Source organism: Variovorax sp. F042, assembly GCF_057814215.1.
In genome coordinates this window covers 54438-166216 of the sequence record NZ_JBVASX010000012.1, presented here as the reverse complement: position 1 = coordinate 166216, position 111779 = coordinate 54438, and the positions used below count along the sequence as shown (strand labels likewise).

Below are 111779 nucleotides of genomic sequence, written 5' to 3'. Positions count from 1 at the left end.
GCGCAGTCACGCTATTGTTTCGGGAGCGCGCGACGCTCGTGGGGCATGCGTTTTTCTGGTTTTTCATGGGTATCCCTCCTTACAGCCGGTTGCCGATTGCACGCGCGCTTCACCAAGCAGTGGGCAGGCGGTGACAGCGGCAGCGGATTCTCGCGCGTTACAAACACAGCGCTTTCGCATCGTCCCGAGGATCAGAGAACAACGCCATGAGCCAACCCGCCATTTCCATGCTTTCCGCCCCGCGCCGATGGCTGCTCGGCCTGGCGCTGCTGTGCGTCGGCCTCGCGGCCAGCGCGCAGCAAGACCCGCCGGGCCGCGTCGCCCGCCTCAACTTCCAGCAGGGCACGGTGAGCTTCGCGCCTGCCGGCGAAGACAGCTGGTACGACGCGCAGCCCAACCGCCCCATCACCACCGGTGACCGCCTCTGGACCGACCGCAACGCGCGGGCCGAGCTGTACATCGGCTCGGCGGCACTGCGGCTCGACGGGCAGACGCATGTGGAGTTCTCCGAACTCGACGACGACACGGCGCGCATCACCTCGAACCAGGGCAACCTCCAGCTGCGCGTGCGCGACGAGCTGGCAGGCCAGCGCGTCGAGGTCGACACTGGCAACCTCGCGGTGGTGATCGACGAGCCGGGCGAATACCGCATCGCATCCGATCCAGCCGCCGGCACCACCTGGGTGGCCGTGGCCTCGGGCCGCGTCACGCTCTACGGCGACAACGGCCAATCTCAATCGCTGGGCGCGCGGCAGCAGCTCACCGTGTCGGGCCGCGACCTTTCGGCCGTGGGCGGGGTGCCGCAGCAGACCGGCGGTTTTGAAGCCTGGGTGGCCGAGCGCAACCGCCTCGAAGACCAGTCGGTCTCCGCACGTTATGTGTCGCGCGAGGTGGTCGGCTACCAGCAGCTCGACAACTACGGCGACTGGCAAAGCGACGCCACCTATGGCGACGTCTGGTTCCCGCGCAACGTCGATGCCGACTGGGCGCCGTACCGCGACGGCCAGTGGGTCAATGTCGCGCCCTGGGGGCTGACCTGGGTCGACGCCGCGCCGTGGGGCTTCGCGCCCTTCCACTACGGCCGTTGGGCTCGCGTGGGTCCGCGCTGGGGCTGGGTGCCGGGGCGTCCGAACGGGCGGCCGGTGTATTCGCCCGCGCTGGTGGGCTTCGTGGGTGGCGGTGCCAATGCTGGCGTGCAGATCGGCAACGGCCGCAACGGCGTGGGCTGGTTCCCGCTGGCCCCGGGCGAGCAATGGCGCCCTGGCTACCACGCGAGCCAGCGCTATGTGGACCAGGTGAACCGCATGGCCATCTACAACCGGCAGGCCCGCAACGACTTCTATGCCAACCAGCAGATGCCGGGCGCCGTGACCGTGCTGCCCGCCGACCGCTTCGGCCGCGGCAGCTTCGGGCGGCGTGACCTGGTGCGGCTGCCGGACGACCGCTTCTCGCGCGGGCCGGTGGCGCCCACGCCGGGCATCGCCATCAACGGCTTCGGCGGCGGCTTCGGCCGGCCCGCTGCCGTGATGCCGCCGGCGGCGGCGCTGATGGCGCGGCAGCAACAGCAGGTCCAGTTCCAGCAGGCGCAACAGCGGCAGTTGATGCAGCAGCGCGCGGCGCAGGCCGCACAGATTCAACAACAGCAGCAACTGCAGCAACAACAGCAGATGGAATGGCAGCGCCAGCAGGGCGGGCGTCAGCAACAGGAATGGCGCCAACAGCAGGATTGGCGGGCGCAACAAGACTGGCGCCAGCGCGGCGAGCAGGAGCGCTGGCAACAGCAACAGCAGCAACAACAACTGCAGGTCCAGCAGCAACAGGCGCTGCGTCAACAGCAGGAAATGCAGCAGCGCGCCGCCCAGGCGCAAGCCCAGCAGCAGCAACAGTTGCTTCAACAACAGCAAATGCAGCAGATGCAGCTCCAGCAACAGCGCGCGGCCCAGCAGCAGGCCTTGGCCCAGCAACAGATGCTCCGCCAGCAACAGGAAATGCAGTTGCGCGCCGCGCAGGCGCAGCAGCAGGTGCAGGCCCAACAGCAGGCCCAGCAGAACGCAATGCGCCAGGCGCAGGAGGCCCAGCTGCGCGCGCTCCAGCAGCAGCGCGGCATCGCGCCCCAACCGCAGCCGCAAGGCCAGCGCAGCGACGATCCGCGCAAGCTCTGGACCTCGCCGGACTCGCGCTGAGAACGCCCCACCGCAAGCCCCGCTGAAAGCGCTGCCTTCGCCCCGCCGCTACAGTCGGCGGCCAAGGAGCAAGCCTTTCATGCCCACATTCGACTTCGATCTCTTCGTCATCGGCGGCGGCAGCGGGGGCGTTCGCGCCGCTCGCATGGCGGCGCACACCGGTGCCCGCGTCGCCATCGCAGAGGCCGCCGAGCTCGGCGGCACCTGCGTCAACGTGGGCTGCATTCCCAAGAAGCTCTACAGCTACGCGGCCGGTTATGCCGAGTCCTTCGAGGAAGCCGCGGGCTACGGCTGGAAGCTGCACGGGGCGCCGCAGTTCGACTGGGCGCACCTGAAGGCGCAGCGCGCAAAAGAGATCACGCGGCTCAACGGCATCTATGCCTCGCTGCTGAAGAACTCGGGCGTCACGCTCGTCACCGGATGGGCGCAGTTGGTCGATGCCCACACGGTGGAAATCGACGGCCGGCGCCACACCGCGCGCCACCTGCTGGTGGCCACCGGCGGCACGCCCTTCGTGCCCGACATTCCGGGCCGCGAGCACATCGTGACCTCCGACGCGATGTTCGACCTCGACCCGTTTCCCAAGCGCCTGCTGGTGGTGGGCGGCGGCTACATTGCCTGCGAATTCGCATCGATCTTCAACGGGCTGGGTTCCAAGGTGACGCAGCTGCACCGCCGCGCGCACCTGCTCACCGGCTTCGACGACGACGTGCGGCAGTTCCTGGCGAACGAGATGGGCAAGGCCGGCGTCGACATCCGGCTGAACTGCGAAGCCGCCTCGGTCACGCGCGGACCGCACGGACTCACGGTCACGCTGGCGCGCGGCCAGCAGATCGAGGCCGACACGGTGCTCTTTGCCACCGGCCGCGTGCCCAACACGCAGGGGCTCGGCCTCGAAGCAGCGGGCGTGAAGCTCGACGAGCGCGGCGCGATCGCGGTCGATGCGCACTACCGCAGCTCGGTGCCGTCGATCTACGCGGTGGGCGACGTGTCCACGCGCGTGCAGCTCACGCCGGTGGCACTGGCCGAGGCGATGGTGGTGGTCGACGAGCTCTTCGGCAAAGGCAAGCGCCGGCTCGACTACGAATTCATTCCCACTGCCGTGTTCACGCACCCGAACATCGGCACCTGCGGCTACAGCGAACTCGACGCGCGTGCGAAGTTCGGCGAGGTGACGGTGTTCTCGAGCGAATTCAAGTCGCTGCGCCACACGCTGTCGGGCCGCAGCGAGCGCACGTTCATGAAGCTGATCGTGGACAAGGCGAGCGACCGCGTGGTGGGCCTGCACATGGTGGGCGCGGACGCGGGCGAAGTGGTGCAGGGCTTCGCGGTGGCGATGCGTGCGGGTGCGACGAAGGCGATCTTCGACAGCACCGTGGGCATTCACCCGACGGCCGCTGAAGAATTCGTGACGATGCGCGAGCCGATGCCCGGCTAGGCGCGCACCGCCTGCTGCTTGCCCTCGAGCAGCTTCACCATCACGAACAGCACGCGGTTGGCCGGCGTGGGCACGCCCAGCGCCTCGCCGCGCCGTACGACCAGCCCGTTGAGGTGGTCGATCTCGCTGAGCTTGCCGCGCGCGAGGTCTTGCGCGGTCGACGAATACTGCGAGGGCATGCTCTGCGCGATGCCGCGCACGGCGGCGTCGGTATCGCCTGGCACCACGACGCCCTCGGCCTTGGCCACGGCGAGGCACTCGGCCACCACGTCGCGGATCATGTCGGTCACGCCTGTGCCCTTCACGAGCACACCGTAGGGCAGCTGCGTGACGGCCGAGAGCGCGTTGTAGGCGCAGTTGAGGATCAGCTTGGCCCACAGCGAGCCGCGCACGTTGCCCGAGATCTGCGTGGGCACGCCGGCGGCGACGAGGTGCTGCGCGACCTGCTCGCTCATGCGCGAGGGCGCGATCACCAGCTCACCGCGCCCGTGGTGCTTCACATGGCCCGGCCCCGCCATCTCGGTCGCCACGTAGACGACCGCCGCGGCAACCTCGTTCGCCGGCAGCACCGAGCGCACGCGCTCGTCGTTGTCCACGCCGTTCTGCAAGGTGAGCACCAGTGCGCCGGGCGCGAGATGCGGCTTGATCTGCGCGGCGGCCGCTTCGCTGTCGGTCGACTTCACGCAGAACAGCACGAGGTCCGCGCCCTGCACCGCATCGGCTTCGGTGCTCGCAGCCACCTTCACGAATTCGTCGAAGGCCTTGGTCTCCAGCCGGAGCCCCTTGGCGTTGACGGCCTCCACGTGCGAAGGCCGACCGACCAGCACCACCTCATGCCCGGCACGCGCCAGCATGGCTCCGTAGTAGCAGCCGACTGCGCCGGCGCCCATGACTGCGACTTTCATCGGTTCGATTCCTTGGTTGTCGCGGCGATCATGCCTCGGTCTCTACGCCGCGCGATTTCAGCCCCTCGTCCAGCAGCCATTCGCGAAACGCCGCAAAGGCCGGCAGGTCGAGCCGGTCGGGCCGATAGCAGAGGTAGTGACCCTGGTTCACGCTCACCGGCGTGCCGCAGGGGCTCAGCAGCGAGCCTTCGGCGAGTTCTTCCTGCACCAGCAGCTTCGGCACGAGGCCGATGCCCAACCCGTTGAGCGCCGCCTGGATCAGCGCCGAATACTGCGCGAAGCGCGGGCCGGCCACGATCTGCACTTCGGGCACGCCGTGCTGCGCGGCCCATTGGCGCCAGGCGCTGGGCGCGCCCTCGTGATGCAGCAGCGTGTGGCCGACGATGTCGGCGGGCTGCGCGATGCGGTGCCGCCCCTCGACCAGCGACCGCGCCACGATCAGCACGAACTCGCGCCCCGCGATGTATTCGGACACCACGCCGGGCCAGCCGTCGGGGCCGTATCGGATCGCGGCGTCCACGCCCGCCGGAATGCCGTCGCTCGGCTCCAGGTGGCGGCTGAAGCTCAGCATCACGTGGCGGCTCTTCTGGCTGAAGGCGGGCAGGCGCGGAATCAGCCACTTGGTAAGGAAGGTGGGCACGCTCGCCAGCGTGAGCAGCCCGGCGCCCGCATCGCCCGAGCGCGCCTCGAAAGTCGCGGTTTCTATGGCGCGCAGGCCGCCCGAGATCTTCTGCCAGTACACGCGCCCCTGCGGCGTGAGCTGCACGCCGCGCCCATTCTTCTGCAGCAGCTCGCGGCCGAGGAAGGCCTCCAGCCCCGCGATCTGCTTGCTGACAGCGCTCACGGTGATGCACAGGGCGCCGGCCGCCAGCGTGATGCTCTGGTGGCGCGCCACGGCGTCGAAGGCCAGCAGCTCCTGGATGGTGGGGCAGTCGCGCTTCATGCATGGCTCCGCTTCGTGAAAGCTGCATGAAAAACGCTTTCCGATTGCTCAAGTGTCGTCATCCAACTTTCACCCATAAGTACGCATGCGGTTCCTAGAATTCGAGGCAACGCGGCGGCATGCTCGGCGCGGACAGTAGCGCATCCGGAAAGTATGCCGGGTGTCCATGACATTGGAGACAACCTTGATCCGCGGCATCTCGCTCATCTACGGCCTGTACCTGCTGCTGCCCATCGCCCTGCTGCTGGTAGGCAGCGTGGGCGGCAACTGGACCAACACGCTGCTGCCCACGGGCATCACGGGGCAGTGGTATGTCGACCTCTGGCTCGACACCTCCTTTCGCAAGGCCTTCGTGAGCAGCCTCGTGGTGGCAATGGCTGCCTGCGCCATCAACACCGTGCTGGCGCTGCCGCTGGCCTATGCGCTGTATCACGGCGCGCGGCGCGGCGGCAGCCTGGCGGCGCGCATCGTGAGCGCCACGCCGGTGGCGGTGCCGGCCATTACGCTGGCCTTCGGCTACATGATCGTGTTCAACACCGACCTCGCGCCCTGGCTGGGCTCGATGCCGCTGCTGATCGCGGCGCACGCGATCCTCACCCTGCCCTACCTCACCAACACGCTGCTCACCGACCTGCGCCACCTCGACCTCGGCCGGCTCGAACAGGCGGCCGCCACGCTCGGCGCCTCGGGCTGGCAGCAGTTCACCGGCATCGTGCTGCCGAGCCTGCGGCAGAGCCTGATCAGCGGGCTGGTGATGGTCGCTGCCATTTCGGTGGGCGAGTTCGGCGTGTCGAACCTGCTCACGAGCTTCCAGAACCGCACCTACCCGGTGGTGCTGCTGCAGGCCTTCTACGGCGCCACGGGCTTTGCCTGCGCGGCCACGGTGATCCTTCTTGTGCTGGCCAGTGCGTCGGCGCTTCTTTCTTCTTCCCTTGTAAAGCAGCGCACATGAGTCTTCTGTTCGACAACGTCAGCTACAACTACCCCGGCAGCACGCACGGCCTGCACGATGTGTCGATCGACGTGCGCACCGGCGAACTGGTGGCGGTGATCGGGCCCAGCGGGTCGGGCAAGTCGACGCTGCTGAAGCTGGTGGCGGGCCTGGAGACGGGCCACACCGGCCGCATCATGCTCGGCGGCGAAGACATGTCGCGCACGCCGGTGCACCAGCGCCACATCGGCATGGTGTTCCAGAGCTATGCGCTCTTTCCGCACCTGAGCGTGCTCGACAACGTGGCCTACGGGCTCAAGCTGCGCAAGCTGGCAACAGCCGAGCGGCGCAAGCGCGCGCAGGAGCTGCTCGACATCGTGGGGCTGGGCGACTTCTCGCAGCGCGCCGTGGCACAGCTCTCGGGCGGGCAGCAGCAGCGTGTGGCCCTTGCCCGCGCGCTGGCCATCGACCCGCGCGCCCTGCTGCTCGACGAGCCCCTGTCGGCCCTCGACGCCAGCGTGCGCGGCCATCTGCGCGACCAGATCCGCTCGATACAGCAACGCTTCAACGCCACCACGCTGCTGGTCACGCACGACCAGGAAGAAGCGCTGGTGATGGCCGACCGCGTGGCCATGCTGAAAGACGGCCGGCTGCTGCAGATCGCCACGCCGCGCGAGATCTACGAAAACCCCGCGAGCCGCGCGGTGGCCGAGTTCGTCGGACTCTCGACGATCCTGCCCGCGAAGGTGGCCTCGCCCGGCCGGCTGGACCTGGGCTTTGCCGAAGTCTTCGCCGACACCGGCCACCGCCCCTTCGGCACCGCGCTGCATGTGCTGGTGCGCCCCGAACACATCCGAGCCGACCCGGCGCCCGACGCCGTGAACCGCCTCGCGGGCCGCACCGGCGCGCAGCGCTACCTGGGTGCGCTCACGCGCTACGACTTCGAGGTGCCGGGTGCGGGCAAGCCATTCCTTGCCGAGTCGGCAGCGCCGGCTGCAGAAGCCATCGCCATCGCGCCCGAACACCTTCGTTTACTTGACCACTGACCCTTTCCTTCAAGGAGCCACCATGCAACGCAGACATCTGATCCAGGCCGCCGGCGCACTGCCCGCACTGTCATTGGCAACCCTCGCGGCACGCACCGCCTTCGCCTTCGACGGCCCCGAGCTCTACGCAGGCGAGAAGGCGCTGTACGCCGAGGCTCAGAAGGAAGGCCTGTGCGTCTCCTTCGACACCGGCCCCGAATGGGCCAACTGGAAGTCGCTGTTCCGCGACTTCAAGAGGCGCTACCCCGAGATCGAGCTGACCTACAACGACATCGGCTCCGCCGCCACCGTGGTCGCACTCGAAAAGACCAAGCGCCGCCCGCAGGCCGACACCGCCTACTACTTCGCCGCCTCGGCCGTCGACGCCGCGAAGAAGGACGTGGTCGCGCCCTTCAAGCCCGTCAACTTCGACAAGCTGCCGCCCGTGTTCCGCGAGGCCGAGGGCCGCTGGTTCACCATCCACACGCTCAACATCGCTTTCCTGGTCAACAAGAAGCTGGTGAAGACCGTGCCCACCGGCTGGGCCGACCTGCTCAAGCCCGAGTTCAAGAGCACGGTGGTTTACCTCGACCCGCGCTCCACCGGTATCGGCCAGGTACTGACCTTTGCAGCGGCCTACGCCAACGGCGGAAGCGTCGACAACGTGCAACCCGGCACCGACTACCTCGGCAAGCTGCATTCGGCCGGCAATGTGCTGCGCGTGGAAGGCACAACGCCGTACGCCAAGTTCCTGAAGGGCGAGATCCCGGTGTGGATCAGCTACGAGAACGACGGCCTCAAGGCCAAGCACGTCGACGGCATGGGCGACGCGGTGGAAGTCGTGATTCCCAAGGAAGCCAGCGTGGCCGCACCCTACGCCATCAGCCTCGTGAAGAACGGCCCGAACCCGAACGCCGGCAAGCTGTGGCTCAACTTCATCATGAGCGAGGCCGGCCAGTCGCTGTTTGCGCAGGGCTTCGTGCGGCCCGCCGTGCCGGGCACGCCGCTGAGCGCCGACGTGGCGGCCAAGATGCCGGCCGCGCCGCAAATCAAGCCGCTCGACGTGGTGAAGGCCTCCGAGCGCAAGGCCGAAGTCGACAAGCTCTGGGCGCAGGCCGCGCTGGGCAAGTAAGCAGGCCGTGATGCGACGCTTTGGCGCCTGGCCCGCATGGGCCTTCATGGCGCTTTTCTTCGCGGTGCCGCTCGCGGCGCTGCTGCCCGAAGCCTTCGCCGAGGGCGGCAGCGCCTTCGGGCGGCTGTTCGGCAACCCGCTGTTCCTGGGCGCGCTGCGCAATACGTTGGGCCTCGGCCTCGCGGCGGGCGCGATCTCGGCGCTGGTGGGCACCTGCATCGCCATCGAACTGGCACGCCAGCCCGAAGGCCGACGCCAATGGATGATGACCCTGCTGGGCTTGCCGCTGGCCTTCTCGGGGCTGGTGATTGCCTACGGCTTCATCCTGGCCTTCGGCCGCGCGGGCTTCGTGACGCAGCTGCTCGCGGGCCTCGGCGGTGACCCGGCCGCCATCGGCAGCTGGATCTACAGCGTGTCGGGCCTGGGCTTTGCCTATGCCTACTACCTGATCCCGCGCGTGGCGCTGTCGCTGTACCCGGTGTTCGCCAACCTCGACCTGCGCCCGGCGCAGGCGGCGCGCACCTTGGGCGCTTCGAAAGCGCGTGCCTTCTGGGACACGGTGGTGCCCGAGGTGATGCCCTCGGTGCTGTCGAACGCCTGCATGGTGGCCGCGATCGCGATGGGCACCTACGGCACGGCGCTGGCGCTGGTGGGCACTCAGCTGAACATCCTGCCGCTGATGCTGCTCGCGCAGGTGGGCGACGGCGGTTCCGATTTCGCGGTGGCGGCGGCCTTGTCGCTGGTACTGATGGTGGTGTGTGTGATCGTGATGGGAGTGGGCGATGTCTTTACGCGAAGGCGCGAGCGTGGTGCTGTCGGCGCCAGTCACTGAGGCGCTGACGCGCCTCGCGCAAAAGCAGCGGGGGCCCGAGCGCTACCGCCAGCCCGTGGCCATCATCGGCCCGGGCGACGGCGGCCCGGCCGAATGCGAGGCCGCCCACGCGGTGGCGCATGCGCTGGCCGGCGCGGGCATGTCCGTGGTCTGCGGCGGGCGCGGCGGCGTGATGGCCGCGGCTTCGCGCGGGGCCGTGGAGGCCGGCGGCATCGTCGTGGGCATCCTGCCCGAGGACGACGACCGCAACGCCAACGAATGGCTCAGCGTGGCCATCCCCACGGGAATGGGCGAGATGCGCAACGGCATCGTCGCGCGCAGCGGCGTGTGCCTGGTCGCCATCGGCGGCAACATGGGCACGCTGTCGGAAATGGCGCTGGGGCTCAAGTGGGGCAAGCCGGTGTTCGTGATGCATGGCGATGTGGCATTGCCCGGCGCGGTGCAGGCCACCGATGTGGAAGACATGCTCACGAAAGTTCTCGCCTGCCTGCTGGCATGACTGCCTCCGGCTGAAGCGGCGGGCGCATTGCACAATGACGGCATGCCCTACATGCCCACCTTTGTCGCTCCCGCCCGCTTCACCGATGCCGCCGCTGCACTCGAACAGGTCAAGGCCATCTACCAGGGCGGCCTCGCCCATCTGCGCGAATCGATGCTGCGCTTCGTTGCCGGCGAGGCGCTGCCGGGCCGGGTGCGGGCCTGCTACCCCTTCGTGCGGGTGCACACGCACACCGTCTCGCGCCACACGCCGCCGGCCAACGCCGGCCTGAGCTACGGCTTCGTTGCCGGCCCGGGCCGCTACGAGACCACGCTGACGCGGCCCGATTTGTTCTCGCGCTATTACCTCGACCAGTTCCGCCTGCTGCTCGAAAACCACCAGGTCGAGCTCGAGGTGGGCACCAGCACACAGCCCATTCCGATCCACTTCTCCTTTGCCGAGAACGACCACATCGAAGGCACCATGAGCGCCGAGCGCCGCGCCCTCATGCGCGACGTGTTCGACCTGCCCGACCTGGGCGTGATGGACGACGGCATCGCCAACGGCACCTACGAGGCGCGCGACGGCGAGGCACAGCCGCTGTCGCTCTTCACGGCCGCGCGGGTGGACTACTCGCTGCACCGCCTGCGCCACTACTCGGGCACCGCGCCCGAGTGGTTCCAGAACTTCGTGCTGTTCACCAACTACCAGTTCTACATCGACGAGTTCGTTCGCCTGGGCCACGAGGCCATGGCCGATGAGAACAGCGAGTACGTCGCCTTCATCGAGCCCGGCAACGTGGTCACGCGCCGGCGCGGGCTTGCCGCAGGTTCGAGCGCCACCTACGGCCACCTGCTCGACGGCAGCCAGGGCACCGCTCCACCGCGCCTGCCGCAGATGCCGGCCTACCACCTGGTGCGCGAGGATTGCAGCGGCACCACCATGGTCAACATCGGCGTCGGCCCGGCCAATGCCAAGACCATCACCGACCACGTCGCGGTGCTGCGCCCGCATGCGTGGATGATGCTGGGCCACTGCGCCGGCCTGCGCAACACGCAGCAGCTTGGCGACTACGTGCTGGCCCACGCCTACGTGCGCGAAGACCACGTACTCGACGAAGAGCTGCCGCTGTGGGTGCCGATTCCGGCGCTGTCGGAAATCCAGCTCGCGCTGGAGAAGGCCGTGGCCGACGTCACGCGCTACGAGGGGCCCGACCTGAAGAAGATCATGCGCACAGGCACCGTGGCCAGCACCGACAACCGCAACTGGGAACTGCTGCCCGGCAACCAGCCGCAGCGCCGCTTCAGCCAGAGCCGCGCGGTGGCGCTCGACATGGAAAGCGCGACCATCGCGGCCAACGGCTTCCGGTTTCGCGTGCCCTACGGCACCCTGCTGTGCGTGAGCGACAAGCCGCTGCACGGCGAGATCAAGCTGCCCGGCATGGCCAACCACTTCTATCGCGAGCGCGTGGAGCAGCACCTGCGCATCGGCATGCGGGCCATCGAGATCCTGCGCGAAGAGGGCTCGACGCGGCTGCACAGCCGCAAGCTGCGCAGCTTTGCCGAGGTGGCGTTCCAGTAAGAAGAAGGGCTTCCGGAGGGCCCCGACAGAGGTCGGGCCCTCAGGGTTTGTCCTGCCCGCCATCGCGCGGGATTGCGCCGTTTCGCGGACATCATCCGGTTTACCCCACAGCAACCGGAAAGAAGATGACCCAGTCGCGTTCCGTTCCCCTCTCCCGCCGCAGCTTCTCTGCATGGATCGCGGCCTCGGCTGCAGCTGCCGGCGCAGGACATGCCGCACTGTGGCCGCGCACCGCCTCCGCCGCCGATGCACCCGTGAGCAGCAAGCTGCGCATCGTGATTCCCGCCAATGAAGGCGGCGGCTGGGACCAGACCGGGCGCGCGCTCGGCGCCGCGATGCTGGCGTCAGGCGCGGTCGGCAGCGTGGTGTACGAGAACATCGGCGGCAAGGGCGGCACCATCGGACTGGCGAAGTACGTCGAGAAATACGATGCCGACCCCGACACCCTGCTGATGAGCGGCATGGTCATGGTCGGCGCGGTCGCGCTGCAGAAGCCCGCCGTGACGATGGCCAACATGGCGCCGATCGCCCGCCTCACCAGCGACTACGAAGTGGTGGCGGTGAAGGCCGATTCGCCCATCAAGACGCCGAAGGATTTGATCGCACAGCTGCGCGCCGATGCAGCCAACACCGTCATCGCGGGCGGCTCGGCCGGCGGCGTGGACCACATGTATGCAGGCATGCTGGCGCGCGTGGCCGACGCCTCGCAGTCGCTGGTCTACCAGGCGCACCCCGGCGGCGCGGAAGTGGTCGAGGCGCTGGCAACCGGCAAGGCCGCAGCCGGCATCTCCGGCTACAGCGAGTTCAGCGAGGGCCTGGCCAGCGGCAAGCTGCGCGCCATCGGCGTGTCGTCGAAGCGGCCGTTCCAGGGCATCGCCTCGGTGCGCGAGCAGGGCGTGGAAGCCGACCTTGCCAACTGGCGCGGCGTGCTCACCGGCCGCAAGGTGCCGCCGTACCGCAAGGCGGCGCTGCTGACGGTGGTGCGGCGCGCCACCGCCACCGATGTGTGGCAAAAAGCCATCAAACAGAACAACTGGGACCCCTTCTGGATGGAGGGCAAGGATTTCGAGAATTTCCTCGAAACCGACACCGCAATGGCCGGCCCGCTGATCTATCTGCTCAAGCTGAAAGCCTGAGAGCGCCCGCTCCTGCGGGTTTTCCCTAGGCCACGAAGGCAAGGGATTGACACGTTTTTCGGACATCATCCGGTTACTTTTACAGGGAACTGGAAACAAAATGTCGCATTTCGTGCCGACCGGCCTCTCTCGCCGCAGCCTTGCGGCATGGATCGCATCGACAGCTGCCGCGGGCGCAATGCCCGCAGCGCTCTGGCCCACGATGGCCAGCGCGGCCGAACCGCAGCTCGCCACCAAGCTGCGCATCGTCATTCCCGCCAACGAAGGCGGCGGCTGGGACCAGACCGGGCGCGCGCTCGGCGCCGCGATGATCGCGTCGGGCGCGGTGGGCGACATCAGCTACGAGAACATCGGCGGCAAGGGCGGCACCATCGGCCTGGCGAAATACGTCGAGAAATACGACGCCGACCCCGACACCCTGCTGATGAGCGGCATGGTCATGGTCGGCGCGGTGGCGCTGCAGAAGCCCGCCGTCACGATGGCGCAGGTCGCGCCGGTGGCACGGCTCACCAGCGACTACGAAGTGGTGGCGGTGAAGGCCGACTCGCCCATCAAGACCCCGAAGGACCTGATCGCCCAACTGCGCGCCGATGCCGCAAAGACGGTCATCGCCGGCGGCTCGGCCGGCGGCGTGGACCACATGTACGCCGGCATGCTGGCGCGTGTGGCCGGCAACGCGGGGGCTCTGGTCTACCTGCCGCACCCCGGCGGCGCACAGGTGGTCGAGGCGCTCGAAACGGGCAAGGCGGCCGCCGGCATCTCGGGCTACAGCGAATTCAGCGATCACCTGGCCAGCGGCAAGCTGCGCGCCATCGGCGTGTCGTCGAAGCGGCCGTTCCAGGGCATTCCGTCGGTGCGCGAACAGGGCGTGGACGCCGACCTCGCCAACTGGCGCGGCGTGCTCACCGGCAAGAAGGTGCCGGCCGAGCGCAAGGCCGTGCTGCTCGAAGCCGTGCGCCGCGCCACCACGGCCGATGTCTGGCAGAAGACCATCAAGCGCAACAACTGGGACGCGTACTGGATGGCGGGCAAGGACTTCGAGAGCTTCCTCGATCTCGATACGGCGATGGCCGGGCCGTTGATCTATCTGCTCAAGCTGAAGGCCTGATCGCTCGAAGCATCACGCGAAAAGCTCGGGCATTTCGCGCTGCGCCTTCGGCGTGAGCGTGAGCGCCCGCCCGTCGAGCTCCTGCCTCACCCATCCGCGGCGCAGCGACAGCTGCAGCCATGCAGCGCCCAGCGCACCGCCCAGGTGCGGACGGCGCTCGCTCCAGTCGAGGCAGGCGCAGGCGAAGCGGCGGCGCGAGCGCCGCACCGCATCGACCTCCACGCCCAGGCTCTCCAGCGCGATCGCGCCTTCGGACGTGAGTTCGTACGAGCCGCTCTGCAGGCCGCTGAGCCAGCCCTGCGCATGCAGCCTGTCGTGCAGCGCGACACCCGCCGTGCCCGCCATGTGGTCGTAGCAGGTGCGCGCGCTGCGCAGGCGGCTCGGCGTGTTCGGCTTGAACTCTGGCGTGCGCGGCGCGCCGGCCACCACCATCAGGCTTTCGAGCGCGGCGGCGACGTCGTCGTTGGCGAGGCGGAAGTAGCGGTGCTTGCCCTGCACCAGCAGATCGACCAGCCGTTCGTCCTTCAGGCGCGCGAGGTGCGCGCTCGCCGTGGACGCGGCCACTTCGGCCACGGTGGCGAGCTCAGTGGCAGTGCGCGCGTGGCCGTCCATCAGGCAGCTCAGCATGCGGGCGCGCGCCGGTTCGGCAATGGCGCCGGCCAGGCGGGCCAGTTGGAAATCGGCGGATGAAGCAGTGGTGTCCATGCGCCCATCGTAAGACGGCGCCGCATCCGACACTTCGTTCGCGGACGAAGTGTGGCGGCGGCTTCGATCGCACACTGATGCCATGAACGAAAGCAACAGCCCCACCCTCGCCGAGATGCCCGCCGACCCGGTCGCTGCCGTCAGGCATGCCGATCCCTATCCGTACTACGCCGCCCTTCGCGACGGGCCGCCGCTCGCTTGGAACGAGAAGCTGCGCCTCTGGGTCGCGAGCCGCGCGGACGTGATCGAAGAGGTGCTGCTCGCGCACGGTGCGTTGCGTGTACGGCCGACCGCCGAGCCGGTGCCCCGCGCCATCGTGGGCAGTGCGGCCGGCGAGGTTTTCGGCCATCTGGTGCGCATGAACGACGGCGTGGCGCACCAGGCGCACCGGCCCGCGCTGCAACGCGCACTGGCCGGGCTCGACATGAACGCGGTGCACGCGGCAGCCCTGCAGATAGCGCTGCGGGTGCCGCAGCAGCAGCCGCTGTCCGACGCGCTGTTCTCGATGCCTGTGCAGGCCGTCGCGCACCTGCTGGGTTTTGCCGACGACGCGCTGCCGCAGGTGGACCGGTGGATGCGCGACTTCGTGGCCTGCCTGTCGCCGTTGTCCACGCCCGAGCAGTTGCAGCGTGCGAGCGCCGCGGCGGGCGAATTGATGACGCGCTTTGAAGTTCTGGTGGCAGGCAAGTCGCCACGGCACGGCACGCTGCTCGCCGCCGTGCTCGCCGAAAGTGCGGGCGACGCAACGCTGTCACGCTCGCTGCTGGCGAACGTGGCTGGCCTGCTATCCCAGACCTGCGATGCAACGGCAGGCCTGGTCGGCAACAGCCTGATCGCGTTGATGCGCGAGCCTTCGCTGCGCCCCTCGACCCGTACACACGATGGCCTGCAGGCCATCGTCGAGGAGACCGCGCGGCATGATCCGTCAGTACACAACACACGGCGCTTTGCCGCCGAAGCCGTCACCATCGCCGGCACACCGCTGGCCTCAGGCGATGCGGTGCTGGTGCTGCTGGCGTCGGCCAATCGCGACCCGGCGTTCAACCCCAATCCCGACAACTTCATGCTCGTGCGTGCAAAGCGCCGCATGCTCGGCTTCGGCCACGGCATGCATGCGTGTCCCGGCCAGGCATTGGCGTGCACGCTGGCCGCGGCCGGCCTTGACGCCCTGCTGCGCCGCGCGCCCGACCTCGATGCTCAGCGCCTGCGCGGCTGGAGCTACCGGCCGTCGGTCAACGGGCGCATTCCCGTGTTCCACTGACCCGTGCCCGCCAGGTGGGGCGACAGTTGCGCGTCGCCCCAGCGCAGCGGCAACGCCGCCGGGCGACGCAGGGCATGCGTGACGTGGAGGCGCATCAGCCGCTCCGCGCCTTCAAATTCAGCCACCTCGGGCCCGTCCCAAACGATCTCTGCCGTGACTGCTACGTGCAGCAGATCGCCGCTGTCGAAGTCGACGAACAGCAGCCCCGCGCGCGGATGCGCCGCCAGGTTGCCGAGCGTGTTGAAGAAGCGGTTGCCGTTGAAGTCCGGCACGGTGAGCACGTCATCGCCGTCGATGCGCACGAAGCCCGGGCGGCCGCCGCGGTGCGACACATCGACGCCGTGCGAACTCGCATCGGCCTCGTCACCCGCCGCAACCTCGTTCGGATAGGCGGTGGCGATGAACAGCGTGTCGGCACTGCCGATAAGGCGGTGCGCCGCCAGGTCGAGCTTGTCGAGCCATTGCGCCTGCGGCGCCGCATCGGCACGCGGCGAAACGAACACCGGCTCGCGCGCCTGGATGTAGCGCGGGCAGTTGCCGAAGCTCTGCTGCACAGCGACCATGAAACCCGCGTCATCGAGCGCCTCGACCGTACCGTTCATGCGATTGCGCCGCCGCGTATGCGGCTGGATGCCGAGCAGGCCCAGCGTGGCGCCCTGCTTCAACTGGCCAACGAGCGGATCGCCCGACGCGGGCAGCGCATCGACGCGCAGGTGCGTGGCATCTGGTGAATGCGCGAAGCCGGCAGGTGCCGCGAGCACGCTGGCCCAGGGCTGCATATCCGCGTCAAGGCTGCCGACCACGAGGAACGGCAACAGCCCGAAGAACTCGCGGTGCTGGTCGGGCATGTAGTCGCGAATGACGCGCGGCCCGGCCACCTCCATCTGCTCGCGCGAGCCCGCCAGGGCCTGCAACGCCCGCTCGCCGGCGTGGAACGGCGCGGCGATCATGCGACCGCCGCAAGCCCGATGGGCGTGCGCACCATTGGTACGAAGCCCGGCAAGGCTTCCACGCGCTCGAGCCAGCCGCGCACGTTCGGGTAGGTATCGAGCGCCACGCTGCCTTCGGGCGCATGCGCCACATAGGCGTAGTTCGCGATGTCGGCCAGCGTGGCGGCGGGACCGGCAAGGAAGGGCTGCTGCTGCAGGTGCATCTCCATCACCGAGAGCAACGCATGCGAGCGCTTGACGGTCTCCGTCGGGTCGGTGGTGTGGCCGAACAGCGCCATGATCCGCGCGGCCGCCGGGCCATACGCCAGCGGCCCCGCCGCCACCGAGAACCAGCGCTGCACGCGCGCCGCACCGACGGCATCGCGCGGCATCCAGCGCGCGGGGTCGGACGCATAACGCTCGTTGAGGTAGACCAGGATGGCGTTGGAGTCGGCCAGCGTAAGGTCGCCGTCCTCGATCACCGGCACCTGGCCGAAGGGGTTGCGCGCCAGGAACTCCGGCGCACGGTTGTCGCGCTTGCGCATGTCGATCTCGACGTTCTCGAAGGGCAGGCCGAGCATCGTGAGGAACAGCCGCACGCGATGCACGTGGCCGGAGAGCGTGGTGCCGTAGAGCTTGATGGGCTGGGCGGGGCGATTGGCGACTGCGGCGTTCATGGAGGCGTTCCTTTTTCGAGATGGCTGGGACAGTGCCCCGATTCTTCTCTCTTGCGGCAAATGAATGAATAGCCATTCCTGTATTTGACTGCTGCGTTTTCCGGTTTAATCGCCCCCATGGATCGTTTCAAGGCCATGCAGACCTTCGTGCAGATTGCCGACCAGGGCAGCCTGACCCGCGCCGCCGAGGCGCTCGGCACCTCGCTGCCCGCGGTGGTGCGCTCGCTCGCCGCGCTGGAGGCGCACCTGGGCGTGCGCCTGTTCCACCGCACCACGCGCCGCCTATCGCTCACCGAGGAAGGCCGCCACTACCTGTCGAGCGCACGCGAGGTGCTGCTCGCGGCCGACGCCGCCGACCTCGCGCTGAAGGCCGAGGCGCGCGAGCCGGCGGGCCAGCTCACCATCACCGCACCGGTGCTCTTCGGCCACATGTACGTGGCGCCGGCCATCGTGCGCTTCATGCAGCGCTACGAAAAAGTGCGCTGCAGCGTGCGGCTGTACGACCGCACCGTGAACCTGCTCGAAGAGGGCATCGACGTGGGCATTCGCATCAGCCCGCTGGAAGATTCGTCGCTGGTGGCGCAGACGCTGGGCACCATCCGCCGCGTGGTGGCCGTGAGCCCCGACTACCTGGCGCGGCACGGCACGCCAACGCATCCGCGCGACCTGAACGGCGCGCCCTGCGTGCGAGGCCGCGTCGATGCGCCGGCGCAGTGGCTGTTCCACGAAGGCGGCAAGACGATCAGCGTGACGCCGAACAACCGCCTGGAGTTCAATCACCTCGCGCCGGCCATCGAGTCGTGCGCGGCGGGCATGGGCTTCGGCACCTTCTTCTCGTACCAGGTGATGCCGCACGTGGCGCAGGGACGGCTGAAGCTGGTGCTGGAAGACTTCGAGCCGCCGCCGCGGCCGGTGAGCGTGATCTATCCCAATGCGCGGCTGCTGCCCGCGCGCACGCGGGCGTTCATCGAGTGGATGAAGATGGAGTTCAGCGGGCTCAGGCTCTAGGTGCAGATGTCATTGCAGCTGCAGTTGCGGGGCAATTCGCGGCTGTCGAGCAGGCAGATTTCCGAGTCCTGCTTCAGCACCGGCCAGCCGTCGCGCTCGAGCTGTCCGGTCACGGCCGATACGCGCGACGTGAATTCCTCCAGGGATTCGCAGCTGCGCAGCGTCACGAAGCAGGTGCAGGCTTCCTCACGCAGGCTGTCTCGCGACAACTGCGCGCCGTGCGCCTCGCACAGCTGCTGCAGCGCAGACATGTCGCACTGCTGCTGGCGCAGCTTGCCGCGCCACTCGAAATACTGGCCGTCGCAGTCGAGCTGATCTGCGTCCTGCACAGGCGCATCGACCTTCACGCCCAGCACGGCCATGCCCGCCCGCGCCAGCCATTGCGCCAGCGCCATCGCTTCGGCCTTGGCTTCTTCGAGATCGGCGCGCAACCAGGCGGTAGCCGAGAGCTGCCGATTTCGCTCGCCGCCGTTGTCGCGGTGATGGTCGATCAGCAGCGGCCGCAGCCCGATCTGCTCGCACACCGCGACAAAGAACGGGATCTGCGATTCGTGCGGCACATCGCAGGTCAGGTGAAGTTCCAGCCTGCTCTTCATGGCACGACCACCGGCGCAGGCAAAGGCAGGCCATCGCAGAGCGCGGCGGCATCGCTCGCCATGCCGCGCACCGCCTCTTCGAGGCCGAGATTCAGCACCGACATGAACTCGCCATTGGCGCTGGCCCAGTTGGTGCGCGTCCCCATGCCGTGGTACTGGCGCAAGACAGTCTCGCCGCCGGGCAGGCGGTAGTTCACCTTGAGCACGACGTGCGAAACCAGGTTCAGATCGACCGACCACGCGTGGGCCAGGCGCAGGGCCACGTCCGCAGTCACCTGCCTGGCACCGGCGCTCGCGGGCGGTGCGCCCAGCACTGTCTGGAACCCGTAGCGGCTCGTCGACTGCAGCCCGCCGCGCGTCCACCCGGTGGCGTCGCCGCTGCGCAGCGACTGCACGGACCGGGGCGTGGCATGCACCGTCGGCAGCATCACGGTGAGGTTGCCGGCATTGGCCTTGTTGCTGCGCGCATCTTCGATCGACGGCAGGTACAGCGTGCAGCCGCGCGCGAGTCGCAGCGACACGGCCGGCACGCTGTTGGGGCGTTCGGCCGGCTCGGGCGCGGGCTCGAAAACCATGGGGAGCGGCTCGCTCTCGGTGACGGCATGCGAGAGAGTGGGCATGGCGCAGAGTATGGCCAGAGTGGTGGCGATGGCAAGTCCTTGGCGTGGCCTCATGGGGCGGTGTTCCTGACCGAATACATGGCGCCGTCCTGGTCGCGGAACAGCACGCGGCCGGGCTGCTCGTCGAAGCTCTGGCCGGCCAGTGTCACCCACGAACCGTTGACGTTGAATCGCGCAGTCTTAACGCCACCTGAACGGGCGCCGGCAATGTCCAGCGCGACCGCATGCAGGGTCTGTGCCATCGACTCGCGCATCACGCCGCGCAGCACCTGCCCGTCGTTCGCGGTGAGCCTTCGCAGCACGGCAGCGCGCGCGGTGCCGCCGATGGGCGTCTGGAAGATGGCCGAGGCGCGGTAGCTCGGCTCGCTGCGGCCGTCCTGCCAGAGCAGGGCCGAGGTGCGCGTGGTGAAGGCACCGAGGCCTGGCTCCAGCGCGTATTGCAGCAACAGCACCATGTAGGCGGGGCCAGTTTTCGTGGCAGCGATGCGGGCCTCCTGCTCGGCCTTCAGCGGCATCGCCGCGAGCACCTGCGAGGAGCGGATCTTCAGCGGGAACGAGCTCGGCTCGGCAAGCAGCGTGGTCAGCGCCTTGCCCGCCTCCACGCGGTAGTCGTAGTCGAGCAGCGGGCCGACGATGGCCTGCACTTCGGCGCTCATCTCCTTCTGGCGCGTTTGCTGCACCGACGAGTCGATCAGCGCGCCGATCAGCCCGCCGCCCGTGGCCGCGCTCACGCCCGGGGGCTGTGCGGAGAACATGAAGCTCTCCTGAGCGACGACGACGCGTACGTCGACTTCCTGGACCTTGCTGCGGTCCGCAGCCGCCAGGGGCCGATGAAAAGGTGCGCAGGCGCTGAGCAGCAGCGCAGCCGACAGCACCAACCAGAAACGCAGCATCCTTGGGCCTCCCACCGCGCAATGCAACTGGGCGTCGATTGTGAGGCCGCCGGGGCGTGGTTCGACTCGGGTTATCGAGGGCTTGGAGCGCCCGTGATTTTCAGGTGACTGCGTCAGAATGGTTGTGTGCCGCCCACATCTTCTTCCCCTTCCCCCGCACCTCTCTTTCACGCCAGCCACTTGCGCAAGCGCTATGGCGACACCACGGTCGTCGACGACTTGTCGTTCGAGATCGCGCCCGGCGAATGCCTGGGCGTGATCGGCCCGAACGGCGCGGGCAAGACCACCACCATCCGCATGTGCCTGGGCCTCACCGCGCCCGACGGCGGCGACATCTCCGCGCTGGGGCTGCAGATGCCGCGCGATGCACTGGCCATCAAGGCGCAGCTGGGCGTGGTCACGCAGTTCGAAACGCTCGACCCGGATTTCAGCTGCGCCGAGAACCTCGTGGTGTACGGCCGCTACTTCGGCTTCAGCAAGGCGCATGTGCGTGCACGCGTGCCGCAGCTGCTGGAGTTCGCGGCGCTGTCGCACAAGGCCGATGCGAAGCCGGGCGAGCTCTCGGGCGGCATGCGGCGGCGGCTGTCGCTGGCGCGTGCGCTGGTCAACGACCCGAAGCTGCTGCTGCTCGACGAACCGACCACCGGCCTCGACCCGCAGGCGCGGCACCTGATGTGGGAACGGCTGCAGGTGCTGCTGCAGCAGGGCAAGTCGATCTTGCTGACCACGCACTTCATGGACGAGGCCGAACGCCTGTGCTCGCGCCTGCTGGTGCTCGACCATGGCCGCAAGATCGCCGAAGGCCGCCCGCGCGATCTGATCGCCGAGCACCTGGAGCCCGACGTGGTCGAGGTGTATGGCAACGGCGCACTGTCGCTGGCGGAATCGCCCGAGCTGAAGGCGATGGCGGCACGCGTGGAAGTCAGCGGTGAGACAGTGTTCTTCTACACGCAGGACGCGCGGCGGCTGCTCGATGCGCTGACGCAGCACAGCGGCCTGCGCACCTTTCATCGGCCGGCGAATCTGGAGGACCTCTTCCTCAAGCTCACCGGCCGCCAGATTCGCGAGGACGGCTAGATCATGAACACGACGACAACGACGACCGCACCGATTGCAGCGACCGCGCCTCCTTCGCCTTCAGTGTGGCGCCCGCCCGAAATCTCGCTGCGCTGGTGGCCCGTGTTTTTGCGCAACCTGCTGGTGTGGCGCAAGCTCGCCATCCCCAGCCTGATCGGAAACATCGCCGAACCGCTGATCTGGCTCGTGGCCTTCGGCTACGGCATGGGCGCGCTTGTGGGGCAGGTGTCGGTCGACGGCGTGAAGGTGCCCTACATCCTGTTCCTGGCGAGCGGGTCGATCTGCATGAGCGCGATGAACGCGGCGAGCTTCGAGGCGCTGTATTCGGCGTTCTCGCGCATGCACGTGCAGAAGACATGGGACGGCATCATGAACGCGCCCGTCGGGCTCGACGACATCGTGATGGCCGAGATGCTGTGGGCGGCGTTCAAGTCGATCTTCACCGTGACGGCCATCTTGTTCGTGATGCTCGGGCTGGGCATCAGCCACAGCCCGAAGCTCATCGTCGCGTGGATGGTGCTGATCGGCGCGGGCATCACCTTCTCGTCGATCGCGCTGATCTTCAATGCGCTGGCGAAGGGCTATGACTTCTTCACGTACTACTTCACGCTGTTCATGACGCCGATGATGTTCCTGAGCGGCGTGTTCTTTCCGCTCGAGCAACTGCCCTCCGCCGTCAAGGCCGTGGCGGCGTGGCTGCCGCTGACGAATGCGGTGGCACTGGTGCGGCCGCTGTTCATGGACCAGTGGCCGACCGACTGGTGGCTGCACGCGGCGGTGCTGGCTGTGTATGCGGTGGTGGCGTTCTGGATTGCGTTGGCGTTGACGCGCAAGCGGTTCAAGGGGTGAGGCTGGATCTCTTCATCACCTGCAGCTGCATGACTCCCGCGGTCCGGGCCCTCACTTCAGGCGAAGCCAGGCAAGTGGCAACCGCCTCGTAGCCGGGCGCGCCGGGATAGGGCGTCACCTGGGTCGGCGGGCTGTGGTTGGCGGGGCAGAGGATGATGGTTTCGTCCGGGCCGACGGCAGTCAGGTCGAGGATGGCGCAGGAGCGGGTGAGCATGAAGAGGGGCCGCACGCCGGGCCCGCAGCGGCGCAGCCAGGCAATCAATGCCTCCTGGGTTGCGTGGTCGAGGCCTTGTTCGATCATGTCGATGACCAGAGCGTCCGGCCCGTCGGCCTGCAGCCCCGCGAGCAATGCGATCAAGGCATCCGACGGCGTGGCGCCGTCTTCCACGAGCCAGGTCAGGGCTTCGTCGACGCGGGACTTCAGCAGGGAATCGCCATCCAGCCGCGACTTTGCTGCTGCCACCTCGTCATCTTCAAGCCTCTCCAGGCCCAGCATGGCGGCGTTGGGCAATGCATTGGCGAGGCACTGCGCCAGCCGGGTCTTGCCGCTGCCTAGCGGACCAATGATGTAGTTCAGGGCGCGGATGTCGCGAAGCTCAAAGAGCTCCCCGCCCCATGGCCACGGCAGTTCGAATGCGATGCGGACCTCTGCAGCAGGTGCCAGCAGGCCTGTGAGTTCGCCGATGCTCGGCGTCCGGCCTTGCGCCAGTTCGCTTCGCAAGCCACGGACCTTGTCGACCGTGCGAGCAAGCTGGCGAAGCTGCGCTTCCAGCGCTGTCTGGTGCGCCGCCAGCGTTGGCTCCAGTCCCTGGGAATTGCCTTCCAGCGCCCGCTCCACCTGCGCAAGGCTGAAGCCGAGCGCGCGAAGCGCGACGATCTCGGCGGCCCGGGCCATCTCCTTCTGGCCATACTCCCGCCACCCTGCCGCAGTACGACCAGGCTCCACCAACCCGCGCTGCTCATAGAGCCGCAAGGCCTTGGCCGAAACACCGAGCCGCCTCGCGGCTTCGGATGGACTGAAAGAGCGAGCGGTGGATTGCATGAAGAGAACCTTTTTCGACGTTCTTCTCTTTTTAAGGGCTGCCCCAGGGGCCGGGTCAACAGGCGGACATGAAAGTTGGATTCACTGGCCTTGCAGGTTCAGAATGCCCGTTCCCGGCAGACTGTAGCCTCCGTTGAAACCAACGCTTGCAAATTAGATTGCACACAATCTAATTGCTCGCTACAATTCAGCTCATGCGCTCCACCCCAGTCCCCGCCGACGAAATGCTCAAGCTGGACAACCAGCTGTGTTTCGCCGTGTACTCCGCCTCCCTGGCCATGACGCGGCTCTACAAGCCGGTGCTGGAAAAGCTGCAGCTCACCTACCCCCAATACCTCGTGATGCTCGCCCTCTGGGAGCAAGACGGCCTCATGGTCTCCGAGCTCGGCGAGAAGCTCTCGCTCGACTCGGGCACGCTCACGCCGCTGCTCAAGCGCCTCGAAGCCAACGGCTACGTGGCCCGTGTGCGCGACGTGACCGACGAGCGCCGCGTGCACATCACGCTGACAGCCGCCGGCCGCAGGCTCAAGAGCCGCGCATCCAACGTGCCGGCCTGCCTGATGGCCGCCACCGAATGCTCGGTGCCCGAACTGATTTCGCTCACCCAGCAGATCCAGACCCTGCGCGACCGCATCAAGAAGGCAGCCTGACGCAGCGCAACATTTTTCTCCCGCTTCGGTCGATCCCATCAAGAAAGAACGAAGCCTTTCACCACCCTCCCTCCACTTCATCATCACCAAAGGAATCACCATGACCACCAAGCTCGACAAAGTTCTCTACACCGCAGAAGCTCACACCGTCGGCGGCCGTGACGGCGCAGGCAAGTCCAGCGATGGCGCCATCGACGTCAAGCTGAGCTCGCCCGGTTCCGGCAAGCCCGGCACCAACCCCGAGCAGCTGTTCGCGGTCGGCTATGCCGCCTGCTTCATCGGCGCGATGAAGGCCGTCGGCCCGAAGATCGGCGTGAAGGTGCCTGAAGACGTCGCCATCGACTCCAGCGTTTCCCTTGGCCCGACGAACGGCGGCGCGGCTTACGGCATCGCCGTGAAGCTGGCGATCACGCTGCCCGGCCTGGATGCAGATGCCAAGCAGAAGCTGGTCGACACCGCTCACCAGGTTTGCCCCTACTCGAACGCCACCCGCGGCAACATCGACGTCGAACTCACCATCGCCTAAGCTCCCCGAGCACACGCGAACAAGCGGTCCGGCCACAAGCCGGGCCGCTTTTTTCATGCCCGCCGATGTCTCACGGGTGACGCCAAAACCCGCCGCGAGATAGCGCCTTTCATCAAGCTTGGCTAACGTAGCTGGACACCAACTGCCAGGAGCCTCGCTCATGAGCACCACCAGCTTCCTCATCCGCAAAGACCAGCTCGCCACCACGCGCCTGCACACCGCCACCGACGAAGCGCTCGCCGACGGCCAGGTGCGCGTGCGCATCGACAGCTTTGCGCTCACTTCCAACAACATCACGTATGCCGCCTTCGGCGACGCGATGAGCTACTGGCAGTTCTTCCCGAGCGGCGAAGAGGGCTGGGGCAGCATTCCCGTGTGGGGTTTTGCGAGCGTGGTGCAGTCGCTGCACCCGGGCGTGGCGGTGGGCGAACGGCTCTACGGCTACTGGCCAATGGCTTCAGCCGCGGTGCTGAGCCCCGGGCGGCTCTCGCCCGAGCGCTTCACCGACGTGGCGCCGCACCGCGCAGAGCTGCCCGCCGTCTACAACCAGTACTTCCGCTGCGCGAGCGATGCGCTCTATACGGCCGACACCGAAGACACCCAGGCCCTGCTGCGCCCGCTGTTCATCACCTCGTGGCTGATCGACGACTTCATGGCCGACAACGATTTCTTCGGCGCGAAGACCATGCTGCTGTCGAGCGCATCGAGCAAGACGGCCTACGGCACCGCCTTCCAGCTGCACCAGCGCGAGGGCATCGAGGTGATCGGCCTGACCTCGCCCTCCAACGTGGCCTTCTGCGAAAGCCTCGGCTGCTACGACCGCGTGGTGACCTACGACGCACTCGACACCATCGCGGCCGACACGCCCTGCGTGTACGTCGACTTCGCCGGCAACGGCGCGCTGCGCAACGCCATCCACGAGCGCTTCACGAATCTCGCATACAGCAGCTCCATCGGCGGCACGCACGTCGAGCAGCTTGCGACCAAGGGCGCGGGCAAGGACTTGTCGGGCCCGCGCGCCACGCTGTTCTTCGCACCGGCGCAGATCAAGAAGCGCACCACCGAATGGGGCCCCGACGAATTCGGGCGCCGCATGGTCGCGGCCTGGCACAACTTCCTGGCCACCGTCACCAATGCGAAGGCCCCCTGGCTGCACGCCGAACACCACGATGGCGGCGAGGCAGTGCAGGCCGCCTACGCGCAGGTGCTCGCGGGCAAGGGCGACCCGCGCACGGGCCATATCCTTTCTCTTTACAAACAACCTGCAAGCGCGTGAGCCCGCGGGGCGCCGTGTGGCGACAATCGCCGCATGACCCTTTCTTCCGCGGCGCCCGCGAACACACATCCTTACGAGAGCCTCACGCCAGACGTGGTGCTCGACGCGCTCGCGACGCTCGGCCTGTACGGCGACGGCCGGCTCACAGGCCTGAACTCCTATGAAAACCGGGTCTACCAAGTCTACCTGGAGGATCGCAGTGCCGTGGTGGTCAAGTTCTACCGCCCCGGCCGCTGGAGCGAAGCCGAGATCCTCGAAGAGCACGGCTTCTCGCTCGAACTGGCCGCCGGCGAAGTGCCGGCCGTGCCGCCGCTGGCCTTCGAAGGCAAGACGCTGCATCACCACGCCGGCTTCGCCTTCAGCGTGAGCCCCTACCGCGGCGGCCGCGCACCAGAGCTCGACAACTTCGAGGTGCTCGAGTGGGTGGGCCGCTTTCTGGCGCGCATCCATACCGTGGGCAGCACCAAGCCTTTCGAGGCCCGCCCCGCGCTCGACCTGCAGACCTTCGGCCTCGACTCGCGCGACTGGCTGCTGGAAAACGACAAGATTCCGCTCGACATGCAGCGCGACTGGGAAAAGATCTGCAACGAGGCGCTGGACATGGTTCGCGCGACCGCCCTCGCGCTGCAGCCACCGGCCTCCGACTTCAAGCCCCGCAAGCTGCGCCTGCATGGCGACGTGCATCCCGGCAACATCCTGTGGACGCCCACCGACCGCCCCGGCGGCGGCCCGCACTTCGTCGACCTCGACGACGCGCGCACCGGCTTCGCGGTGCAAGACCTGTGGATGCTGCTGTCGGGCGACCGCGCACAGCGCACGTCGCAACTGTCGGGCCTGCTCGACGGCTACGAGCAGTTCCGCGAATTCGACCGCCGCGAGCTGGCGCTGATCGAGCCGCTGCGCACGCTGCGGCTCATCCACTACAGCGCCTGGCTGGCGCGGCGCTGGGAAGACCCGATCTTCCCGATCAACTTTCCGTGGTTCGGCTCCAGCGACTACTGGAAGGGGCAGATCCTCGTGCTGGAAGACCAGTGCGAGCAGATGGCCGAAGAGCCCCTTTACGCCTAGAAATGTCGGCCCTCCGGCTTTTCACTCCGCTTCGCTGCGTGTAATTCTCCACCCCCCAAGGAGGAGGCCCGGCCGCCTTGGGGCGGCACGGCGGCGGCCGGCTGCGCGTCGACCACGCCCTGCAGCAGCCGCTCGACCAACACATTGGCCGGTCCGTTGCGCCAGATGCCATAGGCCTCCGACTGCGCCACCACCCGATCGAGCGGCCTGAACACCGCGCCGCGCAGGGCCGAATGCCGCATCGCCTGCGGCACCAGCGCCACGCCCATGCCCTGCGACACCAGCGAGACCACGGCCAGCCAATGGCGCACCTCGTGGCGCACCTCGGGCAGAAAGCCCGCGTCGGCGCAGATCGACAGGATGCGCTCGTGATAGTCGGGTGAAGCCTCGCGCGAGAACAGCACGAAGGGCTGCTCGCGCAGGTCGGCCGGGGCCAGCACCCGCTTGCGCGCCAGCGCATGCCCAGCCGGCAGGCAGGCCACGAAGGGTTCGGACAGCAACAGCCGGTGCTGCAGTTCGAGCGGCACGCGGCGCGTGTGGGCAAAGCCGATGTCCAGCCGGTCGTTCAGCAGCTCGGTGATCTGCACGCCGGAGTTGAGTTCGCTCAGCGTGATGCGCACCGCCGGGTGCTTCGCCTGGAAGGCACGCAGCGCCTGCGGCAGGCCCCGGTACAGCATCGCGCCCACGAAGCCGATGCGCAGTCGCCCGGCCGAGCCCAGCGCCACGTCGCGCGCCTCGATGGCGGCTTCTTCCGCCTGCAGCAGCACGCGCCGCGCCGAGATGCGCAGCGCCTCGCCGGCGGGCGTGAGCCGCACCTCCTTGCTGTTGCGCTCGAACAGCCGCGCGCCCACGTTGTCTTCCAGCTGCCGGATCGCCACCGACAGCGGCGGCTGCGAGATCGACAGGCGCCGCGCTGCCCGCCCGAAGTGCAGTTCCTCGGCGAGCACGGAGAAGTAGCGCAGGTGCCGTAGTTCCATGGATAGTCAGATCGAATCGAACAAGACCAAATCGATATTAGACACGGATCGTCGCGGCTTCAACAATGCGCCAAACCAAGGAAACCATGGAGACAAAGCGCATGTCCGCAGAGCACGCCCATCCGATCCCCGATCGCCACGGCCAGAACCTGTTCACCACCGACGCCGAGCTGCACGCGCTGCTCGCGCTCTACCTGCCCGACGACCTGCGCCGCCACATGCAGCCGCACTTCGAGCGCCTGGGCGACCTCGCGGGCGGCCTGCTCGACGAGCTGGCCGGCACCGCCGACCGCAACCCGCCCGTGCTGAAGCAACGCACGCGCACCGGCCTCGACGAGCAGAAGGTCGTGAAGCACCCCGCGTACGTCGAAATGGAACGCCTCGCGCTCAGCGAATTCGGCCTGGCCGCCATCTCGCATCGCGACGACACGCTGGGCTGGAAGGGCAAGATGCCGCCGCTGGTCAAGTACGTGCTGACCTACCTGTTCGTGCAGGCCGAGTTCGGTTTGTGCTGCCCGGTGTCGATGACCGACTCCCTCACGCGCACGCTGAAGAAGTTCGGCAGCCCGGAGCTGCTCGCAAAGTACCTGCCGCGCCTGACCTCTCTCGACTTCGACGAGCTGGCGCAAGGCGCAATGTTCATGACCGAGCAGGCCGCCGGCTCCGACATTGCCGCCACCGCCACGATGGCGCACCAGGAAGCCGACGGCAGCTGGCGCCTTGCCGGCGACAAGTGGTTCTGCTCCAACCCCGATGCCGACTTCGCGATGGTGCTGGCACGCGCCGACGACGGCTTGCCCGGCATGAAGGGCGTGTCGCTGTTCCTGCTGCCGCGCCGGCTCGAAGATGGCGGCCTCAACCACTACCGAATCATCCGGCTGAAGGACAAGCTGGGCACGCGCTCGATGGCCAGCGGCGAGATCCGCCTCGAAGGCGCGGTCGCGTACCTCGTGGGTGAAGCGGGCCGCGGCTTCGTGCAGATGGCGGACATGGTCAACAACTCGCGCCTGTCGAACGGCGTGCGCGCTGCCGGCCTGATGCGCCGTGCGGTGGCCGAGGCCGAGTTCATCGCATCCGAGCGCCGCGCCTTCGGCCGCACGCTCGACCAGATGCCGCTGATGCAGCGCCAGCTCGACAAGCTGCGCCTGCCGGCCGAGCAGGCGCGCACGATGGTGTGCCAGACGGCCCTGGCGCTCGCGCGTTCCGACGCGGCCGAGCCCGACGCGTATGCGCTGCTGCGCATCCTCACGCCGCTCATCAAGTTCCGCGCCTGCCGCGATGCGCGCAAGGTCACGGGCGACGCGATGGAAGTGCGCGGCGGCTGCGGCTACATCGAGGAATGGAGCGACGCGCGCCTCGTGCGCGATGCGCACCTGGGCTCGATCTGGGAAGGCACGAGCAACATCGTGGCGCTCGACGTGATTCGCGCGGTGAAGCGCGAAGGCTCGCTGCCGGTGCTGCGCGCGCACTGCGCGAAGCAGCTGGGAGATGCGGCGCTCGCTCCTGGCTTTGCGAAGGCCTTGCGCGATGCACTCGACCGCGCCGCAGCGCTGACCGAAACCGCCGCGCGTGAAGGCGGCGACGTGCTCGCGCGGCAGGCCGCATCGGCGCTTTATCACTGCACCAGCGCCATCGCGATGGCCTGGGAGGCCGCACACAGCGGCTCCGCACCGCGCATGCGCTGGGCGCAATTGGTGCTGCTGCACCGCGTGCTGCCGCGTGATCCGCTCTCGCCCGATGCCATGCCCGCGGACTGGAATGCCGCCACCGTTCAATCCGCGCCCGTGCCGGCCTGAGCCTCTTTTCCCCTCATACAAAAACGGAGACATCCCTTGAAACGCTTCCCCTTCCTGCTGGCCGCCTGCGCCACGCTGCTGACAGCAATGCCCGCAGCGCAAGCCGCCGACGCCTTCCCCACCAAGCCCCTGATGCTGGTCGTTCCCTTCCCGCCCGGCGGCCCCACCGACGCGATGGCCCGCACGCTGGCCGCCGAGATGAAGGACCGCCTCGGCCAGCCCATGATCGTGGAGAACCGCGCAGGCGCCGGCGGCAACATCGGCGCCGAATACGTGGCGCGCGCCGAGGCCGACGGCCACACACTGCTGTTCGGCACCTCGGGCCCGTTGGCCATCAACGCGAGCCTGTACCGCAAGATCAACTACGACCCGGTGAAGAGCTTCGCGCCGGTGATCCAGGTCGGCTACCTGCCCAACATCCTGGTGGTGAACCCCGCCCTGCCCGTGAAGACCGTGCCGGAGCTCGTGGCCTACGCCAAGGCCAACCCCGGCAAGCTCAGCTATGCATCGTCTGGCAACGGCGCGTCGTCGCACCTCGCGGGCGTGCTCTTCAACTCGGTGGCGGGCACCGATCTGCAGCACATTCCCTACAAGGGCACCGGCCCCGCGCTCAACGACCTGCTGGGCAACCAGGTCAGCATGACCTTCACCGACATCCTCACCGCGCTGCCTTACGTCAAGGCCGGCAAGCTGCGCGCACTGGGCGTGGCCACCGTCGCGCGCTCGCAGGCGCTGCCCGACGTGCCAACGATTTCAGAGCAGGGCTACAAGGGCTACGACGTGAGCGTGTTCTTCGGCATCGTCGCGCCGGCCGGCACGCCAGCCGACCGCGTGAGCAAGCTCAACCATGCCTTCGCCGAAGTGCTGAACTCGCCCAAGGTGAAGCAGATGTTCGCGGCGCAAGGCCTCGAAGCTTCGGCCGACACTTCGCCGCAGAAGCTGGGGCAGTTCATTGGTAGCGAGTCTGTGAAGTGGAAGGACGTGGTGAAGAAGTCGGGGGCGCAGCTGGATTGATGCAGCTGCGTTGTCCGGGGCGCGCTCACACCGACGGGAGACATTCGCGGAGGGGAGTACCCGGTGTCATTCGCACGCACCCCGAAAGAACGAACAACCGAAAGCACCGAAATGACACAAGCCCCAAAAGGCGCCCTGGCAGGCATCCGAGTACTAGACATCTCCCGTATCCTCGGCGGCCCCTACTGCGGCCAGATCCTCGGCGATCACGGTGCCGACGTGCTCAAGGTCGAGCCGCCACAGGGCGACGACACGCGCACATGGGGCCCGCCCTTCAGGGAAGGCGTGGCCTCGTACTACCACGGGCTCAACCGCAACAAGCGCGTGCAGCACCTCGACTTCTCGACGGAAGAAGGCCGCACTGCACTGCTCGCGCTGGTGGCCGAAGCCGACGTGCTGATCGAGAACTTCAAGACCGGCACGATGGAACGCTGGGGCATCGGCTACGAAACGCTGTCGCAGCGCTTTCCGCGCCTCGTGTGGTGCCGCGTGTCGGGCTTCGGCGCCGACGGCCCGCTAGGTGCGCTGCCGGGCTATGACGCCGCCGTGCAGGCCATGACCGGCATCATGAGCATCAACGGCGAAGCCGACGGCGGTCCGCTGCGCGTGGGCCTGCCGGTGGTCGACATGGTGACCGGGCTGAACGCAGTCATCGGCGTGCTGCTCGCTCTGCAGGAGCGCCAGCGCAGCGGGCGTGGGCAGTTCGTGGAGGCAGCGCTGTACGACAGCGGCCTGTCGCTGCTGCATCCGCATGCGGCCAACTGGTTCATGGACGGCACCGAGCCGCGCCGCACCGGCAATGCGCATCCGAACATCTATCCGTACGACGCGCTGGCCACCGGCACCGACCCGGTGTTCGTGGCCGTGGGCAACGACCGGCAGTTCGCCAGCCTGTGCCGCTGCATCGGGCTGCCCGATCTGGCGGACGATCCGCTCTACCGCACGGCCGGCGCTCGCTCGGTGCATCGCGACGGACTCAAGCAGCAACTCGAGGTGGCGATGGCGGCCTTCGATGGCCGCGCGCTGGTCGAGCAACTGATGGCGGCCGGCGTGCCCGCCGCGCCAGTGCTGCCAGTCGATGCCGCGTTGCAGCATCCGCACACGCTGCACCGCGAGATGGTGGTGGAGATGCCCGGCGGATATCGCGGCATCGGCGCGCCGGTGAAGCTGAGCCGCACGCCGGCAAGCTACCGGCATGCGCCACTCACGCCGGGCGATGCCTTCCTGCCGCTGGACGACTCAATGGAGCAGTGATGATCGGCCGCGGCCGATGCCGTAGTACGCGATGCCCGCAGACTCGACCTCCGCGGCGTCGTAGACATTGCGGCCATCGAAGATCGCCGGCGTGCGCAGTGCCTTCGCGATGCCCGCGAAATCGGGCCGCCGGAACTCCGCCCACTCGGTAACGAGTGCCAGCACATCGGCGCCCTGCAGGGCCTCTTGCGCCGTGTCGCACCAGCGCACGTCATCGCGCTCGCCGATGAGGCCGCGTGCGTTCGGCATTGCCGCCGGGTCGTATACCTGCACGCGCGCACCGGCGGCCCACAGCCGCTCCAGCAGCACGAGGCTCGGCGCATCGCGCATGTCGTCGGTATCTGGCTTGAAGGCCAGGCCCCACACGGCGATGGTCTTGCCCGCGATGCGGCCTTCGAAGTGGTGCGTCATCAGGTCGAACAGCCGGCCCTTCTGCTCGTGGTTCGTGGCCTCGACCGCCGAGAGGATGCGAAGCGCATGGCCGTCGCGGTCGGCCGCGTACCTCAGCGCCCGCACGTCCTTCGCGAGGCACGAGCCGCCATAGCCCGCGCCCGCTTGCAGAAAGTCGGGCCCGATGCGCCGGTCGGCACCGATGCCGCGTCGCACCATCTCGATGTCGGCGCCCGCATGCTCGGCCAGGCGGGCCATCTCGTTCATGAAGCTGATGCGGGTGGCGAGCATGGCGTTGGCCGCGTACTTGGTGAGCTCGGCCGAGCGGCGGTCCATCACCAGCAACTGCCTTGTCGGGTCCTCGATGAAGGGTTCGTAGAGCCGGGTCAGCAGGTCGACGGCCCACGGGTTTTCGCTGCCGATCACCACGCGGTCGGGCCGCCGGCAGTCGCGCACGGCCGAGCCTTCGCGCAGGAACTCGGGGTTCGCCGCCACCGCGATGCGAAGCCGCGCGCCGCGTTGCGAGAGCTCGCCGCTCAATACCGCCTCGACCTGGTCGGCAGTGCCCACCGGCGCGGTCGACTTGCACACGACCACCGCCTCGCGGTCACGGTGCCGCCCGATGCCTGCTGCCACGGCCATCACATGGCGCAGGTCGACGCAGCCTTCGGCATCGGCCGGCGTGTTCACCACGATGAAGAGCACGTCGCCATGCAGGCAGGCCGTGCGCTCGTCGGCGGTGAACTGCAGCGTTCCGGCGGCCAGGCCAGCGACCACCAGCGCCTCCAGGTCCGGTTCATGCAAGGGCATCAGGCCGCGCTGCAGCCCTTCGATGCGCGCCAAATCCGCGTCCGCGCACAGCACTTCGTGGCCCGCTTCGGCCAGGCAGGCGGCAAAGCTCAGGCCCACGTAGCCGGCGCCGAAGATGCTGACTTTCATGGGCGAGCCCATGGCGCACGGCACTGGTGGCGGGCGCGGTTGTGCGATAAAAGCAGGATGCAAGCCTTCAAAACAATGTCCGGACAGGAAAATTCGATGATGCCCGATCAAGTTGCCGCGCGTTGCGCGCTGGTCCTGGAGACCAACAACCTGCGCGGCGGAGCCGATGCCGAGGCCAAAGCGGGCACCAGCCTGCAGCGCCTCGTCGCCCTGCTGGCGAAGCAGAAACTGCCGCTCACCGCGCTCGCACAGGTGGTCGTCACGCACGACGGGCTGAGCCCGGCCACCTGCGAGGCCGTGAGCAAGCTCGCAGGCTGCCCGGTCGACTTCGTGCGCATCGACGCCGCTACCGGCTACTACGACGCCAAGAACGTCGGCTTCGAGGCCACCGATGCGCAACGCTGCACGCACGTGGTGTTCGCCGACGCCGACTGCCTGCCCGACGACGACTGGCTGCTGCAGATGCTGCTGCCGTTCACCCGAAGCGACGCGCCCGCCGTGGTGGCTGGCCGCACCAGCTACGCGGCCAACGTGGTCGGCACCGCGCTCACGACCATCGACTTCATGTATTTCCCCAACGCGGACCATGCCGGCGCCACGAGCAACTTCTACGCGAACAACGTGGCCTTCCGCCGCGACGTGTTCGAGCAGCACAGCTACCAGGCGCTCGACGGCGTGTACCGCGCGCACTGCCAGGTGCTGGGCATGCGGCTGAAGGCGGCGGGCGTGCCGATCCACTACGCGGCACAGGCCCACACCGAACACCGCCTGCCCGATACGCGCGCCGAGGCGCTCAAGCTGCGCTGGATGCGCGGGCAGGACACGTACTCGCTCACGCCGCACCTGCTGCGCAGCTACGTATCGCCGCGCTGGCAGTGGCTTGCGAAGAGCGGGCCGATCGGGCCGCTGGCCGTGCTGTTCACCCGGCTGGGGTTCAGCGTGAAGGCGCTCAATCACCAAGACCTGCCGCCGCTGCGCGGGCTGCGCTGGCTCGCGGGCGTGGCGTTGATCCTCGGCTTCTCGGCGGTCGACATGCTGGGTGCGTTCGCGCGCGGCATCGGGTGGCACACCACGGGCAGCACCAACGCCGACGCGCAGGCGCTTTCGTATCACCGGCCCTGAACGCCTTTCGCGCCTTCCTTCTCTTCCAGAAGAACAACAAGACAAGAACATGCCAATTCGCTCTTCATTCATCGCTCGCCAGCTGACGCTCGGCCTCGCGCTCGCCGGCGCCTTCACGCTGGCGAGTGCAGCCGACTTTGTCGGCCGCGGCGTCTTCAACTTCAAGTCCGACGCCGGCTGCCCCTTCGCCGCGCTCGCGGGCCCCGGCAACGACTGCAACCGCCTCGCCCTCGACGACCCCGACACGCGCGCCGCACTCGACAGCGCCGCGCACACCATCCGCTTCGTCAACACGCGCAGCTACAACGAGAAAACCATCGTCGGCGACGTGCTGTTGCAAGGTTCCGGCCGGGCGCGCAGCGGCCAGCGCGTGCCGCTGACCTTTCATGCGCTGGTGAGCCGTTCGGGCAGCGAATGGTCGGTGAGCAGCCACGCCCACTCGCCCATGGGCGGCGAGTTCAGCGACATCCGCATCGACCCATACCAGATCGTGGTGGTGAACGAGGCGACCACCGACCATGTGCTGCTCACAGCCGACCAGGTCGTCGAGGCGCTGGCCAAGCCTTCGCTGACCGCGCGCCTGGCCAACGTGCTGGTGCAGGTGGAAGACAACCGCACGAATGGCGCAAGGGACGCCGACATCACCATCGGCCTCGGCCTGAGCAAGGCCTCGAAGTCGGTAGCGCGCGCGCGCTTTCATGCGCCGGCCGCCAGGGGGATGCAACTGGCCGAGGCCATGCAGCAGGGCAACTGGACGCTGGAGCTGCAGGCGCTGAGCGGCCAGATCCCGCACCAGGTGGTGCAGCGCGACATGTTCCTGTACGGGCTCGAATCGCAGTCGCTGCTGCAGCCGTTGCTGCAGCGCGGCTTCCGCAAGAACGAGAAGCTCGTGCTCGGCGCCGCCAACGGCAAGGGCTATGTGCGCTACGACGGCCAGCAACGCGAATTCGCGGGTGCCGATGCCGCCGCGCGCGCCTTCCTGCAGGACAGCTTCATCGGGCTGGTGCTGGGCTGGCAGCAGCAGACACCACAGACCACGAAGGCCAAGGCCGATGGCCGCTGAGCCAGCCGACGACATCGCAGCCGGCTTCGACTGCCTCTCTGCGCCCACCTTGCGCGGCTGGCCGGCCCTGCAGGCCCGCCTCGTGCACCACGTCAAGCGCGCCGCACTGCGCCAGCTGCATGCGAGCAATGCTGGTGAGATGCTGTTGCTGCGCTTCTATCTGGTGGGCGAGGAATCATCCGAGCAGGCCCTGCAGCGCGAGCTGCGCATTGCCCCGCCCGAGTGGCTGGCGCGCCAGCTCGACCAGCACCTGGCCGATGAGCAACACCATGCGCGGCTGTTCGCGCAGGCCATCGTCGAGCGCGGCGGCAACGCGCAGGCGGCAGCTTCACCCGAAGAGGCGCCGCAGCCCGACTGGTTCAGCCGCCGCAAGCTCGCGCGCTGGCAGGCGCTCATTCGCCGCCATGCCCCGCACTTTGCGCACGGCGGGCTGGTGCCGGCCTATGCCATTGGCCTTGCGGCCGAGCAGATGGCCTCGCGCATCCTGCAGCGCCATTGCGCGCTGATCGGCCCGCAACATGCGCTGCACCCGCTGCTGTCGCGCGTGCTGATTGATGAAGACCGCCACATCCGTCTGTGCAGCCACACCTTGCAGCGCTGCGTGGCGCCGCATGAACAGGCGCGGCTCGCGCAACTGATGCGCGAGGTGCGCGACACCGAGCGCGGCTTCGGCGTCACGGGCGCACTAGGCATGTGGATCGCCGGCGTGGCGCTGCGGCTGCGCCCCGGCGCAGCGCGGCCGGTGCAGCAGCATCACGCCTGAGCGATGCCGCCGCGCATCCTCTACCTCGCGACCGCGGACGCGCGCGGCCACCTGATGCGTGCGCAGCTGCTGGCCCATGCGCTGCGCGCAGCCGGCGCGCAGGTGCAGGTGCTCACCACCTCGGACGAAGGCGCGCGCTTTCTCGCCGGCTTCGACATCGATGCGCCAGTGCTCTCGCGCCATTACGCCGTGCAGTTCGACACGCAGCAGAACATGCTGCGCCGCGAAACCGACCGCAACGTGGCGCACTACATGTTCCGCCCCGAACGCATGCTGCGCGACGTGTGGCGGCTGCGCGCACGCTTTCGTGAAGCCGACCTGGTGGTGAACGACTCGTTCCACCCCGCGCTGCTGCTGATGGGCTGGCTGCCGTTCTGGCGGCGCAAGGTCGTGCACGTGTACGGCGCCAGCCTGCGCCGCGCGCTCGAAACCAATTTCAAGGGACGGATGCCCGGCGCAATTGCGAAGCTGTTCGGCGGCATCGTGGCGTGGCAGATCGACCGCAGCCTCGCGCGCATCGAGCACGACTTCGCTTATGGCGAGCCGCAGCACGACGGCCACGGCCGCCACCGGCTGGCCACGCCGGTCGCGGTGGTCGATGCGGTGGACCACAGCGAAGCGGCGCAGCGCGCGGCTGCCGTGTACCTCAATCCGCATTTCCAGGAGCCGGCACTGGCCGACGGCCTCGAACAGGGTCTTGCCGACGCGGGCGTGCCAGCACATCTCGTCGGCGAAGGCTATGCCCATCGGCCGCATTGGCATGCGCGCGACGAGCACTGGATAGAGGCGGCAGCGCACAGCGCGTTCATCGTTTCGGCACCGGGCATGGCGGCGCTGTCTATCGCGGCGGTCTACCGCAAACCGATCCTGCTGCTGCTGACCGACCAGCCGGAGCAGGCGATCAACGCGGGGCGCGCGGCACAGCTTGGTCTGGCGCACCGTGTGGTGGTGTGGCGCGGCGATGCGCCGAAGTTTGCACGGGCAGTTGCCGCCGCGGCCGGCGAATTGCTTGCACTGCCGGCTAGCGTGGCGGATGCCACTGCGGGGCGACAGGGGGCCATCGAACGGCTCCGGCACTGGACTACGCTGCTGTACGGCCTTTCCTCGACAGCTACCCGATAACCCCACGCGCCGTATCGATCAACGCGCGAAATACCCGCGTCATCGCACGCACCGGATGCATCTCGGACCACGGCTTCGCTGTTGTCTTCGGCGGCGCGGAGATCACTCCCCGGCCCATGCGCAGCGACACCTGCAGCTTCCTGATGGTGAAAGCCGGTTGGGCCATGCGGCGCCCCGTGCCGGCGGCCACGACGAACTGCAGCACCAGGCACTTGCGTCCCGCCGTCGGTTCGATCTCGAACACCAGACTGCGCCGCCGTGCGCCGGTGCCGCGCTGACCCGGCAGCACCGTGCCGTCGAATATGGCGAGCACGCTGGTGGCCTTGGCGTTGCTGCGGTAGTCGATGCTCACCTCGAGCCGGTACGGCCGCTGGTGCGACAGCACAGGTGACTGCGCCAGCGAAGGCAAGGGAATGACGAGGCAGGCCAGTTCGCCCTCGCTGCGCGCGCCATCGCCGTCGAAGCCCGCCCAGCCGTGACTGAGCCAGCTCATCGCGGGGCTGCCGGGATGGAACAGGTAGGAACGGCCCATCTGCAGCTCGGCCACTTCGGGCAGGCCTTGTGTCTGGTCGTCGAGGCCCCAGCGCGTGAGGAAGGCGCGGTCGATCGCCGCTGCGGGCCAGGCCGTGAGGCTCGGCTTGGCATTGTTGTTGTCGTCGGCGCCGCAGGCCGCGGCCATGAAATCCATCGCGCCCAACGCGGCGCCCACGGGGATCCAGTCAGAGCAGGTCTCGGGCAGCAACCCGGCCCCATTGCGGTCGGCGCGGATCAGCGCGTGCGCGGGCTTGCGAAAGTAGCGCGCCTCGGTCAGCACACTCGACGACAGGCTGGATGCGAAATGCACATTGGCAGCCGACAGCAGCGCGTACGTGTTCTCCTTTGTCCACGCCACATTGGGAATGGCGCGCGCAATGGGCGCCAGGTCGTGCAACGCATTCTCATAAGGGTGCGGCTTGATGACCAGCAAGTCGACGCTGTTCGCCAGCTCGCGCAGCGGTGCGATCACGCTGGCAGGGTGCATGGTGCGTCCACCACTGACCAGCGACAGGTCGACCAGGCTCTGGCCGAAGAACAGGCCTACGCGCAGCCGCGGATCGAACAGCGAGGCCGCGCCGTGGCGCGCGAAGCGGCCCTTGAGCGCGCTCGCGTGGTTCCAGAACAGCTCTTCGTCCACGCGACGCGACAGCAGCGCGGCTTCGATCACGGGGTCATTGGTGCGCGCGCAGAAGTGCAGATGCTCGGTGAAGCGGCGCGGATCGATCTCGATGTCCAGGTAGCTCGCGCCGCTGCGGTCTATGCACTGCTGCAGCGCGGGCGTGAGGCCCCAGCCGATCACGAGGCAGCCGGGGTCGAACATCGGCAGGCCCTCGCGCCCGGCCAGCGGCAACAGGTTGGCGATGCAGGCGCGCGCCCAGCCGGCTGGGGTGCAGGGCAGCTCCAACCGGTCCATCAGGCGCTCGACGTCGATGCGGCCGCCTTCCGACAGCGGCGTGATCTCGCGCACCGGCAGGCCCAGGCGGCCCAGCGCGGTGTCGAAGAAGCCCCGGAGGAAGCGCCGGTTGGCGGCGTGATACTGCAGCCCGTTGGCTGGAGAGCGGAAGAAGTCGTCCGCAAAAATGACGTGGTGGAACCGGCTCGTGGTCATGGGTCTCGGGAGGACCGGCCTGCCCCTTGCAACCCGCCTCGCCGACCTTTTCTGTGCGATGCGCCAATCTAGGCAGCGACTCTTAGTTCAAAGTGAGGAAGGCTCGGCACATGCGCAAAGTTGCCGTAAAGGACCTGCTCAGTCGAGCGAGAGATTGAGATCGCGGATCAGCGGATGCCAGCGCGCCGACTCGCCCTGCAGCAGCGCCGCGAACTGCGAAGGCGCATCGCCCACCGGCTCGACACCGAACTCGGCAAGCTTGCGCAGCACGGCGGGGTTGTGGATGGCGCTGGCCACCGACTGCTGCAGCCGCATCACGATCTCGCCCGGGGTGTTGGCGGGCACCACCAGGCCCATGAACGCGGCAGCTTCGACGCGCGGCATGCCTAGCTCGGCAAAGGTGGGGACGTTGGGCAGTTCCTTCAGCCGCTGCGGGTGCGCCACCGCCAGCGCGCGCAGCTTGCCCCCCTGGATGAAGCGGCGCGACGCGGCCAGGTCGCACATCAGCACCGGCAACTGGCCGCCCGCCACGTCGGCCAGCGCGGGCGCGGCGCCGCGGTAGGGCACGTGCACCATCTCCAGCCCTGCCTCGCGTTCGAGCAGTTCCATCGCCAGGTGCTGCGGACTGCCGGTGCCGGCCGAGGCAAAGCTGACCTTGCCGGGAAAGGCGCGCGCATCGTCGATGAAGGCGCGCGCGTCCCTCACGCCGCTGGAAGGGCCTACCAGCAGCACCATCGGCAGCCGGCCCAGCAGGGTGACGGGCGCGAAGTCGCGCGAGGGGTTGTAGCTGAGGTTGCGATACAGCGCGGGGTTGAACACCAGCGTGCCGTTGTCGGCCGACAGCAGCGTGTAGCCGTCGGCCGGGGCGCGCGCGGCCTCGATGGCGCCGAGCGCGGTGTTGCCGCCTGCGCGGTTCTCGATGATCACCGGCTGGCCTGCGTCGATGGCGAGCTGCGTGCCGATGGTTCGCGCGACGATGTCGGCGCCGGCCCCTGCGGGGTACGGCACGATCCAGCGGATGGGCCTGGCGGGGTATGCGGCCTGCGCCTTCGCTGCGCGGGGCAGTCCCGTGGCCGCGAGGGCGGCTATGGACAAGAAGTGCAGCAGCAGCGGTCGACGGGTCATGGACGACTGTCTCCGGAGGAGATACCAGCCGCGATGTTAGGCCGGGTCGCGTGTTCGTGTGAAAGGCGCGTCGATCAGGGCGCGACGGGGTTTCCGGGCGTGCCGGTTTCGCGGGCCGAGGCCGCAGCGGCAGCCACGGCCGGGGTGCGGTACTTGATGTTCACGGCGGGCGCCGGAGGCTCCGGGGGCGGACGCGTGATCTTGACGAGGGGCGGCCGGGCCGGTGCCGCGGTGCGTGCCACCGAGGAGGCAGCAGGTGCCTGGGCCGCAGCAGCAGGAGTGGCGATGGGCGTGAACGGATCGGCAGGTGTCGAATAGCGCACGGGGACAACCGTCGCCGGCGTTCCCGCAGGGGTCGGCGCCGAAGCCACGGGTGCTACAGGTGCCACAGGTGCAGCGGGCGGAGCGACCGCCACAGCAGCGGGAGCCGCAGGCGCGGCCTTGGGGTCATAAAGCACAGCGCCCTTGCTGACCCCCGTGGCCACCGGCCCTACGCCGACACCCACGCCGGCCGAGCCCGACACCTGCCCGCCGTTGTTCACGGCCACGCCCGCACCGAGCGGACCGAAGCCGGTGTTGAGCCCCACCGAGAAATTGCCGTCCTTGGTGGCGCCCAGCCCCAGCGAGAGCCCGGGCACCAGCGGAATGCCGACGTGATAGTGAGAACAGCCGCCCGTCAGAAGCAACAGCAGCGCCGCCGGAACGACGGCTGCTGCACGAGGGACGCGCGGCCGGTCGTTCACACCAGCAGCGCGTTGACGCGCCTCACGTAGGCGGCCGGGTCGGCCGGCAGCCCGCCTTCGGCGAGCAGCGCCTGGTCGAACAGGATGTTCGCGAGATCGTCGAAATGCGACGAGCCCTCGAGCTTCTTCACCAGCGGATGCTCGGCGTTCACTTCGAGCACCGGCTTCAGTTCGGGCGCGGGCTGGCCGGCCTGCTTGAGCATGCGCGCGAGCTGCGTGCTCATGCCGCCGTCCTGCACCACGAGGCAGGCGGGCGAATCGACCAGGCGGGTGGTCACGCGCACGTCTTCGGCCTTGTCCTTGAGCGCTTCCTTGAGCTTCTCGAGCATGGGCTTGAACGACTCGGCAGCTTCCTCGGCGGCCTTCTTCTCGGACTCGTCCTGCAGCTTGCCGAGATCGACCGCGCCCTTGGCCACGCTCTGCAGCGGGGTGCCGTCGAACTCGCTCAGATAGTTCAGCGCCCACTCGTCGACACGGTCGGTCATGAGCAGCACCTCGATGCCCTTCTTCTTGAAGACTTCGAGCTGCGGGCTGTTCTTGGCGGCGGCGAGCGTGTCGGCCGTGATGTAGTAGATCGCGTCCTGGCCTTCCTTCATGCGGGCCTTGTAGTCCGCGAAGCTCACGCTCACCGCATCGGTGGTGGTGGAGGCGTAGCGCAGCAGCTTGGCGATGCGGTCACGGTTGCCCATGTCTTCGCCCAGGCCTTCTTTCAGCACCGCGCCGAACTCGGCGTAGAACTTGGCGTACTTGCCGGATTCATCGGCAGCCGCGGCAGCAGTTTCGGCCGCAGTGGGCGTGTTCTTGTCGACGACATCGGTCACGCCTTCGGTCGGATCGGGTGCAGGCACCGATTCGCCCGAGCCCACGTCGATCTTGCCTTCGCCGCTCTCGGGCGCGGTCTTCTGCTTCTTCGCCAGGTCTTCCAGCATGCCGAGCACGCGCTTGGTGCTGCCTTCGCGGATCGCCTTCACGTCGCGGCTTTCCTGCAGCAGCTCGCGGCTCACGTTCAGCGGCAGGTCGGCGGAGTCGATCACGCCCTTGACGAAGCGCAGGTAGCTGGGCATCAGCGCCTCGGCATCGTCCATGATGAAGACGCGCTTCACGTAGAGCTTCACGCCCGCGCTCTTGTCGCGGTTCCACAGGTCGAACGGGGCCTTGGCCGGGATGTACAGCAGCTGCGTGTACTCGGTGCTGCCTTCCACGCGGTTGTGGCTCCAGGCGAGCGGGGCCTCATAGTCGTGGCTGATGCTCTTGTAGAACTCTTCGTACTGATCGGTGGTGATGTCCTTCTTGGGGCGGCTCCACAGGGCGTTGGCCTTGTTGACGGTTTCCCACTCGCCGGTCTTCACCATGTCGCCGGGCTGGTCGTTCTCGCCGTCCTTCCACTCTTCCTTTTCCATCAGGATGGGCAGGGAGATGTGGTCGGAGTACTTGCCGACGATCTGCTTGATCTTCCAGGCGTTGAGGTATTCGTCAGCGTCGTCGCGCAGGTGCAGCGTGATGCTGGTGCCGCGCTCTGCGCGCGTGATGTCGGCCACCTCGAAGTCGCCGGCGCCGCCGCTGGCCCAGCGCACGCCCTGGTCGGCGGGCAGGCCCGCGCGGCGCGATTCGACGGTGATCTTGTCGGCCACGATGAAGCCCGAGTAGAAGCCCACGCCGAACTGGCCGATGAGCTGAGCGTCGGCTTTCTGATCGCCGCTGAGCTTGCTCATGAAGTCTTTTGTGCCGCTCTTGGCGATGGTGCCGAGGTTGTCGATGGCCTCCTGGCGCGACAGGCCGATGCCCTTGTCGGTGATGGTGATGGTGCGCGCGGCCTTGTCGAAGCTCAGGCGCACGTCGAGCTCTGGCTGGTCTTCATACAGCTCGGGGTGGTCGAGCGCCTCGAAGCGCAGCTTGTCGCACGCGTCCGACGCGTTCGAGATCAGCTCGCGCAGGAAGATTTCCTTGTTCGAATACAGCGCATGCGTGACGAGGTGCAGCAGTTGCGCGACTTCAGCCTGGAAGGGGAGTTTGGTTTTGGAGGAATCAGCCATGGAAAGAGAAATATCGAAGCCAAAAAATTCTATGCCGGGCACGGCGTCCATGCGGTGACGCTGTGCCAACTTCTTCAAATGGGTGGTCTTTCGACCTCATCAAGAGGCAAACGGGGTCGAAAGGCTCCATTTTGCGCACCCCTGAAGGCGTAAGACCAACGTTCTCGCCCGGGGAAGCCTTCCGGGTCACGAAATATTAACGGTCGTCAACACTTCTGAAATATCCTGCGTTGATCCGGAACAGGGCCGCAACACCCGGGAGACAAAACAGGGATGTCGCCAGATGATTCGAACAACGCCGTGGACCGTACCTGGTCCCGTCGGAGCCCTGTGGCATCCGAGGGGCGTGCTCGTGTGGCTCGAATGCACGACCGCCCTGGCATGGCTGTCCTGCGCGCAGGCGCAGGCCGAGCCCCAGAAACCCCAGGCCGTGGCTGACGCACGCATCGAGACCCTCGACCGTGCACAGGCGGAGCAGGCGCGGCTGAAGGCGCTCGTCGACTCCGCGCCCAAGGCCTACGAAGACCGCTTCGAGACTCTCGATGCCGATACCGCGGCAGCCGACGCAACGCCCGAAGCCGAGCAGCCGCAGGGTTATCGCGCCTGGCTGGTGGAAAGCCGCATCGGCTTCGGCGACGCCACGACCACCGGCTACGGCCGCCAGCGCGCGACCGAGTTCGGCCAGCGTTTCGAGTACCGGCGCGAAACCCTCAACTACGGCGAGTTCGTTCTGCAGGCCGACGGCCGCCACCTGGGTGGCGACAACAGCGCGAGCGGCATCGGCATCGGCTCGCTGGGCTATGCGCGCGAGGCAACCAGCGGCCGCTTCACGCTGCGCAACCTCGGCTTTCCGCTGACCACGCAGACCTTCACCGACACCGCCGTGGGCGACATCTACAGCGAAGTCACCGATGGCCTGGCGCGCAACTACAGGCTCACGCTGGGCTCGTCCACGGTGCGCGGCGCTTCGACGCGCATCTTCAGCACGGATCTCGACGTGCGCGCCGGCATCGGCCAGCGCGGCAACCTCACTGGCGGGCCGTACCCCGGCTTCGAGAAGAGCCAGGGCACGCTCGGCTGGCTCGGGGCCACGCTGCGCCTGGGCGATCCATGGTTCGCCTCGTTCCAGCTCGACCAGGCGCGCGACATTCCGGCCTATTACATCGACCCCATCACGGCGATGGGGATCGGCCGCAAGGACGTCACGAGCTGGGCAACGTCGATCGGCTACGGCCGCGAGGTGGTGCGCGACGGCGACTTCAAGGCGCGCGCCACACTGGTCGGCAGCCGCGTCAACTCGCCCACGCCGGGTGTGGCGACCGGCAACTCGCAGGGCCTCTTCATCGAGGCGAGCGCGCGCACCGGCCTGTACCGCCATGAATTCGGCATCTACACCGCGCGGCCCAACCTGTACTTCGGCGACTACGCGCTGGCGACCGGCACGCGCGGCGCGTACTGGCGCGTGGACCGCAACACCAGCCGCATGAGCTGGGGCGCCGGCCTGGACTACGAGCGCGCGGCGCCGGACACCAGCTTCCATCTCTCGGGCTACCGGCGCTTCGGCGCGAGCGGCAACTTCCAATACCTGTTCGACCGCTACAACTCCGTCGGCGGCAGCCTGAGCGCGTACCGCACGCGCTACGACGGGCTGAAAGACGGCAGCACCACAAGCTCCGCCGGTAGCGGCGACGGGCGCAGCCTCTACGGCAGCGCCTTCTACCAGACCCGCTTCTTCGACTGGCCGCGCAGCCGCTTCACGCTGACGGTGCGGCGCAACGAGCTGATCGTGCTCGGCGACAGCGCCGCCACCGGCCAGGAAGTGCAGTGGGAGCAGGACTGGATCGGCGGGCGCTACGAGACGATGCGCCCCGAGCTCACCACCACCCTCGGCCATGCGCGCGACAGCAGCGGCGGCACCACCCGCAGCTACCCGACGGCGGGCCTGCAATTCCGCTACTGGATCGACAGCGGCTTCAACGTCGGCGGCAACCTGCGCTACACCTCGCAAAGCGGCGGCCTCTACACCAGCCGCGGCCTGTCGGGCTCGCTCATGGCCGAGAAGGAGCTGGGCGCGGGCTGGCGCGTGGGCTTCATGGCCAACTTCAACCAGGCGCGCGCATCGCTGCTGCCGACCTCTTATTCCGCACCCAATCTCTATCGCAGCAATGAGAAGACCGCCTACGTCTACCTGCGCTGGGAGGGCAGCGCGGGCACGGCCTACCGGGCGGCGGGCATGCGCGGCGAGGGTGCGGGCGGCGGCAGCGTGTCGGGCCGCGTGTTCTATGACGCCAACCGCGACGGCGAGCAGCAGTCAGGCGAAGGCGGCGTGGCCGGCGTCGAGGTGCTGCTCGACGGCCGCTACCGCGCCATCACCGATCGCGACGGCCGCTTCGAATTTCCGCTGGTAACCACCGGCCGGCATCAACTGACGCTCACGCTCGAAAGCGTGCCGTTGCCCTGGGGCGCGACCGGCGACACGGGGACGAGCGTAAACGTGCCGTTGCGTGGCCAGGCCACTGCCGCGATTCCCGTGGTCAAGGTGGGCGAATGAACCACGACACCGACCTTTCGATTTTTTTCCCCGCATACACAACCCCAAGGAGACTTCATGACCCGAAAACCCATTGCCCGCCTCGCGCTGGCCGCCTCGCTCACAGGCCTCGCCCTTGCCGGAGCACCCGCCATGGCCGAGAGCCAGTACGGCTCCGGCACGGGCACGATCACGGCGCAGGCCAAGGTGAACCTGAGCGTGACGGTGCCCAAGCTGATCCTGCTGCGCGTCGGTTCGACCAACACCACGGTCGACACAGTGACCTGGACTTCAGCCCTCAGCATTCCGGGCGTGCCCACTACGCCAGTGGTGGGCAACAACACCAACGTGGACTGGAACGGCGCGGCGCCCACCGTCACGACCACGTCCGCCGCGAGCACGCTCACCGTGTACGCCTGGACCAACGCCGGCGCCGGCACCATCAACTGCGCCATGGGCGCCTGGGCGCCCCTCACGGGCGGCCCGACGAACGCGGACTTCACCGTCACCGCGACGGGCACGCTGCCGCACCCGGGCGCCAACCTCGGCGCCTGCGCCTCGACCTCGTTCCCCTCGAACGCGGTCGCCACCGGCACCTGGGCCTACTCGCTGGGTGGCACGCCCGCCGGCTGGGCTGCGAACACGTACACGAACACCATCACGTACACAGCCCAGGGCATCTGATGACGCGCAGCCGCCGATGCCAGGCGATCGCCACGACGGCGCTCGTGGCGGCGGCGAGCCTCGCCCCGCCCGCCCACGCCGTCATCACCACGGTGACCGACACGGGCAGCAGCTACGGCCTGACCCTGCGCGTGGGATCGCCCGGCGCGACCATCGACACGGTGGCCTTCAGCGTGACCGGCGCCAACGCCGGGCTGACCCCCACGGCCGTGACCGGCACACCGACCATCGACGTCTGGGTGATGCCGGTGCGCCCCATAGCCAACACCACGGTGGCGCGGCCGGTGACGCTGCGCGTCGATTCCTCCATCGCGCTGACCTGCCAGTCGGGCGGCTGCGGCGCCACGACCATTCCCTTCAGCAAGATCAGCTGGGTGGCCACGAACAACAGCAACGCCGCCTCTGGCGACATCCAGAACGGCCGCTTCACCGCCGCCGCCAACCAGTCGATCGCGAGCTACGACGCGAACGCCACCTTCTGCGTCGGCCTGCTCGGCCTGCCCTGCGTCCTGGGCGTCGGCACCTGGACCTACCTGTCGCGCAACGTGACTGCCACGCGGCTGCAGTTCTCCTACGACAACGACGTGGTGTACCCAGGCGGCAACTACAAGGGCACCGTGCGCTTCACGGCCTCGATGGAATGACCTCCCTGCGCTTTCACCGATGGCCAGCCGCTGCACTGCTGCTCTGCGGTGCAGCGCTCGCCCCCGCATGGGCGGCGGTCGCCCGGCTCGACGATTCGGCCTCCCCGCGCGCACAGGTGCGCAGCGATTTCAGCAACGCCCAGGGGATGGACGGCAACATGGTCGTGCTGCCCCTCGGGCGCATCGAGTACCGGCTGGCCACTGCCCCCCACGTGGGCCGGCGCGCGCGCATCTTCTATGTGATTCCGTCGATGGTCGCGGGCCTGCGCTCGCCGGCCGGAATGCAGGTGCAATGGCGTGGCAACGGCGCCTTCGCAAGCGGCAGCGGCCGGCCCGGCGACCGGGTGCAGGTGTGGAACGGCGTGGTCCAGGCGCCCTGGATGAACGAGACCTTCGAGTTGACGCTGCGCGTCGACCCCCGCGAGCTGCGCATGCCTTCGGGCTCGGCGCTGAGCTTCGAGTCGTTCTTCGAAATCGAAACCCTGCCATGAACGTTTTTCTCTCTCCCTCTTCTCTCGTCCTCCTGCTGCTGGCAGCGGCCGGCGCAGCAACAGCCGCGCCCTTCGAGCTGGCCGTCACGCCGTCGCGCTTCGAACTCTCGGGCAAGGCCGGCGCGCGCCTGGGGCAGTCGCTCGACATCCACAACCTGGCGCCGACCGCCACCGAGGTGACGATGCGCACCATCGACTGGAGCTATTCGGCCGAAGGCAACATCGGCTACCACGACGAGCTGCTGCCCGGCAGCTGCAGGCCGTGGGTGGTGCTGGAGCGGCGCAGCGTTTCGGTGCCGGCGCGCAGCAAGAAGGCGTTCCGCTTCCAGGTCGATCCGCCGGCCGACGCGCCGCGCGGCGAGTGCCGCTTCATGATCGCCATCGAGGGCACGGAGCCCGCGCAGCAGACCATCATCCAGAGCGGCGGCGCCAGCCTGAGCCTGCCGGTCACGGGCCGCATCGCGGTGGCGGTGTACGTCATGCTCAACGGCGCCGAGCCCAAGCTCGAAATCAAGCAGATTGCCAGCGGAGAAACAAACGGCGCACGCCGCACGCTGGTGACCGTGAGCAACACGGGCGACGCGCACGGCCGGCTCGAAGGCAGCCTGGACGCCACCGACAGCAAGGGCCGCGCGTTCGAACTGGTGCCCGAAGGCACCCCCATCCTGCCGGGCCAGACACGCACGCTGGCACTGGTGCCCAAGGGCGAGAGCGGCCAGCCCGCGCCGCAGCCCGCCTACCCGGTCAAGGCCAGCGGTACGCTGGACTGGGACAAGGGCAGCTTCAAGGTGGACATGGAGCTCAAGTGACGCACCGTATAGGCCCCCTGGCAGGCACGTTCTCGGGCCTGCTCGCCACGGCCGTCGGCATGGCGCCGATGGGGGCTACGCACGCCGCATCGAGCACCGTCGGCCCGAGCGCCTCGGTGCCGCTGACCACCGGGTTGGTGAACCTCGACTTCACGATCGCCATCGACAAGTTCATCTTCTTTCGCATCGGCGACGGCGCGTGGCCCACGCCGGGCGGCACCACGAGCACGGTGAGCTTCGTGCTGACGCCGTCGATCCCGGGCGGGCCCACCACGCCGGTCGCGGGCAACAACACGCCCGTGAACTGGAGCGGCGCGGCGCCGACCTTCAGCGTCACGCCGAGCGGCAACGCGCTGCCGGTCGAGGTGCGCAGCAATGCGGGGCAGGTCACGCTGCGGGCAGCCGCGACCGCGCCGCTCACGAGCGGGGCAAACACGATCCCGCTGTCGGAGATCACGATCGCCAGCAGCGACAGCAACCTGCCCGCGCCGCCGATTCCCAACTCGGGCACGGGCACCACGGTCAATGTCGTGGGCACCAGCTTCGCCAACCTCGTCACCCAGCGCACCGCGACCTGGACCTTCTCGTACGCAAACCTGGCCAGCCGCACCGCCGGCACCTACACCGGACAAGTCACCTTCACGGCCAGTTCGCCCTGATTGGCTCTTTCCGGCGTGCAAGTCAGCTGGCGCTGGGATCGCTCGCCAAAGCTGCGCGGTGGATCTTTTCCTTCACCCCTCCAGGAGCTTTGCATGAACAACAAGAAATCCCGCATGCTGTGCGTCGCAGCCTTCCTCGGGCTCGCCTCGCTCGGCGCGCAGGCACAGGTTCCGGCCGATGCGCCCGCCGGCACCACCGTGCAATGCAAGGACGGCAGCTACGCATCGCCCGACACCAAGTCCGGTGCCTGCCGCGGTCACAAGGGCATCAAGACCTGGTTCGGCAAGGCCGCGCCGGCTGCTGCCGGTGCTGCGGCGACAACTGCGCCGGCCGCAGCGGCTGCGCCCGCACCCGCGGTCGAGACCCAGTCGGCGAAGGTCGACAAGACCGGCGTGGCACCGAGCACCGGCACGGCCACCAGGACGCCGGGCTCGCCCGACCTCACGAAGATGGCGGCCGCGCCCGGTGGCGGCGCAGGCAAGGTGTGGGCGAACGACGAGACCAAGGTCTATCACTGCATGGGCGACCGCTACTACGGCAAGACCAAGAAGGGCGAGTACCTGACGGAGGCCGATGCCAAGGCCAAGGGCATGCACGCGTCTCACAACAAGACCTGCACGTCCTGAAGGGCTCCTTCCAGAAACACCGCGGAACCGGCTTTGCCGGGCCGCTGGTGTTGCCCCCGGTAGGGGGTTGGCGCAGCGACACGAAGTGCGCGAAGCCTGGGGGCGAGCCCTACTTCGGCTGTGACTCCACTTCTCGCGTCCAGCGGTCGATCAGGCGCTTGCGCTCGGCTGCCTTGCCATACTTCTCGAAGTCGTACTTGATGAGCTTCACGTCGGCCATCGACGGGATGCGCGGGTCGGGTTTGAAGGTCTTGTTGGCCGGCGACTGCAGGCTGCCCGACTGCCCGCCGATGGCCTGGCCCGCGGGGCTCATGAGCCAGTCGTAGTAGCGCCTGGCGTTCTCCTTGTTGCGCGCGCCTTTCACGAGGGCGATGCCGCCGATCTCGTAGCCCGTGCCTTCGCAGGGCGCGGCCGTCTTCACGGGAAATTTGTCGTAGCGCCAGCGCTCGAAGCCGAAGATGAAGCTCACGCCGATGGCCACCTCGCCCTTGGCCACGTTGGGCGCCTGGGCCTGGCCGCTGCGGGTGTAGCTGGTGACGTTGCGGTGCAGCTTCTTCAGGTACTCGAAGGCCGCTTCTTCACCCATCTGCTGCACCAGGCCCGCGATGATGGTGTAGGCCGTGCCGCTGGATGCCGGGTGCGAGATCTCGATCTCGCCCCTGTATTCGGGTTTGATCAGGTCGGCCCAGCACCTGGGCTCGTGCAGCTTCTTTTTCTTGAGCAGGTCGGTGTTGAAGCCGAAGCCGATGGCACTGGTGTAGAAGCCGCCCACCATGTTCTGCGACAGCGCGTACTGGCGCACCGCCCAGTCGTGCAGGTCGTTGATGTAGGCCGGGCGGTAGGGTTCGAGCAGGCCCTGCTCGGCGGCCTGCAGGAACGGGTCGCCGGTGCCACCCCACCAGATGTCGGTCTTGGGGTTGGCGGCTTCCGCGCGCAGCTGCGCGCCGATTTCACCTGTGCCCTTGTGGGCCTGCTGCACCTTGATGCCGGTTTCGCGCGTGAAGGCGGTGGCCGCCGCCTCGCACCAGCCCGCGTCGGTGCTGCACAGCGCGTTGACGGTGCCCTGCGCCGCGGTGTTCGACACCCCCAGCAGGGCCGCCGTGGCAATGCATGCGGCGGTGGCGATGTGTCGGACGGCAAAAGGATGCATGCGCGGATCTCCTCGTTCGTTGTTTGAACGCGCAGGATAGCGTCCGCTTCAGCGCGCGGCCAGCAGCGGCGGCAGGTGCTCGGCGAGCCAGTCGATCACCACCCGCGTCTTCAGCGGCAGGTAGCGGCTGCGCGGGCGGATCACGTGCAGCGCGAAGCCGAAGGGCCGCGGCTCGTCGAACACGCGCACCAGCGTGCCTGCCGCGAGCTCATCGGCCGCGAGCCAGGCCGGCAGGCGCGCGAGGCCCATGCCGCCAATGGCGGCTTCGAGCAGCACCTCGGCGCTGTCGCAGCGCAGCCTTGAAGGCAGCGTCACGTCGACAAGACGGCCCTCGGTGTCATGGAAGCGCCAGGACGAGATCTGGCCGTCGCGCGCATAGAGCACGGCCTCGTGCGGCTCCTTCAGGTCGTCGATGTTCGCGGGATGCCCATGTTCGGCCAGGTAGGCGGGCGAGGCGCACAGCGCCATCCACTGCATGCCGACCGGCCGGGCAGCCAGTTCCGCGCTGTCGGCGAGTTCGCCGCTGCGGATGGCCAGGTCGAGCCCCTCTTCCACGAGATCCACGCGCCGGTCATTGAACGAGAGTTCGAGCGACAGCTGCGGATGCCGGCGCGCCAGCGCCAGCAGCAGCGGCCCGACCTTCAGCCGGCCCAGCATCGCCGGCATGCTCAGGCGCACGAGGCCCGAGGCGGTGCTGCGCGCGGCGTCGGTCACGGCTTCGGCCGCCTCGAGCTCAGCCAGCACGCGACGGCAGCGCTCGTAGTAGCCGTGGCCTTCCTCGGTGAGGCTCTGGCTGCGCGTGGTGCGCAAAAAGAGCCGCGTGTTCAGGCGCGCTTCGAGCCGCGCGATGCTCTTGGCGACGGCCGAGCGCGTGACATGCAGGCGCTGCGCGGCCAGCGCGAAGCTGCCCGCCTCCGCCGCCGCGACGAATTCCTCGATGCCTTGCAGACGTTGGCCCATTGGAGACTTTCAAGCACCAGTGAAAGGAAAATTATCCACCACCGGGTACCTGGCATCGTCAATAGCATGAAGGCTCCTCTTTTTTCTTTTTCCTTTCGCGGAGTCTTTTCATGCAGGAACCTCGAACGCTGCGCCGCTGGCAACTCCCCACGCTCGGCCGCGCCCACCTCGAACAGGCCGAAGCGCCGCTGCCCGTGCCGGGCGCCAACCAGATCCTCGTGAAGGTCGGCGCGGTGTCGCTCAACTACCGCGACCTGCTGATGATTCGCGACGGCATGGGCATGGCGCTCGACCTGCCCTTCACACCCGGCTCCGACATGGCGGGCACCGTGGCGGCCATCGGCCCCGGCGTGACGCGCTTCGCCGTCGGCGACCGAGTCGTCAACACCTTCTGGGGCGGCTGGATCGACAGCCACTGGCACGCGGAGGCCACGCTGCTCGGCGGACCCGGCCCCGGCATGCTCGCCTCGCATGTGCTGCTCGACGCCGCCTGGGCCGTGGCCGCGCCCACGACGCTGAGCCTGGCCGAAGCCAGCACGCTGCCGTGCGCAGGCCTCACCGCGTGGTTCGCGCTCGCCGAGACCGGTGCGCTGCGCGCGGGCGAGACGGTGCTGATCCACGGCACCGGCGGCGTCGCGCTGTTCGGCCTGCAGATCGCGCGGCTGCATGGCGCGCAGGCCATCGTCGTCACGGGCAGCGAAGACAAGCGCGCACAGGCGCTCGCACTCGGCGCCACGCACGTGCTGGCGCGCGACGGCGACTGGCCCGCCGAAGTGCGCAGGCTCACGCAAGGCCGCGGCGCCGACCACGTGCTCGAACTCGCGAGCGGCCCCAACCTCGACCGCTCGCTGCAGGCCGTGAGGCAGGGCGGGCGCGTGTCGATCATCGGCATGCTCGGGGGCGAGACGCTGAGCGCGTCGTTCTACGCGATGGTGCTGGGCCGCGTGACGGTGCAGGGCATCGGCGTGGGCCACCGTCGCGCGCTCGAAGACCTGGTGCGCGCCGTCGATGCGAATGCGCTCAAGCCGGTGATTGCCGCGCAGTACGGCTTCGATGCGCTGCCCGCCGCGCTCGATCACCTCGAGCGCGGTGCGTTCGGAAAGATCGTCGTGACGCTCTGAACGAAGACGCAACGCAGTTGCGGCGCTGCACAAAAGCCGCGCCATCCGTGAACAGGTTCCGTTAGTACGAATTACACGCTCGACGCCCCCTCCTGGCGTTCCTAGAATCCGCCCGCGCACGGCCTCGTGCATTGCGCGCTTTCTCAACTTCAGGATGGAGAGTTATGGAACACAGTACCTACAAAAAATGGTCGGCCGAGTTCATTGGTACTTTCTGGCTCACGCTCGGAGGCTGCGGAAGCGCAGTTCTGGCAGCGGCCTTTCCGGGTGTCGGCATCGGCCTGCTCGGGGTCTCGCTGGCCTTCGGTCTCACGGTGGTGACGGGCGCCTATGCACTGGGCCCGATCTCGGGCGGGCACTTCAACCCTGCCGTGTCGATCGGCCTTGCGGCCGCGGGCCGCTTCAAGGCCTCGCAGCTCGCTGGCTACATCGTGGCGCAGGTGCTCGGCGCCATCGCGGCGGCCGGTGTGCTGTACCTCATCGCCACGGGCAAGCCGGGCGCTGACATCGGCGGCTTCGCCACCAACGGCTACGGCGAGCACTCACCCGGCAAGTACGGCATGACGGCCGCATTGCTGTGCGAAGTGGTGATGACTGCCGTGTTCCTGATCGTGATCCTCGGCTCCACCGCCAAGCGCGCGGCCGGCGGCTTCGCGGGTCTTGCGATCGGCCTGTGCCTCACGCTGATCCACCTGATCTCGATCCCTGTGACCAACACTTCGGTGAACCCAGCGCGCAGCACGGGCCCGGCCCTGTTCGGGCCGTCCTATGCGGTGTCGGAACTGTGGCTGTTCTGGGCGGCACCCATTGCGGGGGCCATCATCGGCGCGGTGATCTACCGCGCGCTACTCAGCAACGGCAACGACGACTGATCGCTGATCGTCGTCATCACCGGCAGCGCAGCTTCAGTTCAGCTGCCGCTGCCCGACTTCACCATCGGCAGTGAAGTCGATTGCCCGATCGGCTCGGTGCCGGTCGGGTGCGACGCCCCATAGGCGCCGGCCTGGATGTCGGCCACCGGCATCGTCGAGCTCATCGCGGGTGCGCTGGTCGACTGGCCCATTGGCTCGGTGCCGCTCGGACGGGCCGCGGCCATCGCGCCGGCCTGGACGTCCGGGTTCGCGGGCGAATTCATCTGCAGCGGATGGAAATCCGAACCATCGGTGGTTTCGGCCGATGCGGTGACGGCGCCCATGGCTGCCAGCGCAGCAAAGGAACCGACGGCGAGAAGCTTGAAGGAAGTGCGCATGACGTGTTCTCCTGATTGCAGGTTGTCCCCGGTCACGTGCCATCGCGCGAACTGCGCGTGGCAGGACCTGAATGCACTCTAGGCACGCAGACTGAGGTGAATGTGAGGGAAGAGTTACGCACGCGTGAGCAGCACGCTTTTTCCTGAAACTTTGGACCGCAGGTGCCTCGCGTGCCGGCAGGCCTTCGCTACACCGGCAGCACGGGCAGGTGCACGCGCGCCATCAGCCCCGGCCCACCAGTGCGATTGCGCAGCTCGATGCGCAGGCCGTGCCGCTCGGCCGCCGTACGCGCAATCGCCAGCCCCAGCCCGCTGCCGCCCGCCACAGCGCCGGGCACGCGAAAGAAGCGATCGAACACGCGGCCGATGACGGCCTGCGGAATGCCGGGGCCGTTGTCGAGCACATCGACCACCGCGTGGCCATCGACCTCGTGCAGCTTCACGTCGACCACGCCGCCTTCGGGCGCGTAGCGCAGCGCGTTGTCGATCAGGTTGTCGAACACGCTGCGCAGTTCGGCCGCGGGCGCGAACACCACCGCGGCAATACTGCCCTCAAAGCCGATGTCCACGCGCCGCGCATCGGCCAGCACCATCAGCTGGCTCACGCTCTCGCGCAGCAGCACTTCGATGTCGACGCGCTCGCGCGCATTGCCGAGGCTCTGTGGCGCGTCCTGCCGCGAGAGATGCAGCAATTGCTCGATCAGGTGCTGCGCGCGCGTGACGCCGGCCTCGAGCTGGTTGAAACGCTCGGTGGCCTCGCCGGCCGGTACGTGCGCGCGCAGGTTCTCGATCTGCAGGCCGATGGCGGCCATCGGCGTGCGCAGCTCGTGGGCCGCGTCCTGCACGAAGCGCCGCTGCGTGGCGAAGGCATTGCGCACGCGTGTCAGCAGGTTGTTGAAGGCGCCCACCAGCGGCGCGATCTCGTCGGGCACGCGCGCGAGCGACAGCTCGGTGGGGCTGCGCTCGTCCTGCGAGGCCACGTCGCGCGCCACCGCGCGCAGCGAGCGCGAAGCCGCCGACACGATGATCCACAGGATCAGCAGCGCCAGCGGCAGCAGCAGCGCGATCGGCAGGCCTTCGAACATTGCGCGGCGCAGGGCGCGGCGGCGGCGGTAGTCCTCGTTCTGCAGCACCTGCACGCGCGGCTGGTCGGCGCGCGTGCCGGGCTTGGCGGTGAACACGCGCCAGTCGGAGCCCGCATGCGCGCCCGTGTTCACGTCGCTGAAGCCGGGCTGGGGTTGCAAGGGCACCGTCAGCACGGGCCACGAGGTGGCGCGCAGCGTCTGGCCGTCGGCACTCCAGATCTGCACGATGAAAGCGCCGCGCGAGAAGGCGGCCTCGCCGTCCATCGGGTGCGGCAGCTTCTGCGGGTCGCTGCCTTCGTACGACTCGGCCACCAGGCGCATCTGGTCGTCCAGCGCGTTGTGCACGAGGTTGCCGTAGGCCTCGAAGGAGAACCACGCCGTGAGCACGGCCGCGCCCAGGTGCAGCGTGATGAGCCACAGCAGCAGTTGCGTGCGCAGCGAACGTGGCCGCCACCAGCGGCCGCCGCTGCGCGGAGCTCCGGTCATGCAGCCACGCGCCAGCCCAGGCCGCGTACGTTGCGGATCGCGTCCGCACCGAGCTTGCGGCGCATGCCGTGGATCAGCACGTCGATTGCGTTGCTGGTGACTTCCTCGCCCCAGCCGTAGATGCGGTTTTCGAGTTGCTCGCGCGAAAGAATGGCGCCGGGCCGCTCCAGCAGCGCATGCAGCAGCGCGAACTCGCGCGCGGTGAGCGCTTCGCGCGCGCCGTTGACCACCACTTCGCGCGTGGTGAGGTCGAGCTGCAACGAGCCGCTGCCGACCAGCGAATGCGCGGCGCCGTCGCGGCGGCGCACCACGGCGCGCATGCGCGCGAGCAGCTCGCGGAATTCGAAAGGCTTGAGCAGATAGTCGTCGGCGCCGAGGTCGAGGCTGTGGATGCGGTCGTCGAGGCCGTCGCGCGCGGTGAGTACCAGCACGGGAGTGGCATCGCCGCGCTCGCGCGCGCGGCGCAGCACTTCGGTGCCGTCCTGCCTGGGCAGGCCAAGGTCGAGCAGCACGCAGGTGTAGCCACCGTCACCCAGCGCGCTTTGCGCCAGTTCGCCGTCGCGCACCCAGTCCGCGGACCAGCCCGCGCCCTCGAGCGCCTGCTTCAGGCTGCGCCCGATCATTTCATCGTCTTCCACCAGTAGAACGCGCATCGCGGCGACTCCTTCGGCCGCAAGGTAGCACGCGACCGGGATGATCGGAAGTGTCTGCGCCGTGGCGCAGCGTAGAAACGAATACTTAGGGCACGCTTAGACGGCGGGTACGCCACGGGGTCATGGCCTGGTCATGGCCCGTTCAAGGCAGACGCACGGCATGGTGTTCGCCCTCGCCGTCCGAGGCAAAGGCCAGCAGGTCGAGGGCTTCTTGCTCCACTCCTACGCGGTCGGCCTTCGACCAGCGCGTGAACGGTTCCAGCACCACGGTGGCGGTGTTCTTCGCACGCTCGATCTTCCAGACGCCCGCCACGAAGCCGTCGAGCAGCACCGTGCCACGCACGATGCCGTTGACGGTGAACACGCGGGCACGGTGCGCCTCGCTCAGCACGCGGCTGCGGTCGGCGTGCGAGAGCAGCAGGTTGTCCCACTCGGCCACGAGGCGCGGCGGCGCGGGCGTGTCGGCGTCAGGGCGCGGCGCGCGGGGCAGGTCGAACAGTTCCTGGCCGTCTTCGCCCGTGAACACGCGCAACTGCGGCCGCAGGCGCTCGGCCACGGCCTTCCAGCCGGTGAGGCCCGACCAGGCGCCGGCATCAGCCAGCGTGGCGGGGCCGAAGGCGGCAAGGTAGCGCAGCAGCAGGTCGTCTTGCGTGGCCGGGACAGCATCGAGAACGCCCAGCCAAGCACCGAGGGGCTGCAGCAGCGCGCTCTGGTGCGAGTTCCAGGTGCCGGCCGGCGGCAGGTGCACCAGCGGTACGTTGTTGCGGATCAGGCCGGCCAGCGAGACGGTCTCGCGGCCCTTCCATCGCACGCCGAGGGCCTGCCCGAGTTCGGCGCCGGTGTGCGGCCGCTCAGCGAGCAGCGCACGCCCTGCCTCGACCACCGCCGCGCGGTCGATGCCGTCGAGCGCCTTCTTGTGATTGCCCAGCAGGCCGCGCTGGTGCACGGGCTCCAGCAGCGGACGCCACGCCAGCGCATCGCTCGCGGTCATCAGGTGCAGGGTCGCGCGCATCGTCGACATGCGCACGATGCGGCGCTTCTGCAGTGCTTCGGTCAGCTGCTCGCGCCGGAAACCTTCGAGCCGGCTCCAGAGGCCGATGTAGGGTGGGTTGGGCGCCTGCGCCTGCAGGCCGGCCAGGCGTTCGACGGCCTGCGTCACCGTCAGCCTGCGCCGTGCCAGCAGCATCTGCCGCGCCAGTGTGGCGCGGTTCAGCGCGCGCAGGCTCAGAACTTCTCGTGCGGCCCGAGGTAGCGCCATTGGCCCACTGGCAGGTTGCCGAGCATCACCTTGCCGATGCGCACGCGCTTCAGGCCCACCACCTTCAGGCCGACCAGCTCGCACATGCGGCGGATCTGCCGCTTCTTGCCCTCGGTGAGCACGAAGCGCAGCTGCTCGGGGTTCTGCCATTCGACGCGCGCCGGCTTGAGCGGCTGGCCATCGAGGCTCAGGCCGTGTCGCAGCCTGGCCAGCATGGCCGGCGGAAAGACCGCCTGCACGTTGGTGGTGATGGGGTCGTCGTCGTCCATGCGCACCAGCTGGCCGGTAGGCGCGGGCTGGCCCAGGCCGTGATAGGCCACGCGCACCAGGTATTCCTTCTCCATCACGGAGTCTTCACCGATCAACTGGCGCGCGATGCGGCCGTCCTGCGTCATGACCAGCAGGCCGATGGAGTCGATGTCGAGCCGCCCGCACGGCGCCAGGCCGCGCAGCTGCTGGGGACTGAAGAAGAAGCGCGCGTTGTCTTCCGCCCAGCGGTTCTGCGGCGTGAAGAGCGTGACCGCCGGCTCGTGGCCGTCCTCGGCCTGCCCGCTCACGTAGCCGATGGGCTTGTTGATGAGGATGGTGACCTGGTTCGCCTGCTGGCCCTTGGCGGCCTTGTCGATCTCGATGCGGTCGGACGGCGTGACCTTCACGCCCATCTCGGCCGGCTTGCCGTTGACCTTCACCCAGCCGTTGGCGATCCACTCGTCGGCCTCGCGGCGCGAGCACATCTTGAGCTCGGCCATGCGCTTGTTGAGGCGAACGGCATCGGTAGGGGGAGAAGAGGGCTCGGTCATCGGAGGCTTGATCAATGTGCGGCACCGATGCTATCCTGAACGCAAGCGCGAGTTGATCGCGCCCTTTTTGGGGGATTCCCAAGTGAGCACACGCAAGTTTCAATACGCCATCGTCATCGGGCGTTTCCAGCCCGTTCATTTCGGACATCAACGACTCATCGAAGAAGGCCTTCGCGCCGCCGATCGGGTCATCGTGGTGGTCGGCTCCGACCGCAAGCCACGCAGCGTCAAGAACCCCTTTACCTTCGACGAACGCGAACGCATGGTGCGCGCCTGCCTGCGCGGCACCGAGCAGATGCGCGTGAGCGTGGTCGGCGTGGGCGACTCGCCCTACAACGACCAGATCTGGATCGCGTCGATCCAGTCGGCGGTCGAACGGCTCATCGTGCAGGACGGCCATGCACCCGCCAAGGCCAAGGTCGCGCTGGTGGGCCACCTCAAGGACGCATCGAGCTACTACCTCAAGCTCTTCCCGCACTGGGAGTTCGTCGGCCAGAACAGCGTGGAAAGCCTCAACGCCACCGACGTGCGCGGCCTCTACTTCGACCCCGAGAACCGCGGCCAGCTCGCACGCGCCGACCTGCCCGACGGCACCGCAGCCTTTCTCGAACAATTCACCACCACGGCCGACTACGCCGATCTCTGCGAAGAACGTGCCTTCCTCGTCGACTACCGCGACAAGTACCGCTATGCGGGCAGCGACTTTCCGCCGATCTACACCACCGTCGACGCCATCGTGGTCGAAGCCGGCCACATCCTGCTGGTGCAGCGCAAGTTCCATCCCGGCAAGGGCACCTGGGCGCTGCCCGGCGGCTTCGTCGGTCAGCACGAGCGCCTGCAGGACGCGGCCATCCGCGAGCTGAAGGAAGAAACCCGCCTCAAGGTGCCCGTGCCCGTGCTCAACGGCAGCATGAAGGCCAGCCACGTGTTCGACGCGCCCGACCGCTCGCAGCGCGGCCGCACGATCACGCACGGCTTCTTCTTCGAGCTGGCGCACAACCAGTGGACGGGCCTTTCAGACGTGCGTGCCGACGACGACGCGGCCGAGGTGCGATGGGTGCCGATCGCCGAGTTCCTCGACATGCAGGACCACGTCTACGAAGACCACTTCTTCATCGCGAATCATTTTTTGGGTGGCCTGGGCAAGAACTGAACGACCAGGCTTTGTCAGCAAGAACGGCACCTGGTTGACGGGTGCCAACGTGAAAGGAGCTTTCACATGAACCGCAATCTCACCTCCTCGCCCCTGGGCAACAACCTGCTGCTTCGCACCGACTCCTACAAGGTGTCGCACTGGATGCAATATCCACCCGGCACGCAGACGGTGTACAGCTACATCGAGTCGCGCGGCGGCATCTTCAGCCACTCGCTGTTCTTCGGCCTGCAGGCCTATCTGCGCGAATATCTGCAGACGCCGGTGACGCGCGACGACGTGGAAGAAGCCGCCCTGCTCATGGCCGCGCACGGCGAGCCGTTCAACCGCGAAGGCTGGCTGCGCCTGATCGAGAAGCATGGCGGGCTGATGCCGGTGCGCATCCGCGCGGTGCCTGAAGGCAGCGTGCTGCCGGTGCACAACGTGCTGGCCACCATCGAGAACACGGACCCCGAGTTCTTCTGGGTCACGAGTTTTCTCGAGACCGAGTTGCTGCGCGCGATCTGGTACCCCACCACGGTCGCCACGCTCTCGGCTGCCGCGCGCACCACACTGCTGCGGTACCTCGAAGCGACTTGCGACGACCCGCAAGGGCAGATCGCCTTCAGGCTGCACGACTTCGGCGCGCGTGGGGTGTCGAGTCTCGAATCGGCCGCGCTCGGCGGCATGGCCCACCTGGTGAACTTCATGGGCACCGACACGCTGGCCGCGCTGGTGGCCGCGCGCCGGTACTACGACTGCGACGTGGCGGGCTTCTCGATTCCCGCGGCCGAGCACAGCACCATCACGGGCTGGGGCCGCGAGCATGAAGCCGACGCGTACAGCAACATGGTCGAGCAGTTCGGCAAGCCCGGCGCGACCTTTGCGGTGGTGAGCGACAGCTACGACATCTTCAATGCCTGCGCGCGCATCTGGGGCGGCGAGCTGAAGGCGAAGGTGGTGGCCTCTGGCGCAACGCTGGTGGTGCGACCCGACTCGGGCGACCCGGCCGAGACCACGCTGAAGGTGGCGCAGATATTGGCCGATCGCTTCGGCACGACGACGAATGCCAAGGGCTTTCGGGTGCTGAACAACGTGCGCATCATCCAGGGCGACGGCGTGAACCTCGACTCGCTGCGGCTGTGCCTGTCGAACTTCTTCCACAACGGTTTCTCGACGGAGAACATCTCCTTCGGCATGGGTGGCGGGCTGCTGCAGCAGGTCAATCGCGACACGATGCAGTGGGCGATGAAGTGCTCGGCCATGCAGGTGAACGGCGAATGGCGTGACGTGTACAAGTCGCCGGTGGGTGATGTGAGCAAGGCCTCGAAGAAGGGTCGGCTTGCGCTGGTGCATGATGCGAACGGCGTCGAGAACACCGTGCGTGAGGAGACGCTTGCGGCAGGTCAGGTCGACCTGCTGCAGACGGTGTTCGAGAACGGGCGCATTGTCGAGAGCACCACGTTCGATGCAATACGCGAGCGGGCTGCCATCGGGGTGAACCGGTTCGTCACCTCTCGCGCGCCGCTCTGAGGCGGTTCGGGTCGCTCCTTCGGGGCGGGTGCGAATGACACCGGGTACTCCCCTCCGCGAATGTCCCCCGGCCTGCGGCCTCCTCCTTTATTTCGCTGCGGGGAGCACCCGGTGCCATTCGCACATGAGCGCAGCGCTTGTGCCGGCCGATCAACCAGTGCTCTGAACGATCACCCCGTCGGCGTGATCGCGCCCCAGAGCCTCAAAGGCCTGTGCCACACGGCATAGCCATAATCCGCCCAGACCGCCGAATCCATGACCAAACTCCTGATCCTCAGCGTGAGCGCCGGCAACGGCCACGTGCGTGCAGCACAGGCGCTTGCCGCCACCGCCCAGAACCTAGTCCCGCCCTGCACGGCGGTCCACATCGACGCGATGGCCCACGTGGCCAGCGGCTTCCGCAAGGTCTACACCGACTGGTACATCCAGCTCGTGAACAGCGCCCCCGAGCTGTGGTCGTACCTGCACCAGCGCACCGACACCACGCCGCACCACGCGCCATCGCAGCGCCTGCGCCGCGGCATCGAGCGGCTGAGCACCGGCGCACTGGTGCGCGAAATCCGCCGCGAAAAGCCCGATGCCGTGGTCTGCACGCACTTCCTGCCGGCCGAACTGCTGATGCGCGAACGCAATCGCGGCCGCATCGAATATCCCGTGTGGCTGCAGATCACCGACTACGACCTGCACAACATGTGGCTGGTGCCGGGCATGGCGGGCTACCTTGCTGCGACGGAAGAGGTTGCTTTCCGCTTGCGCGCGCGGGGCATTCCGGCGGAGCGGATCCACGTCACCGGCATTCCGGTGATGCCGGCTTTTTCCGAACCCGATGTGCCGGCGCTGGCGCGCAATGCCTGCGCGGCGGAACTCGGCCTCGATCCTTCGCGCCCCGTGCTGCTGATGGCGTCGGGCGGTGCCGGCGTCGGCGACCTGCCGAGCATGGTCGAGCGCGTGCTCGGCCTGGGTGGCCATGACGGCAAGGAAGGCAACTTCCAGGTGATCGCCGTGGCGGGCCGCAACGTGGAAGCGCATGGCAAGCTCGAAGCGCTGGCCAGGCGCTATCCGGGCCGCGTGGTGGCCATCGGCTTCACCAACGAAATGCACAAGATGATGGCCGCGTCCGACCTGGTGGTGACCAAGCCCGGCGGCCTCACGGTCTCGGAATGCCTGGCGCTGGGCAAGCCGATGCTGCTGATCTCGCCGATTCCCGGGCAGGAAGAACACAACGCCGGCTTCCTGATGGAAGAAGGCGCGGCCTGGCTGGCCTACGACGCGATCGGCCTCGACTACAAGGTGGCGCGCCTGATGGCCGACCCCGCCAAGCTCGCGACCATGGCTGCGCGCAGCCGGGCGTTGGGCAAGCCGCAGGCGGCGCGCGCGGTGCTGCAACACGTGCTGGGTGCCAAGGCGTGAGCGGCGCCGTCGAAAAGACGAGCGTGGCCCGCACGCTCGGTTATCTCGCCTGGGTGGTCGTGATGGCCTTCTTCTTCGCCAATGCCGAGATCCAGATCGAAGGCGGCGCGGGCTGGGCCACGTCGCTGCCGACCTGGCGCATCGAGAACAGCATCTGGCTCGACATCTTCTGGGGCGGCCGCGCGATGACGGGCTATCACGCCTGGGTGTTCACCTTCATGGCGCTGGTGTTCTTCTCGCCGCTGGCATTCAACGGGCGCTGGACTTGGCGCGACGTGGGGCTGGCGGGAGCGGGCCTCATCGTGTTCTGGGTCTGCGAAGACTTCAGCTGGTTCCTCATCAACCCGGCCTTCGGCTGGGCGCGCTTCAACCCGGTCGATGCGTTCTGGCACAAGCACTGGATGTGGGGTGCGCCGGTCGACTACTGGGGCGGGCTCGCGGTGGCGGCCCTGATACTGGCAACGCGGCACTGGCCTCGCCAGAAGCAACGACAGCAATGACGAAGAAGAAACACGGCAAGGCTGCAGCGGCAGCAGAAGAAGGCATCGCCGACCCGCGCCCCGGCCACTGGGCCGATCCGCTGGACGCATTGCAAGTCGAGAACCTGCACCGCATCACGCCTACGCTGTACCGCAGCGCGCAGCCGCGGCGCGCCAACATGGCGGCGCTGCAATCGCTGGGCATCCACACGGTGGTGAGCCTGCGCTCCTTCAACGACGACAGGAAGGTGTTCGCGGGCAGCGGCATCCGGCTGGTGCGCGTGCCGATCAACACCTGGTCCATCGACGACGCCAAGGTGCTGCGCGCGCTACTCGCCATTCGCGAGGCCGAAAAGCACGGCCCGGTGCTCATCCACTGCATGCACGGCGCCGACCGCACCGGCGTGGTCGCGGCGGTGTACCGCATGGCGGTACAAGACTGGGACAAGGACAGCGCGCGCCACGAAATGCTGCGCGGCGGCTACGGCTATCACACGCTGTGGCGCAACATTCCGCGCTACATCGAGCGGCTCGACCCGGTGAAGATGCGCCAGGCGCTGGCCCATGCCCCGGTGGTGCCCGTGGTGTCCTGAAGGCGCCAGCGCCTTTCGTACCCCCGCTCCTATACTGGCCGCCCCGTGGCCACAGGCCATCTGCGAACCTTCTGAAAAGGGCTCTTCCATGGCACTGCAAATCCGCTCCCTCATTCGCGCCAGCGGCGAACTCGAACTCTCGCTGCACGACGACCCGATTCCCGAACCGCAGGCCCACGAAGTGGTGATTCGCGTCGAGGCGTCGCCCCTGAACCCGTCGGACCTGGGCCTGCTGTTCGGCGCAGCCGACATGAGCACGGCCAAGGCCTCCGGCACGGCCGAACGCCCCGTCGTCACCGCCACCGTGCCCGAGCGTGTGCTTCCCGCGATGGCGGCACGGCTCGACCAGTCGATGCCGGTCGGCAACGAAGGTGCGGGCGTGGTGGTGAAAGCCGGTTCGTCGCCGGCCGCGCAGGCCCTGCTCGGCAAGACCGTGGCGGCCATCGGCGGCGCGATGTACTCGCAGTACCGCTGCCTTGCCGCCGCGCAGTGCCTGGAACTGCCGGACGGCACCAAGCCAGCCGAAGGCGCCTCGTGCTTCGTCAACCCGCTCACGTCGCTCAGCATGGTCGAGACGATGCGCATGGAAGGCCACAAGGCGCTGGTGCACACGGCTGCTGCGTCCAACCTGGGCCAGATGCTCAACAAGATCTGCCAGAAGGACGGCATCGCCCTCGTCAACATCGTGCGCAAGCAGGAGCAGGAAGACCTGCTGCGCGGCCTGGGCGCGAAGTACGTGTGCAACGCGACCTCGCCCACCTTCCTCGAAGACCTGACGCAGGCGCTGGTCGAGACCGGCGCCACGCTGGCCTTCGACGCCACCGGCGGCGGCAAGCTCGCAGGGCAGATCCTCGGCTGCATGGAAGCGGCCATCAACCGCACCGCCAAGGAATACAGCCGCTACGGCTCGACCACGCACAAGCAGGTGTACATCTACGGCGGCCTCGACCGCGCTCCCACGGAATTTGTGCGCAACTTCGGCATGGCCTGGGGCATGGGCGGGTGGCTGCTGTTCCCGTTCCTCGGGAAGCTCGGCGATGCGGGCACCCAGCGTTTGAAGGCGCGTGTCGTTGCGGAGTTGAAGACGACGTTTGCCAGCCACTACACGCGTGAGGTGTCGCTGGTCGAGGCGCTGCAGCTCGATGCGATCGGCGTTTATGGGAAGCAGGCTACTGGTGAGAAGTTCTTGCTGAATCCGAACAAGGGTGTTGCGGGCTGAGAAGGTTTTCTGGCGGGGGTGCGATCACGCCGACGGCGTGATCGTTCAGGGCACTCGTTGATCGGCCTGTACAAGCGCTGCGTCCAACCCCTTCCCTCGACGAACGTCATCGATCCGTAAAACTGGCGAAGGGCAAGCAGGGTGTAATCCAGGCTCATCATTCAGCTTGCTGAGGAACAGAAGATGGGAATACTCTCGGATTTCTTCGTCGCCAGCCCCGAAGAGGCATTGCGCTATGCCAACCGGATCGAGGAACCCGATGAGGGCGACGAGATCGAGGAACTGCTGGAGCCGGTCCAGTACAAGCGATTCACCGACATCGAGATCACGACGCTCTGGGCCATCATGGAAGGCAAGGAGTGGGACGTCGACAGGCACATGCTCGAGTACGTCGAACTCGGCGAAGACAACGATGCGTGGCTCAATCGATTTCCCGATGAACTGACGACACTGTTGACCCAAGTCGACTCTGCATCGTTGGCCCCCGTGCTGGAGCGATGGGCAAACACGGAAGAACTCGCGTGCGAGCCCACCGAGCTGCATCCGGTCATGGAAGACCTCCGGAGGCTCGCAGCCGAGGCGCTCGCCAGGAACAAGTCCGTATATCTGTGGGGCTGCCTCTGAGGCATCCCCTTGCGTGCAGCTACACCACCAACCGATACCCCACAGCCGTCTCAGTCAACAGATGCCGGGGCTGCGCAGGATCGGCCTCCAGCTTCTGCCGCAGATGCCCCATGTAGATCCGCAGGTAATGGCTCTGGTCGGAGTGCGACGGCCCCCACACCTCGCGCAGCAGTTGACGCTGCGTCAGCACGCGCCCCGCGTTCGCGACCAGCACCGACAGCAGGCGGTACTCGGTAGGTGTCAGATGCACCTCGACGCCTGAACGCCGCACGAGGCGCGCGGCGCGGTCGAGCTCGATCTCGCCGAAGCGGAACAGCGCCTCGGGAGGTTCTTCGCTGCCGTTGCCACCTGCCGCTCGCGGACGGCGCAGGTTGGCTCGCACCCGCGCCAGCAATTCGCCGGTGCCGAAGGGCTTCGTCAGATAGTCGTCGGCGCCGGCGTCGAGCGCGGCGATCTTGTCGGCTTCGTCGGTGCGTGCCGACAGCACGATGATCGGCACCGCCGACCAACCACGCACGTCGCGAATCAGCGAGACGCCATCGCCATCGGGCAACCCCAGATCGAGCACCAGCAGATCGGGCTGCCGCGTGCCGGCCGCCGCCAGTCCATCGCGCAACGTGCCAGCCTCATGCACCACCCAGCCTTCGGCCTCCAGCGCGCCGCGCACAAAGCGGCGAATCTGCGGCTCGTCTTCGATCACGATGGCGATGGGGGTTGGCATGGGTTCAGAGTTGGGCTTCTGCCGGTTCGGGAGGCTCGCGGCGGGGCAAAGTGACCGTGAATTCTGCACCGCCGTCGCGCGCATTGCCCGCGGCGATTTCGCCGCCGTGCGCGTTCACCACGGCCTTGCAGATCGCAAGGCCCAAGCCCACGCCGGGCGTGGCCGATTCGACCTCGCCGCGCGTGAACTTGTCGAACAGCTTCTGCTCGTGGCCCAGTAGCGCGGCAGACAGGCCGGGGCCGTGGTCGCGCACCGTCAGCACCAGCGTGCCGGGCTCGGCCCGCGCACCCACCACGATGGGTGGCGCGCCGTACTTGGTGGCGTTCTCCAGCAGGTTGACCAGCACACGTTCGATCAGCACCGCGTCGAACTCGACCAGCGGCAGCTCGGGGTCGAGCGCGGTCTGCACGACGGTGTTGCCGAGCGACGTGCGCGCTGCGCGAATCGCAGAGCCCACCACCTCCTCCACCGACTGCCAGTCGCGCCGCAGGTTCACCGCACCGCCCGCAATGCCGCTTTCGAGCCGCGCCATGTCGAGCAGGTTGTTGACCAGCGCATGCAGTTCGTGTGCCTGCGCGACGATGGCACGCGCGGTGTTGCCGTGCTCCTCGGGCGGCAGGGTCTGCAGCGATTCGGCCAGCACGATCAGCGCGGTGAGCGGCGTGCGCACGTCGTGCGAGATGGCGCCGAGCAGGGCGTTGCGCAGGCGCTCCGATTCCATTTCAACCACCGCCTGCTGGGCTACCTCGACGTAGTGCACGCGCTCCAGCGCAATCGCGATCTGCCGCGCCAGCGTGTCGAGCTGCTGCGCCTGTTCGGGAATGAGCAGCCAGCGCGGCTGCGCGGGCGACAGGGCGAGCACGCCGCGCACGCGCATCGGCGCCTGCAACGGCACGTAGTGCCAGGCCTGCGCCGCCAGCGTGGCAGTCGCAAGGCCGGCGGGCTGGGCATGGCGGAAGGCCCAGTCGGCCACCTGCGGGTCGAAACCCTTGGGAGGGTCGGCAGGCAGCATCAGCTGATCGGCCGCGTCGGTCACCAGCACCAGTGCATCGCCGCCGAAGTGACCTTGCACAGCGGCGGTGCCGAGCGTGATCACCTGCGAGCTTTCCAGCGCGGCCGACAGTTCGCGCGTGAGCTCGAACAGCGAACGCGCGCGCCGCTCGCGGCTGGCCGACACGCCGGCCGCGAAGCGCAGCCCCGCCGTGAGCTGCCCCACCAGCAGGCCGACGCCGAGCATGATCGCGAAGGTCAGCACGTACTGCACGTCGCTCACGGCGAACGACAGGCGCGGCGGCACGAAGAAATAGTCGAAGGCCGCGACGTTGAGCAGAGCCGCCAGCGCCGCGGGCCCGCGCCCGAAGCGCATCGCCACGCCCACCACGCCGAGCAGGAACAGCATGACGATGTTCGACAGCTCCAGCACGTGGGCCAGCGGCGTGCAGATCAGCGTGAGCGCGATGCTGGTGGCAGCGGCCCATGCGTAGGCGGGCCAGTGGGTGGGCGCCTTCTCGTGATCGTCGCTGTCGATGCGCATGCCCTCCAGCTGGGTGCGCGACAGGCGGCGCGAGCTTTCCGCGCGGGCCACTTCCATGATGTCGAGCGCGGGTGCGCGTTGGGCCAGCGCACGCGCCAGCGGCTGCGCTCCCGGGGGCCACCAGCGGCGCCAGCCGGTGGCGGGTTCGGCGCGCCCCAGCACCAGCGTCGCGCAATTGAGCCGGCGTGCCTGTTCGGCCAGCTGCTCCGCCACATCGGAGCCGGTGAGCACGGCAGTGGCCGCGCCCAGTTCTTCCGCCAGCTTGAGCACAGCAAGAGTGCGATCGCGCTCCGCCGCGGCCAGCCGCTGCAGCCTGGGCGTCTCGACATACACCGCATGCCAGCGCACATTGAGCTGGCCCGCGAGCCGAGCGGCCGTGCGCACCGTCTGCGCCGCGCCTTCATGCGGGCCCACGCAGGCGAGGATCGCGCCCGAGGTGTTCCAGGCCTGCAGCTCGCGGCCCTGCCCGTTGCCGCCAGCGCCCGATTGCTCCACGCGCCAGCCGCGCACGTCGTCTTCCACATGCTCGGCGGTGCGGCGCAGCGCAATCTCGCGCAATGCGATCAGGTTGCCCTTGCGAAAGAAGTTCTGCGCGGCGCGCTCGGCCTGCTGCGGCAGATAGACCTTGCCGGCCGCGAGCCGCGCCGTGAGTTCGTCGGGTGTGACGTCGACCAGCACCACCTCGTCGGCCTCGTCGAGCACGGTGTCGGGCACGGTCTCGTGCACGCGCACGCCGGTGATGGCGCCGACCGTGCCGTTGAGGCTTTCGAGGTGCTGCACGTTGAGGGCAGACCACACCTCGATGCCAGCGGCCAGCAGTTCCTGCACGTCCTGCCAGCGCTTGGCGTGGCGCGAGCCGGGGGCGTTGGTGTGAGCCAGTTCGTCGACCAGCAGCACGGCGGGCTTGCGGGCGAGCGCGGCATCGAGATCGAATTCGGCGAGAGTGCGGCCGCGGTAGTCAAGCTCGCGCAGCGGCAGTGTGTCGAGCCCCGTGAGCAGCGCGGCGGTCTCGCTGCGGCCGTGGGTCTCAACCACGCCGATGAGCACGTCGCGGCCGGTGGCGCGCTCGCGCTGCGCGGCACTCAGCATCGCCCAGGTCTTGCCGACACCGGCACTGGCGCCGAAGTAGATGCGCAGCTTGCCGCGCAGTGCGCGCGCTTCGTCGTTTCGCAGTTGGGCCAGCAGGGCGTCGGGATCAGGGCGGGAAACGTCGTTCATCGGCGGCACAGGTTAGCGCATCGGATTGAATGTCGACTCACCCTAACGACGTGCATGCGCAAGCCGCCCTGCGGATTCCGCGGAGCGCAGTTCTTCCGCCGTCAGCAGGTAGGCGGGGTTGTTGGTCAGCCGCTCGATGGCCAGGTCGATGAATGCCTTGGCGCGCGCGGGCTGGGCCGCGCGGCTTCCGTAGTAGACGAACACGGCCGAACGGTCGGCGGCGTGCTCGCTCAGCAGCGGTATCAGCCGCCCGGCCCGGATGTGCGCGCTGGCGCTCACGCTGGTCATCGAACCGATGACATGCCCGGCCAGCACCGCTTCGGTTTCCAGCGCTTCGTCGTTGACGCACAGTGCCGGAACGATGTGATGCTCGACGACATCCTCCCCGACCTTCACGTACCAGGGCATGACCTTGCCCGTGCTGGGGAGACGGAAGCCGCTGCAGCGATGCGCAGCCAGCGCGTTCAGGCTGTCGGGCGCGCCATGGCGGTCAAGGTACGACGGGGCCGCGCAGACGATGAGCTGGAGACCGAACAGCCTTCGCGCAATGACGCCCTCGGCCGGCGACGGGCCGACGCGAAAGCCCACGTCGACCCGGTCTTCCACCCAGTTGCCGATGCGGTCGTCCAGTTGCACGTCGGGCTGCACTTCAGGGTAAAGCCTGCAGAACTCGTCGAGCAGGGGCCAGAAAACGGGCGCAAAGGTCGATCGCGGCCCCACGATGCGCAGCGGCCCGGCAATCTCGTCGGTTGCCCGGCGCGCCATGTGCAGGGCACGCTGCAGGCCGAGCAGCGCGGGCTGCGCGGCTTCAAGAAACTGCCGCCCCTCGTCGGTGAGCGCCATGCTGCGCGTGGTGCGATGGAACAGCCGCACACCCAGGTGCTGCTCCAGCTGGGCCAGGGCCTGGCTGGCGGCTTGCGGCGTCATCCCTTGCGCCGCGGCGGCCTGTCGCAGGCTGCCGAGTTCGGCCGTCCTGGCGAATGTGGCGATGGAACGCAGTTCATTGATAGGCATAAAGGCCTCCAGTGTGGCCGTCGATTATCAAGAGCAACTTGTCAGTGCATCAAGGCCGTTCCGCCTAGTTCGGCCCGGGGGTACCGGCCTACATTGGCGGATTGCAGTTGTTCGAGATGAAAGGCACGCGGCACGGCATGAATACCCCCGACGAACCCACCACCATCTCCAGGCGCGATCTGCTGATTGCCGGGGCCGCTTCGGCGGCAGTGGTCGCGGAGGCTCCAGCGGCCAACGCGGCGACGACACCCGCGCCAAAGCTCTCCGGCCTGTCGAAGACGACCATTGAAGTGAATGGCAAGACACACGTCCTGACACTGGACAACCGCACCACCCTGCTCGATGCGCTGCGCGAGCACCTGCACCTGACCGGCACCAAGAAAGGATGCGACCACGGCCAATGCGGCGCCTGCACCGTGATGGTGGACGGCCGCCGCATCAACTCGTGCCTGACGCTGGCGGTAATGCATGAAGGCGCCAAGGTCACCACTATCGAAGGCCTGGGCAAGCCGGGCGCGCTGCATCCGATGCAGGCTGCCTTCGTGAAGCACGACGGCTACCAGTGCGGCTACTGCACGCCGGGGCAGATCTGCTCCGCCGTCTCCGTGCTGAATGAGATTCGCGAAGGCATCCCCAGCCACGTGAGTGCCGACCTGACGGCCAGACCCCAAGTCACGGTGGTGGAACTGCGCGAGCGCATGAGCGGCAACATCTGTCGATGCGGGGCCTACAGCAACATCGTCGATGCGATCACCGAAGTGGCCGCGGGGAGAACGGCATGAAGTCCTTCACCTACGAGCGCGTGTCTTCGCCGACGGAGGCCGTCATGAAGGCGGCAAGGGTGCCGGGTGCGCGCTTCATCGCGGGCGGCACCAACCTGCTCGACCTCATGAAGCTGGAGATAGAGACGCCCGCTCACCTGATCGACGTCAACGGCCTGGGCTTCGACAAGATCGAAAGCACGCCCGACGGCGGCCTGCGCATCGGCGCGCTGGTGCGCAACACCGATCTTGCCGCCGACAGCCGCGTGCGGCGCGACCACGGTTTGCTGTCGCGCGCCCTGCTCGCCGGCGCTTCGGGCCAGTTGCGCAACAAGGCAACGACCGCGGGCAACCTGCTGCAGCGAACGCGCTGCCCTTACTTCTACGACACCAACCAGGCCTGCAACAAGCGCCAGCCCGGCAGCGGCTGCTCGGCCATCGGCGGATACACCCGGCAGCATGCGATCGTGGGCACGAGCGATGCATGCATCGCGACGCATCCCAGCGACATGGCCGTCGCGATGCGTGCGCTCGACGCAACGGTGGAGACCATCCGCGCCGACGGCTCGCGGCGCACCATCCCCATCGCCGACTTCCACAAGCTGCCCAGCGCTACGCCGCATGTTGAAACAGCGCTGGCCCCCGGCGAGCTGGTCACGTCGGTCAAGCTCCCCGCACCGGTGGGCGGCAGGCACATCTATCAGAAGGTGCGCGACCGGGCCTCCTATGCCTTCGCGCTGGTTTCGGTAGGTGCGATCGTGCAGCGCGATGGCAGTGCCCGCATTGCGGTGGGCGGCGTCGCACATAAACCGTGGCGCGTCGAGGCGGCGGAGGCCGAGATGCCTCGCGGCGCCAGGGCCGTGACCGCGGCATTGCTTGCCGGCGCCAAGCCCACTTCACAGAACACCTTCAAGGTATCGCTGGTCGAGCGCACGCTCGATGCGGTGCTGACGCAAGCCAGGAGCTGAGCGATGAAGTTCGACACCCCCGCCACCACCAACCCCATCGACCAGCTGAAGGTGATCGGCCAGCCGGTGGACCGCATCGACGGTCCGCTCAAGACCACGGGCACTGCCCCCTACGCATACGAGAGGCACGACGTTGTGGCCAATCAGGCCTACGGCTACATCGTCGGATCGGCCATTGCCAAGGGCCGGATCGTTTCGATCGACCTGAGCCGCGCGAAGGCCGCGCCGGGCGTGATCGCCATCGTCACCCACGAGAACGCAGGCAAGCTGGGCAAGGGCAATTTCAATACGGCCCGGCTGCTCGGTGGCCCCGTCATCGACCACTACCACCAGGCCGTTGCGCTCGTCGTGGCGCAGACCTTCGAGCAGGCGCGCGCCGCGGCGCAGCTCGTGCAGGTGAAGTACGCACGCGCCGAAGGCAGCTTCGGCCTCGCGGACGCGAAGGCTTCGACGGACCGCAAGACGATCAACCGCGACAACACCGTCGGCGACTTCGCCAGCGCATTCGCCAAGGCCGAGGTGCGGCTGGACCAGACCTACACCACGCCCGACCACTCGCACGCCATGATGGAGCCGCAAGCCACCATCGCCGCGTGGAATGGAGACAGGCTCACCGTGTGGACCTCGAACCAGATGATCGACTGGACCACCGGCGAGCTCGCGAAGACGCTGGACATGCCCAAGGACAAGGTCCATCTCATGTCTCCCTACATCGGTGGCGGCTTCGGCGGCAAGCTGTTCCTGCGGGCGGACACGCTGCTGGCGGCGCTGGGCGCGCGCATTGCGCGCCGGCCGGTCAAAGTCGCGCTGCAGCGCCCACTGATCGCCAACAACACCACGCACCGGCCCGCGACGATCCAGCGCATCCGCATCGGCGCCACCGCGCAGGGAAAGATCACCGCCATCGGCCATGAAAGCTGGTCCGGCAACCTAGTGGACGGCAAGCCCGAGAACGCAGTGCAGCAGACGCGCCTGCTCTACGCGGGCGAACACCGGCTCACCGGCACCCGGCTGGCCCTGCTCGACCTGCCCGAAGGCAACGCGATGCGCGCACCGGGCGAGGCGCCGGGGCTGATGGCGCTGGAGATTGCCGTCGACGAAATCTCGCAGCAGCTGGGCATCGACCCCATCGAGTTCCGCGTGCTCAACGACACGCAGGTAGACCCGGCCAACCCGAGCCGCCCCTTCTCGCAGCGCCGCCTCATCGAGTGCCTGCGCACGGGTGCCGAGCGCTTCGGATGGAACAAGCGCAGCGCGCGGCCCGGCCTCGTGCGCGACGGCCGATGGCTCGTCGGCATGGGTGTGGCGGCGGCCTTCCGCAACAACCAGGTGATGAAGTCGGCTGCGCGCGTGGCATTGGATGCGCGCGGCGTTGTGACGGTCGAGACCGACATGACGGACATCGGCACCGGCAGCTACACGATCATTGCGCAGACGGCCGCCGAGATGATGGGCGTGCCGCTCGAACGCGTGGTCGTGCGGCTCGGCGATTCGCACTTTCCCGCGTCGTCCGGTTCCGGCGGGCAATGGGGCGCCAACTGCTCGACGGCTGGCGTCTACGCTGCTTGCACCAAGCTGCGGGAGGCCGTCGCGCAGCGGGCGGGCCTTGACTCCGCCGGCGCCGTCTTCGCGGATGGCATGGTGCGCGCCAGTGGCCGCAGCGTGCCGCTCGCCGGTATCGCGGCCGGCGAGAGCATCGTCGCGGAAGACGTGCTGGAGTTCGGCAACCTCGACAAGCAATACCAGCAGTCCACCTTCGGCGCGCACTTCGTGGAAGTTGGGGTCGACGCATTCACTGCCGAGATACGGGTGCGACGCATGCTCGCCGTCTGCGCCGCGGGCCGCATCCTCAACCCCAAGTCGGCGCGCAGCCAGGTCATCGGCGCGATGACCATGGGGGTAGGAGCCGCGCTCATGGAAGAGCTCGCCGTGGACGAGCGCCTGGGCTTCTTCGTCAACCACGACCTGGCCGGCTACGAGGTGCCGGTGCATGCCGACATCCCGCACCAGGAAGTGATCTTCCTTGACGAGACCGATCCGATCTCTTCGCCGATGAAGGCCAAGGGCGTCGGTGAACTCGGCATCTGCGGCGTGGGTGCGGCGGTGGCGAATGCGATCCACAACGCGACGGGCATACGGGTGCGCGACTATCCGATCACGCTGGACAAGCTCATCAGCCGGATGCCCGACGCGGCTTGAATTGCATCCGCGTCCGGCGGCGGTGTGCGCAAGCCGCACAACACTTGTCGCCGTGCCGGCCTAGTCGCTGTCCGCTGCCGTTCCTAGACTTCCTCATCACTTTTGATGAATCTCTTCCAGGAACAGCAACCATGTCAGGACTCTCTCGCCGCGGACTCATGAGCGTATTGGCCGTGCCCTGCGCGGCCGGCATCGTCGGCACTTCCGCTGCCGCACCCGCGTCTTCCCCCGCACCGACGCCGACCCTTCGCGCCATGTCGGGCGCGAAACCTCTGCAGCAATTGAACGGCAAGGCCACCGCCTTGCTGGTGATCGACTTCCAGAACGAATACTTCACCGGCCGCATGCCCATTGCCGACGCATCGGATGCCGTCGCCCGCACGAAGCGCCTGCTGGCGTGGGCGGACCGGCACGCTTTCCCCGTGTTCCAGATACAGCACGTGGCACCGGCAGGCTCCGCGACATTCGCCCAAGGTGGCGACACCGTGAAGTTCCACGCAGACATGCAACCGAGGGCGCGCGATACGGTCGTGCAGAAGACCACCGTCAGCGTGTTCGCCAGCACCGACATCGCACAGCGCCTGCGCTCAGCCGGCGTGCAGACGCTCGTCATCACCGGGCTCATGACCCACGCATGCGTGGCTGGTGCGGCCCGCGACGCCGCTGTGCAGGGCTTCGACGTGGTGGTGTCGTCCGATGCCACGGCCACCCGGTCGATCCTCCGCGAGAACGGCGACACCGTTTCGCACGACAGCCTGCATCGCGCAGCGCTGGCCGAGATCGAAGACACCTTCGGCGAGGTGCTGACCACCGCGCAGATCCTGGCATTGCCGGTTGCCTGAAAATGCGAGAAATCTAAAGAACCCGCGGGAGGGCGGCGCATGGATCAGGTGAAGGCGATGCGCGCCTTTCAACGCATCGCGCAGGCGAAGAGCCTTTCGTCGGCGGCGCAGTCGCTGGGCACCACGCACTCCAGCCTGTCGCGCCAGTTGCAGGCACTGGAGGCGTCGCTCGGCGCGCAGCTGGTGCGGCGCGACACGCGCGGTATCACGCTGACCGAAGCGGGGCATCGCTATCTCGCCGCCTGCACGGACATCCTCTCGCGACTGGATGCGGCCCATGCCGATGCGGCGGCGGATAGCAAGGCGCCCTCGGGAACACTGAAGGTAAGCATGCCGCTCTCGATCGCGACGCTGGAGCTGCCCGACTGGCTGCCGGCCTTTCAGGCGCGGCATGCAGGCATCCGGCTGGAAGTCGTTTGCACCGACCGCTTCACCAAGCTGGTCGCCGAAGGCATCGACGTCGCGCTGCGCATCAGCGCCGAGCTGGAAGATGCCTCGATGATGGCGCGGACGCTGGCCGTCTCCGACATGGTGCTGGTCGCCGCGCCACGCTATCTGGCCGAGCACGGCCTGCCCCGCACGCCGGAAGACCTGTCGCAGCACCAGTGCCTGCAGCACAACGGGCCGGAAAGCCCTGCGCACTGGACCCTCCACCTGCGCGACGGCCAACAGCAAACGCTCAAGCCGGATGCGCGCTTCGCGTGCGACACGATCACCGCGCTGTATTCGGCCGCGAAATGCGGGCTGGGCATTGCGGCGCTGACATGGCACACGGTGCGCGCCGATCTTCAGGCGGGTGCGCTGGTGCGCGTTCTGCCGGAGGTCACGCTCGGTCAGCGCACCTATGCGGCGCTCTATCCGCGCACGCGGCACGTGCAGCCCGCGGTGCGCGCCTTCATCGATTTCATGGCGACTCACTACAGATAGACAGATAGCAAGGCACCGGGTTGTCACAACCCGGGTGGGTGGCGCGTCTTCTTGAGGTCAGCGGGAATCCCCGCGCAACCCTGGAGAACTCGACATGCACAGCCTTGCACAAATAGCCCCGGCCTATGACGGCCATTGCCACGCCTTCATCGACAGGCCACCGGCATCTTTTAATAATCAAAGTATTTTCTTTGATTAATAATGGACGTCGTAATGAACAAGCAATCAAGGGCGTGGCTAGGCGCCGGCCTCGCGACATTGGTAATTGGGGGAGCCGGCTACGGGCTCGTCACGAAGCTCACGCCGGCGCATGCGGAGGGTGGCGGCAGGCCGCCGGCCAAGGTGGCGGTGGCCTCCGCGCAGAAGACTGAGGTGGCACGCTTCCTCAGCGGCATCGGCACGCTGGAGGCCAACCGGCAGGTCGAAGTGCCGGCGGAAGTGGAAGGCCGCGTCGCGAAGATTCTCTTCACGCCCGGCGGCGAAGTGCGCGCGGGGCAGCTGCTGGTGCAGCTCAACGACGCACCCGAGCAGGGCGACCTGGAGCGCCTGACGGCCCAGCGCGCCAATGCCAAGGCACTGCTCGACCGCACGCGCCGCCTGGTGCCGCAGCAGGCGGCCACGCAGGAACAGCTCGAACAGGCGCAGGCCGCCTTCGACCAGGCCAGCGGCGATCTGCGGCGCGTGCAGGCGCTGCTGGAGCAGAAGCGCATCAAGGCGCCGTTCGACGGCGTGCTCGGCATCCGCCGCGTCAACCTCGGCCAGTTCGTGCGGGCCGGAGATGCGCTGGTGTCGCTCACCGACAGCCGCACGCTGTTCGCCAACCTCACGCTGCCCGAAACAGCGCTGCCGGTGCTCAAGCGCAACCAGCAGGTGGCGCTCTCGGTCGATGCCTACCCGGGCCGCGTGTTCCAGGGCCGACTCAGCACCATCGAGCCGCAGATCGGCAGCGACACGCGCACGGTGCGCCTGCAGGCCACTATCGACAACGCCGACGGCGCCCTCACGCCGGGCATGTTCGTCAACGGCAAGGTCGCGCTGCCGGCGCGTGCCGACGCCATCACCGTGCCCGAGACGGCCATCACCTACAGCACGCACGGCGACTCGGTCTTCGTGGTGCGGCCCGCCGAGAAGGGTGACGGCTTCACGGCGCAGCAGGTGTTCGTGAAAGCCGGCGAGCGGCAGGACGGCCTGGTCGTCATCGAAAAAGGCCTGATGCCCGGCGACAAGGTCGTCACCTCCGGCCAGCTGCGCCTGTACACCGGCGCCGCCGTGATGCCGACTGCAAAAGACACGCTGGCCGTCGCGCAGGAATCGAAGTCATGAAGTTCACCGACCTCTTCGTGCGCCGCCCCGTGCTGGCGCTGGTGGTGAGCACGCTCATCCTGCTGCTCGGCGCGCGTGCGCTGGGCGACCTGCCGGTGCGGCAGTACCCGCTGACCGAGAGCACCACGCTCACCATCACCACGCAGTACCCCGGCGCTTCGCCGGAGCTGATGCAGGGCTTCGTCACGCAGCCGATCGCGCAGGCGGTGGCGACCATCGAGAACGTCGACTACCTCTCGTCGTCTTCCACGCTGGGCCGCAGCGTGATCAGCGTGCGCATGAAGCTCAACGCCGATGCCAACCAGGCGCTCACGCAAGCCATGGCGCAGGTCAGCCAGGTGAAGTACCGGTTGCCGGCCGAGGCCTTCGACCCGGTGATCCTGAAGTCGTCGGGCGAGGCAACCGCTGTGGCCTATGTCGGCTTCTCCAGCAAGACGATGCCGATGCCGGCGCTCACCGACTACCTCTCGCGCGTGGTGCAGCCGCAGTTCGCCTCCATCACCGGCGTATCGGGCGTCGAGGTGTCGGGCGGGCAGACGCTCGCCATGCGCGTGTGGCTCGACCCTAACCGCATGGCCGCGCGCGGCATCTCGGCCGGCGAACTGGCCGACGCGCTGCGCCAGAACAACGTGCAGGCCGCACCCGGCCAGGTGAAGGGCCTGTACGTGGTGTCGAACATCCGCGTGAACACCGACCTGGTGAACGTGGCCGAGTTCCGCGACATGGTGATCAAGCGAGACGGCGACGCCATCGTGCGCCTGGGCGACGTGGCCACGGTGGAGCTGGGCGCTGCAAGCGCCGACAGCAGCGCGACGATGGACGGCGTGCCCGCGATCTACCTCGGCCTGCAGGCGGCGCCCAACGGCAACCCGCTGGTGATCGTGAAGCGCATCCGCGAGCTGCTGCCCGGCATCAAGCAGAACCTGCCGCCGGGCGTTGAAGTGCAGTTGCCCTTCGAGCTGGCGCGCTTCATCGAGGCTTCCATCGACGAGGTACGGCACACGCTGCTCGAAGCCATCGCCATCGTGGTGATCGTGATCTTCCTGTGCCTGGGCTCGATCCGCGCGGTGCTCATTCCGGTGGTGACGATTCCGCTGTCGATGCTGGGCGCCGCCGCGCTGATGCTGCTGTTCGGCTTCAGCATCAACCTGCTGACGCTGCTGGCGATGGTGCTGGCCATCGGGCTGGTGGTGGACGACGCCATCGTGGTGGTGGAGAACGTGCACCGCCACATAGAAGAAGGCAAGTCGCGCGTGCAGGCCGCATTGATAGGCGCGCGCGAAGTGGCCGGCCCGGTGATCGCGATGACGCTCACGCTCGCCGCGGTGTACGCGCCCATCGGGCTCATGGGCGGGCTCACCGGTTCGCTCTTCAAGGAGTTCGCCTTCACGCTGGCGGGTGCGGTGGTGGTGTCGGGCGTGATCGCGCTCACGTTGTCGCCGGTGATGAGCTCGTTCCTGCTGCCGCAGGACACCGCAGGCAGCCGCATGGCGCGCGCTGCCGAGGCCTTCTTCCACCGGCTCGCCACGGGCTATGGCCGGCTGCTCGACGTGTCGCTGCACCACCGCTGGGTGACCGGCACGTTCGCGGCGCTGGTGCTGGTGAGCCTGCCCTTCCTCTACAACGCGGCGCAGCGCGAGCTGGCCCCGAGTGAAGACCAGGCCATGGTGCTCACGGCCATCAAGTCGCCGCAGCACGCGAACATCGACTACGTCGAGAAGTTCGGCAAGAAGTGGGACGAGGTGTTCGCCACGCTGCCCGAGAACACCGGCCGCTGGCTCATCAACGGCTCGGACGGCGTGTCGAACAGCATCGGCGGCGTGCAGCTGTCCGACTGGAAAGACCGCAAGCGCAACGCCGACCAGATCCAGGGCGACACGCAGGGCCGCATGAATGACGTGGAAGGCAGCAGCGTCTTCGCGTTCCAGCTGCCCTCGCTGCCGGGCTCTACCGGCGGGCTGCCGGTGCAGATGGTCATTCGCAGCGCGGGCGACCATCGCACCGTGTTCGAGGCGATGGAAGCGCTGAAGAAGTCGGCGCGCGACAGCGGCAAGTTCGCCGTGGTCGACAGCGACCTGGAATTCAACAACCCCACGGTCGAGATCCGCGTCGACCGAGCCAAGGCCAACAGCATGGGCGTGACGATGAAGTCCATCGGCGACGCGCTGGCTGTGCTGGTGGGCGAGAACTACGTCAACCGCTTCGGCATGGACGGCCGCTCGTACGACGTGATTCCGCAGTCGCCGCGCGAGCAGCGCCTGTCGGCAGAAGCGCTGTCGCGCTACTTCGTGAAGAGCGCCAGCGGCCAGCCCGTGCCGCTGGCCAACCTGGTGCAGCTGTCGACCAGCGTGGGGCCCAACAAGCTCACGCAGTTCAACCAGCTCAACGCGTCTACCTTCCAGGCCATTCCGATGCCCGGCGTGACCATGGGCGACGCGGTGGCCTTCCTGAGCGAAGAGGCGAAGAAGCTGCCGGCCGGCTTCAGCTACGACTGGCAGTCGGACGCACGGCAGTTCACGCAGGAGGGCTCGGCGCTGGTGATGGCATTCGTGTTCGCCATCGTGGTGATCTACCTGGTGCTGGCCGCGCAGTACGAGAGCCTGCGCGACCCGCTGATCATTCTGATCAGCGTGCCGATGTCGATCTGCGGCGCGCTGGTGCCGCTGGCACTGGGCTTCGGCACCATCAACATCTACACGCAGATCGGGCTGGTGACGCTGATCGGGCTCATCAGCAAGCACGGCATTCTGATGGTGGAGTTTGCCAACGAGATCCAGGTGCACAAGGGCTTCGACCGGCGCGCGTCGATCGAGGAGGCCGCACGCATCCGGCTGCGCCCCATTCTTATGACCACGGCCGCGATGGTGATGGGCCTTGTGCCGCTGCTGTTTGCCAGCGGCGCGGGTGCCAACAGCCGCTTCAGCATCGGCCTAGTGATCGTGGTCGGCATGCTGGTGGGCACGCTGTTCACGCTGTTCGTGCTGCCCACGATGTACACGCTGCTGGCGCGCGACCACCGCGCGGCGGGCCACTCGCAGCGCGCGGCCGAACTCGATGCGCTGGCCGAAGGAGCATGACCATGAACCGACTCTTTTCCTACGCCGCTCCCTTCGCATTGAGCATGCTGGTGCTGGCCGGCTGCGCCGTCGGGCCGGACTACAAGGCGCCGGCCGACGCACCCGTTGCCATCACTGCGCCCGAGCGCTCGCTGTTCGCCGACGACGCGGTGCAGCGTGACTGGTGGCGCCAGCTCGACGATCCGCAGCTCGACGCGCTGATCGACCGCGCACTGGCCGAGAACCACGACATCCGCATCGCGCAGGCCCGGCTGCTCGAAGCCCGCGCCACGCAGACCGAGGCGGAGCTCGACCGGCTGCCGGTCGTGACCGCCGTTGCGAGCAAGACGCGCAGCATTGCGCAAGGCAACAGCGGCACGCAGCCTGATGTGCGTTCGCTGTCGCAGAGCAGCCGCGCGGGCTTCGACGCCTCGTGGGAAATCGATTTGTTCGGCCGCCTGAAGCGGCTCGACGGGGCAGCGACCGCGCGCACCGAGGCCAGCGCCGCCGATCTCGAACAGGTGCGCATCGTTGCCGTGGCCGAGCTGGCGCGCAACTACTACGAGATGCGCGGCGCCGAGCAACGCATTGCCGTGACGCGCAGCACGCTCGACAGCCTGCGCCAGAGCCTGCGCGTGACCGAGGCGCAGGTGCAGACCGGCCGCGGCCTCGAAGGCGATCTGGCAAGCGCGCAGGCCAACCTGGCAACCACCGAAAGCCAGCTGCCCGCGCTCGAAACCACACGCCGGCAGTCGGCCTACCGCGTCGCGGTGCTGGCCGGCCTGCGCCCCGGCGAGCTGGAGCCGATGCTGCAGCCGCGCCAGCTGCGCGTGCTCGACAAGCGCCTGCCCATCGGCGACCTGGCCGAACTGCTGCGCCGCCGGCCCGACGTGCTGCGCGCCGAGCGCGGCTTGGCGGCCAGCACGGCCGACGTGGGTGCGGTCACGGCCGAGCTGTATCCGCGCTTCGACATCGGCGGCTTCCTGGGCTTCGTCGCGCTGCGGGGCTCCGACCTGGGCAGTTCGCCGAGCCGCGCCTTCAGCGTGACGCCGGGCGTGAGCTGGCCGGCTCTCCGGCTGGGCTCGGTGAAGGCCCGCGTGCGTGGCGCCGAAGCCCGCGCCCAAGGCGACCGTGCGCTTTACGAGCAGACCGTGCTGCGCGCCATCGAGGACGTGGAAGGCGCCCTCACCGGCTACGGCCAGAACCAGTTGCGCCTGCAGCGGCTGGTGGAAGCCTCCGCCCGCAGCGGCCGCGCCGCCGAGCTGGCCGAGGTGCGCTACCGCGAAGGGGCCGCGCCCTACCTGAGCGTGCTCGATGCGCAGCGCACCCTGCTGCGCGCGCAAGACGCGGTGGCCGAGGCTGAAACCGCCTCGTACACCAGCCTCGTCGCGCTCTACAAGGCGCTGGGCGGCGGCTGGCAAGCACCCGCCGCTGCGAAGGGAGTGCCAACCACCTGACAATGGCGCTGTTTCCTCCCTACGACCGAATCCGCCATGTCCGCCCCCGATGCCAAGCCCACCTGGATGCCGCACCAGCCGGCAGACCGCATCCTCTCGACGCTCAAGACCCGCGGCGCGCTCGGCATTCCCGACATCGCCAAGGTGCTGAACGTCACGGTTGAGGCGGTGCGCCAGCAGATGGCCAAGCTGGAAGCCGAAGGCCTGGTCGACGCCGAGAGCCGCTCCAGCGGCCGCGGCCGGCCCACGCAGATCTGGCGGCTCACCGGGGAGGGCCACAAGCGCTTTCCCGACACGCATGCCGAGATGACGGTACAGATGATCAGCGCCGTCATCAGCGTGTTCGGCGAGAAGGGCATGGACCAGCTCATCAGCGCGCGCGAAGCCACCATGCGCACCAACTACACCGAGGCCATGCGCGGCGCGCGCAGCCTCAAGGCTCGGCTGGAGCGGCTGGCGGAAATCCGCAGCCGCGAGGGCTACATGGCCGAGTTCCGGCCCGACGAACAGGGCAAGGGGTTTCTATTCATCGAGAACCACTGCCCCATCTGCACCGCGGCGCAGGCCTGCACGGGCTTCTGCCGCAGTGAGCTGCAACTCTTCGACGAAGTGCTGGGGCCCGACGTGAGCGTCAGCCGCGTCGAGCACGTACTGGCGGGCGCGCGAAGGTGCGCCTACCGGGTCGAACCCAAGGCGAATGCCTGACTCTGTTTTTTCAGCAACCACCACAAGGAAACCACGATGGAACACAAGCTCCCACCCCTGCCCTACGCCCTCGATGCGCTGGCACCCGAGTACTCGCAGGAAACCCTCGAGTACCACTACGGCAAGCACCACAACGCCTACGTGGTGAACCTCAACAACCTGCAAAAGGGCACCGAGTTCGAGTCGCTGACGCTCGAAGAGATCATCAAGAAGTCCAGCGGCGGCATCTACAACAACGCCGCGCAAATCTGGAACCACACCTTCTTCTGGAACTGCATGAAGCCGCAGGGCGGCGGCGCTCCCACCGGCGCGCTGGCCAAGGCCATCGAAGCCAAGTGGGGCAGCTACGACGCCTTCAAGGAAGCCTTCGTGAAGTCGGCCGTGGGCAACTTCGGTTCGGGCTGGACGTGGCTCGTGAAGAAGGCCGACGGTTCGGTGGACATCGTGAACACCGGCGCCGCGGGCACGCCGCTGACCACTGCAGACACCGCGTTGCTGACGGTGGACGTCTGGGAACACGCCTACTACATCGACTACCGCAACCTGCGCCCGAAGTTCGTCGAGACCTTCCTGGTCAAGCTGGTGAACTGGGACTTCGCGGCGAAGAACTTCGGCTGATCGATCAGCCGTTGATCAGGTTCAGGATGTTCCCGTCCGGGTCCTTGAACCATGCGACCTTCATGTCGCCCATGACATGGAGGTCGCCCACGCGCTTCGTGTCGGGCATGTCGTAATGCTCGAAGCGCACGCCCTTGGCCTTGAGGGCAGCGGCGAGGCGCTCAATGTCTTCGCCCACCTGCCAGGTGACGGCCGTCGCCTGGTTCGTTCCGGCGAACTGCGAGCGGTACACGTTGATTCGCGTGTTGCCGCTGCGGTAGACGATGACTTCATCGCCCTCCGCATCGACCTGCGACAGGCCCAGCGTGTCTTCGTAGAAGCGGCGGGCCACCGCGAGGTCTTTCACCGCGAGATTGGCCACTGCGTTGATGTTTCCGAGCATGCGAGTCTCCTGGGTTTCCTTCGGGGAGGCCCGGCGTGCCATCGACGCATGCCGGGCTTGCCAAAAATACTCAACCATACGGTGCAGTATTTGCGTCGGACAGGGCCCTGTCAAGGCATCGGAAAATGGCACCCCGCAAGTCGATACGAGCCCCATCGCAAATGAAGAAATCCTTCTTACCCGGCTTCCGGCACACTGCACCCCCGGTGCAGTGACGACGGCAACGACTGCAACCCCGAATCGACCCCGACAAAGAGACAACCCATGATCCGCAGACACCTCGGCAAGCTGGCCTTCGCGCTGGCATTCCCCCTGGCCTTCACGGCCACCGCTCATGCACAGACCGCGGCCTACCCCGCCAAGCCCATCCGCATGGTCGTGCCCTTCCCGCCCGGTGGCGGCACCGACATCCTGGCGCGCCTGGTGGCCCAGAAGCTCACCGAGGTGAATCACTGGACCGTGGTGCCCGACAACCGCGCGGGTGCCGGCGGCACCATCGGCATCGCCGAGGCCGCGCGCGCCGCGCCCACGGGCTACGACATCGTGATGGGCCAGAAGGACAACATGGTCGTTGCGCCCTGGCTCTACAAGAACCTGAGCTACAACCCCGTGAAAGACCTCACCGCGGTGGCCCACGTGGCCTACACGCCGGTGGTGATCGTCACGCAGGCCAACTCCAAGTTCAAGACGCTCGACGACGTGGTGAAAGCCGCGCGCGCCGCGCCAGACACCGTCACCTACGGCTCGCCCGGCAACGGCACCACCATCCACCTGGCCGGCGAGATCTTCAACAGCGCCGCCAAGATCAAGATGCGCCACGTGCCCTACAAGGGCTCCAACGCGGCCATGATGGACGTGCTCGCGGGCAACGTCGACCTGATGGTGTCGTCGGTGCCCTCGGCCATGGCGCAGATCAAGGCAGGCAAGCTGCGCCCGCTGGCAGTCACCTCGGCCAGGCGCAGCACCTCGCTGCCCGACACGCCCACCGTGGCCGAGCTCGGCTACAAGGACTTCGACGTGAGCACCTGGTATGGCATCTTCGTGCCGGCCGGTACGCCGAAGGACGTGGTGACGCTGCTGAATGCCGATATCAACAAGCTGCTGGCCACGCCTGAAATGAAGGCGGCCATCATCGCGCAGGGCGCGGAGCCGCAGAGCATGACGCCGGAGCAGTTCGGCGCGCTGCTGAAGACCGACTACGAGAAGTGGAAGGGCATCGTGCAAGCCTCGGGCGCGACAATCGAATAAGCCTGCGCGCCGCAGAATGGTGTCTCCAGAACAAGCCGCAACGACGGCATGGAGACACCGATGGTTCCTTCCTTTTCCCTGAAGACAGCTGCCAGCGCGGCGGTTGTCGCCCTCGTCCAGGGCTGCGCACAGACGCCCGCGCAGAAACCCTCCGACGCAACCGTGGCCGCCCACGTCGCGGCGGCCACGCAGGCCGCGGGCACCGACCTCGGTCCGCTGCTCACGCTATGCAAGCCCGCCCCAGCCACTCGTCCGCCGCAGGAGGAGCTCGACAAGGGACTCCCCCTGCTCATCAACAAGCCGGCGCCACCGCCCGCCAAGGCCTTCGACAACCTGTATTTCGTGGGCGCCGACTGGGTCAGTGCCTGGGCCATCAAGACCTCCGACGGCATCATCCTCATCGATGCGCTGAACAACCAGGTGGAGGCCGCCGCGCTGATCGAAGGCGGCATGCGCAAGCTGGGCCTCGACCCGGCGCAGATCAAGTACGTGATCGTCACGCACGGCCACGGCGACCACTACGGCGGCGCGCCCTACCTCGCGCAGAAGTACCGCGCGCGCGTGGTGATGAGCGAGGCCGACTGGACGATGACCGAGACGAAGCTGGAGTTCGCCACGCCCATCTGGGGCGCGCCGCCCAAGCGCGGCGCGGGCGACATCTCGGCAAAGGACGGCGACCGCGTCACCCTGGGCGACACCACCGTCACGCTGTACCTCACGCCGGGCCACACCATGGGCACGCTCTCGCCGGTGTTCGACGTGAGCGAGAACGGCAGGAAGCACCGCGCCATGCTCTGGGGCGGCACAGGCTTCAACTTCGGCAAGGACGTGCCTCGGCTGGACAGCTACATCGCGTCCACCCGGCGCATGGACTCCCTGGTGAAGGCGCAAGGCATCGACGTGATGCTGTCGAACCACTCGAACGTCGACAGCTCGCAGGCCAAGATGGCGGCGATGCGGCAGCAGCCGGCCGGCGCGGCGAACCCCTTCGTGATGGGCACGCCCACGGTGGAGCGCGCATTGAACGTGATGGGCGAATGCGCGCAGGCGCAGCGCGACCGGTTCGCGATGCAGTAGTCGCAGTTCAGTCCGGCACGAACTTCGTGTTGAAGATGGCGACGTCCGACGCATCCTCGAACGTCGCCACCTGCCCCATCTTCCCGTCGCTCAGCCTGCAGGCCGAGAACAGGCTGTAGCGGCCCTTGAAGTAGAACTCGTCCATCACGATCAGTGCGTACGGGTACGGCACGAAGACCTGGTGCTCGAAGACGATGCGGTGCACGTTCCTCGGCGACGGGAAGAGCTTGTACTCGATGGTGTCGATCGACTTGGCGGTGGCCATGGCGTGCGTGTCCTTCGTTTCGATCAGGCAGGGTCGCGCACGTCGGCCACGGGGTTGTTGCCGAAGTCTTCGCGCGCCAGGTACTTGAGTACCTTGGCCGCCGCAGTGGCGGGACTGTCGAGCCGGCCGTCCTCTTTCATGCTCACGAAGCGCGTGCGGTCCGGGAACTTCTCGGCCGACGCACTGCGCAGCTGCACCTGCATGTCGGTGTCGATCACGCCGGGCGCAAGCGAGACGATGCGCGCGCCGTTCGGTGCATTCGCTTCCTCGAGCGCCACGGCGCGCGAAAAATGATCCATGCCGGCCTTGGCCGCGCAGTAGGGCGCCTGGCTGCCCATGGCGTTGCGGCCCAGGCCCGACGAGATGTTCAGCACCTTGCGTGCGCCGCGCCATTCGCGGGTCGCGCCGAGGAAGGCTGCCGTCAGCAGCATCGGCGCTTCGAGGCCGATGCGCAGGGCCAGCGAGAGCTCGGCCTCCACCGCGCTCGACAGCGGCGCGGGGTTGCCGACGGTGCCGGCGTTGTTGATGAGCGTGACGCTGTCGAAGCGTTGCGCGTCGATGGTCTTGAGCCATGCCGACACGCGGGCCGATGCGGCCACGGGGTCGGACAGGTCCTGCTCCCATTGCACGAGTTCGGCGCCGGCGGCCTTGGCTACTTCGGCAAGCGCCGGATCCTGCTTGCGCGAGATGCCCAGCACCGTGTGGCCGGCCTGCAGCAGCTGTTCGGCCATGGCACGGCCCAGGCCACGCGAGGCGCCGGTGATGAGGGTGAGGTGGGAAGCGGTCATCGGGAAGCTCTTTCTTGAACGAAGGCGGGGAGGTTAAGCGGTATCGAGAGGCCTTGGTGCTCAGCCGGTACGGAACTGCTTGCGCAGGAAGTTGCGGTGGCGGGCGATGTGCTGCAGCTGCGCAGGAGCGATGGTGCCGTCGAGGTCGACCTCGTCTGCGCCGTTGAGTACTGCATTGGCATTGGCCATGGCACGCGCGACGACTTCTTCCTCGCTCACGCCGAGCTGCGCTGCGAGGTCGAGCGCCACGCGTCGCATCGCGCGTTGCGAGAGCATCCACATCGCGCCGAAGCGGTCCCACGCGAGCGCGGCCTCTTCGGACTTCTCGCGGTCGGCAAGAATTTCGCTGAGCGGCTTGGCCAGTATTTCGTTGAGCGCATCGAGCTTCTCGTTCAACGCCTCGTTGCGTTCGATGGCCTCCTGCAGCGTCGGGCCGCTGTCCTCGGCCTTCGTCTTCGGCGCCTCTGACGGTGGGATGAAAGCGGCTTCCGCGTTCGCGGGCACCACCTGGAGCTGGTCTTTGAGGGTCATGTGTTTTCCGTTTCCGCCGAGGCGTTCTTCCTGTTCGACATCGCGGTCGCGCGCAGGCCCGGCAGGTCGAGCACGCGCAGCCCACCGTACTCCACGCGGATCAGGCCCTGCGCCGAAAGGCCGTTCAGTGCCTCGTTCACGCGCTGGCGCGAGAGGCCGACCAGGTAGGCCAGCTCCTGCTGCGTGATGCGCAGCACCTCGCCTACGCCCGGGTACAGCACCGGGTTGAACAGCGACACCAGGTTGCGCGCCACGCGCGCGTCGGGGTTGTTGAGCCGGTCGATCTCCAGCGCCGCGATGAACTGGCCCAGCCGTTCATTCAGCTGGTTCATCACGAAGCGGTTGAAGCCGATGGAGTGGTCGAGCAGCCAGTGGAAGCTTTCGATCGGCAGCCCCGCCACCAGGCTGCGCCGCAGCGCCTGGATGTTGTAGCGGTAGGGCTCGCGCTTCATCACCGTGCCTTCGCCGAACCAGCCGCCTGGCGGCACACCGGTGTAGGTGACCGAGCCGCCGTCGGCGTTGTCGTTGCTCATCTTGAGCAGCCCCTCGACCACGCCGAACCAGTAGGTCGGCGAGCGGCCGACGCGGCACACCAGGTCGCCGGGCTCGGCCTCGCCCACCACCAGCGCGGCTTCGGCGCGGCGGCGCTCGGCGGGCGTGAGCGTGGGCAGCCAGGGGATGCCTTCGAGCTCCGCGGCATTGGCGGGACGCACGCGATCCTTGATCGAACCGCCGAGCACGTTGTGGTTGAGATTGCCGTGAGGCATCGGGAAACTCCGGGGAGTAGTGTCCCTAGGATTGTCGTTGGAACGACAACCGGGCGTCAAAGTGAGACCTACGATCCGCCCACTGTGCAAACAACCGCCCCCACCTTCCCCCGTCTGCTGCTCGCGCATGCCGACGCCCAACCCGAGGCGCCCGCCGTGCGCGAGAAGGATCTCGGCATCTGGCAAACCTGGACCTGGAACGCCGTGGCGCAGGAAGTGCGCGAAATGGCCTGCGGTCTCGCGAGCCTCGGCTTCAAGCCCTTCGACAACCTGGCCATCGTCGGCGCCAACCGGCCGCACCTGTACATGGCGGTGGTCGCGGCGCAAAGCCTGCGCGGCGTGCCGGTGCCGCTGTATCAGGATGCGGTGGCAAGCGAGATGGTCTTCATGCTGCAGGACGCGGCCATCGACTTCGTGATCGTCGAAGACCAGGAGCAGGTCGACAAACTGCTCGAATGCCGCGAGCTCCAGAAAGACCAGCAGCACGGCATCCGCCACATCATCTACGACGACCCCAAGGGCCTGCGTCACTACGACCAGCCGGGCCTGATGAGCTACGAGCAACTGCGCGCGCTGGGCCGCGAGTTCGACAAGGCCAACGTCGGCTACTACGACCGCGCGGTGGCCAGCGGAGAGGCTACGGATGTCGGCGTGATCCTCTACACCTCGGGCACCACCGGCCGCCCCAAGGGCGTATGCCAGACGCATGCGAGCTTCATCGCTGCCGGCCGCGGCGGCGTGCAGACCGACAAGCTCGGCCCCGGCGACAACATCATGAGCTACCTGCCGATGGCGTGGGTGGGCGACCACCTGTTCTCGGTGGCGCAATGGCTGGTGGGCGGCTTCACGCTCAACTGCCCCGAGTCGGCCGAGACGGTGATGAACGACATGCGCGAGATCGGCCCGAGCTACTACTTCGGCCCGCCGCGCACCTTCGAAGGGCTGCTCACGGCCGTGTCGATCCGCATGGAAGACGCGGCCGCGCCCAAGCGCTGGCTCTATGCGAAGTTCATGGCGCTGGCGCGGCGCGTGGGCGCGGACATCCTGAACGGAGCGCCCGTGGGCACCGGCGACCGCCTGATGTACGGCCTGGGCAACCTGCTGATCTACGGACCGCTGCGCAACGTGCTTGGCATGAGCCGCATCCGCGTGGCCTACACCGCTGGCGCTGCCATCGGGCCCGACCTGTTCCGCTTCTACCGCTCCATCGGCGTCAACCTCAAGCAGTTCTACGGCCAGACCGAGACCTGCGCGTATGTGTGCCTGCAGCAGGACGGCAAGGTCAAGCTGCAGACCGTGGGCACGGCCGCGCCGGGCATCGAGCTGAAGATCGCGGAAGACGGCGAGGTGCTGGTGCGTGGCGTATCGGTGCTCAAGGAGTACTACAAGCGCCCCGACGCCACGGCCGAAGTGCTGGATGCAAACGGCTACTTCCACACCGGCGACGCGGGCGTGCTCGACAGCGAAGGGCACCTGCGCATCATCGACCGCGCCAAGGACGTGGGCCGTCTCGTGAGCGGCGCGATCTTTGCGCCCAACTACATCGAGAACAAGCTCAAGTTCTTCCCGCAGATCAAGGAAGCCGTGTGCTTCGGCAACGCGCGAGACGAAGTGTGCGCGGCCATCAACATCGACTACGAAGCCGTCGGCAACTGGGCCGAGCGCCGCGGTCTCGCCTACGGCGGCTACGTCGACCTGGCCGGCAAGCCCGACGTGCTGGCGCTGGTGGCCGATTGCATCGCCAAGGTCAACGCCGACCTCGCGAGCGAAGACGGCATGGGCGAGACGCAGATTGCGCGCTTCCTGGTGCTGCACAAGGAGCTCGACCCCGACGACGACGAACTGACCCGCACGCGCAAGGTGCGCCGTGGCTTCATCGCCGAGAAATACGCGGTGCTGGTGGCCGCGCTCTATGGCGGCAAGACCGAGCAGTACATCGAGACCCAGGTCAAGTTCGAGGACGGACGCACGGGGGTTGTCAGCGCCACGCTGAAAGTCGTCGAAGCGAAGACGTTTCCCATCGTGAAGGCGGCGGCATGAGCACCCGGAAGACAGGCGAGGTCATCCTCGACGTGCAGAACATCTCCTTGAGCTTCGGCGGCGTGAAGGCGCTGACCGACATCAGCTTCAACGTGCGCGAGCACGAGGTGCGCGCAATCATCGGCCCGAATGGCGCGGGCAAGAGCTCGATGCTGAACTGCATCAACGGCGTGTACTGGCCGCAGCAGGGCTCCATCACCTTCCGCGGCCAGACCTTCAAGCACATGAACTCGCGCCAGGTGGCCGAGATGGGCGTGGCGCGCACCTTCCAGAACCTGGCCCTGTTCAAGGGCATGAGCGTGCTCGACAACATCATGACGGGGCGCAACCTCAAGATGAAGAGCGGCCTGCTCGCACAAGCCCTGCGCTGGGGCCCCGCCGAGCGCGAGGAACTGCGGCACCGCGAATTCGTCGAGCACATCATCGACTTCCTCGAAATCCAGGCACACCGCAAGACACCGGTGGGCCGCCTGCCCTACGGCCTGCAGAAGCGCGTCGACCTGGGCCGCGCGCTCGCAATGGAGCCGCAGGTGCTGCTGCTCGACGAGCCGATGGCCGGCATGAACGTGGAAGAGAAGCAGGACATGAGCCGCTTCATCCTCGACGTGAACGACGAGTTCGGCGCAACCATCGTGCTGATCGAGCACGACATGGGCGTGGTGATGGACATCTCCGACCGGGTGGTGGTGCTGGATTACGGCAAGAAGATCGGCGACGGCACGCCGGATGAAGTGCGCAACAACGAAGACGTGATCCGCGCCTACCTCGGCGTCGAGCACTGATCACGAAAGAACACGATGGGCTTTTTTCTTGAAACCCTCTTCGGCGGCCTCATGGTCGGCATGCTCTATTCGCTGATCGCCATCGGCTTCGTGCTGATCTACAAGGCCTCGGGCGTCTTCAACTTCGCGCAGGGCGCGATGGTGCTCTTCGCTGCGCTGGCCATGGCGCGCTTCTCCGAGTGGTTCCCGCTGTGGTTCGGCTTCCAGAGCCAGATCCTCGCGAACATCCTGGCCTTCATTGCCGCGATGGCGGTGATGGTGGTGGTGGCCTGGCTGATCGAGCGGCTCGCGCTCAGCAAGCTGGTGAACCAGGAAGGCATCACGCTGCTGATGGCCACGCTGGGCATCGCCTACTTTCTCGACGGCGTGGGCCAGACGATCTTCGGCAACGACATCTACAAGATCGACGTGGGCATGCCCAAGGAACCGCTGATGGTGCTCGAAGGCACCTTCCAGGGCGGGCTGCTGCTGAGCCAGGAAGACCTGATCGCCGCGCTGGTGGCGGCCGGCCTCGTGGTGGTGCTGGCCATCTTCTTCCAGAAGACGGCTACGGGCCGCGCGCTGCGCGCTGTGGCCGACGACCACCAGGCCGCGCAGTCCATCGGCATTCCGCTCAAGCGCATCTGGGTGATCGTGTGGTCGGTGGCCGGCTTCTCGGCGCTGGTGGCCGGGATCATCTGGGGATCGAAGCTCGGCGTGCAGTTCTCGCTCTCGCTGGTGGCGCTGAAGGCGTTGCCGGTGGTGATCCTCGGCGGGCTCACCTCGATTCCGGGCGCCATCATCGGCGGCCTGCTGATCGGCGTGGGCGAGAAGCTGTCTGAAATCTATCTCGGCCCCATGCTCGGTGGCGGCATCGAGATCTGGTTTGCCTATGTGTTGGCGTTGGTCTTCCTGCTCGTTCGGCCTCAAGGCCTGTTCGGCGAAAAAATCATCGATCGGGTCTGAGCAATGTTCTACAGAGAAAACGGTCAGTTCAAGTCGAGCTACAGGGCCGACCAGCAGATCTTTCCGATTGCGCAGGATCGCATCGCGATGCTGGTGCTGTTGCTCGTGGCCTTCGTCGTGGTGCCGCTGGGTGTGTCCGACTACTGGATGCGCGCGATCCTCACGCCTTTCCTGATTCTTTCGCTCGCGGCGCTGGGCCTCAACATCCTGGTTGGCTATTGCGGCCAGATCTCGCTGGGCACGGGTGCCTTCATGGCGGTGGGCGCGTACGCGGCCTACAACTTCCAGGTGCGCATCGACGGCATGCCGCTGATCGCATCGCTGCTGCTGGGCGGCCTGTGCGCGACGGTGATCGGCGTGCTGTTCGGCATACCGAGCCTGCGCATCAAGGGGCTGTACCTTGCTGTGGCCACGCTGGCGGCGCAGTTCTTCACCGACTGGGCCTTCCTGCGCATCCAGTGGTTCACCAACAATTCTTCGTCGGGCTCGGTGAGCGTGGCGGGGCTCAACGTGTTCGGCGTGCCGATCGAATCGCCGGTGCAGAAGTATCTGTTCTGCCTGCTCTTCGTGGTGGTGTTCGCGCTGCTGGCAAAGAACCTGGTGCGCAGCGCCATCGGCCGCGAGTGGATGGCAATGCGCGACATGGACGTGGCAGCCGCGGTGATCGGCATTCGCCCGGTGTACGCCAAGCTCACTGCCTTTGCGGTGAGCAGCTTCATCGTCGGCGTGGCCGGCGCGCTGTGGGGCTTCGTGCACCTGGGTGCGTGGGAGCCGGCGGCGTTCAGCATCGACCGCTCGTTCCAGCTGCTGTTCATGGTGATCATCGGCGGGCTCGGCTCGATCATGGGCAGCTTCTTCGGCGCCGCGTTCATCGTGCTGCTGCCGCTGTTTCTGAACCAGCTGCCGGGGTGGCTGGGCTTCTCGATTTCGACCGCGCTGGCCTCGCACCTGGAGACCATGATCTTCGGCGCGCTGATCGTGTTCTTCCTGATCGTCGAGCCGCACGGTCTTGCGCGGCTGTGGTCCACGGCCAAAGAGAAGCTGCGGCTCTGGCCCTTCCCTCACTGATTGATGAGTTAGTTCCCGTTCGTAAAAAACCCGGCACCGAGGTGCCCACAAAGGAGACAGGCATGAAACTGAAATCGCTCGCTCTGACCGCCGCCCTGGTGGCCAGCACCCTCGGCGCCCTGCTCGCGCCATCGCTCGCCAATGCGCAGGCCAAGGAGCAGTTCTTCCCGCTGCTGGTGTACCGCACGGGCCCCTATGCACCCAACGGCACGCCCTGGGCCAACGGCAAGCAGGACTACATCAAGCTGGTCAACGCGACCGGCGGCATCAACGGCGTGAAGATCACATACGAAGAATGCGAGACCGGCTACGCCACCGACAAGGGCGTGGAATGCTACGAGCGCCTGAAGGGCCGCCCGGGCGTTGCGCTGTTCGACCCGCAAGCCACCGGCATCACCTTCGCGCTGACCGACAAGGTGCCGACCGACAAGATCCCGCTGATCACGCTGGGCTACGGCCTGGCCGCCTCGCAGGACGGTGGTGTCTTCAAGTGGAACTTTCCGCTGATGGGCTCCTACTGGACCGCGGCCGACATCCTGATCCAGCACATCGGCAAAGCCGAAGGCGGCATGGACAAGCTCAAGGGCAAGAAGATCGCCCTCGTGTACCACGACTCGCCGTTCGGCAAGGAACCCATTCCGCTGCTGCAGGAGCGCGCCAAGCAGAACGGCTTCGAACTGTCGCTGATCCCGGTGACCGCGCCCGGCGTGGAGCAGAAGTCGGCCTGGCTGCAGGTGCGCCAGCAGCGCCCTGATTTCGTGCTGCTGTGGGGCTGGGGCGTGATGAACTCCACCGCGCTGAAAGAGGCCGTGGCCACGGGCTACCCGCGCGAGAAGATGTACGGCGTGTGGTGGGCCGGTGCCGAGCCTGACGTGAAGGACGTGGGCGCCAATGCCAAGGGCTACCACGCGCTGGCGCTGAACACCTCGGGCACGCAGCCCAAGGTGATCCAGGACATCCTGAAGCAGGTGCACGACAAGGGCCAGGGCACAGGGCCGAAGGACGAAGTGGGCTCGGTGCTCTACACGCGCGGCGTGATCATCCAGATGCTGACCGTCGAGGCCGTGAAGCGCGCGCAGGAGCGCTTCGGCAAGGGCAAGGTCATGACCGGCGAGCAAGTGCGCTGGGGCATGGAGAACCTGGCACTCGACCAGAAGAAGCTCGACGCACTCGGCTTCTCGGGCGTGATGCGTCCGGTGAGCACTTCGTGCCAGGACCACATGGGCTCGACCTGGGCGCGCGTGCACACCTGGGACGGCGCGAAGTGGGGCGATATGTCCGACTGGTACCAGGCCGACGACCAGATCATCAAGCCGATGGTGAAGTCTGCTGCCGACAAGTACGCGGGCGAGAAGAAGCTGACGCGCCGCGAGGCAGCGGATTGCCAGTCCTGATGCACTGAGCGTGCCGTGGCGGCTCGCGAGAGCCGCCATTCGCAAGAACAGCACTGCGCTGCACGCGCTGTTCTTGCGAATGCTTCGGACCACACCATGAGCGAACCCAACATCCTTCTCAATGTCAACGGCATCGAGGTCATCTACAACCACGTGATCCTCGTGCTCAAGGGCGTGTCGCTCACGGTGCCCGACGGCGGCATCGTGGCGCTGCTCGGCGGCAACGGCGCGGGCAAGACGACCACGCTGCGCGCGGTGAGCAACCTGCTCGCGGGTGAGCGCGGCGCTGTCACCAAAGGCACCATCGAGCTGCGCGGGGATCGCATCGAGGCGCTTTCGCCCGCCGAGTTGGTGAAGCGCGGGCTGATCCAGGTGATGGAGGGCCGCCACTGTTTCGCCCACCTGACCATCGAAGAGAACCTGATGACCGGCGCCTACACGCGCACCGATGGCAAGGCGGCGGTGCAGCAGACGCTGGAGAAGGTCTACGCATATTTCCCGCGCCTGAAGACGCGGCGTACTTCGCAGGCGGCCTACACATCGGGTGGCGAGCAGCAGATGTGCGCCATCGGCCGCGCGCTGATGGCCAACCCGAGCATGGTGCTGCTCGACGAACCTTCTATGGGCCTGGCGCCGCAGATCGTGGAAGAGGTGTTCGAGATCGTGAAAGACCTCAACACCAAGGAGCGCGTGACCTTCCTGCTGGCCGAGCAGAACACCAACATGGCGCTGCGCTACGCCGACTACGGCTACATCCTGGAGAACGGGCGCATCGTGATGGATGGCGAGGCCAAGAGCCTGCGCGAGAACGAGGACGTGAAGGAGTTCTACCTTGGCGTTGGCGGTGCGGATCGCAAGAGCTTTCGCGATGTGAAGAGCTACAAGCGGCGCAAGAGGTGGCTGGCTTGATGTATTCATGTGTCGCTGCTCGGGGTGCGATCACGCCGACAGGGGACATTCTCGGAGGGGAGCACCCGGTGCCATTCGCACGCACCCCGAACGAACGCCAGCGTGGCGAAAAACCGAACTGAAAGACAAAGGGTACGGACATGACCGACCACTACGACAAGCTCGAGATCCGCGACCCGGCCGAACGCGAACGCGACCTGCTGGCCGCGCTGCCAAAACAGATCACACAGGCCCAGACAGCAGCACCCGCATTCGCAAAGATCCTCTCCAGCGTGAAGCCCGCAGACATCACGACACGCGAGGCGTTGGCGAAACTACCGGTCACGCGCAAATCGGAATTGCTCGACCTGCAGAAGGCACGCCGCACCGACGACCCCTTCGGCGGCTTCTCGACCATCGTGCGCGGCCCGCGCATGCCGCGCGTGTTCGCGAGCCCCGGCACCATCTACGAGCCTGAGGGCGAAGCGCGCGACTACTGGCGCACCGCTCGGGCATTGCATGCGGCGGGCTTTCGCAGCGGCGAGCTCATTCACAACAGCTTCAGCTATCACATGACGCCCGCCGGCTCGATCATGGAAAGCGGCGCACGTGCCATGGGCTGCACCGTGTTTGCGGGCGGCACCGGGCAGACCGAGCAGCAACTCGAAGCCATGGTCGACCTGAAGCCCGAAGGCTATGCGGGCACGCCTAGCTTCCTGAAGATATTGCTGGAGAAGGCCGAGGAGAAAGGGCAGAAGCTGCCTTCGCTCACCAAGGCGCTCGTCTCCGGCGAAGCCTTTCCACCCAGCCTGCACGACTGGATTGCCGCGCACGGCGTGAAAGGCACGCAGTGCTATGCCACTGCCGACCTGGGCCTGATCGCCTACGAGACCAGCGCGCGCGAAGGGCTGGTGATCGACGAAGGCGTGCTGGTCGAGATCGTGCGGCCCGGCACCGGCGACCCGGTGCCCGATGGTGAGGTCGGCGAGATCGTCGTCACCACCTTCAACCCCGACTACCCGCTGGTGCGCTTCGGCACCGGCGACCTCTCTGCCGTGCTCGCGGGCACCTGCCCCACCGGCCGCACCAACAAGCGCATCAAGGGCTGGCTCGGCCGCGCCGACCAGACCACCAAGGTGCGCGGCATGTTCGTGCATCCCTCGCAGGTGGCCGAGATCGCGCGGCGCTTTCCCGAAGTGCAGCGCGCGCGGCTCATCGTGTCCGGCGAGATGGGCGACGACAAGATGACGCTGCAGCTCGAATGCGCGGGGGCGGTGCCCGAAGGGCTCGAGGCCCGCGTGAGCGCGGTGATCCGCGAAGTGACCAAGCTGCGTGGCGAGGTCGTCGTCGTGGGTGCGGGCGGTCTGCCCAACGACGGCAAGGTGATCGAGGACGCGCGCAGCTACAAGTAGCCAGTCAGTAACGGCGGTACAGCCAGCGCGTGGCGGCACGCATCAACACCACCACGAGCACCGAATAGACCAGCACGAGCGCCAGGGCGAAGCCGATGAGTCCGCCCGCGTTGTCGAAGCTGTGCGACCAGGTCGCCAGCATCACCCAGGCCAATGCGATGGCGATGCAGCTGACCTGCACCAGCACGAAGGCCAGCACCGCGGCCGCCACGGCCCTGAAAGGCCGCACCCGCGCGAGCCCGGCATTGGCGCCCAGCCAGCCGCCCCAGAACGCGAGCGCGAAGGCCACCAATGGCGGCAGCATCCAGGCGATCAGCAGTTCGAGCCCATCCATGCCGCGCGCGACGGATGTCCAGCGGCTCACGACCACGCCGCTCCACATCTGCAGCGATGCGAACACCGCGGCGCCCACCAGTGCCACGGCACGGCGTGGCGATGCACCGATGGCTTCATCGCCGTCCTGCTGCTGCGCATCGGAAGGCGCTGCACTGGCCGCCCTCAACGCGAACCAGGCCGAGACCCACACGCCGAGCACGAGCAAGATCAACTGCGCGACGGACTGCAGCACCGTGAACGGCGCCATCGCCGCGCTCATGGACGTCGAGCCGAAGAGATCATGCAGGCGGCCGCCCGGCATGAAGAGCAGTTGCACTTCGTAGAAGAGCGGGCTCAGTAAGTAGAAGTTGAGCACCAGCACCGCGATGTACACCGCGGCGTAGCGGATGCGAGGGTGCGGCAGCCGGGCCACGCTGCCAACGCCGCGCTTTTCGAGCGCGTTGCGCCCATGGCTCCAGGCCAGTGCCGCCGCCAGCACCCAGGCCATGCCGATGCTGAACACCATCGGTATCCACACGCCCGGCAGGGCATAGGTGCTGCGCAGCTGCTCGCCGTGGGGCGAATCGGGCCAGAGCTGGATGGCCATGTTGACCAGCACCATCGCGGCATCGATGGCCACGGTGACGAGCGCAAGATCGCGCGGCAGGCGCTGCGCGCTTGCGGGGGAAGGGGTCGTCGTCATGGGAATGCTTTTTCTCGCTTTACATGGCGCATGCGGTGGCATGCGCGGAAGAAGCAAGGGTATCGGATGACGACGCGAACCTAAGGGCTATTCGCTATAGGTCAGGCAGCAGTCAGCCTTTAAGATCGCGGCGTTTTTATTACCCCCTCCCGGAGACGACATGAAGAAACTGTTCGCCCTCGCGGCGATTGCCGCCGCAGCCGCCGGTGCTCACGCCCAGGACTTTCCCGCGGGCAAGACCGTTACGCTGGTGGTGCCTTTCGCAGCCGGCGGCCCGACCGACCGTGTCGCGCGTGACCTGGCGGAGGCCATGCAGAAGACGCTCGGCACCACGATCGTGGTGGACAACACCGCGGGCGCGGGCAGTTCCATCGGCACCGCCAAGGTGGCGCGCGCCAACCCCGACGGCTACACGCTGCTGCTGAACCACATCGGCATGTCGACGATGCCGGCGCTGTATCGCAAGCTGCCCTTCAACGTCGAGACCGACTTCGAATACCTGGGCATGGTCAACGAAGTGCCGATGACGCTGATCGGCAAGCCCGGCCTGCCCGCCAACAACTACAAGGAGCTGACGACCTGGATCGCGGCCAACAAGGGCAAGATCAACCTGGGCAACGCCGGCCTGGGCGCTGCGTCGCACCTGTGCGGCCTGCTGTTCCAGAGCGCGATCAAGGTCGAGATGACGCCCGTGCCGTACAAGGGCACGGCCCCGGCCATCGCCGACCTGCTGGGCGGCCAGATCGACCTGCTGTGCGACCAGACGACCAACACCACGTCGCAGATCGAGGCCAAGAAGGTCAAGGCCTATGCCGTGACCACCGCCAAGCGCCTGACCACCCCCGCGCTGAAAGACCTGCCGACGCTGGACGAGTCGGGCCTGAAGGGTTTCGAAGTGACGATCTGGCACGGCATGTACGCGCCCAAGGGCACGCCCGCGCCGGTGCTGAAGAAGCTCAACGAGGCCATCAAGGCCGCGATGAAGGACCCGGGTTTCATCAAGCGCGAAGAAGCGCTGGGCGCCGTGATCACGACCGACAAGCGCGTCGAGCCGGCGGAGCACAAGAAGTTCGTCTCGGCTGAAATCGCGAAGTGGGGTCCGATCATCAAGGCTGCCGGCGTGTACGCCGACTGATCGATTCACCGCAGCCACAAGCAGCCGCAAGGCCGCCTGCGCCCCCCGGGCCAGGCGGCTTTTTTCGTTATGCTGGCCGGAATTTTTCTTCCACCCTCCCGCCCCTTTCGCCCTCTCCCATGCGTTTTCGCAGCGCGGCCTTTCCGGTCTTCCTGGCCCTGCTGGCGCATGACGGCATGGCCCAGCCGCAGACGCTGCTGTGGGTCTGGGACCGGCCCCAGCTTTTTTCCGCGCTGCCAGAAGGCACGGGCGTGGCCTACCTGCATGCCACGGTGCAGCTGAGCGGCGAGCGCAGCCGCACGAGCTGGCGTCAGTGGCCGCTGCGCATCGCGCCGCGCGCCACCACCGTGGTGCCGGTGGTCCATGTTTCACTCGACAACCTCGCGCCCTCGCCCGTCAACGACGCGCAGCAGGAGGCCATTGCCGCCGCCATCGAACATGCCGCGAAGCACGGCAACCGATCGGGCTGGGTGCAGCTCGACTTCGAGGCGCGCCGCAGCCAGCGCGAGGCGTATGTCGCACTGCTGCGGCGGCTGCAGCCGGTGCGCGCCGGCGGCGTGCGGCTCTCGGCCACGGCGCTCGCCTCATGGTGCATGAGCGACGCGTGGCTGCCTCCCGGCCTGCTCGACGAGATCGTGCCGATGTACTTCCGCATGGGGGCGGAATCCGCGCGCATCCGCCAGCGGCTCGACGCGACGGGCGCGGCCACGGTGCCGGCCTGCCGCGACGCGGCGGGGCTGATGCTCGGCGAGGCATGGCCCGTGCTCGGCAGCGTGAAGCGGCGCTACGTGTTCCACGCGGGCGCATGGAAGAACGAAGACTTCGAACAACTCGGCAACAGGGATTCGCATAAATGATTCTTTCAACAGCAAACGCGATGCGCGCCGGCGCCAGGCTGCTCGCAATGGCTGCGCTGCTCGGCAGCACTCTCGCGGCTCATGCCAGCGGCGGCGGCGACCCCGAGGACCTGTTCTTCGCCACCACCCGGCCCGACCAGCCGGTGCGCGAGTTCGTCGAGCGGCCCGCGGGCTACTACACCGACTACCTCGTGCCCTACCAGGTGCTCTGGTACTGGCGCCTGCACGGCCAGCCGTTCTCTTCCGACGCCGTGCGGGCCTTCTCCGATCTGCTGGAGAAGCTGCCGCGAGAGGACAACGGCATGGCCGAAACGGACGACGCCTGGATCGAATGGCGAAAAGCGCGCGACGACGCCAATGCGAAGCTCGATCCCCAGTCGCCCCGCGACAGGCCTGCCCTGCTGGCGCCTTCGCAGCAGCAGCCGAAATGGAACGCCAACAGCCTGCAGGCGAGCCCCAACTGCTTCTACGGCGACGCTTTCCGCAATGCCACGAAGACGCTGGCCCAGCGCATGACGCGTGCCGCCGGCGACAAGGCGGCCACCCCCTACGTGCGGCATTGGCTGCAGGCGCAAGACGCGGTGTTCGACACCTGCAACAAGGAGCCCGGCACCATCCCCGAACTGCCACCCCGCGCCCCCGCCTGGCTGCAGGCCGACCATGCCTACCAGCTGGCCGCACAGCGCTTCTACGCCGACGATCTCGACGAGGCCGACACCGCGTTCACCGAGATCGCGGCCGACAAGGCCAGCCCCTGGCGCGACCTCGCGGCCTACATGCGGCTGCGCGTGCTGGCGCGGCAGAACCCGGGCGGCGAGCCGTCTTTCTCGGAACGGGACGACGCCGGCAAGGAAAGCCCCGAGGCGCTGAAGCAGCAGGCCGAACTTACCAAAGCGGTCGATGCCATCGCGCTGCCGCTGCTGAAGAACCCACGCCTCCAGGCGCTGCATCCGTCGGTGCACCGGCTGGCCGAGGCACTGCGCATCCGCTACCTCACGCCCGGCACGCGCCTGCAGCGCCTGGCCGACAGCCTGAAGACCATGGGCGCACCCGATGTCGCCGCCGCCAGGCTGCTGTTGCTGAACCACGAGTTCCGCTACTGCATGATGGCCGGTTGTTCGTACGCCGGCCCGGATCAGAAGTCGGATCTCGTGCAGTGGCTCAACACGGTGCGCGGCTTCAACGGTCCGGCGAGCGGCATCACCGCCCAGGACAAGTGGCGCGAGAAGTTCAGCTGGAGCAACTACCAGCGCACGCACGACCTCGCCTGGCTGATGGCCGCGGCAAGCCTGGTGCCCGTGAGCACCGCCACCGACGACAAGCGCGAGGCCGAACTGCAGGCCGCATTGGCGGCCGTGCCCGAAGACCACCCCGCACGCTTCGCCGCCACCCAGTTGCGCGCCCAGCGCCTGTTTGCCCAGGGCCGCTTCAAGGAGACACGCGAACTGATCGCCGATGCAGCCGATTCGCCCTTGATCGCACACAGCCTCTCGGGCCAGAACCTCGTGAAGGCGCTGCTGCTGCCCACGGCCTCGTCGGAAGAGGAATGGCGCCGCCTGGCGATCCGCCTGGTGGTTGCTCGCCGCGACCCCGAGGCGATGGAAGCCAAACCCAATGCGGTGCCGCTGGCCAGCACCTTCGACGACGACGCGACGCGCTTCCTGAACACGCGCGCGCCGCTCGCAATGTGGCTGCGGCTCGCGGCCGACCCGGCGCTCTCGCCCGCGCTGCGCGACTCCCTGCTGGAGACCGCATGGACCCGCGCCGTGCTGGCCGAGGACTACGCCAGCGCTCGCCGCGCTGCGCAGATGCGTATCGCGTCACCGTCGCAGGGGGCTACCGCCAAGGGGCCGGACATGATCGCCGGCATCCGCCGCTCGATGGCGCTGTCGGTCACTGACACCGCCGCCTGGCGTCACCTGCTGCTGGAGCGCATGGCAAGCACCACCGAGGTGCTGTTGCCGCCGCACTGGCCCGTGGCAGACGGCATCCGGCCCACGCCGCTCAAGCCCTGGCTCGAACCGGCGTACGACCGCAGCATGGCCACCGGCAGCTACAGCAAGTGGTGCCGCCCGCTCGGCGTGATGACCACCGGCCCGCAGGCCGCCACGGCTGCCGATTTCGAGATGCCCGAGTTCCTGCCGCAAGAAGAGCGCGCGCAACAGGCCGCGCTGGTCGCAAAGTTGCGCGCCATTCCGCAGGACTCGATCTACTTCACCCAGGAAAGCTTGGCGCTGATGCAGCGCAACCGCGCTGATCCGCTGGTGCCGCAGGCGCTATCGGTCGCGGTGAAGATGGCGCGCTACGCCTGCCCGGACAAGGCGGTGGGCGACTGGTCGCGCAAGGGCCTTCAGACCCTGCACGCGAAATACCCGGATTCGACCTGGGCCGCCAGCACCCAGTACTGGTACGGCGGCCGGTAGCCAAGGAGAGAGCGGCCCTCCCTACTTCGGGCGTATGGCGTCCGCCGTCCCCTGGATGAAGGCCTTGATGCTCTCGATGTCGTCCCCCGAGAGCTTGCCCGTGAAGTCGGGCATGCCGCGCGCCATGGCCGGGCCCTTGAGGATGAACTTGTCCAGGTTCGTGATGTAGGCCGGGTCCATGTAGCCGAGGTTGGGGATGTTGCCGCCGCGGTCCACGCCGGGCACGCCGTGGCAGAACACGCAGTTGCTCACGTAGAGCATGGTGCCGGCCTGGACCTTGGCGGGGTCGTACTTCACGCCCTGCACCAGCTTGTCCATGCGGTACTGCACGAAGTCGGGCATCTTGGCCGTGCCGCCCACCGCGAAGGTGTAGACCGTGCCCGGGCCCTGCCGCTCGGTGGCGCGCTGCGCCAGGCCGTACACGCCGCCCCAGCCCACCGCGACCGACACGTATTGCTTGCCGTCGACCATGTAGGTCGAGGGCGCGGCCACCACACCGGTGCCGGTGGGCGTTTCCCACAGCTTCTCGCCGGTCTTCGCGTTGTAGGCCAGCAGGCGGCCATCGGCCGTGCCCTGGAACACGAGGTTGCCGGCGGTGGTGAGGGTGCCGCCGTTCCATGGCGATGCGTAGTCGACGCCCCACGCTTCCTTCTGCGCGACGGGGTCCCACGCCACGAGGCGGCCGAAGGGCTTGCTGGTGGGCGGCTCGACGTTGGCGAACTTGCCGGTGTTCCAGCCCAGCGCGGCATGCGGACGGCCGGGCGCGTTCTGGTCGAACTTCCAGTCCTTGTCGTCCATCAGGTTGATCGGCACGTGCTGCGCTGGCAGGTAGGCAAAGCCGGTCTGCGGGTTGAACGACATCGGGTGCCAGTTGTGCGCGCCGAAGGGGCCGGGGATGCTGTCGCCGGGCTTCTCGTTCTGGCGCGCGGCGGCAATCTCGATGGGCCGGCCGTTCTTGTCGTAGCCGGTGGCCCAGTTCACTTCGACGAAGTTCTTCGCCGAGATGAACTTGCCGCTGGTGCGGTCGATGACGAAGAAGAAGCCGTTCTTCGGCGCATGCAGCAGCACCTTGCGGGCCTTGCCGTCGATCTTCACGTTGGCCAGGATCATCGACTGCGTGGAGGTGTAGTCCCAGTTATCGCCGGGCGTCTCCTGGTAGTGCCACACGTACTTGCCGGTGTCGGGGTTGAGCGCCACCACCGAGCCCAGGTAGAGGTTGTCGCCGCCCTTGGGGCTGCGCGCCTTGGCGGCCCATGGCGAGCCGTTGCCGGTGCCCACGTACATCAGGTTGAGTTCGGGGTCGAAGGCAAAGCTGTCCCATGCGGTGCCGCCGCCGCCGGCTTCCCAGTACTTGCCGCTCGGGTCCCAGGTCTTGGCAGCGCGCGCCATCGATTCGTCTTCGAAGGGCTTGCCCGGGTCGCCCGGCACCACGAACCAGCGCCACTTCTGGTCGCCGGTCTTCGCGTCGTACGCGGTGACGAAGCCGCGCACGCCGTACTCGGCGCCACCGTTGCCGATGATGACCTTGCCCTTGAACACGCGCGGCGCACCAGTGATGGTGTAGCTGCCCTTCTGGCCCTCGATGGTGTTCTTCTCCCAGACCTTCTGTCCGGTGGCTGCGTCGAGCGCGATCAGGCGGCCGTCGTAGGCCGCCACGTAGACCTTGCCTTCGTAGATCGCAACGCCTCGGTTCACCACGTCGCAGCAGCCCTTGAAGCCTTTGGACTTATCGACCTGCGGATCGAAGGTCCACAGTTTCTGCCCGGTGCGGGTGTCGATGGCATGCACCACGCTCCACGAGGCGGTGACGTACATGATGCCGTCCACCACCAGCGGCGTGGCCTCCACGCCGCGCGTCGACTCGAGGTTGTACGACCAGACCAGCCCCAGCTGCTTGACGTTGCCGGCGTTCACCTGGTCGAGCTGGCTGAAGCGCGACTCCGAATAGTCGAGGCCGACGCTGGGCCAGTCGGGTGTTTTCTTCTGCGCCGCGTTGGCGCGGATGAAGCTGCCGTCCACGCGTTTGGTGGCGGCTGCCGCGCGGTCCTGTGCGCTCTGGGCCGTGGCCGCCGTGTTTGCGCCCAGGCACAGCAAAGCGCCGGCGAGCACGAGCAGCCCGGAGTGTGTTTTTTTCATCGCAGGTCTCCTTTGTGGCTCAAGGATGGTCTGTGCGGGCTTCGCATTCATCTTCGGGATTTCCCCAGTCCGGCGCTGTTCCATTGCGGAACACATTCAGCGTTGGTCCCGGACTCGGTCCCTTGCGGGAGGCAGCGAACACCATGGCCCTCGACGGAAGAAGAATCGGCACGGCGGATGCGCCGCGCCAACTCTTTGCCAGCACGCCCGCGCAGCGCGTGGCGCTCGCGCGGCAGCAGTTCTTCGAGGAAGGCGTGCGCCCCTCGGGCCTCGTCGGCGAGGCGGTGATCCAGTCGTGGATGCGCTGCAGCCGCACGCACACCGACCGCCAGCGCATCGTGCCCTTCGACGCGGTCACGCCGAGCCGGCTGCACGCCACGCTCGCGCGCAACCGCGAACTGCTCGAGGTGGCACGGCAGGAGCTGGTGCAGATGGAGCACGCGCTCGCGGGCACCGACTGCCGCGTGATCCTCACCGACAGCGAGGGCGTGCTGGTGCACGTCACGCAGCAGCCCGCCATGGCGCACCAGCCGGTGCTGTGCAAGACCGCGCGCGTGGGCGTGAACATCTCCGAGCGCATCGTCGGCACCACGGCACCGGGCATCGTGGCGAGCACCGGCCAGGCCTGCACGGTCAACGGCGCGGAGCACTACTTCGACGTGCTGTGCCAGATGCAGTGCGCGGCAGCACCGATACGCGACGTGACGGGGCAACTGGCCGGCGTGCTCGACCTCACGGCGGAGGCGCGGCGCTTCGGCTTCGATGCGGCATCGATGGTGGCGCTCTATGCCACGACCATCGAGAACCGGCTGCTGCAGGCGCAGTCGCGCGACCACCTGATCCTGCGCTTCCAGGCCAGCCCCACGCTGCTGGGCACGCCGCTCGAGGCGCTGGCCGGCATCGCGCCCGACGGCACGATCGCGTGGCTCAACAACGCGGGCGCGCGGCTCCTGGGGCGGTTGCCCGAAGCGGCGGACGAGCGCGATGTCGAATGCCTGCTGGGGCATGACCTTGCGAGCCTGCTGCGCCTTGGGCGGCGTGAGGCGGCGCAGCCGCTGCGGCTGGCGAGCGGGCTAGGCGTGTGGGTGCAGGCGCGGCTGAAGGGCGCGGATGGCGTGGACTTCCGGCATGCGGTGGCGATGCCCGGCGAAGCCACGCCGCTGGCCATCGAACAGGATGCGCAGATGCCTGCTGCCGAAGCCTGCGAGCCCGAGCCCCATGCCGAGACAACGCTGCGCGAGCACAGCCGCAAGCTGATCGAGGAAACGCTAGTGGCGCACGGCGGCAATGTGTCGCAGGCGGCGCGGCAGTTGCGCGTGTCGCGCGGCACGCTCTATCGCCGGCTGCGCGGCTGGAAAGAAGACGCCGCGGACTGATCAGGCCGCGGCGCGGGCCAGCGCACGCGCGCGACGCGCCTTCGCATCGGGCTGCAACGGCCGCAGGTATTCGTGCAGCGCCAATGCAGCTGCGCCCACCGCAGGGGCCAGCGCGCCGTAGCGCGCGGTGCGCAGGTCGGGCGCGGGCATGCCGGCATCGTCGGCGTGGCGCTTCATGCTTTCGAACGCCGCTTGCGCAAAGCCGCGATGCTCGGCGCACGCCTTGCCGCCGAGCACGATCGCGCGCGGGTTGAACGTGACCCACAGGTTCTGCAGCAGCACGCCGAAGAAGGCGGCGGCGCGCGGCAGGTCGACCCCCTTGCGCTCCAGCACGCGCGAGCCGAAGAAGGCCTCGGCGCAACCGCGTCGGCCGCACGAGCACAGAGGCCCGTCGAGTTCAAGGATGGTGTGGCCTATCTCGCCGGCCATGCCCTGCGCGCCGGTGAAGAGCCGGTCGTTCAGCACCACGCCAGCGCCCACGCCCACGTCGCAGTTGACGAAGACCAGCGGGTCTTCGCCCTCGCCCGCCGCGAACTCGTATTCGCCAAGCGCAGCGGCATCGGCGTCGTTCTGCAGTTGCACGGTCACGCCAGGCAGGCCAATGGCGGCAAAGGCTTCTTCGAGCGCGGGCAGCAGGCTCACGTTGCGCCAGCCGAGGTTGGGCGCGAAGCGGACCACGCCGGTGCAGTCGTCCACCGCGCCGGGCACGCACACGCCGATGCTCGACAGGCGCAGGCCCAATTGCTCCAGCTGCGCATTCGCGGCGGCCGCCATGCGCGCGACCTGCGCGCACACGCCGGCCGGCGAGCCGTCGGTGAGTGCGTGGGTGTTCGAGTGAAGCACCTCACCCTGCAGCGAGACGCACACGAGGCGCACAGTCTCTACCGCAATCTCCACGCCCATCAGCGCGCGCACGCCGACATTGATCTGCAGTGGCGTCGAAGGCCGGCCGAGCCCGTCGGCCACGGTGGCGCCGGCCTCGCTGAGCCAGCCTTCGTCGATCAGCTCGCGCACCAGCAGGCTCACGGTCGACTTGGTGAGGCCGCTCTCGCTGGCCAGCCGCGCGCGTGACAGGCCGGGCTGCGCGCGCAGCAGCCGCAGCAGCACGCTGCGGTTCATGCGCTTGAGCAGTTGCTGGTCGCCTATCGTCTTCACGACAACATCAGGCGAGCGCGGCGGTGTCGGCGTGATGGGCCTGCTCCTTGCCCTCGGGCCGCTTGCCGGCAATGATCATCCCGAGCACTTCGTCTTCGGTCACGTCGGCGGTACGGTAGGTACCGACCAGCTTGCCGTTCTTCATCACCGCGAGGCGATCGCTCAACGAAAACACGTCGGGCATGTCGTGCGTGATGAGGAAGATGCCCACGCCATCGGCCTTGAGCTGCTTCACGAGGCCGCCGACCATCGCGGTTTCTTCGGGGCCGAGCGCCGCGCAGGGCTCGTCCATGATGAGGATGCGCGCGTTGAAGTACAGCGCACGCGAGATCGCCACCACCTGCCGTTGCCCGCCCGAGAGCCTGCGCACCGGCACGCGGATGTTGGTGAAGTTCTTGTTGAGGCGGTGGAACACCTTGCGCGCCTGCACTTCCATGAAGTGATCGTCGAGCGTGCGCCACGGGGTCATCTTCTCTCGGCCGAGAAAGAGGTTCGACACCGAGTCGAGGTTGTCGGCCAGCGCGAGGGTCTGGTAGATGGTCTCGATGCCCTGGCCCTGCGCTTCGGCGGGCGTGCGGATGTTGACCTTCTCGCCCGCGATCAGCGTGTCGCCGGAGTCGATGGGGTAGGCGCCCGCGAGCATCTTCATCAGCGTGGACTTGCCCGCGCCGTTGTGGCCCAGCAGCGCGACCACTTCGCCGGGGTAGAGATTGACGCTCACGCCGTCCACGGCCTTGACGCCGCCGAAGGCCTTGCGGATTTCGCGCAGTTCCACCAGGGGTCTGGAGGTGTCGATGTCTGCCATTTCAGTTCTCCCCAAACTTGCGGCGATACAGCACGTCGAACACCACGGCCACGATCAGCACCTGCCCGATGATGACCATGCGCTTGCCGATGGGCACGTCGAGCAGCAGCATGCCGCTGTCGAGCGACTGCATGATGAGCGCGCCCAGGACCGACCCGAAGATCGAGCCGCTGCCGCCCGCGAGCGCCGTGCCGCCGATGACGGCCGCCGCGATCACGTACAGCTCCATGCCCGTGCCCAGCGAGTTGGTGCCCGCATTGAGCCGCGCGATCGACACGATGGCCGCAATGGTGACCAGCACCGCCAGCAGCGCGAACAGCATCAGCGTGACGCGCTTGACCGGAATACCCACCAGCGCTGCCGCGTCGGGGTTGCCGCCCATCGCGAACACATAGCGCCCGAAGCGCGTGCGGTGCACGATGAACGACAGCACGATCGCCACCACCGCCCAGATCAGCACCGGAATCGGAATGCCCTGCGGCTCGCTCTTCGATGAGATCTGGTAGTTGTTCATGACCCATGCGAAGGCGATCACCACCGCCACCGGCACCGCGGTGATCAGCACGTCGAGCCACAGCGCCTCGGTCGGCATGTCGTAGCGCTGGCGCGCACGGCGCTTTTGCAGCATGCGCCCGAACAGCACCAGCGCCACGATGGCAGCGAGCACCCAGCTCGCGGTGACGCCGATGCCGCCGTCGTAGCCGCCGCCCAGGCGCTGGAAGAATTCGTCGTTCACCGGCTGCGTCTTGCCGTCGGCCACCAGGAAGGCCGCGCCGCGAAACGACATGAGACCGCCCAGCGTGACCACGAACGACGGCACGCCGAGCACCGCCGTGAGCCAGCCCTGGTAGATGGACACCAGCAGCGCCACCGCGAGCCCCGCGAGGCAGGCCGTGGGCCACGACCAGCCCGAGGTGTATTGCAGGTACGCGATCAGCACGCCGACGAAGCCCATCACCGAGCCGACCGACAGGTCGATGTGGCGCGCCACGATGACCAGCACCATCACGGTCGACACGATGCCGACCACGGCCGTCTGCTGCGCGACGTTGTAGAGATTTTCGGGCGACAGAAACACGCCGCCCGACATGACGCTGAACACCACGGCCATCACGGCCAGCAGCACGCACATCAATATCAGCCGCAGGTCGATGCCCGTGCGGCGCCACCAGCCCGGTGTTGGATTGCTCATTCTTGAAACCCCCAGGGACTACAGGTGCGCAACCTGCCCTGGCCGGGCCCGTGATGGGCCAGCCCGAGGCGGCAGCGTTGCGCGGATGGACGCGCGACCGGCGCGTCCGTTGCTACGGCTTACTTGCAGGCGGCGGGCGCGCTCGCACCCGAGGCGCCCTTGCAAAGCTCGTCCTTCTTGATCCAGCCGGCCTTGACGACCACGTCGAGGTTGTCGCGCGTGATCGGCACCGGCGTCAGCAGGCGCGAGGACAGCGAGATCTTCTTGGCGCCGCCGGCCCAGGGCGCGGCCTTGTCTACCGGCTTGCCGGCGGCCAGCGCCACGGCGGCGGTGGCGGCTTCGCGGCCGAGTTCGCGCGAGTCCTTCCAGATGGTGGCGGTCTGCGTGCCCAGCGCGATGCGGTTGAGCGCTGCGAAGTCGGCGTCCTGGCCCGACACCGGAATGCCGCGGATGCCCTTGGCCGTGAGCGCAGCCACCGCGCCGCCGGCCGTGCCGTCGTTGGCCGCGACCACCGCGTCGACCTTGTTGCCGTTCTTGGTGAGGATCTGCTCCATGTTCTTCTGCGCGACCTCGGGCTTCCAGCCTTCGGTGTATTCGTCGCCGACGATCTTGATGTCGCCCTTCTTGACGGCGGCGTCGAGCACTTCCTGCTGGCCTGCGCGCAGGAAGTCGGCGTTCGGATCGCTCGGCGAGCCCTTGATGATCACGTAGTTGCCCTTGGGCTTGACCTTGAAGACTTCGCGCGCCTCCATGCGGCCGACCTCGACGTTGTCGAAGGTGATGTAGAAGACGCCGGGCGCCTCGATCAACCGGTCGTACGCCACCACGGGCACCTTCTGGCGCGTGGCCTTGGTGACGGCGGGCAGGATGGCGTCCTTGTCCATCGCCAGCACGATGAGCGCCTTGGCGCCCTTGGACATCAGGCCCTCGATGTCACCGAGCTGCTTCTCGGGCGAGCCGCCCGCATCGGCACTGATGTACTTGGCGCCGAGCTTCTCCAGTTGGGCCTTGATGGCAGCCTCGTCGGTCTTCCAGCGTTCTTCCTGGAAGTTCGACCAGCTCACGCCGACCACGGTCTGCGCCATCGCGCCCACGGCCGTAAGACCGAAGGCCATGGCGGCCAGGGTGTGTTTCAGTTGCATCGATGTCTCTCCAATGTTGGTGCGCCCCGCAGGGATCAGCCGTGTAAGAAATTAGTTAGTTTGAAGGGCGAACTAACTATCCCATCGCGGCGGGGCTCTGGGCATCCGGGAATTCCCGGAGCGCATTGCGACCCTTGTCGCGGGATGCGGTCCTACGTTGCGGGCGTGTGCGGCCCGGTATCTTTCGCATCCCTCCCGCCTGGCGGGAGGCCTTATTCCGAACGCTCTCCCGGCCTTTGTCGCCGATGAACAAGGAGACAAGAAATGCTCACAGACATGCTCATGCTCAGGCAGATTGCCGCCACGCGGCTACCCATGGTGATGTCCTCGCGCAAGGACATCGATGAAGTCCTGAAACTGCGTGCAGCCGGACTGGTGCTCGCGCTGGTGCCCTCGGCCGCGGACATCGCGAAGATGCCGGGCCTGCGCGTGGTGCAAGTGTTGGCGGTCACGCAGAAGGGTTTCGAGGCGCTGCAATGCGTGCGCTATCCGGGCGAAGGCGCGCGTGAAAAAGGCCGGGAGGTCCCGGCCTTTTCGTGAAGCGCACGGCCATGGCCGGCTGAAGCATCGGCGGCCCGGCTCAGCCGAGGCGCCACGCTTGCGCCCACACGGCGATGCCGTCGAGCAGTTCGTCGAGCGCCTCCTCGTCGGTGCGCCCGGAGCGCCGGAGCACGTGGAACGAGTGGTCGGCACCGTCGATCTCCAGCACGGTGGCCATCGGCCCGAGCGCCTGGATTGCTGCGTCGAACTGCCGCGGCTCGGCCAGCGTATCGCGCGGGCCGTGTGCAAAGAGCATGGGCACGTCGACGTCCTGCAGATGCGCGGCGCGCGTGATCGACGGCGCGCCCGACGGGTGCAGCGGAAAGCCAAGGAAGACCAGCCCTTCGACGTCCGGCAGCGGCGCCAGCGCCTGGGCCTGCGAGGTCATGCGGCCGCCGAAGGACTTGCCGCCGGCGAAGAGGCGAAGCCCCCCGAAGTGCGCGCACGCGCATGCCACCGCCGCGCGGACCGTGGCATGCGCCAGGGCCGGCGCGTCCGTGCGCTTCCTGCCCTGTTCCATGTAGGGAAACTGGTAGCGCAGCGTGGCGATGCGCCGCTGCGCGAGCCCCTCGGCCACCGCGTTCATGAACGGATGTGCCATGCCCGCGCCGGCACCATGGGCCAGGACCAGGCAGGCATCGGCCGAAGGCGGCGACATTGCCAGCGCGGAAACGGCGACATCCGCCGCCACTGAAATGCCGATTTGCTGCTGCACTGTGGTCATCTGGCCGGTCTTCGAAGAAGGTCGAGGGGTGGCAAAACTATGCAGGCTTGCCGGCAGCGCTGCCACCGCCGTCCGGGCGCAGCCAGCCGAGCACGCCGCCCGCCACCGTCCAGCGGCCTTCGGCGGCATCCATCGCGAAGCGGGCCCGGCTGTGCGAGAACGGCCCGGGGTTCTGCTGCACGATCTCGATCTCGCGGTCCGTCACGCCGGCCACGATGGCGACGTGCCCGTAGGGGTTGAAGAGCGTGGGCGCGAACACGATCAGGTCATTCACCTTCGGCGGCTCGGACTGCGCGTTCCGGTACTGGCGCAGCCCGCGCTTGCCATTCAGGGCGCCGTGCGGTGTGGCCGGGTCGTAGAAATCTCTGGCGTGGCCATAGGGGTCCGGCATCCGGTGGGCGAAACGCTCGAAGTAATAGCGCTTGACGAACTCCACGCACTGGTACTTGATGCCCAGGTTGTAGCCATCGCGGAACAGGTTGCGTCCCTCGGAGTTGTTGACGCCGCCGTTGTAGTAGACCTTCACGCCGTTGAACTCGTCGACCACCGAGCCCACTTCCCGCGACGGATTGAGATTGAGATAGGTCGCAGCCCCGTACACGGACACTCCAGTCGCGACGAACGCCCCGGCGACCAGGAGCGCAATGACGGTCCGGCGCCGGGCCGCGGGGCTCAGCATCCGCAGCCCCCTGCCGCCGGCCGGTCTGGCGATACGTCGATGGCGGTTTGCGCGATGTTCGCGGCGGGTGTCGGGGCTATGGATCGGAAGCGCATGGGACGCGGGTCGGGTCGGATGAAAGCCCCGAGGATAGGCGAGCTCCGTCGGATCCGCGCATGCCGGAGGTCACGCGCCGCGTGCTCAGTCGATGAGCTGCGTCTTGATGGCGTAGTAGGTCAGGTCGCTGTTGGTGGAGAGGTTCATCTTCTCCATCAGCCGCGTGCGATAGGTGCTGACGGTCTTCACCGACAGCGACAGCGCCTCTCCGATGGCGCCCACCGATTCGCCCTTGGCAAGCTTCAGGAACACCTGGAACTCGCGCTCCGACAGATGCTTGTGCGGCGGCGCGTTGTCCTTGCGCTCCAGCTGGCCCGCGAGCAGTTCGGCCACCGACGGCGAGATGTAGCGGCGGCCCAGCGCGACCGTGCGTATCGCCTTGGCGATTTCATCGGGCTCGCATTCCTTGTTGAGATAGCCCGAGGCGCCCTGGCGGATCAGGTGCACCGCGTAGTGCTCTTCCGGGTAGCCGCTGAGAATCAGCACGCCAAGGTCCGGCGCCTTGGCGCGCACCATGGCG

The 111779-nt window shown here is 67.7% G+C and carries 105 protein-coding genes (2 of these 105 cut by a window edge); 65 read left to right on the top strand and 40 right to left on the bottom strand.

Annotated features, from left to right (window positions below; all coding sequences use genetic code 11):
• Nucleotides 1-67 carry the 5' end (the start) of a PEP/pyruvate-binding domain-containing protein gene (locus tag ACZYSP_RS28190; protein WP_489017822.1) on the bottom strand. 1985 nt of this gene lie to the left of the window's left edge, so 67 of the gene's 2052 nt are visible here — the first part of the coding sequence; it begins with the start codon at nt 65-67; the stop codon falls past the left edge of the window.
• A gap of 139 nt (nt 68-206) precedes the next feature.
• Between ACZYSP_RS28190 and ACZYSP_RS28185 the strand changes: the two genes are divergently transcribed.
• Nucleotides 207-2183, top strand: coding sequence for a DUF6600 domain-containing protein (locus ACZYSP_RS28185; protein ID WP_489017820.1), 1977 nt, complete (start codon nt 207-209; stop codon nt 2181-2183).
• Nucleotides 2184-2262: 79 nt separating this feature from the next.
• Nucleotides 2263-3621, top strand: a complete 1359-nt coding sequence (gene gorA, locus ACZYSP_RS28180; RefSeq protein ID WP_093179816.1) for a glutathione-disulfide reductase — start codon at nt 2263-2265, stop codon at nt 3619-3621.
• On the opposite strand, the gene ACZYSP_RS28175 is transcribed toward gorA, so the two are convergent.
• A complete protein-coding gene (locus ACZYSP_RS28175) occupies nt 3618-4526 on the bottom strand; it encodes a ketopantoate reductase family protein (protein WP_354336751.1) in 909 nt (302 codons plus the stop codon). The two genes, gorA and ACZYSP_RS28175, sit on opposite strands and share 4 nt — an antisense overlap.
• Nucleotides 4527-4554: 28 nt before the next feature.
• On the bottom strand, nt 4555-5469 hold the full coding sequence (locus tag ACZYSP_RS28170) for a LysR substrate-binding domain-containing protein (protein ID WP_093179812.1): 915 nt from the start codon (nt 5467-5469) through the stop codon (nt 4555-4557).
• A 166-nt stretch (nt 5470-5635) separates the two neighbouring features.
• On the opposite strand from ACZYSP_RS28170, the gene ACZYSP_RS28165 reads away from it, so the two are divergent.
• The 8 genes from ACZYSP_RS28165 (at nt 5636) to ACZYSP_RS28130 (ending at nt 13692) form a co-directional block, all read left to right on the top strand.
• Nucleotides 5636-6421: an ABC transporter permease gene (locus ACZYSP_RS28165; protein ID WP_093058692.1), complete on the top strand. Its 786-nt coding sequence runs from the start codon at nt 5636-5638 to the stop codon at nt 6419-6421.
• Nucleotides 6418-7446, top strand: a complete 1029-nt coding sequence (locus tag ACZYSP_RS28160) for an ABC transporter ATP-binding protein (RefSeq protein ID WP_489017817.1) — start codon at nt 6418-6420, stop codon at nt 7444-7446. Before ACZYSP_RS28165 ends, ACZYSP_RS28160 begins: the two co-directional genes overlap by 4 nt.
• Before the next feature lie 22 nt (nt 7447-7468).
• Nucleotides 7469-8557 (top strand): extracellular solute-binding protein, encoded by a 1089-nt coding sequence (locus ACZYSP_RS28155; protein WP_354336749.1) that lies wholly within the window; start codon nt 7469-7471, stop codon nt 8555-8557.
• 10 nt (nt 8558-8567) lie between these two features.
• The gene (locus ACZYSP_RS28150; RefSeq protein WP_093058689.1) at nt 8568-9389 is read left to right on the top strand and encodes an ABC transporter permease; all 822 of its coding nucleotides are present in this window, start codon (nt 8568-8570) and stop codon (nt 9387-9389) included.
• Nucleotides 9340-9888, top strand: a complete 549-nt coding sequence (locus ACZYSP_RS28145) for a TIGR00725 family protein (protein WP_093058688.1) — start codon at nt 9340-9342, stop codon at nt 9886-9888. Before ACZYSP_RS28150 ends, ACZYSP_RS28145 begins: the two co-directional genes overlap by 50 nt.
• A 42-nt stretch (nt 9889-9930) precedes the next feature.
• Entirely contained in the window at nt 9931-11448 is a 1518-nt protein-coding gene (locus ACZYSP_RS28140; protein ID WP_093058687.1) for an AMP nucleosidase, read from the top strand.
• A 125-nt stretch (nt 11449-11573) separates the two neighbouring features.
• The gene (locus ACZYSP_RS28135) at nt 11574-12584 is read left to right on the top strand and encodes a Bug family tripartite tricarboxylate transporter substrate binding protein (RefSeq protein WP_176928987.1); all 1011 of its coding nucleotides are present in this window, start codon (nt 11574-11576) and stop codon (nt 12582-12584) included.
• Nucleotides 12585-12684: 100 nt separating this feature from the next.
• Nucleotides 12685-13692 (top strand): Bug family tripartite tricarboxylate transporter substrate binding protein, encoded by a 1008-nt coding sequence (locus ACZYSP_RS28130; protein ID WP_354336748.1) that lies wholly within the window; start codon nt 12685-12687, stop codon nt 13690-13692.
• Nucleotides 13693-13704: 12 nt separating this feature from the next.
• On the opposite strand, the gene ACZYSP_RS28125 is transcribed toward ACZYSP_RS28130, so the two are convergent.
• Entirely contained in the window at nt 13705-14397 is a 693-nt protein-coding gene (locus tag ACZYSP_RS28125) for an ArsR/SmtB family transcription factor (RefSeq protein WP_093058685.1), read from the bottom strand.
• A gap of 82 nt (nt 14398-14479) precedes the next feature.
• Between ACZYSP_RS28125 and ACZYSP_RS28120 the strand changes: the two genes are divergently transcribed.
• The gene (locus ACZYSP_RS28120) at nt 14480-15658 is read left to right on the top strand and encodes a cytochrome P450 (RefSeq protein ID WP_489017812.1); all 1179 of its coding nucleotides are present in this window, start codon (nt 14480-14482) and stop codon (nt 15656-15658) included.
• Here ACZYSP_RS28120 and ACZYSP_RS28115 read toward each other — a convergent pair.
• Entirely contained in the window at nt 15616-16608 is a 993-nt protein-coding gene (locus ACZYSP_RS28115) for a pyridoxamine 5'-phosphate oxidase family protein (RefSeq protein ID WP_354336746.1), read from the bottom strand. The two genes, ACZYSP_RS28120 and ACZYSP_RS28115, sit on opposite strands and share 43 nt — an antisense overlap.
• Complete coding sequence (locus tag ACZYSP_RS28110) at nt 16605-17264, bottom strand: glutathione S-transferase family protein (RefSeq protein WP_093081000.1); 660 nt, start codon at nt 17262-17264, stop codon at nt 16605-16607. The genes ACZYSP_RS28115 and ACZYSP_RS28110 overlap by 4 nt, the downstream gene beginning before the upstream one ends.
• 117 nt (nt 17265-17381) lie before the next feature.
• On the opposite strand from ACZYSP_RS28110, the gene ACZYSP_RS28105 reads away from it, so the two are divergent.
• Nucleotides 17382-18272, top strand: coding sequence for a LysR family transcriptional regulator (locus tag ACZYSP_RS28105; protein WP_093058682.1), 891 nt, complete (start codon nt 17382-17384; stop codon nt 18270-18272).
• Here the strand turns inward: ACZYSP_RS28105 and ACZYSP_RS28100 are convergent.
• From ACZYSP_RS28100 to ACZYSP_RS28090, 3 genes are read right to left on the bottom strand one after another with little or no spacing between them, the layout of a single operon-like run.
• Nucleotides 18269-18868, bottom strand: coding sequence for a hypothetical protein (locus ACZYSP_RS28100; RefSeq protein WP_354336745.1), 600 nt, complete (start codon nt 18866-18868; stop codon nt 18269-18271). The two genes, ACZYSP_RS28105 and ACZYSP_RS28100, sit on opposite strands and share 4 nt — an antisense overlap.
• On the bottom strand, nt 18865-19488 hold the full coding sequence (locus ACZYSP_RS28095; RefSeq protein ID WP_354336744.1) for a hypothetical protein: 624 nt from the start codon (nt 19486-19488) through the stop codon (nt 18865-18867). Before ACZYSP_RS28095 ends, ACZYSP_RS28100 begins: the two co-directional genes overlap by 4 nt.
• A 50-nt stretch (nt 19489-19538) precedes the next feature.
• Nucleotides 19539-20381: a hypothetical protein gene (locus ACZYSP_RS28090; RefSeq protein ID WP_093080995.1), complete on the bottom strand. Its 843-nt coding sequence runs from the start codon at nt 20379-20381 to the stop codon at nt 19539-19541.
• Nucleotides 20382-20507: 126 nt separating this feature from the next.
• Here ACZYSP_RS28090 and ACZYSP_RS28085 point away from each other — a divergent pair, with 126 nt between their 5' ends.
• Nucleotides 20508-21458 carry an ATP-binding cassette domain-containing protein gene (locus tag ACZYSP_RS28085; RefSeq protein ID WP_177192870.1) on the top strand — a complete coding sequence of 317 codons (951 nt, stop codon included), beginning with the start codon at nt 20508-20510 and terminating at the stop codon, nt 21456-21458.
• Between the two features lie 3 nt (nt 21459-21461).
• On the top strand, nt 21462-22307 hold the full coding sequence (locus ACZYSP_RS28080) for an ABC transporter permease (RefSeq protein WP_093058678.1): 846 nt from the start codon (nt 21462-21464) through the stop codon (nt 22305-22307).
• On the opposite strand, the gene ACZYSP_RS28075 is transcribed toward ACZYSP_RS28080, so the two are convergent.
• Nucleotides 22297-23349, bottom strand: coding sequence for a MerR family transcriptional regulator (locus ACZYSP_RS28075; protein ID WP_093080990.1), 1053 nt, complete (start codon nt 23347-23349; stop codon nt 22297-22299). The genes ACZYSP_RS28080 and ACZYSP_RS28075 overlap by 11 nt on opposite strands.
• Before the next feature lie 194 nt (nt 23350-23543).
• On the opposite strand from ACZYSP_RS28075, the gene ACZYSP_RS28070 reads away from it, so the two are divergent.
• From ACZYSP_RS28070 to ACZYSP_RS28055, 4 genes are all read left to right on the top strand, one after another.
• The gene (locus tag ACZYSP_RS28070; RefSeq protein ID WP_093080987.1) at nt 23544-23999 is read left to right on the top strand and encodes a MarR family winged helix-turn-helix transcriptional regulator; all 456 of its coding nucleotides are present in this window, start codon (nt 23544-23546) and stop codon (nt 23997-23999) included.
• A gap of 100 nt (nt 24000-24099) precedes the next feature.
• Nucleotides 24100-24525 (top strand): organic hydroperoxide resistance protein, encoded by a 426-nt coding sequence (locus tag ACZYSP_RS28065; protein ID WP_093058675.1) that lies wholly within the window; start codon nt 24100-24102, stop codon nt 24523-24525.
• A 160-nt stretch (nt 24526-24685) separates the two neighbouring features.
• On the top strand, nt 24686-25801 hold the full coding sequence (locus ACZYSP_RS28060; protein ID WP_177192869.1) for a DUF2855 family protein: 1116 nt from the start codon (nt 24686-24688) through the stop codon (nt 25799-25801).
• 33 nt (nt 25802-25834) lie between these two features.
• On the top strand, nt 25835-26869 hold the full coding sequence (locus ACZYSP_RS28055) for a serine/threonine protein kinase (protein ID WP_093080982.1): 1035 nt from the start codon (nt 25835-25837) through the stop codon (nt 26867-26869).
• On the opposite strand, the gene ACZYSP_RS28050 is transcribed toward ACZYSP_RS28055, so the two are convergent.
• Entirely contained in the window at nt 26866-27846 is a 981-nt protein-coding gene (locus ACZYSP_RS28050) for a LysR family transcriptional regulator (protein ID WP_093080980.1), read from the bottom strand. The two genes, ACZYSP_RS28055 and ACZYSP_RS28050, sit on opposite strands and share 4 nt — an antisense overlap.
• A 101-nt stretch (nt 27847-27947) precedes the next feature.
• Between ACZYSP_RS28050 and ACZYSP_RS28045 the strand changes: the two genes are divergently transcribed.
• The 3 genes from ACZYSP_RS28045 to ACZYSP_RS28035 all read left to right on the top strand — a co-directional run bounded on the left by ACZYSP_RS28045 (nt 27948) and on the right by ACZYSP_RS28035 (nt 31910).
• A complete protein-coding gene (locus tag ACZYSP_RS28045) occupies nt 27948-29642 on the top strand; it encodes an acyl-CoA dehydrogenase family protein (RefSeq protein ID WP_093081083.1) in 1695 nt (564 codons plus the stop codon).
• A gap of 36 nt (nt 29643-29678) precedes the next feature.
• Complete coding sequence (locus ACZYSP_RS28040) at nt 29679-30656, top strand: Bug family tripartite tricarboxylate transporter substrate binding protein (protein WP_093080977.1); 978 nt, start codon at nt 29679-29681, stop codon at nt 30654-30656.
• 111 nt (nt 30657-30767) lie between these two features.
• Complete coding sequence (locus ACZYSP_RS28035) at nt 30768-31910, top strand: CaiB/BaiF CoA transferase family protein (protein WP_093080975.1); 1143 nt, start codon at nt 30768-30770, stop codon at nt 31908-31910.
• On the opposite strand, the gene ACZYSP_RS28030 is transcribed toward ACZYSP_RS28035, so the two are convergent.
• Entirely contained in the window at nt 31896-33239 is a 1344-nt protein-coding gene (locus ACZYSP_RS28030; protein ID WP_093081081.1) for a UDP-glucose dehydrogenase family protein, read from the bottom strand. The genes ACZYSP_RS28035 and ACZYSP_RS28030 overlap by 15 nt on opposite strands.
• Before the next feature lie 96 nt (nt 33240-33335).
• Here ACZYSP_RS28030 and ACZYSP_RS28025 point away from each other — a divergent pair, with 96 nt between their 5' ends.
• The 4 genes from ACZYSP_RS28025 to ACZYSP_RS28010 are packed head-to-tail and all read left to right on the top strand — an operon-like array spanning nt 33336 to nt 37309.
• Nucleotides 33336-34361 carry a glycosyltransferase family 2 protein gene (locus ACZYSP_RS28025; protein WP_093080972.1) on the top strand — a complete coding sequence of 342 codons (1026 nt, stop codon included), beginning with the start codon at nt 33336-33338 and terminating at the stop codon, nt 34359-34361.
• Between the two features lie 49 nt (nt 34362-34410).
• On the top strand, nt 34411-35424 hold the full coding sequence (locus ACZYSP_RS28020) for a hypothetical protein (protein WP_093080970.1): 1014 nt from the start codon (nt 34411-34413) through the stop codon (nt 35422-35424).
• Entirely contained in the window at nt 35414-36187 is a 774-nt protein-coding gene (locus ACZYSP_RS28015; protein ID WP_093080967.1) for a ferritin family protein, read from the top strand. The genes ACZYSP_RS28020 and ACZYSP_RS28015 overlap by 11 nt, the downstream gene beginning before the upstream one ends.
• A gap of 3 nt (nt 36188-36190) precedes the next feature.
• Nucleotides 36191-37309 carry a glycosyltransferase family protein gene (locus ACZYSP_RS28010; protein WP_093080965.1) on the top strand — a complete coding sequence of 373 codons (1119 nt, stop codon included), beginning with the start codon at nt 36191-36193 and terminating at the stop codon, nt 37307-37309.
• Here ACZYSP_RS28010 and ACZYSP_RS28005 read toward each other — a convergent pair.
• The 4 genes from ACZYSP_RS28005 to htpG all read right to left on the bottom strand — a co-directional run bounded on the left by ACZYSP_RS28005 (nt 37299) and on the right by htpG (nt 42855).
• Nucleotides 37299-38954 carry a hypothetical protein gene (locus ACZYSP_RS28005; RefSeq protein WP_093080962.1) on the bottom strand — a complete coding sequence of 552 codons (1656 nt, stop codon included), beginning with the start codon at nt 38952-38954 and terminating at the stop codon, nt 37299-37301. The two genes, ACZYSP_RS28010 and ACZYSP_RS28005, sit on opposite strands and share 11 nt — an antisense overlap.
• A gap of 138 nt (nt 38955-39092) precedes the next feature.
• The gene (locus ACZYSP_RS28000) at nt 39093-40079 is read right to left on the bottom strand and encodes a Bug family tripartite tricarboxylate transporter substrate binding protein (RefSeq protein ID WP_093080960.1); all 987 of its coding nucleotides are present in this window, start codon (nt 40077-40079) and stop codon (nt 39093-39095) included.
• 74 nt (nt 40080-40153) lie between these two features.
• The gene (locus ACZYSP_RS27995) at nt 40154-40822 is read right to left on the bottom strand and encodes a hypothetical protein (RefSeq protein ID WP_093080957.1); all 669 of its coding nucleotides are present in this window, start codon (nt 40820-40822) and stop codon (nt 40154-40156) included.
• The gene (gene htpG / locus ACZYSP_RS27990) at nt 40819-42855 is read right to left on the bottom strand and encodes a molecular chaperone HtpG (protein ID WP_093081078.1); all 2037 of its coding nucleotides are present in this window, start codon (nt 42853-42855) and stop codon (nt 40819-40821) included. The genes ACZYSP_RS27995 and htpG overlap by 4 nt, the downstream gene beginning before the upstream one ends.
• 283 nt (nt 42856-43138) lie before the next feature.
• Here htpG and ACZYSP_RS27985 point away from each other — a divergent pair, with 283 nt between their 5' ends.
• The 7 genes from ACZYSP_RS27985 (at nt 43139) to ACZYSP_RS27955 (ending at nt 49299) form a co-directional block, all read left to right on the top strand.
• Entirely contained in the window at nt 43139-45406 is a 2268-nt protein-coding gene (locus ACZYSP_RS27985) for an SdrD B-like domain-containing protein (RefSeq protein WP_093080955.1), read from the top strand.
• Nucleotides 45407-45463: 57 nt separating this feature from the next.
• The gene (locus ACZYSP_RS27980) at nt 45464-46069 is read left to right on the top strand and encodes a hypothetical protein (protein ID WP_093080952.1); all 606 of its coding nucleotides are present in this window, start codon (nt 45464-45466) and stop codon (nt 46067-46069) included.
• Nucleotides 46069-46713: a hypothetical protein gene (locus tag ACZYSP_RS27975; RefSeq protein ID WP_093080950.1), complete on the top strand. Its 645-nt coding sequence runs from the start codon at nt 46069-46071 to the stop codon at nt 46711-46713. The genes ACZYSP_RS27980 and ACZYSP_RS27975 overlap by 1 nt, the downstream gene beginning before the upstream one ends.
• Complete coding sequence (locus ACZYSP_RS27970) at nt 46710-47204, top strand: hypothetical protein (protein ID WP_093080948.1); 495 nt, start codon at nt 46710-46712, stop codon at nt 47202-47204. The genes ACZYSP_RS27975 and ACZYSP_RS27970 overlap by 4 nt, the downstream gene beginning before the upstream one ends.
• A complete protein-coding gene (locus ACZYSP_RS27965) occupies nt 47201-48013 on the top strand; it encodes a COG1470 family protein (RefSeq protein WP_093080946.1) in 813 nt (270 codons plus the stop codon). Before ACZYSP_RS27970 ends, ACZYSP_RS27965 begins: the two co-directional genes overlap by 4 nt.
• Nucleotides 48010-48672: a hypothetical protein gene (locus ACZYSP_RS27960; protein ID WP_256216966.1), complete on the top strand. Its 663-nt coding sequence runs from the start codon at nt 48010-48012 to the stop codon at nt 48670-48672. The genes ACZYSP_RS27965 and ACZYSP_RS27960 overlap by 4 nt, the downstream gene beginning before the upstream one ends.
• A gap of 93 nt (nt 48673-48765) precedes the next feature.
• Complete coding sequence (locus ACZYSP_RS27955) at nt 48766-49299, top strand: DUF3761 domain-containing protein (RefSeq protein ID WP_256216965.1); 534 nt, start codon at nt 48766-48768, stop codon at nt 49297-49299.
• A gap of 109 nt (nt 49300-49408) precedes the next feature.
• Here ACZYSP_RS27955 and ACZYSP_RS27950 read toward each other — a convergent pair whose 3' ends face one another.
• Complete coding sequence (locus ACZYSP_RS27950) at nt 49409-50449, bottom strand: ABC transporter substrate-binding protein (protein ID WP_093080943.1); 1041 nt, start codon at nt 50447-50449, stop codon at nt 49409-49411.
• A 48-nt stretch (nt 50450-50497) separates the two neighbouring features.
• The gene (locus ACZYSP_RS27945; protein WP_093080941.1) at nt 50498-51409 is read right to left on the bottom strand and encodes a LysR family transcriptional regulator; all 912 of its coding nucleotides are present in this window, start codon (nt 51407-51409) and stop codon (nt 50498-50500) included.
• 110 nt (nt 51410-51519) lie between these two features.
• Between ACZYSP_RS27945 and ACZYSP_RS27940 the strand changes: the two genes are divergently transcribed.
• Nucleotides 51520-52530, top strand: a complete 1011-nt coding sequence (locus tag ACZYSP_RS27940; protein ID WP_093080938.1) for a zinc-dependent alcohol dehydrogenase family protein — start codon at nt 51520-51522, stop codon at nt 52528-52530.
• Between the two features lie 164 nt (nt 52531-52694).
• Nucleotides 52695-53402 (top strand): aquaporin Z, encoded by a 708-nt coding sequence (gene aqpZ / locus ACZYSP_RS27935; RefSeq protein ID WP_093058653.1) that lies wholly within the window; start codon nt 52695-52697, stop codon nt 53400-53402.
• Nucleotides 53403-53440: 38 nt separating this feature from the next.
• On the opposite strand, the gene ACZYSP_RS27930 is transcribed toward aqpZ, so the two are convergent.
• The 5 genes from ACZYSP_RS27930 to ACZYSP_RS27910 all read right to left on the bottom strand — a co-directional run bounded on the left by ACZYSP_RS27930 (nt 53441) and on the right by ACZYSP_RS27910 (nt 58061).
• Entirely contained in the window at nt 53441-53779 is a 339-nt protein-coding gene (locus ACZYSP_RS27930; protein WP_093080935.1) for a hypothetical protein, read from the bottom strand.
• A gap of 188 nt (nt 53780-53967) precedes the next feature.
• Complete coding sequence (locus ACZYSP_RS27925; protein ID WP_093080933.1) at nt 53968-55350, bottom strand: sensor histidine kinase; 1383 nt, start codon at nt 55348-55350, stop codon at nt 53968-53970.
• Nucleotides 55347-56003: a response regulator gene (locus ACZYSP_RS27920; protein WP_093058650.1), complete on the bottom strand. Its 657-nt coding sequence runs from the start codon at nt 56001-56003 to the stop codon at nt 55347-55349. The genes ACZYSP_RS27925 and ACZYSP_RS27920 overlap by 4 nt, the downstream gene beginning before the upstream one ends.
• 142 nt (nt 56004-56145) lie before the next feature.
• Complete coding sequence (locus ACZYSP_RS27915) at nt 56146-57261, bottom strand: winged helix DNA-binding domain-containing protein (protein ID WP_093080930.1); 1116 nt, start codon at nt 57259-57261, stop codon at nt 56146-56148.
• The gene (locus ACZYSP_RS27910; protein ID WP_093080928.1) at nt 57228-58061 is read right to left on the bottom strand and encodes a pseudouridine synthase; all 834 of its coding nucleotides are present in this window, start codon (nt 58059-58061) and stop codon (nt 57228-57230) included. The genes ACZYSP_RS27915 and ACZYSP_RS27910 overlap by 34 nt, the downstream gene beginning before the upstream one ends.
• A gap of 82 nt (nt 58062-58143) precedes the next feature.
• Between ACZYSP_RS27910 and ACZYSP_RS27905 the strand changes: the two genes are divergently transcribed.
• The 7 genes from ACZYSP_RS27905 (at nt 58144) to ACZYSP_RS27875 (ending at nt 65051) form a co-directional block, all read left to right on the top strand.
• Nucleotides 58144-59214 carry a bifunctional nicotinamide-nucleotide adenylyltransferase/Nudix hydroxylase gene (locus ACZYSP_RS27905; RefSeq protein ID WP_093058647.1) on the top strand — a complete coding sequence of 357 codons (1071 nt, stop codon included), beginning with the start codon at nt 58144-58146 and terminating at the stop codon, nt 59212-59214.
• A 66-nt stretch (nt 59215-59280) separates the two neighbouring features.
• Nucleotides 59281-60726 (top strand): nicotinate phosphoribosyltransferase, encoded by a 1446-nt coding sequence (locus ACZYSP_RS27900; RefSeq protein ID WP_489017796.1) that lies wholly within the window; start codon nt 59281-59283, stop codon nt 60724-60726.
• A 255-nt stretch (nt 60727-60981) separates the two neighbouring features.
• Nucleotides 60982-62136: an MGDG synthase family glycosyltransferase gene (locus ACZYSP_RS27895; protein WP_093080923.1), complete on the top strand. Its 1155-nt coding sequence runs from the start codon at nt 60982-60984 to the stop codon at nt 62134-62136.
• Nucleotides 62133-62636 carry a hypothetical protein gene (locus ACZYSP_RS27890; RefSeq protein WP_093080920.1) on the top strand — a complete coding sequence of 168 codons (504 nt, stop codon included), beginning with the start codon at nt 62133-62135 and terminating at the stop codon, nt 62634-62636. The genes ACZYSP_RS27895 and ACZYSP_RS27890 overlap by 4 nt, the downstream gene beginning before the upstream one ends.
• Nucleotides 62633-63208: a dual specificity protein phosphatase family protein gene (locus tag ACZYSP_RS27885; protein WP_093080917.1), complete on the top strand. Its 576-nt coding sequence runs from the start codon at nt 62633-62635 to the stop codon at nt 63206-63208. Before ACZYSP_RS27890 ends, ACZYSP_RS27885 begins: the two co-directional genes overlap by 4 nt.
• An 88-nt stretch (nt 63209-63296) precedes the next feature.
• Entirely contained in the window at nt 63297-64427 is a 1131-nt protein-coding gene (locus tag ACZYSP_RS27880; protein ID WP_093080915.1) for a zinc-binding dehydrogenase, read from the top strand.
• 183 nt (nt 64428-64610) lie between these two features.
• On the top strand, nt 64611-65051 hold the full coding sequence (locus ACZYSP_RS27875; protein ID WP_093080912.1) for a hypothetical protein: 441 nt from the start codon (nt 64611-64613) through the stop codon (nt 65049-65051).
• A gap of 19 nt (nt 65052-65070) precedes the next feature.
• Here the strand turns inward: ACZYSP_RS27875 and kdpE are convergent, their stop codons facing one another.
• From kdpE to ACZYSP_RS27860, 3 genes are read right to left on the bottom strand one after another with little or no spacing between them, the layout of a single operon-like run.
• The gene (gene kdpE, locus ACZYSP_RS27870; RefSeq protein WP_093080910.1) at nt 65071-65772 is read right to left on the bottom strand and encodes a two-component system response regulator KdpE; all 702 of its coding nucleotides are present in this window, start codon (nt 65770-65772) and stop codon (nt 65071-65073) included.
• 4 nt (nt 65773-65776) lie between these two features.
• Complete coding sequence (locus ACZYSP_RS27865) at nt 65777-68524, bottom strand: DUF4118 domain-containing protein (RefSeq protein WP_354336735.1); 2748 nt, start codon at nt 68522-68524, stop codon at nt 65777-65779.
• A gap of 42 nt (nt 68525-68566) precedes the next feature.
• Nucleotides 68567-69538 (bottom strand): LysR family transcriptional regulator, encoded by a 972-nt coding sequence (locus ACZYSP_RS27860; protein ID WP_093060015.1) that lies wholly within the window; start codon nt 69536-69538, stop codon nt 68567-68569.
• 137 nt (nt 69539-69675) lie between these two features.
• On the opposite strand from ACZYSP_RS27860, the gene paoA reads away from it, so the two are divergent.
• From paoA to ACZYSP_RS27810, 10 genes are all read left to right on the top strand, one after another.
• Nucleotides 69676-70320, top strand: a complete 645-nt coding sequence (gene paoA / locus ACZYSP_RS27855) for an aldehyde dehydrogenase iron-sulfur subunit PaoA (protein WP_097200658.1) — start codon at nt 69676-69678, stop codon at nt 70318-70320.
• The gene (locus ACZYSP_RS27850; protein WP_354336733.1) at nt 70317-71267 is read left to right on the top strand and encodes an FAD binding domain-containing protein; all 951 of its coding nucleotides are present in this window, start codon (nt 70317-70319) and stop codon (nt 71265-71267) included. The genes paoA and ACZYSP_RS27850 overlap by 4 nt, the downstream gene beginning before the upstream one ends.
• 3 nt (nt 71268-71270) lie before the next feature.
• Nucleotides 71271-73466: an aldehyde oxidoreductase molybdenum-binding subunit PaoC gene (paoC, locus tag ACZYSP_RS27845; protein WP_354336732.1), complete on the top strand. Its 2196-nt coding sequence runs from the start codon at nt 71271-71273 to the stop codon at nt 73464-73466.
• 131 nt (nt 73467-73597) lie between these two features.
• Nucleotides 73598-74308, top strand: coding sequence for a cysteine hydrolase family protein (locus ACZYSP_RS27840; RefSeq protein ID WP_177192755.1), 711 nt, complete (start codon nt 73598-73600; stop codon nt 74306-74308).
• A gap of 39 nt (nt 74309-74347) precedes the next feature.
• Nucleotides 74348-75235 (top strand): LysR family transcriptional regulator, encoded by an 888-nt coding sequence (locus ACZYSP_RS27835; protein WP_093076103.1) that lies wholly within the window; start codon nt 74348-74350, stop codon nt 75233-75235.
• 213 nt (nt 75236-75448) lie between these two features.
• The gene (locus ACZYSP_RS27830) at nt 75449-76558 is read left to right on the top strand and encodes an efflux RND transporter periplasmic adaptor subunit (protein ID WP_093076104.1); all 1110 of its coding nucleotides are present in this window, start codon (nt 75449-75451) and stop codon (nt 76556-76558) included.
• Nucleotides 76555-79635 carry a MexW/MexI family multidrug efflux RND transporter permease subunit gene (locus tag ACZYSP_RS27825; protein WP_489017789.1) on the top strand — a complete coding sequence of 1027 codons (3081 nt, stop codon included), beginning with the start codon at nt 76555-76557 and terminating at the stop codon, nt 79633-79635. The genes ACZYSP_RS27830 and ACZYSP_RS27825 overlap by 4 nt, the downstream gene beginning before the upstream one ends.
• On the top strand, nt 79632-81071 hold the full coding sequence (locus tag ACZYSP_RS27820) for an efflux transporter outer membrane subunit (protein WP_093076107.1): 1440 nt from the start codon (nt 79632-79634) through the stop codon (nt 81069-81071). The genes ACZYSP_RS27825 and ACZYSP_RS27820 overlap by 4 nt, the downstream gene beginning before the upstream one ends.
• 36 nt (nt 81072-81107) lie before the next feature.
• Entirely contained in the window at nt 81108-81776 is a 669-nt protein-coding gene (locus ACZYSP_RS27815; protein ID WP_097197716.1) for a helix-turn-helix transcriptional regulator, read from the top strand.
• Nucleotides 81777-81812: 36 nt separating this feature from the next.
• Nucleotides 81813-82394 carry a superoxide dismutase gene (locus ACZYSP_RS27810; protein ID WP_093076110.1) on the top strand — a complete coding sequence of 194 codons (582 nt, stop codon included), beginning with the start codon at nt 81813-81815 and terminating at the stop codon, nt 82392-82394.
• Nucleotides 82395-82398: 4 nt separating this feature from the next.
• Here ACZYSP_RS27810 and ACZYSP_RS27805 read toward each other — a convergent pair whose 3' ends face one another.
• Nucleotides 82399-82776, bottom strand: coding sequence for a VOC family protein (locus tag ACZYSP_RS27805; protein WP_093076112.1), 378 nt, complete (start codon nt 82774-82776; stop codon nt 82399-82401).
• 264 nt (nt 82777-83040) lie between these two features.
• Between ACZYSP_RS27805 and ACZYSP_RS27800 the strand changes: the two genes are divergently transcribed.
• A complete protein-coding gene (locus ACZYSP_RS27800) occupies nt 83041-84024 on the top strand; it encodes a Bug family tripartite tricarboxylate transporter substrate binding protein (RefSeq protein WP_093076113.1) in 984 nt (327 codons plus the stop codon).
• 60 nt (nt 84025-84084) lie between these two features.
• Nucleotides 84085-85101 (top strand): MBL fold metallo-hydrolase, encoded by a 1017-nt coding sequence (locus ACZYSP_RS27795; protein ID WP_093076115.1) that lies wholly within the window; start codon nt 84085-84087, stop codon nt 85099-85101.
• 7 nt (nt 85102-85108) lie between these two features.
• Here ACZYSP_RS27795 and ACZYSP_RS27790 read toward each other — a convergent pair whose 3' ends face one another.
• Genes ACZYSP_RS27790 through ACZYSP_RS27775 form a run of 4 tightly spaced genes read right to left on the bottom strand, consistent with a single transcriptional unit; the run spans nt 85109 to nt 87452 of the window.
• Nucleotides 85109-85366, bottom strand: coding sequence for a hypothetical protein (locus ACZYSP_RS27790; protein ID WP_093059317.1), 258 nt, complete (start codon nt 85364-85366; stop codon nt 85109-85111).
• Nucleotides 85367-85389: 23 nt separating this feature from the next.
• Nucleotides 85390-86154 (bottom strand): SDR family NAD(P)-dependent oxidoreductase, encoded by a 765-nt coding sequence (locus tag ACZYSP_RS27785; RefSeq protein WP_093076116.1) that lies wholly within the window; start codon nt 86152-86154, stop codon nt 85390-85392.
• Between the two features lie 60 nt (nt 86155-86214).
• On the bottom strand, nt 86215-86685 hold the full coding sequence (locus tag ACZYSP_RS27780) for a hypothetical protein (RefSeq protein WP_093076118.1): 471 nt from the start codon (nt 86683-86685) through the stop codon (nt 86215-86217).
• Nucleotides 86682-87452 (bottom strand): Crp/Fnr family transcriptional regulator, encoded by a 771-nt coding sequence (locus ACZYSP_RS27775; protein WP_093059323.1) that lies wholly within the window; start codon nt 87450-87452, stop codon nt 86682-86684. The genes ACZYSP_RS27780 and ACZYSP_RS27775 overlap by 4 nt, the downstream gene beginning before the upstream one ends.
• Nucleotides 87453-87536: 84 nt before the next feature.
• On the opposite strand from ACZYSP_RS27775, the gene ACZYSP_RS27770 reads away from it, so the two are divergent.
• The 7 genes from ACZYSP_RS27770 (at nt 87537) to ACZYSP_RS27740 (ending at nt 95981) form a co-directional block, all read left to right on the top strand.
• Nucleotides 87537-89492: an AMP-binding protein gene (locus tag ACZYSP_RS27770; protein ID WP_093076119.1), complete on the top strand. Its 1956-nt coding sequence runs from the start codon at nt 87537-87539 to the stop codon at nt 89490-89492.
• Complete coding sequence (locus ACZYSP_RS27765; protein WP_093076121.1) at nt 89489-90274, top strand: ABC transporter ATP-binding protein; 786 nt, start codon at nt 89489-89491, stop codon at nt 90272-90274. The genes ACZYSP_RS27770 and ACZYSP_RS27765 overlap by 4 nt, the downstream gene beginning before the upstream one ends.
• Nucleotides 90275-90289: 15 nt before the next feature.
• Nucleotides 90290-91219, top strand: coding sequence for a branched-chain amino acid ABC transporter permease (locus ACZYSP_RS27760; protein WP_093059329.1), 930 nt, complete (start codon nt 90290-90292; stop codon nt 91217-91219).
• Nucleotides 91220-91222: 3 nt separating this feature from the next.
• Nucleotides 91223-92287, top strand: a complete 1065-nt coding sequence (locus ACZYSP_RS27755; protein ID WP_093059331.1) for a branched-chain amino acid ABC transporter permease — start codon at nt 91223-91225, stop codon at nt 92285-92287.
• A gap of 62 nt (nt 92288-92349) precedes the next feature.
• Nucleotides 92350-93681 (top strand): ABC transporter substrate-binding protein, encoded by a 1332-nt coding sequence (locus tag ACZYSP_RS27750; RefSeq protein ID WP_093059333.1) that lies wholly within the window; start codon nt 92350-92352, stop codon nt 93679-93681.
• A 96-nt stretch (nt 93682-93777) separates the two neighbouring features.
• Nucleotides 93778-94590, top strand: coding sequence for an ABC transporter ATP-binding protein (locus ACZYSP_RS27745; RefSeq protein ID WP_093059335.1), 813 nt, complete (start codon nt 93778-93780; stop codon nt 94588-94590).
• Nucleotides 94591-94730: 140 nt separating this feature from the next.
• A complete protein-coding gene (locus ACZYSP_RS27740; protein WP_093076122.1) occupies nt 94731-95981 on the top strand; it encodes a phenylacetate--CoA ligase family protein in 1251 nt (416 codons plus the stop codon).
• A 4-nt stretch (nt 95982-95985) separates the two neighbouring features.
• On the opposite strand, the gene ACZYSP_RS27735 is transcribed toward ACZYSP_RS27740, so the two are convergent.
• The gene (locus tag ACZYSP_RS27735) at nt 95986-96999 is read right to left on the bottom strand and encodes a hypothetical protein (RefSeq protein ID WP_489017781.1); all 1014 of its coding nucleotides are present in this window, start codon (nt 96997-96999) and stop codon (nt 95986-95988) included.
• A 160-nt stretch (nt 97000-97159) separates the two neighbouring features.
• Between ACZYSP_RS27735 and ACZYSP_RS27730 the strand changes: the two genes are divergently transcribed.
• The 3 genes from ACZYSP_RS27730 (at nt 97160) to ACZYSP_RS27720 (ending at nt 101414) form a co-directional block, all read left to right on the top strand.
• Nucleotides 97160-98134, top strand: a complete 975-nt coding sequence (locus ACZYSP_RS27730; RefSeq protein ID WP_093076125.1) for a tripartite tricarboxylate transporter substrate-binding protein — start codon at nt 97160-97162, stop codon at nt 98132-98134.
• A gap of 119 nt (nt 98135-98253) precedes the next feature.
• A complete protein-coding gene (locus tag ACZYSP_RS27725) occupies nt 98254-98991 on the top strand; it encodes a hypothetical protein (RefSeq protein WP_093076127.1) in 738 nt (245 codons plus the stop codon).
• On the top strand, nt 98988-101414 hold the full coding sequence (locus ACZYSP_RS27720) for a hypothetical protein (RefSeq protein WP_143062573.1): 2427 nt from the start codon (nt 98988-98990) through the stop codon (nt 101412-101414). Before ACZYSP_RS27725 ends, ACZYSP_RS27720 begins: the two co-directional genes overlap by 4 nt.
• Before the next feature lie 21 nt (nt 101415-101435).
• On the opposite strand, the gene ACZYSP_RS27715 is transcribed toward ACZYSP_RS27720, so the two are convergent.
• Nucleotides 101436-103550, bottom strand: a complete 2115-nt coding sequence (locus tag ACZYSP_RS27715; protein WP_093076130.1) for a PQQ-dependent dehydrogenase, methanol/ethanol family — start codon at nt 103548-103550, stop codon at nt 101436-101438.
• A gap of 143 nt (nt 103551-103693) precedes the next feature.
• On the opposite strand from ACZYSP_RS27715, the gene ACZYSP_RS27710 reads away from it, so the two are divergent.
• The gene (locus ACZYSP_RS27710) at nt 103694-104926 is read left to right on the top strand and encodes a helix-turn-helix domain-containing protein (RefSeq protein WP_093076131.1); all 1233 of its coding nucleotides are present in this window, start codon (nt 103694-103696) and stop codon (nt 104924-104926) included.
• On the opposite strand, the gene ACZYSP_RS27705 is transcribed toward ACZYSP_RS27710, so the two are convergent.
• The 4 genes from ACZYSP_RS27705 to xylF all read right to left on the bottom strand — a co-directional run bounded on the left by ACZYSP_RS27705 (nt 104927) and on the right by xylF (nt 109220).
• Nucleotides 104927-106081: an ROK family transcriptional regulator gene (locus tag ACZYSP_RS27705; RefSeq protein ID WP_093076133.1), complete on the bottom strand. Its 1155-nt coding sequence runs from the start codon at nt 106079-106081 to the stop codon at nt 104927-104929.
• Nucleotides 106082-106088: 7 nt separating this feature from the next.
• Nucleotides 106089-106886, bottom strand: a complete 798-nt coding sequence (locus ACZYSP_RS27700; RefSeq protein WP_093059350.1) for an ATP-binding cassette domain-containing protein — start codon at nt 106884-106886, stop codon at nt 106089-106091.
• 1 nt (nt 106887) lies between these two features.
• Entirely contained in the window at nt 106888-108078 is a 1191-nt protein-coding gene (locus ACZYSP_RS27695) for a sugar ABC transporter permease (protein WP_093076134.1), read from the bottom strand.
• A gap of 119 nt (nt 108079-108197) precedes the next feature.
• The gene (gene xylF / locus ACZYSP_RS27690; protein WP_093059354.1) at nt 108198-109220 is read right to left on the bottom strand and encodes a D-xylose ABC transporter substrate-binding protein; all 1023 of its coding nucleotides are present in this window, start codon (nt 109218-109220) and stop codon (nt 108198-108200) included.
• A gap of 264 nt (nt 109221-109484) precedes the next feature.
• Here xylF and ACZYSP_RS27685 point away from each other — a divergent pair, with 264 nt between their 5' ends.
• The gene (locus ACZYSP_RS27685; protein ID WP_093059356.1) at nt 109485-109760 is read left to right on the top strand and encodes a hypothetical protein; all 276 of its coding nucleotides are present in this window, start codon (nt 109485-109487) and stop codon (nt 109758-109760) included.
• Nucleotides 109761-109800: 40 nt separating this feature from the next.
• On the opposite strand, the gene ACZYSP_RS27680 is transcribed toward ACZYSP_RS27685, so the two are convergent.
• The 3 genes from ACZYSP_RS27680 to ACZYSP_RS27670 all read right to left on the bottom strand — a co-directional run.
• The gene (locus tag ACZYSP_RS27680) at nt 109801-110484 is read right to left on the bottom strand and encodes an alpha/beta hydrolase family protein (RefSeq protein ID WP_354336724.1); all 684 of its coding nucleotides are present in this window, start codon (nt 110482-110484) and stop codon (nt 109801-109803) included.
• A gap of 37 nt (nt 110485-110521) precedes the next feature.
• Entirely contained in the window at nt 110522-111085 is a 564-nt protein-coding gene (locus ACZYSP_RS27675; RefSeq protein ID WP_256216724.1) for a CHAP domain-containing protein, read from the bottom strand.
• Between the two features lie 258 nt (nt 111086-111343).
• Nucleotides 111344-111779, bottom strand: partial view of a response regulator gene (locus tag ACZYSP_RS27670; protein WP_093076139.1) — the 3' portion only. Its footprint extends 197 nt past the window's final position; 436 of the gene's 633 nt are visible here — the last part of the coding sequence; its start codon lies off the right edge, out of view — the gene reads right to left on this strand; the stop codon is at nt 111344-111346.

Bases quoted from the DNA above. Each gene is read 5' to 3' on its own strand.
- ACZYSP_RS27700 (WP_093059350.1), bottom strand. From the start codon at position 106,886: ATGGCAGACATCGACACCTCCAGACCCCTGGTGGAACTGCGCGAAATC.
- ACZYSP_RS28005 (WP_093080962.1), bottom strand. From the start codon at position 38,954: ATGACCACGAGCCGGTTCCACCACGTCATTTTTGCGGACGACTTCTTC.
- ACZYSP_RS28115 (WP_354336746.1), bottom strand. From the start codon at position 16,608: ATGATCGCCGCGCCGTTCCACGCCGGCGAGCGGGCGTTGCAGGCCCTG.
- ACZYSP_RS27795 (WP_093076115.1), top strand. From the start codon at position 84,085: ATGGTTCCTTCCTTTTCCCTGAAGACAGCTGCCAGCGCGGCGGTTGTC.
- ACZYSP_RS27835 (WP_093076103.1), top strand. From the start codon at position 74,348: ATGGATCAGGTGAAGGCGATGCGCGCCTTTCAACGCATCGCGCAGGCG.
- ACZYSP_RS27715 (WP_093076130.1), bottom strand. From the start codon at position 103,550: ATGAAAAAAACACACTCCGGGCTGCTCGTGCTCGCCGGCGCTTTGCTG.
- ACZYSP_RS27680 (WP_354336724.1), bottom strand. From the start codon at position 110,484: ATGACCACAGTGCAGCAGCAAATCGGCATTTCAGTGGCGGCGGATGTC.
- ACZYSP_RS28030 (WP_093081081.1), bottom strand. From the start codon at position 33,239: ATGAAAGTCAGCATCTTCGGCGCCGGCTACGTGGGCCTGAGCTTTGCC.
- ACZYSP_RS27885 (WP_093080917.1), top strand. From the start codon at position 62,633: ATGACGAAGAAGAAACACGGCAAGGCTGCAGCGGCAGCAGAAGAAGGC.
- ACZYSP_RS27965 (WP_093080946.1), top strand. From the start codon at position 47,201: ATGAACGTTTTTCTCTCTCCCTCTTCTCTCGTCCTCCTGCTGCTGGCA.
- ACZYSP_RS27740 (WP_093076122.1), top strand. From the start codon at position 94,731: ATGACCGACCACTACGACAAGCTCGAGATCCGCGACCCGGCCGAACGC.
- ACZYSP_RS28145 (WP_093058688.1), top strand. From the start codon at position 9,340: ATGTCTTTACGCGAAGGCGCGAGCGTGGTGCTGTCGGCGCCAGTCACT.
- ACZYSP_RS28050 (WP_093080980.1), bottom strand. From the start codon at position 27,846: ATGGAACTACGGCACCTGCGCTACTTCTCCGTGCTCGCCGAGGAACTG.
- ACZYSP_RS27755 (WP_093059331.1), top strand. From the start codon at position 91,223: ATGTTCTACAGAGAAAACGGTCAGTTCAAGTCGAGCTACAGGGCCGAC.
- ACZYSP_RS27945 (WP_093080941.1), bottom strand. From the start codon at position 51,409: ATGGGCCAACGTCTGCAAGGCATCGAGGAATTCGTCGCGGCGGCGGAG.
- ACZYSP_RS27865 (WP_354336735.1), bottom strand. From the start codon at position 68,524: ATGAACGACGTTTCCCGCCCTGATCCCGACGCCCTGCTGGCCCAACTG.
- ACZYSP_RS28130 (WP_354336748.1), top strand. From the start codon at position 12,685: ATGTCGCATTTCGTGCCGACCGGCCTCTCTCGCCGCAGCCTTGCGGCA.
- ACZYSP_RS28080 (WP_093058678.1), top strand. From the start codon at position 21,462: ATGAACACGACGACAACGACGACCGCACCGATTGCAGCGACCGCGCCT.
- ACZYSP_RS27940 (WP_093080938.1), top strand. From the start codon at position 51,520: ATGCAGGAACCTCGAACGCTGCGCCGCTGGCAACTCCCCACGCTCGGC.
- ACZYSP_RS28175 (WP_354336751.1), bottom strand. From the start codon at position 4,526: ATGAAAGTCGCAGTCATGGGCGCCGGCGCAGTCGGCTGCTACTACGGA.
- ACZYSP_RS28150 (WP_093058689.1), top strand. From the start codon at position 8,568: ATGCGACGCTTTGGCGCCTGGCCCGCATGGGCCTTCATGGCGCTTTTC.
- ACZYSP_RS27725 (WP_093076127.1), top strand. From the start codon at position 98,254: ATGCGTTTTCGCAGCGCGGCCTTTCCGGTCTTCCTGGCCCTGCTGGCG.
- ACZYSP_RS28020 (WP_093080970.1), top strand. From the start codon at position 34,411: ATGCCAATTCGCTCTTCATTCATCGCTCGCCAGCTGACGCTCGGCCTC.
- ACZYSP_RS27930 (WP_093080935.1), bottom strand. From the start codon at position 53,779: ATGCGCACTTCCTTCAAGCTTCTCGCCGTCGGTTCCTTTGCTGCGCTG.
- xylF (WP_093059354.1), bottom strand. From the start codon at position 109,220: ATGCAACTGAAACACACCCTGGCCGCCATGGCCTTCGGTCTTACGGCC.
- ACZYSP_RS28105 (WP_093058682.1), top strand. From the start codon at position 17,382: ATGGATCGTTTCAAGGCCATGCAGACCTTCGTGCAGATTGCCGACCAG.
- ACZYSP_RS28045 (WP_093081083.1), top strand. From the start codon at position 27,948: ATGTCCGCAGAGCACGCCCATCCGATCCCCGATCGCCACGGCCAGAAC.
- ACZYSP_RS28100 (WP_354336745.1), bottom strand. From the start codon at position 18,868: ATGAAGAGCAGGCTGGAACTTCACCTGACCTGCGATGTGCCGCACGAA.
- ACZYSP_RS27815 (WP_097197716.1), top strand. From the start codon at position 81,108: ATGTCCGCCCCCGATGCCAAGCCCACCTGGATGCCGCACCAGCCGGCA.
- ACZYSP_RS27985 (WP_093080955.1), top strand. From the start codon at position 43,139: ATGATTCGAACAACGCCGTGGACCGTACCTGGTCCCGTCGGAGCCCTG.
- ACZYSP_RS27900 (WP_489017796.1), top strand. From the start codon at position 59,281: ATGAACCGCAATCTCACCTCCTCGCCCCTGGGCAACAACCTGCTGCTT.
- htpG (WP_093081078.1), bottom strand. From the start codon at position 42,855: ATGGCTGATTCCTCCAAAACCAAACTCCCCTTCCAGGCTGAAGTCGCG.
- paoC (WP_354336732.1), top strand. From the start codon at position 71,271: ATGAAGTTCGACACCCCCGCCACCACCAACCCCATCGACCAGCTGAAG.
- ACZYSP_RS27745 (WP_093059335.1), top strand. From the start codon at position 93,778: ATGAGCGAACCCAACATCCTTCTCAATGTCAACGGCATCGAGGTCATC.
- ACZYSP_RS28000 (WP_093080960.1), bottom strand. From the start codon at position 40,079: ATGACCCGTCGACCGCTGCTGCTGCACTTCTTGTCCATAGCCGCCCTC.
- ACZYSP_RS27720 (WP_143062573.1), top strand. From the start codon at position 98,988: ATGATTCTTTCAACAGCAAACGCGATGCGCGCCGGCGCCAGGCTGCTC.
- ACZYSP_RS27800 (WP_093076113.1), top strand. From the start codon at position 83,041: ATGATCCGCAGACACCTCGGCAAGCTGGCCTTCGCGCTGGCATTCCCC.
- ACZYSP_RS28120 (WP_489017812.1), top strand. From the start codon at position 14,480: ATGAACGAAAGCAACAGCCCCACCCTCGCCGAGATGCCCGCCGACCCG.
- ACZYSP_RS28035 (WP_093080975.1), top strand. From the start codon at position 30,768: ATGACACAAGCCCCAAAAGGCGCCCTGGCAGGCATCCGAGTACTAGAC.
- ACZYSP_RS28155 (WP_354336749.1), top strand. From the start codon at position 7,469: ATGCAACGCAGACATCTGATCCAGGCCGCCGGCGCACTGCCCGCACTG.
- ACZYSP_RS27750 (WP_093059333.1), top strand. From the start codon at position 92,350: ATGAAACTGAAATCGCTCGCTCTGACCGCCGCCCTGGTGGCCAGCACC.
- ACZYSP_RS27970 (WP_093080948.1), top strand. From the start codon at position 46,710: ATGACCTCCCTGCGCTTTCACCGATGGCCAGCCGCTGCACTGCTGCTC.
- ACZYSP_RS27975 (WP_093080950.1), top strand. From the start codon at position 46,069: ATGACGCGCAGCCGCCGATGCCAGGCGATCGCCACGACGGCGCTCGTG.
- ACZYSP_RS27915 (WP_093080930.1), bottom strand. From the start codon at position 57,261: ATGGCGCTACCTCGGGCCGCACGAGAAGTTCTGAGCCTGCGCGCGCTG.
- ACZYSP_RS27785 (WP_093076116.1), bottom strand. From the start codon at position 86,154: ATGACCGCTTCCCACCTCACCCTCATCACCGGCGCCTCGCGTGGCCTG.
- ACZYSP_RS27895 (WP_093080923.1), top strand. From the start codon at position 60,982: ATGACCAAACTCCTGATCCTCAGCGTGAGCGCCGGCAACGGCCACGTG.
- ACZYSP_RS28075 (WP_093080990.1), bottom strand. From the start codon at position 23,349: ATGCAATCCACCGCTCGCTCTTTCAGTCCATCCGAAGCCGCGAGGCGG.
- kdpE (WP_093080910.1), bottom strand. From the start codon at position 65,772: ATGCCAACCCCCATCGCCATCGTGATCGAAGACGAGCCGCAGATTCGC.
- ACZYSP_RS28055 (WP_093080982.1), top strand. From the start codon at position 25,835: ATGACCCTTTCTTCCGCGGCGCCCGCGAACACACATCCTTACGAGAGC.
- ACZYSP_RS28015 (WP_093080967.1), top strand. From the start codon at position 35,414: ATGGCCGCTGAGCCAGCCGACGACATCGCAGCCGGCTTCGACTGCCTC.
- ACZYSP_RS27875 (WP_093080912.1), top strand. From the start codon at position 64,611: ATGGGAATACTCTCGGATTTCTTCGTCGCCAGCCCCGAAGAGGCATTG.
- ACZYSP_RS27950 (WP_093080943.1), bottom strand. From the start codon at position 50,449: ATGCATCCTTTTGCCGTCCGACACATCGCCACCGCCGCATGCATTGCC.
- ACZYSP_RS28090 (WP_093080995.1), bottom strand. From the start codon at position 20,381: ATGCTGCGTTTCTGGTTGGTGCTGTCGGCTGCGCTGCTGCTCAGCGCC.
- ACZYSP_RS27850 (WP_354336733.1), top strand. From the start codon at position 70,317: ATGAAGTCCTTCACCTACGAGCGCGTGTCTTCGCCGACGGAGGCCGTC.
- ACZYSP_RS27765 (WP_093076121.1), top strand. From the start codon at position 89,489: ATGAGCACCCGGAAGACAGGCGAGGTCATCCTCGACGTGCAGAACATC.
- ACZYSP_RS27820 (WP_093076107.1), top strand. From the start codon at position 79,632: ATGACCATGAACCGACTCTTTTCCTACGCCGCTCCCTTCGCATTGAGC.
- ACZYSP_RS27880 (WP_093080915.1), top strand. From the start codon at position 63,297: ATGGCACTGCAAATCCGCTCCCTCATTCGCGCCAGCGGCGAACTCGAA.
- ACZYSP_RS27860 (WP_093060015.1), bottom strand. From the start codon at position 69,538: ATGCCTATCAATGAACTGCGTTCCATCGCCACATTCGCCAGGACGGCC.
- ACZYSP_RS27840 (WP_177192755.1), top strand. From the start codon at position 73,598: ATGTCAGGACTCTCTCGCCGCGGACTCATGAGCGTATTGGCCGTGCCC.
- ACZYSP_RS27825 (WP_489017789.1), top strand. From the start codon at position 76,555: ATGAAGTTCACCGACCTCTTCGTGCGCCGCCCCGTGCTGGCGCTGGTG.
- ACZYSP_RS27925 (WP_093080933.1), bottom strand. From the start codon at position 55,350: ATGACCGGAGCTCCGCGCAGCGGCGGCCGCTGGTGGCGGCCACGTTCG.
- aqpZ (WP_093058653.1), top strand. From the start codon at position 52,695: ATGGAACACAGTACCTACAAAAAATGGTCGGCCGAGTTCATTGGTACT.
- ACZYSP_RS27810 (WP_093076110.1), top strand. From the start codon at position 81,813: ATGGAACACAAGCTCCCACCCCTGCCCTACGCCCTCGATGCGCTGGCA.
- ACZYSP_RS27760 (WP_093059329.1), top strand. From the start codon at position 90,290: ATGGGCTTTTTTCTTGAAACCCTCTTCGGCGGCCTCATGGTCGGCATG.
- ACZYSP_RS28185 (WP_489017820.1), top strand. From the start codon at position 207: ATGAGCCAACCCGCCATTTCCATGCTTTCCGCCCCGCGCCGATGGCTG.
- ACZYSP_RS27790 (WP_093059317.1), bottom strand. From the start codon at position 85,366: ATGGCCACCGCCAAGTCGATCGACACCATCGAGTACAAGCTCTTCCCG.
- ACZYSP_RS27775 (WP_093059323.1), bottom strand. From the start codon at position 87,452: ATGCCTCACGGCAATCTCAACCACAACGTGCTCGGCGGTTCGATCAAG.
- ACZYSP_RS27955 (WP_256216965.1), top strand. From the start codon at position 48,766: ATGAACAACAAGAAATCCCGCATGCTGTGCGTCGCAGCCTTCCTCGGG.
- ACZYSP_RS28125 (WP_093058685.1), bottom strand. From the start codon at position 14,397: ATGGACACCACTGCTTCATCCGCCGATTTCCAACTGGCCCGCCTGGCC.
- ACZYSP_RS28060 (WP_177192869.1), top strand. From the start codon at position 24,686: ATGAGCACCACCAGCTTCCTCATCCGCAAAGACCAGCTCGCCACCACG.
- ACZYSP_RS27920 (WP_093058650.1), bottom strand. From the start codon at position 56,003: ATGCGCGTTCTACTGGTGGAAGACGATGAAATGATCGGGCGCAGCCTG.
- ACZYSP_RS27735 (WP_489017781.1), bottom strand. From the start codon at position 96,999: ATGACGACGACCCCTTCCCCCGCAAGCGCGCAGCGCCTGCCGCGCGAT.
- ACZYSP_RS28170 (WP_093179812.1), bottom strand. From the start codon at position 5,469: ATGAAGCGCGACTGCCCCACCATCCAGGAGCTGCTGGCCTTCGACGCC.
- ACZYSP_RS28025 (WP_093080972.1), top strand. From the start codon at position 33,336: ATGATGCCCGATCAAGTTGCCGCGCGTTGCGCGCTGGTCCTGGAGACC.
- ACZYSP_RS27710 (WP_093076131.1), top strand. From the start codon at position 103,694: ATGGCCCTCGACGGAAGAAGAATCGGCACGGCGGATGCGCCGCGCCAA.
- paoA (WP_097200658.1), top strand. From the start codon at position 69,676: ATGAATACCCCCGACGAACCCACCACCATCTCCAGGCGCGATCTGCTG.
- ACZYSP_RS28110 (WP_093081000.1), bottom strand. From the start codon at position 17,264: ATGAACGCCGCAGTCGCCAATCGCCCCGCCCAGCCCATCAAGCTCTAC.
- ACZYSP_RS28160 (WP_489017817.1), top strand. From the start codon at position 6,418: ATGAGTCTTCTGTTCGACAACGTCAGCTACAACTACCCCGGCAGCACG.
- ACZYSP_RS27780 (WP_093076118.1), bottom strand. From the start codon at position 86,685: ATGACCCTCAAAGACCAGCTCCAGGTGGTGCCCGCGAACGCGGAAGCC.
- ACZYSP_RS27980 (WP_093080952.1), top strand. From the start codon at position 45,464: ATGACCCGAAAACCCATTGCCCGCCTCGCGCTGGCCGCCTCGCTCACA.
- ACZYSP_RS28070 (WP_093080987.1), top strand. From the start codon at position 23,544: ATGCGCTCCACCCCAGTCCCCGCCGACGAAATGCTCAAGCTGGACAAC.
- gorA (WP_093179816.1), top strand. From the start codon at position 2,263: ATGCCCACATTCGACTTCGATCTCTTCGTCATCGGCGGCGGCAGCGGG.
- ACZYSP_RS27685 (WP_093059356.1), top strand. From the start codon at position 109,485: ATGCTCACAGACATGCTCATGCTCAGGCAGATTGCCGCCACGCGGCTA.
- ACZYSP_RS28165 (WP_093058692.1), top strand. From the start codon at position 5,636: ATGACATTGGAGACAACCTTGATCCGCGGCATCTCGCTCATCTACGGC.
- ACZYSP_RS28095 (WP_354336744.1), bottom strand. From the start codon at position 19,488: ATGCCCACTCTCTCGCATGCCGTCACCGAGAGCGAGCCGCTCCCCATG.
- ACZYSP_RS28010 (WP_093080965.1), top strand. From the start codon at position 36,191: ATGCCGCCGCGCATCCTCTACCTCGCGACCGCGGACGCGCGCGGCCAC.
- ACZYSP_RS27830 (WP_093076104.1), top strand. From the start codon at position 75,449: ATGAACAAGCAATCAAGGGCGTGGCTAGGCGCCGGCCTCGCGACATTG.
- ACZYSP_RS27730 (WP_093076125.1), top strand. From the start codon at position 97,160: ATGAAGAAACTGTTCGCCCTCGCGGCGATTGCCGCCGCAGCCGCCGGT.
- ACZYSP_RS28140 (WP_093058687.1), top strand. From the start codon at position 9,931: ATGCCCTACATGCCCACCTTTGTCGCTCCCGCCCGCTTCACCGATGCC.
- ACZYSP_RS28065 (WP_093058675.1), top strand. From the start codon at position 24,100: ATGACCACCAAGCTCGACAAAGTTCTCTACACCGCAGAAGCTCACACC.
- ACZYSP_RS28135 (WP_176928987.1), top strand. From the start codon at position 11,574: ATGACCCAGTCGCGTTCCGTTCCCCTCTCCCGCCGCAGCTTCTCTGCA.
- ACZYSP_RS27805 (WP_093076112.1), bottom strand. From the start codon at position 82,776: ATGCTCGGAAACATCAACGCAGTGGCCAATCTCGCGGTGAAAGACCTC.
- ACZYSP_RS27695 (WP_093076134.1), bottom strand. From the start codon at position 108,078: ATGAGCAATCCAACACCGGGCTGGTGGCGCCGCACGGGCATCGACCTG.
- ACZYSP_RS27910 (WP_093080928.1), bottom strand. From the start codon at position 58,061: ATGACCGAGCCCTCTTCTCCCCCTACCGATGCCGTTCGCCTCAACAAG.